We start from the raw sequence: 97,124 nt of genomic DNA, 5'->3' as shown, positions 1-97,124 counted from the left end.
TGGGGCGTCCGCCAAAGAGTACAGCTGAAAACAAAGATGAGATCAAACGCCTGAAAGCACAACGCCGGCAGGAATATCGCGAGCGCATTCCAATTGAAGGAAAGTTTGGCCAAGGAAAATATGGTTATCGGCTCAACAATATTCGAGCCAAGCGCGCTGATACGTCTGCCGCATGGATTAATAGTATCTTCCTGGTTATGAACCTGTTCATCTTGGCGCTGGTTTTTATTTGCCTGAGGAATCTTGCTGCCAAAATAGCATTTTGGGTGACAGAAGAGTGCATGCCCAGAAAAATTCCGTTTGCGCGTGACTGCCAATTCATCTCAAGCCGGAATTCTTACTTGGCAGCGCGTATCTGATCGCTGAATTTCTGAGTAAGCTCTATTTATAGGTCTTTACTGACAATGGGTTAAACATAATCCCGTGAAACTTTAGAGCCTTTTGTTTATTAGCACCCTATATGCGGGTGTTTACGCAGGATCCGCCATGACATGTTTTATCATGGCGTGACTGTAAATAGAATACCCTAGACTTTCGTACATTTCCCTAGCGGCAAAATTGAATACAAAAACCTGCAGTTTGATGCTACGTACGTTGATTGCCGTGAGGGTGCGTTCTAATGTTCTAATTGATTTAGACGCAAAGCCCCGACGACGATATTTTTCATTAATATAAATGTCAAAAAGAAAATAAACAGTTTCGTTACTCCCGGGTTCCGGGCCGGCCCACATTGTACCCACCTTGTTGCCCGTGCTCTGCTCAATAATGGATAAGAAAAGTTGTTTTGCAGTTAATTGTCCATCCGGTAATAGCTTATTTAAGTCGGCGTTAGATCGATATAATGCTTCTTCCGGCAACCAAATCCCAGCACGGACATTTGTTTCCGCATAACTTGATAGTACTCTTGTAGAAAAAGCTGTGAAATCTGTTTCTTGCATTGGAACGAGGTTAACTGCGTCACGGTAGTTCAAAACTTTCTCCTACGCTCAATTGTTTGTCAGGCTCAGATTCGTCTCGAGATGAATCTGAGTCATTAAACAGCGTTAGTGCTAGTACCCTATTTCCTTCTATTAATATTAATTGATTCTGGCCATATGCCATTCTAAGAATAGCTTGGTGAACAGATTCGCCATCATATGAGGTGAGCTGAGAAATTTTCTGCACTACCGACGAGATGGAACGAATATCATTTGTTTCTTTCAAAATAGCGCAATCAATATCACTGACTTTATGTAGCGTTGCTTGTCCCCATCGGTTGTCGAATACGTGCCCCTCCGAGCCAATTTCCAATAACCTCAACGATGCAGTTTTGTGTATTGCTTTCCATTTTGAGACTTCTTGTCGGAGTTTCTGCGTGTTGCGAGGGATAGAATCTTTCTCATTAAAATCGCCGACGTAGTAATAGGCGATTTTACCTAGCTCGTCCTGTGGTAGATGAGGATAGATAAGTGAATAACTGTGGTAGGGCCTTAGGTTGCTCAAACCGTGGGCAGTTGGATTGTAGGTATATGGGCTAAAACGATCAAAACGAACATCAGCAACTCCATTCGGGGGGGGTAAATGGGATAGGGCAGGAACAAGACTTGCCATTTCAGAATAAACACATTCGTTGGCACCCGGGAATCCCACCAAAATATTCCAAAGTGGTCTTATGTCATATTCGATACACCATTTTAGTAGCTGCACATTCTGAATCCCGCTAACTCCTTTCTTCATAATAGTAAGCAGAGAACTATGTAGGCTTTCGATCCCTGGCTGAATCGTGTCTACACCAGCAGCACTTAATACGGCAACATCGAGACGAGTAAGATTCGCCTTAATTTCGTAAAAAAAAGTAGCGCCTTTGTGCCTCCCTACCAGTTTAGGCAAGAAAGTTCTCAGGTAATTTATAGGGAGAATATTGTCGCTGGTTACAAACGCTTTTGTTATCCCTCCATACCGACTAATCAGAAAATCAACTTCTGCCAGCGCTCTTTCTGAAGTTTTTTGTCTGAACGTCATTGTAGTAGCATTGAGTCCGCAGAATGTACAGTGTGATTTTGCCCCCCACCAGCATCCTCGCGATCCCTCAAAAACCAAACTAGGAGATTCAATTATCTGTTCTCGGCCCAAACGTTGTTCAAAGAAGTCTTCAAAATCTGGATAAGGCAGATCGTTTAGGGTAATGAGCGGATTAACTTGCTCGTTACTTTTATGAAATTGGACTACGGATTGACTTGACTCGGCAGAGCTACTACGTCGGAGTAACTTGCCAAACGAATTCGAAACGACCATGCCATCAATCTGAGCGATTGGCCGGTCATCTAATAAAGCTTGAACAAACCGCGGAAAGGCGATGTCGGCCTCGCCACGAAAAACAACGTCCACAGGTCCGAAGTGATTGACAACTGTCTCAGCCGCCGGACCATCGACGTTGGCACCACCAAAGACAATAACTATGTTAGGCCATTTTTTCTTTATTAATTTAGCAAGTGCCACAGAAGCAAGTTGCTGTTGAAAGACTGAGCTAAACCCAACAATTCGAAATTGACCCCAGTCGCACGAATCCAAACAACGATGTATAAATTTGTCTGAATGCATTCTAAGGCTCACTAGTTTTTCGATAAAGCCCTCGGTAGGTCTTACTCCATTGGAAGTATGATCAAGATTGTGCCCGCGTAGAACTTCATTTAGATAACGTAAATCGAGATCAGAGTTCGCCCCCCAGGCTATTTCTCGAAATAGCCATTCACTCGCAAGATCTGTCGGCCTTGGCGCACCGTTAGATAACTCACGGTTTAATTCAAGATCGCAGAAATCTGCGTACATGAGATTAAAATAAAAAACTTTGGACGCTATCCCGCGGTCAGTAAGTTGGCTCTTAAGGAGGCTAAGTCCAAGATTAGGGTAGCCAGTCGACGACACCGGCATATTTACAAGGGCAACGGATAATTTGCTGTTCCGATCAGTTTTTCTCACAGCGTAAAGCTTTATCCGTTAACACTTTCCATCGCCTCATTAAATTCTGATAGCAATTTTTCTGAAAACTCCTTTTCGTAAATTTCACGAGCCATTTTCTTCGATTTAAGTGCGTAAATTGGATTCTTGAATATCTCGTAGCACAAATGGCATTGGTCTATGTAACCCCCATCACGATGCTTAAAACCCGCTTTCTCCGCAGCCGGTATAAAAGCTTGTGGTCCTTGCGTCACCATCACATAGGAAAGCGGACTTTCTACAAATTTTCGATGAATATCAGAAATGTCATCAGCTACAGTGCCGAGCTGCAAAGATGGGAGGTGGCCTGCAGCATTGCAGCACGGAATTATATTTCCTTCTGCAGAAGCAGATAGAATAAGGCTAGGACATTTTCCGGTGGGGATTTCATTGCTAGTAAAAAGATGTCCTGCGTCGATTTTCTCTGCAGCCCGCCCCACAGGATGACATGGAATTTCTCTGCATCTGATGTTTAATAAGTCATCGCCGTGCTTGGCTAAAAAATCGGCAAGTCGGGAAGTGGCTTTGGTGGCAACGAACTGCACCTCCACTTCCAAATGCTCACTTCTGCAGGCTCGAATGACGTTAAGCGGTCGTGCAACATCTATGTACTCCTGATGGAATTCGTCAATTGAAACGACGAGTCTACTAACACCAATACTTTTTATTATTTGTACTTTTTTCTTCGCCTCCTCAGCAGATGTCCCCCAAAAACCGTTGGTATTAACCGATACAATTGCTCCTTTATTGATTGCATACCTGCAAATTTTGCAGAGTCTATCGAAAAATGCGAATGCCTCGCCTCCCGACAACCCAATCTTTGGGCGGGAGCAATCGTAGAACGCCCCATCGATCAGTTCAAATATTTGATCGTCCGTCATAACAGATTTCTCGGAAGGGCCAGAATTTACAGCACAATGACTGCAGGCAGCATTACATGTATTCCAAAGAAGAATTCCAAGATTCATATTCCCTCCCGAGATTACTGTTTATTTAGTTAAAGGTAAAACCTTAGTTAGCTGTAAACATGAACCCAACTTGCCGCTGCCGCTCCTCCAATGTCTGTAAACAGCGGTTTTTTGAAGTTTACACTTTTGAGCGCATCCATTTCTGCCTTAGTAAGTTCGATATTATGAGCGTCCAGCGTCTTATTTAGATCCTTAGCAAGGGCAAGACGGAAGACATCATCAGTTGTTGCTTTCTTGAGAATAGCTGCAATATGTTCGGTTCCCATGATATATACCCTAAAGATACGGCGACATTACCGTATATCTTTATTAACACTTTACGTTTCTAACGTCAAGCATTATTTTGAGAGACCTTTGCAAAACAAACCCTCATCCGAAATGTTTTTTTGTAGTAAAATAGAGCTTTTAATCAGTCGGTTAAATGCAATCTATGCGTTTCTCAGTTTTTGATGTCATTCGCCGTACCCGCAAAGGCAACTTTCTGAATCAAATTGATCATTTGATCGATTGGAAGCCTATCGAAGCAGCCATTAACCCGCATCATTCTCCTAAATCTGATGCAACAGGCCGCCCGGCCTATCCTGGACTGCTATTATTCAAAATGTTGCCGGTTGGTGTCTGGCATGGTGGTCTCAGCGACGAAGCGGTTGAAGATAGGGCAAATGCCAATCTGTACGTCATGCGCTTCCTTAATTTATTTTTCGAAGATGAAGTGCCTGATCATTCGGTGCTATCTCTGATTTAGAACCCGCTTAACCGCCGATCAAGCCTGGGATGGCTTGCTGGAACAGATCAGTCAACAGATCAGCGCGCTCAATGTGAGCGTTACGACCGGCTGCCACATTGACGCGAGCATCACACATAGCCCGCGTAAACCAAAGACTAAGCCTTCCTGTGAAGGGGTTAGTGACCGCGAAGAACAAGATGATGAACCATTAGCCAAAGCGGCAATGCAGGTCGTTGAAGTGACTCAACCGGGAGTCGATACGGAAGCTCGTTGGGTAAAGAAGGGCGGCAAATCAGTGTTTGGCTATAAACAACATACCTTGGTTAGTGACAACGGTTTAGTGCTGGCGATACAAACCACAGCCGCCAATCAGCATGACAGTCAGCCGATGTTGGATTTGCTCGATAAAGCCGCAATCAAACCCGGAACACGGGTACACGCTGATAAAGCCTGTTGTAGCCAAAAACACCGAGCGGCTCTAAAGGCACGCGGCATCAAAAACGGCATTCAGGACAAAGCGGTAAAGAATAAACCACTCACTCAGCGGCAATTGCAACGCAATCGCCTGGTTACAAAATCCCGTTACGTTGCGCATTGACTCATTAAAAACCATACTACTTAGGAGCCGTTGCCTCATCTAAAATCAAACCAACTTGAAACGATAAGAAAGGAGATTTAGATGATGATGAAATCAATGAGTCTGGATGCTCGGAGGGAGTTGCAGTCAATTATCAAGCAGAAGTATCATAATGCGAATTGGGCGGACAGGAGTAAGTTATTGGATGGATTTGTTGCTGCCACAGGTTACGAGCGGAAATATGCCATTCAGCTGTTGAACAGTGCTGAGATGCCAATCCTACCAAAGAAGCGGCCAGCATCCCAGAAGTATGATGAACAAGTACGACAAGCTTTAATTTCAGTCTGGTTGACCGCTAACCAAATTTGCTCAAAGCGTCTCGTGCCGTTTCTACCGCAGCTGGTAACGACCATGGAGCATCATGGCCACTTACGGTTACCAGCAGATGTGCGAGCACACCTGCTCAGCATCAGTCCCGCAACTGTAGATCGCATGTTGAGGCCGGAGCGAGAGAACATCAAGAGAAGCATCAGCACCACGCGTCGTGGCAATCTCTTAAAGCATCAAATTCAGGTAAGGACATTTGCTGATTGGGACGATGTCACTCCAGGTTTCCTGGAGGCTGACTTGGTCGCGCATTGTGGTGGAAACACTAATGGCGCTTTTTTAAACACACTGGTTTTGGTTGACATATCCACGGGATGGTTAGAATGCATGCCATTGCTGCGAAAGTGCGCCAGTGATGTTATTGACGGTTTGCGAGTCGCTGACGAATTATTGCCATTTCCCTTGCAAGGGCTAGATACTGATTGCGGTAGTGAGTTTATCAACTATGACTTGCTAGACTACTGTGAAGATAGATTTATTACCTTTACTCGGGCGCGAACACACCGTAAGAACGACCAGGCTCATGTTGAGGAAAAGAACGGCTCGGTAGTGCGTAGACTGGTGGGTTATGACCGATTCGAAGGTCGAGAAGCCTGGGAAGCGCTGGCTAAATTGTATTGCGTACTGAGAAAGTATGTTAATTTCTTCCAACCATCACTGAAGCTGTTAGAGAAAGAACGGCAAGGGGCTAAAGTATCAAAGAAATACGATAAAGCAAAGACGCCATTTCAACGAATTCTTCTCTCTGAGCATATTAGTCAAGCAAAGAAAGATTCGTTAACTGCAGAGTATAAAACACTCGACCCTGTCAATATACTGACTCAGCTAGAAATGCTACAAGATAAGCTATGGGAATTTTCCTGGAACAAAAACGGCAGTGCAAAATCCAGTTTTGTCGTCAGCAAAGATGATATTGACGATCAAAATATGCAACCGAGGAAGTGCGGTAATTTACATCGTCATTATCACACAAGTGAAAAGGTAGACTTAAGAAAAGCTCCTCGCACCTGGCGAACGAGAAAAGATCCTTTTGAAAATGTTTGGGATGAGATTCGATTGCGGCTAGAGCTGATGCCAGAGACTACAGCCAGCGGAATTATACAGTGGGTCATGGGAAAATACCCAAACCAGTTTTCCACTGGTCAAACCCGGACTCTGCAAAGAAGAGTTGCACAGTGGCGCCAGGAACAAGAAGGTCATGAAAAAACATTGCGAGCACTCATGGTTAATCAAATGGCACCTCCACTGACTTTCTCCAGTATAGATGCAGACATTCAGACTAACTTGGATTGTGGGAAAAAGGATGTAGCAAAATCACTTAATTACTGACATGATCGTACTGTAGGTATACTGGGCAAGCACTACTCGCAGGCCTTGAAACTAAACTTTTTGTGATGAGGTGTGCCGCTAAAATAGTAGTATGATTTTTGATTGAGGCAATACGGACCGGACAGGTTAATTGTCGTCTAATATCATACAAAGTTTAGAAAAACAGGAAACGTGCGTCTTTTAAGCAGCAAATGGCAACAAAGGACGATATTTTCTCAATTTATTTGATTAAAATCGGCTGAAAATCCAGAGATTGCTGTAAAAACTGCAGTATCTTTGGCTTAAATTTTATATAGGTGTGTTTTGCAAAGGTCTCTTTAGGTATACCTGTTGCCGAACAGAATAATTCATCACTTAATCCAGTTATATCGGCAGTAGAACCGAGTTGCCCGCAATGTGGAAATGCGATGGTGAAACGCATAGCTAAGAAGGGCGTGAATTCTGGAAATATGTTTTGGGGATGCGCTGAGTTTCCCAAGTGTCGCGGCATTAGAGCCATCAGTTAAAGTAACAAGAAATTAAAATGCTGATTGTTTCCTTGCGGAAGCATTTAAAATGAAACCATAACTGATTGCTGGCTATAATATTTTTATGTGCGGTGGCATTCAATACCAAGATCACAAGATCTACTTCCCTCAACCTAATGCTAGGCTGCCCGTGTTGCTGCGGCAGGGTGATGTAACTTGGGTTACTTAGGGTAAGCGTAAAAACGAGGGTTCTGGAAGTTTTCCAAATGGTGGCTGGGCACGTCTGAATTCTATTAGGGCGGGCAAATGGAAACCTTGGCGTCCAAGACCAGTACTGATTCCAGCTGAAAGCTTTATGGAAAAAGATCACGATGGTCAATCGCACTGGATACCACTGGATGCCAGCATGGTGGTTCAGGCACTGTTGGCTGAAAGAAGCGACGAGCAACGAGTCTATGTGGTTACTGAAGCAACTCCACCTGAATTTGTCTGGATTCATGACCGTTGGCCGCGATTGATAAAGCGAAATCAATAATCGCGCAAGTTATGCTTGCTCTGGTCGAATCACAAGCGGTTGGGCTATTCAATATCCCGCTAATTTCTTTACTTAATGCTTTAATGTGGAGAATGCGGCTGATAACATCGACGAATTTATACTTTGGGAGTGTGATGATCGATAAAATCTTACTGCTGTATTAACGATGAATGTTAAGTCACGACGTATAGCCCATCTCGACATGGACGCTTTCTACGCTTCCGTCGAACTGCTTCGTTATCCGGAATTAATTGGGTTGCCTGTCGTGATCGGCGGACGAGCCAAACATGAACCCACTCAACAGGCTAACGGCAGTAAATATTTTCATCAACTACGTGAATATGCCGGACGCGGTGTGATAACGACAGCAACTTATGAAGCACGGGCAAAAGGTGTGCATTCAGGTATGGGTGTTATGAAAGCGGCACAACTTGCCCCTGATGCTATTCTTCTTCCCGCTGACTTTGACAGCTACCGTCATTATTCACGGCTGTTCAAGGCGGCTGTTGCCAGCCTTGTCCCCATGATTGAAAATACCGGTATTGATGAGATTTATATTGATCTCAGTGAGTCGACAGTTGATACCTTAGTGCTTGCAAAACGAATCAAACAAGCTGTTTATGATGCAACCAGCCTCACCTGCTCTATTGGCATTGCACCAAATAAGCTGCTGTCAAAGATTTGCTCTGACCTTAACAAACCTGACGGCATCTCCATCATTGGCATGGATGACATCGCTGATAAAATTTGGCCGTTGTCCGTGCGTAAAATCAATGGCATCGGCCCCAAAGTAAGCGACAAATTAGCTTCGCTTGGCATCACCACCATTAGCGAATTAGCACAAGCTGAACTGAGTTTTCTACAAACCCATTTTGGCCGCAGTTACTCTCATTGGTTACATGATGCATCACATGGTATTGATACGCGTCCCGTCATTATGCACGCTGAACCAAAATCAATCAGCCGGGAAACTACCTTTGAGCAAGACCTCCATCCCATTCATGACCGACCTGCCTTATCTGGGACATTTACTGCGCTGTGCACACGCGTAGCAGAAGATCTCCAACGTAAAGGTTACGCCGGGCGCACCATCGGCATCAAGCTAAGATTCGAGGATTTTCACACGGTCACACGAGACATTACATTGACTACGCACACTGCCGATCCAGCCGATATTCGTCGTGCAGCGGGAGAATGTTTACAACGTGTAGCGCTGAAGAAAAAACTGAGGCTACTTGGCGTGCGAGTCACCACTCTTTCTCTCAGCAAATCCTTACTGACGGCAGAAGCTTCGCCACAAAGAGAATTACCATTAATGCCTTAACTGGCTACAACTAAAGCAGGATATGTTATTGAGTCTAGATTCGTTAAAGAATGAAAATAAAATTATCCAGAATTTTTCATCTTTTTTTTGATGGTAGTATTGATGGTAATTAATACTCAATCTGTTTTAAATCCGCTTGGACACTAGGTCTTTGGCGGAGAGAGAGGGATTCGAACCCTCGATAAGCTTTTTGTGCCTATACTCCCTTAGCAGGGGAGCGCCTTCGACCACTCGGCCATCTCTCCGTTATTAGATTGAATGCAATCGTTTGATAGTTTATTGATCAGTTCTTGAGATTTAGTTCAGGGTGCTTGCTCAAGATCAAATGCTTTGTGCAGAACCCTGACTGCTAGTTCCATATATTTTTCATCAACCACAACTGAGATTTTTATTTCAGAAGTGGCGATCATTTGTATATTAATTCCTTCTTCTGCTAACACCCGGAACATCTTGCTGGCAATGCCAGCATGCGAGCGCATTCCAACGCCCACAACTGATACTTTCGCAATTCTATCACCTCCGAGTACGTCACGTGCACCAATATGAGGTTGAATTTTTTCTTTCAAAATATTCATCGTATTGTTAAATTCATTACGATGAACAGTGAAGGAGAAGTCTGTCAGGCCATCGTGACCTACGTTTTGTATGATCATATCCACATCGATATTCGCATCTGCGACGGGTCCAAGAATTTGATAAGCAATACCAGGATGATCTGGAACACCTAATACAGTAATTTTTGCCTCGTCGCGATTAAATGCGATCCCTGAAATGACTGCCTGCTCCATATTTTCATCTTCCTCAAAAGTAATCAAAGTGCCTTGACCTTCATCTTCAAAACTTGATAAAACTCTCAGTTTTACTTTATATTTTCCAGCAAACTCGACAGACCTTAACTGCAAGACCTTGGAGCCAAGGCTTGCCATTTCGAGCATTTCTTCAAAGGTTATGGTGTTTAACCTTCTTGCTTCCGCTACAACACGTGGATCTGTCGTGTAAATTCCATCCACATCAGTATAAATCTGACATTCGTCAGCCTTTAGAGCCGCGGCCAGTGCTACTCCAGTAGTGTCAGATCCACCTCGGCCAAGTGTTGTAATGCTGCCTTGCTCGTCTACACCTTGAAATCCCGCAACAACTACCACATAACCGGCAGCAAGATCATCCCGAATTCTGCCCTCGTCAATATTTAATATTCGCGCTTTCGTGTGTGTGCTGTCAGTTAAAATTTTAACTTGAGATCCTGTATAGCTTCTGGCTTTGATATCAAGTTCCATTAATGCCATTGCTAATAATGAAATGGATACTTGTTCGCCGGTGGAGACCATTACATCTAATTCGCGCGGATCAGGATTCTGTTGTACTTCGTGGGCTAATGCGATCAGGCGATTGGTTTCACCACTCATGGCTGAAACGACAACTACAATTTGGTGTCCTTGCGAGTGAAATTTTGCCACTCTACGGGCAACATTCTTGATCCGTTCGGTGCTTCCGACTGATGTGCCACCATATTTTTGTACGTAGAAGGCCACAGATTAATGACTCGCTTAATTTCTGAATTGGAAAACCGCAAGATTCTACACATTTCCCTTAAAGAAAACTAGATTTAGCTTTTCTGAATGTGATGAATTTTTTTTCATATCGTAAGCGTATCAAAACTTGAGGAAACAGAAATCCTGTGAGAAATCATTGTATATATAAGCACATACTGGAATAAGCGTGAGTATATTATTTGACGGTATAGCATTGATCACTAGATAATCATTTCTACTAAAATTTAAATAGAAATGTCTGTATTCACAATTTCATATGGTTTAGTTTTTCATATAAATCTCAGAAACTTAATGGTTTCGCGATGCTAGCTTTTATTGCTAAGTTTTTTTAGTAAATTCCCTTGTAATTCGCTATTAATCCATGCTCTCTTTGGCAAAGCCCAGAGCCTATCATTCGCAAATTTTTTGCACTGTAGCGCATTTTCTTCAGGCATGAGAATAGCATCAGCTTCCGTGAGATTAATCTCGTGTTGGCTGAATCGATGATTTTCTGTATAGGAGTGTAATTCTGCATTGAGTTCCATTTTTTGTATGAAATCAAAGCACCAACGAGAGTTATCGGCGTCGGTAACAACATGTAACCGCCTATTTTTAAAACTGGAAATAGATTGCTGAATTTCCGGATTAAGCACGTTATAGACCATTTCGTTTGTCAGCTGCATATTATAGGTTTTACCCAACCTGCTGATGTCTAGATGATGGTTTGGCACTCCATTTGTCACGATGATATCGGATTTTCTTAACTGGTTGAGATTGATACATAGCGGCCCTGCAGGCACCAAGAGTCCATTGCCAAAACTATGCTCACTAAAATCAACGACTATGATTTCTATATCGCGTTCAAGTCGATAATGTAGCATTCCATTACTACAGATAATGATATTACATCCAGGGTAGGTACTTAGTAGTGCCTGGGCGGTGGCTACTCTATTGTTGCCAATCCACACCGGACAGGATGCCTGGCAGTGATGGGCTAATAAGAATGTTTTTCCATCGATACTATGCGGATCACTATTCGGAGTTATTTCACGTGGTAAATCTGGATTGTCGGAGTTGTCGCGCATTATAATTCCTGGCCGATAACCTTGAGCTATCAAGCAATCCACTAGCCAAAGCAACAAGGGTGTTTTGCTGTCATCATCAACACTGATACTATCGAGCGTAATGACAGGGACAGGTAATTTGACCGAAGGAAAAATATCTAGCCAATAACACAGTCTTTTCAATGTCAGGAAATAACCATACAGGACACTGATTGGCCACAATAGAAAATGAAGAGGTGTGATGCGATGCCAATAGAGATCAGATAATTTCATAATTTACTTCTATCCAAGATTTAGTTGGGGCCGATTGGGAATTGAGAAAAAGATCAAACGCTGCGTGATAACTTTGGCACGGCCTATATTCAACAGGTAATAAAAATTGTGATGAAATCTAGCGAATCATGAATAATTTGCTGTAATAGCTTGTTAGATACTTATTTACATTGATGACTGAGACGGTTGTTTAAAATCTTCCTTGCTGTATCTTATAACAGATAATGTAATATTTTTGAAAATGGAAAGGTAACATAATAAGCTCATGAAGATACCTGTGAATCGATTACTTGTGCCAACCCTGTCAGCTGATGATAAGCCTAGAGAACCCCATCATATTGCATACACTGACTGGGGTGATCGTGACAATCCACATATTGTGATCTGTGTTCATGGATTGACGCGTAATTGTCGTGATTTCGATTATCTGGCGCGTGCACTTCAAGCGGATTGCCGGGTAGTTTGTGTTGATGTTGTGGGCCGTGGTCAGAGTGATTGGCTGCAGGAAGCGCAGGATTATGAATATTACCCGTTGTATCTTGCGGATGCGATTTCGCTACTGAATCATCTCAGATCTCAATACACTACTACACCGATAGTGCTGGATTGGGTGGGTATTTCTATGGGTGGGTTGATTGGTATGGTGATGGCGCTACAATCAAATTTACCAATTCCAATTAACAGGTTAGTGATAAGTGATCTGGGTCCTTTAATTTCAGCGGTAGCATTGAAAAGAATAGCTGATTATGTTGGTAAAGATCCTCGTTTTGCTAGTTTTGAGGAATTTAAAAACTACATGAAATTGATTTCGGTTTCTTTTGGCCCCTTAACTGACGAGCAATGGGAGCATATGGCGATTCATAGTGCTCGTGAATACCCCGATGGTTCTTACGGCTTTCGCTACGATCCAAGGATTGCAATAAGTTTTAAAACACACGAAATCACAGATATTGATTTGTGGGCGCAATGGGATCAACTCAATGTTCCTACTTTGGTATTGCGCGGAATGAATTCCGATATTTTGTCATCCGAGACGGCCGCGCAAATGCAAGTACGCGGAGCAAAGGCTAAAGTAGTTGAATTACCCGGTATCGGTCATGCTCCGATGCTGATGGATGATAACCAGATTAAAATTGTGCGGGATTTTATTTTGAATGAGTTTGCTTGTTGAGTTTAGCTAGGTGGTTTTTTGTACGTGGTAGCCTTTGCCAATAGTGATTTGCCCCGTTTTTACTTCTTGTTCGCAATCTGGATTATGGGCAGTGTCTTCTTCACTTGTACTCTATGACCTGGTATTGACTTATATAAAATGATCAACAGATTATAGCTCTGATCGCATCAAAGTGATAATTCAACATGACTAACGAAATAAACCACCGACAGATTATTTTCATTCCTGGGAAAAACCCAAAACCACCCGCTAATGAACATAAAAAGTTGTTATGGCGTATTTTACTTGAAGGTGTTCGTCGTGCTGAGCCGGAAATAGCCGCAGACCTGAGTTTGCACCCGGAAAATTTTAGATTGGTCGCTTGGAATTACCCTTATTATCATCTAAATAAAGATATTAGTAGTGAGCTTGAGTGGATTGATGCTTTAATCAACCAACATGGTCCTACAGAACAGGATATTCGAGAAGCGGATGCATGGCATCGCAAGCTGGACCGCGCTTTGTATAACATCGTAGATTATCTTCCTTGCTTTCTGCGCTTGATACACGAACCTTTGCGATCAGCTGCATTAGAAACTAATCGCTATTTTCAAAACAATAATAATATTGCTTCCGAGATTCGTGAATTATTGAAACAAGAACTGCGTCCGATGCTGGCAAACAATGACAAAGTGCTGTTGATCGGTCATAGTCTGGGTTCTGTAATTGCCTACGACACCTTATGGGAGCTGTCGCATTTAGAGTGTTTGCCCGGAAAAATTGATTTATTCCTGACGATGGGTAGTCCACTGGGTATGAATTATGTACAGCGCCGGTTAACAGGTAATAACCAAATCGGGGGGAAACGATATCCAAGCAACATCCGACATTGGGAAAATATATCTTCTGTCGGAGATATTACAGCGCTTGACCAGGCGCTTGCTGATGATTTTGCGCCGATGCGAGAAATGGGAATTATTGAATCCATCAAAGATCACTGCAATGGAATTTATAATTTTTACCGAAATAATGAGGGATTGAATTGCCACCGTTCGTACGGGTACCTAGTAAATCCCGCAGCAGGAAAAATTATTGCGGATTGGTGGCAGGCCAGCAGTACACATGAATTTTAAGTTGTTGGTCGCTTGCTATTACTCATTATCAAGTTGACCCCACCGGCATTATCCGGTGGTGTTTTGCAGATTTGAAAAAGCCTAGAAACGGATGTTATATTGAACATAGAAAAGATCAGGAGAGATTCCCGGTCTTTGCTTATCCAGGAATTCACCACGCCACATTTTTGAATAACCCACCATTACATCCTGGTGACGATTCACATGAAGATTTAAGCGGAAATCAAGTTCATCTCCGATATGACTGCCTGACTGACCTGTGACGTCCTGCAAGGTTGCTTGACCAGCAGCGTTATATAAAAAATCGCGATTATTAGCCAAATAGAAACGATGATATTGCGTTATGAATGTTATCCAGGGCATTGGTTGCATAGTAAACTGTGCGTTGATGTCATGCATATTTTGGCGCCCTATGCGATCCAAGAAGCCCAGGTAGTAGTAACCGAACGGAAACAATTGATTGAATGTATTGCTTCGGCCATCTTTGGAATTGCTATCACCGGATGCGAAATCATAACGTATCCAGCCTTGCGGATTCATCGGTAACGGTAAACGATAGCCAAGGCCCGTTGCAACAGCAAAAGCGGAAACGTCGAGGTTGGATCGCTGGCCGAACTGATACATGCCTTCCAGTTCATACAAGAAATTGTCATAATTTCCAGCCAAGCGACCACCTATCGTATGTGTATCAGCATTGCCTTGCAGAATATTTCCGGCGAGTACATTAGTGGCTGCAAGATTGCGATCATTGATTAAGCTCAGAAAATAAAGATCGATTAAGTGCCCAGGTCTTGTTTTATTTGTTGCCCACAAGCCAAAAAAGTTTTGTTGTGTATCCCAATTATCGACATTACCTTTCTCGATTACCATCGGGCGCATCCAGAAAGCATCGACATCCCATTCTGCAGTACGCCAAAAAGTTTTCACGCCTTGGAATGTTCGGCGCGTATTAACCCAATCCAGCGTGGAGATTAGTCTTTGTGAGCCGTACATGAGCTCTTGTCGACCAACGCGAATGTACGCCGGACCATTATTAATATTGGCTAGCTTGATGTCGGCAAACATATTTAAAATATCAGCATGATTCCGATCCGTTACCAGTGGAGGTAGCTCAGAACCAAAAGCACGGGCGTCAAGCAGTTCTGCAAATAAGCGTACTCGATCGCGATACCACAAATCAGCATGGAAGCGCGTGCGCAGCATATGAAAATCGTTATTGGTGCCTTCTGCATTCAAGCGGCTGTCTGTTTCATGAATGTAGCGATACCAGAAGTTACCGCCAAAGGATAACAGCCAATCACTGGCTAAATGGATTCTTTTGACTGGATCAAAAAGATCTTTTTCGTGATCTGGGTTATCCAGATACCGAAAGTCGATGTCATATGCCGGCGTAGTTAAAAGCGCAAACGGCGCGTAGGGCGCAACAGGTGGTTTCTCACGTTTATTACCCGTTATTAAATCCCAGAGTGAAAAATAACCAGGGCCCGTAGGAGGTAACATAAATAAGCCGGGGCGTGCCGCTGGGCTGATCGGGGGTACTTTCGACATATCGAATTGACTCGCTGCAGCTTGCGGTGCTGCGGCGGAAGCTGAACTTGTCGGCGCGCCGGTATTGGTGTTTGCTGGAGCTGGGCTTGTTGCGTAAGCCTGAGAAACCAGATACATAGCAGCAATACTAAAGCCTATATTGAATAATTTATGCTGTATCTTTTTTATCCAATGTATTCTTAACTCAGCGGAAGGTTTTGCTGAAAAAGAAAACACACGCGATGAATTCATTACGAAACTCCTGTTATTGGGATTAATACGGTATTTATTACAGAGGACAAACATTGTTGCTGGCAGGGTACTGTTTTTCTTGAATGATCCAGACTGCCATTATAAGCGATAAGCTTTTTTCTTAAAGTCTGGATATAACCTCTTTATAAATTTCAGCTTAGATAATTATTAATGTTTTATATTAATATCAATTACATAAAATGTAAGTATTGATTAATATCAAGAAAGATCATTCTGTTGTAAATCGGCTACACATAGCGATAAATTTGTGATGACAGTAGAAAATTCGAGTAGTTGATACTACGAATTAATTTTTACCGTTATGCCAAGTGCTTCAATTCTTTTGGCATAAGCTGCTAACCAGGATTCATCCACTGTTGATAGCTGTGCCGCTTCAGGTTGTAGCGACGGGCGTGCTATGCCATATAATAAAACGCCTTGGAGCGGAATTTCATTATTAATTAGTTGTTGCAGAAAATTTAAATAAGCGACTATTTCTTCTTCTGCAGGGGGCATGGCGTTGATTTGAAAAACGCAGGTTTGCAGCCAGGTGGGGCACAAAGCAGTGGCTATCCGTAAGTGATCATTAATTTTTCTTAGGCTGATTGATGTATTGTTGATATAGAGTCTCTCTTTTGCCAATGCGCGATCGAATTTGAACCAGACTTCGCCATTCAACTCAGCCATCTGTTTTAGCCCTGCTTGTACAGTAGGTCGATAAATTAAGCTGCCATTGGTGATTAATACGGTTTTTAAATCTCCCGGTAATGCGAAGTCTTTTTTGACACGGCCGATCAATTCAATAACTTGATCAAATTCTTTTGCACTGGTGGGTTCACCATTACCAGATAAGGCGATGTCGTGAATGTTTCTGACTTCCGGAGGTACTTGTTTGTGCATGAAATCACCATGGATCAAATCACGCAAGAATGATCGCAATTCAATTTCCAATTTATTCAGATCAATGCGCGGTGCAGAACCGCGTTTAAGTTCCGGCACCTGGCAATACACACAACGCCAGTTGCAGGCATTATTAGGATTCAGGTTAATTCCGATCGAGACACCGCCAGCACGCCGCGATATGACCGGATAAACATAAGTGAGCCCGGCACTGTCGCGGCTGTGGTTAGTCGTATTCAATAAGTTAGGCTCTAGTTGCAATGTTACAATCTCATTTATTTATTTAACGTAAGCAAAATTGTACGTATGTTAATCACACGCAGGCTGGAATTTGACGCGGGGCACCGCATTTCAACGCATAACAGCCAGTGTCGGCATTTGCACGGGCACCGCTATTGTATTGAAATTACCTTGTCGGGTAACATTATCGCTGACGAAGGCGTAACACAGCAAGGCATGGTCATGGATTTTTCCGAAGTGAAGCAAATTGCAAAGACCGTTTTAGTGGATCACTGGGATCATGCATTTCTGGTTTATTCCGGGGATAAGCAAGTTTTGCATTTTTTGCAATCAATTGAAGATCATAAAACGGTTGTGCTGGATGTTCAGCCTACTGCGGAGAATCTGGCTCTTATTGCGTTTAATATTTTGGATGGTGCTTATCAGGATAGCTATGGCAACCATCTGCAATTAGAGCAAGTGCGTTTGTTTGAAACACCCAATTGTTGGGCCGATGCAGTGCGCAGCATACGGTAACTTTTAAATTTTTTTATTATTATGTTTATAGATTCACATTGTCATCTGGACTTTCCCGATCTTGCTAAAGACCTTGATCAACTATTAGCTAATATGCAGAGGAATCAGGTCACGCATGCGTTATGTGTCAGCGTCAATTTGCCTGATTTTCCACGGGTACGCGCATTGGCAGAAACACATCACAATTTGTTTGCTTCAGTGGGCGTGCACCCTGATTATGAAGATCAGATTGAACCACAAGCGCATGAATTGGCAAGGTTGGCCAATCATCCCAAAGTCATTGCCATCGGTGAAACCGGTTTAGATTATTTTCGCTTGCAAGGAAATTTGGAGTGGCAGCGTGAGCGCTTTCGCCAACATATCCGTGCCGCATTGGAAGCAAATAAACCATTGATCATTCATACGCGTTCTGCGGCTGCAGATACTTTACGCATTATGCGGGAGGAAGGAGCTAGCCAAGTGGGTGGCGTGATGCACTGTTTTACCGAAAGCTGGGAAGTCGCCGAGCAAGCGATTGCGATGAATTTTTACATTTCATTTTCAGGTATCGTGACATTTAAAAACGCAGTTGCATTAAAAGAAGTTGCCAAGCGCATCCAGTTAGATAGAATGCTGATTGAAACCGATTCGCCTTATCTTGCTCCGGTGCCATTTCGTGGCAAACAAAATCAGCCTGCGTTTGTGCGGCATGTGGCGGAAGAAATCGCGCGTCTACGCACAGTGGAGTTAGGTGATATTGCTGTCGCAACAACCAATAATTTTTTTAACTTATTTAAAATTCCCCGAAATGACTTATCTACTTAGATCACATAGCCTGGTTTTAGTCGCAGTCGTATTTTTGAGTTGGTCGCTGACGGTTTCTGCCGGGGTTCAGAAAGATTTAATCTGGGCCATTGAAAAAGGCAATTTATTCGAAGTCTCGAGATTGCTTAACAAAGGCGCTAATCCCGATATCCCTGATATCGAAGGCTACACGCCATTGATGATTGCCGCAAAAAACAAAAATCTGAAGCTTGCGGAAATCTTAATTGAGGCAGGCGCTAAATTGGATATTCGAAATGGTCATGGCGAAACAGCGATCATGCTGGCTAGCTATCACGGTCAAACCGAAATGGTAAAACAGCTCTATATCAAGGGGGCAAAAATTAATCACAGCGGGTGGAATCCATTAATTTATGCCGCATCCGGCGGGCATCCAGAGATTATTCGTTTGTTACTGAGTGGCGGTGCTGATATTAATTCGACCACGGATAATGGAACAACTGCTTTGATGATGGCAGTGAGAGACGATCATTTGAATGCGGTTTCCTTGCTATTGGAAAATGGTGCAGATTTAACGATTAAAAATGAGCATGGCGACAATGCCATGTCTTGGGCTGAAAAACAAAATCATCAGAGTATCGTGAAATTCCTTAAAAACTATGGTGAATCCAAGTAAATCGGCTATGCAAATTGCATCCTGGTAAAAATTTACGATGCTATCCTTACAGGGAAAAGTTGCTATTGTCACGGGTTCTGCACGAGGGATAGGTGCACAAATTGCGCTTACACTAGCTCAGGCAGGCGCAAAAGTCGTCATCAATTATGTAGAAAACAAGATTGCTGCAGACAAAGTCTGTGCAGCCATTGTCAATGCAGGCGGCGAGTGCACGGTGGTGCAAGCCGATGTCAGTGATTCGATCGCGGTGCAAAAACTTTTCACTGTAACTGCCGAACAGTTTGGTCAAATCGATATTCTTATAAATAATGCCGGAATCCTGTTGTTTAAGGAAATTTCCGAAATCCGCGACGATGAATTTGAGCGCATCGTCGATATCAATTTTAAGAGTGTTTTTTATACTTTGCGTGAGGCGACTGCAAAGCTGGCGGATTATGGGCGCGTTGTGACTATATCCAGTACCGTGACGCGCATGATGCTGCCTAAATACGGCGCATACGCCGCGACCAAAGCCGCTGTGGAGCAGTTGACGCGTATTTTTGCACGCGAGGTGGGAAAGCGTGGTATCACCGCCAATATTGTTTCACCGGGTCCTGTCGATACGGAGTTATTTCGCACCGGGAAAACCGCAGCAGATATAGAACGCATGTCCGAAATGGCAGCATTAGGGCGAATCGGTGCAACGGATGATATTGCCCAAGTGGTATCGTTTCTAGTTAGCGATGAAGCACGCTGGGTTACTGGACAAAATATTGCTGTCAATGGCGGAATTATTTAACAGATAGGATCGGAGAATCAAATGCGTATCGGCGTGCCTAAGGAAATTAAAATTCATGAATCCCGTGTAGGGCTGACGCCGACAGCGGTACGCGAACTGGTTGCCCATGGCCATCAGGTTATGGTGCAAAAGAACGCCGGACTACAAATTGATTTGGACGATGACACGTATCAGAGTGCAGGTGCGGTGATTATGGAGACACCGCAGGAGATCTATGCCAAAGCTGACTTAATCGTCAAGGTCAAGGAGCCGCAACCTGCTGAGGTTTCGTTGCTGCGCCAAGGGCAGGTATTATTTACCTACCTGCATCTGGCGCCCGATCCAGTACAAACCCAAGGATTGATGAATTCTGGTTGTATCGCCATTGCTTACGAAACCGTCACCGATAGCTTCGGCGGCTTGCCGCTGTTGGCGCCCATGAGTGAAGTGGCTGGACGTATGGCGATCCAGGCGGGAGCCCATGCGCTGGAGCTGGATCAGGGGGGGCGAGGCATGCTGCTCGGAGGGGTGTCCGGCGTGCCTGCTGCGCGTGTCGTAGTCATAGGAGGTGGTGTGGTGGGTACCAATGCTGCACGTATTGCCATGGGTGTGGAGGCGCATGTTACGGTGCTGGATAAATCGATTCATCGTTTGCAGCAACTGGATTTTCAGTATGGTTCCAGAATCAATACTGTCTTTTCAACCGTGGATGCACTGGAAGAGCATGTTTCAAGTGCCGATCTGGTGATCGGTGCAGTGTTGCTCCCGGGAGGAGCGGCGCCCAAACTGGTGACGCGCGCAATGGTTAAGCGCATGAATCGTGGTGCTGTGTTGGTTGACGTCGCGATTGATCAAGGTGGTTGTTTTGAAACTTCCAAACCCACTACACTGGCCAATCCTATTTTTACAGTCGATGGTGTGGTGCATTACTGTGTTTCCAACATGCCGGGAGCGGTTGCAAGGACTTCCACTTTTGCATTGAATAATGCGACATTACCGTTTGTGCTGGCGCTTGCCAATAAAGGGTATCGCAAGGCACTGATGGATGATTCGCATTTGCGCAATGGTCTGAATGTTTGCCAGGGCCGATTGACGCATGAAGCAGTGGCGCGCGATCTAAGGTTGGATTACACGCCTGCAATGGATGTACTGAATTAAGACTCACCATTTATCCGGCTACTGAGCATCCAATTCATAGCTCAGTTTATATTTCACAGGTTGTTGGAAAAACTGTTTGTATTGCCGCTGCGGTGTTAAAAACAGGCTAAAAATGCTCATTTATTAGGCATAAACTGTACTTCTTCACTTGTTTTTTGCCTTGCATCTGCTGCTTCAAAAACATTTTTCAACGGTTTGTTAAGACCGTCACGTAACCGGGATTCCCAGCATGTGAGGATATTATAGGTATTGTAAACAAGCAATAAATTAGGATTTCTTCGATCAATTCAAGATATGAGGTTTTTGATGTGGATGTTTCGTCCATGGATGTATTTCGTAAGTTTGTTTTTTTTACTGTCTGCTTGTCAAAATAACGACATTACACTGCTCAACAACACGCCTGCGCCGGTTAAAGTTGCTTTGCCTGCGCCTGCCGAAAATCCAGTCTCTTATACTAAAGAAATCCGACCGATACTTGAGACCAAGTGCTTGACATGCCACAGTTGTTACGATGCGCCGTGCCAACTTAATTTAGAAGGATCGAAGGGATTGTTGCGGGGCGCTTTTCGCGAATCAATCTATGGCGGGGCACGCACTGAAGCAATGCAACCCACTCGGCTGGGTATCGATGAACAGACAATTTCCGGTTGGCGAGAACGCGGCTTTTATTCGGTTCTGCAAGCCGAGAATAAACAGTCGGATGCGTTGATAGCAGGCATGATTTCGTTAGCAAAGCAGTATCCATTTCCACCCAACAGCAAATTGCCGGATTCTCTTGAGCTGGGCATTGGTCGCAAGAGCCAGTGTGTCTCGAGTGAGCAATTTGCAGATTATGCGCACGATTACCCGTTGAGTGGCATGCCATTTGCGGTAACCGGTCTTAGCGACCAAGAATATTCTCTTTTGGCCGGATGGGTCAAGCAAGGCGCGGTGATTCCAGATGAGTTTATTACACTTACTAATGGCGAGATTCAGGCAATTGAGGAATGGGAATTGTTTTTTAATCAGCATGGTAAACGCAACAAACTTGTGGCGCGCTGGTTGTTTGAACATCTATTTGTGGCATCCCTGTATTTTTCCGAGCTGGACGGAGAGCCGCGTTTCTTTGAGTTATTGCGCTCATCGACTCCATCCGGTGAGGACATCGAACCCATAGCCACAGTCAATCCGAATGACGATCCCATGGGGCCTTTTTTTTACCGTCTGCGTCCGATTGCGGGTAGCATCGTGCACAAACGGCGTATTCCTTATTCACTTGATCAGGCGAAACGGCAGCGCATTGATGCGCTTTTTTTTAGTAAACCCTGGTCAATGGGTGATTTGCCAGGCTACAGCTATACAGAACGCGCCAATCCGTTTGTGACTTTCGCTGATATTCCGGCTTATGCTCGTTATCAGTTCATGCTGGATAATGCGGAATATTTCGTGCGTACTTTCATCCATGGTCCGGTTTGCCGTGGCCAGATTGCTACCGATGTGATACGCGATCATTTCTGGACATTGTTTCAGGACCCGGAATCCGATCTTTTTGTAACCGATGCTTCCTATCAGCGTAAAGTCATTCCTTTATTGGGAATGCCCGGACAAAACGATGATCTCCTCGCAATGGGGGAAAACTGGCTGCATTATCTTAAGCGACATAACGATTATCTGGCATTGCGGCAGGATCAGTATGTGTCACAGCAACGGCAAGGTGCTTCGCTCGCGCATATCTGGGATGGCGATGGTAAAAATCAGAATGCGCTATTGACCATTTTCCGCCACCATAATAGCGCCTCGGTAGTCGAAGGACTTGTCGGTGATATTCCGCAGACGCTTTGGTTAATTGATTATCCATTGCTTGAGCGAACTTACTATGAACTTGTGGTTAATTTCGATGTATTCGGTAATGTTGCACATCAGCTATTGACTCGGCTTTATTTCGATCTGATACGCAATGGTTCGGAACATAACTTCATGCGCTTGATGCCTGCCGGTCAACGTGAAACCATTTTGCATGATTGGTATCAGGATTTGGGCAGGTTGAAATTCGGAATTGTTTACGAAAAAATAGACGATGAGTCGCCGTCAGCAGAAATTTTTACCACAGGAAATCCAAAGCAAGAGTTGGCTACTAGAATTCTAAGGCGTTTTCAATCGGTTAATGCCATGTCATTCGATCCGCTGAATCGTTGTCAAAGCACAAAGTGCAGTCGACCGAATGAGCCGCAGTGGGTACAAAATGCGGATGCCGCTTTATCCACTATTGCAGCACGGCCTGCAGCTGACTTGAGTGGTATCAAGCAGTTGCCGGATGTGACATTTATACGTGTCAAAAATGAGAAAAATGAGCGCACTGTATATACGTTGCTGCGAGACCGTGCACATAGCAATGTTGCATTCATGCTGGGTGAGAAGTTCAGATATCAGCCTGAGAAAGACCAACTGACAATATATCCGGGTATTATTGGCAGCTATCCTAATTTCATTTTTGATGTGCCTGCGGCTAAAATCGAGGAATTTGCGTCATTGCTGGGTAATGCTGAGAAGATGGAACATTTTGAGCATATCGTAGAAACGTGGGGTGTGCGGCGAACACATCCGCAATTCTGGGAAATTCTGCATGACTTTACTGCCTGGCAGAGCGAGAGGCAACCTCTGATAGCGGGTATATTTGACATTAACCGCTATGAAAATTTCTGACATGGCGATGATTGGATTCGATCAATCGCTATGTGCGGTAGCCCGTATTTTATGAAGCCTTCAGTGTGAGGCGAGCAAAGTTAGAAATAGCGGATGAAGTAATTTGTTGCTGCATATTTTGGTTTGGTATTAATCACTCATCACTCTGAGGTTTTTCATTGCTATGCAACCCACTGTTATTATCAATCAACATCGAAATACGGCATTAATCGTTGCTACAAGCGGGAAGAAATTGCTTGTGATTAAGTTAGGTAAGGGCAAATTGGCGGTGACTTCACTTACTTCAACAGATATTAAAGATCAAGGTTATGTGGTGAGTAATTATTCACCCAAGTTAGCAGCGCAATCCTATTTGCAACATGGTGCGGGCGTGGGTGAAAGGGCCAGAAAATATCTGGAAAGCATTGCTCACAGGGAATTCTCAGATAAGTTGATTTTTACCTAGTTCTAGATTCTGGCTTGAAAGTGTCCGGATCTGAACGATTTCCGGAAAAATTTATAGCAGGCTGATCAACACTTCGAAATACAAGAAGTCGGTATTGCCCGAGCGATGGTCAACGCAAGGGTGTATGTTGCCACTTGTGCAGGATGGACTGGCTGCGATACGGTTTTTCACATAATTTTCTGCGGTGAAATGCGTGTAACCGAGAACAGCGGTGATTTTGGGTGTCACTTGGTAACGTACGCGTCCTTCCAGTGAATGGCCGGCAAAATCTCCGCTTTGCCCAGTTCGGTCACGATTGAACCCAGGGTCTTGGACGGTATTGCTGATGTTGCCATCCAGAATGTCGAACATGCGATCGCGCTTGCTGGCTAAAAAATACCATCCATATGTGAGTTCAAATCCTATTTTTTGCATCGGTTGAAGATCAAATCGAATTTTGGGAGCCTTAAGGTTTTCATAAACAACATAGTGATCGGCTGACCAAGGTCGCGCAAATCCAAAGAAACGGTCGAAACGATTGTCCACTCCGTCATTAGGGTCACGATCGCCGCTGGCGTAGCCGTAGAAGCCCGTCAGACGAGGTTTCCATGGATGTTCATAAGTCCGTCCTACTTCGACAGTATACCCTTGTGCATCTTGTCGCAGTGGGCCGCTATATCCGAACTGGTGGTTATAGCTCACATCAAAATCGAATAGATTGCCCACCTTGCCGTATGCACGAAACCCTGGCATATGGATTTCCCGATCTAACCGGTTGGTGGCGGTAAAGCCATTTGGGTTAGCCGTTTGTTTCTGGCCCATATAATACGGTTGTATGGTGATGATGTCAGACCATTTGCGCCAGTGACCGATAGCGCCAAAAAACCATAAGTGATCATTGGCTACATCAAATTTTGTTTGCAGGCGCCTAACGGGTTGCAGGCCAAATAAATCAAGCTCCCAGTCATTGACATCGCGTCCCAGATTTAAGCGAAAGCCTTCAAATGTATTGGTGGTATTGCGCCATTCATTGCGCGCAATAAAACGCCGATCGGTTGTTTCATAGGCCATCCGGCCCACGCGAAAACGAATCGGTCGGTCCTGATTCCGATCATCGACCCCAAGCCCCTTTTTGAAATACAACTCGCCATAGGCGTTGAGCAGATCATACTCATTTCTTTCCTGATCCGTGATGGCATGTTTATTGTTAACGACCCGAGAATCCTGAAACTCTACCGCAAATCGAAACGGATCTAAGATATCTCGAATGCCTATCCATGCCCGATGACGCAGAAATATCGGATTGTCTTCTCCTCCTTCGATACGCCGAAGGTCATTATTGCGCCATTCATAACGTGTGCGGTGCTCTAAGCCGACATCGAGCCAGGTTAAATCATTAAAAGCCGGGATGCCGATATCGCTTAAGCGGCGTACATAGCGTGGTGGGTCCGATTCCGGATTGGTCGCATAACTATCGGATCGTCGATGATAACTGGTGAGTTGCTTACCGACATCCAGCTTTGTTTCTGGCACGATAGCTGGCAATGACTTTGAGTGATCGATCAATTCACCAGCAACCGTCTTTAAATCCACAGCACTTGCCTGAACAATTCGCACAACACTTGATTTGTTTGCAGTCGATGATGGATTGTTTGAAGCCGCCTGAATGGGTTCGATAAATGTACTCAATGCCACAATGTGTAAGAAAAACCAAATAAACTTCACTTTATTCTCCTGCATGAATTGCTCTGTAATACGGTACGATCATTAAAGTTTCTATTTCTTAAGGTAAATGATGCTCAGTTGACCATCTGAACTGCATAATTTGAGCTACATTGGACAGCTTTAAAATTGATAGAGGCGAAAGATAGCAATTTTTTGATATAAAGAGAAATAGTATTTTCTAATTTTTTTATAATAAAAATATATATGTAAAGTTTATATTATGTTAGTTATTTTTCCGATTTGGATAGCGGCATTTTATAGTGATAATTAACCAGCGAGACAATATAAAAATCATGATTCTATTAGTAATAAATGAGTTGGTACTAAAGAGAAGATTGTTGCTGGCCATGCAATGGCTTATTTGGATAGTGACGATTTCTGGGTGCTCTGTTTTTATGGCGGCTAAACAACCGGAAAAAAAAGACATTGATCTATTAAAGGAAGGCGTGACAAGAACCCAATTGATCTCGGAGTTTGGTGCGCCGGTGATCAGTGAATATAAAGACGGCAAACGGATTGAGATTTTTAAGTTTGTACAGGGGTATAGTACCGGCACTAAAGCGGGTAGAGCGTTTCTGCATGGCGCTGCCAATGTTGCAACGCTGGGCCTTTGGGAGCTTGTTGGTACGCCAACCGAAATCACCTTTAGTGGTGACGATATGGCATTTCATGTTCAGTACGACGAAAATGACGTTGTGGATGAAGTGCTCATTATCAAAAAATAAAAAACAATGACTGCAAAGCGTGTATTTTGGAAATTACAAAATAACCTCCGGCATTAGCCGGAGGTGAAGGGAGGGAACTACGAGATAAATCAAGCAAGACGCTTATAGCAGCATACTGAGCAATTCAGTAATCAAACTCAATCTACATATCCATATTAGTTTCCTCTGTCTGCAAAATCAATGTGACAAATTGTCGCATCCCTCTAAAATTCAAGAAAAAGCATGATTTAGGCTGATCTTTCGAGAACGGTAATTGCCAGGTGCGACAATTTGTCGCATTGAAATTCATCGCCAAGGATTAGATAATCAATTAAGCGTTTAGAAAATGCGAATGCATTTAGCTGGCAGTAAGCACGGTGTTGAAACTGCGATTTCAAGATTCTAGAGGCTTAGGATGAGAATTGCACTCAGTTGCAAAAATAGAATATCAGAGGTATTTGAATTAACTAAAAAGGAAGTGAAATGGCAAGTCATAACAAAATTAAATTTATATCAGGTTCAGTAATTGCTGCCGCAATTTCAGTCATCGGTCACAATGTAGTCGCTCACACTGTGCTTGAAGTTCCATCCATCGTTGAAGGTGTCAGAGTTTCGAATAACGTTGTTGTCGGTCATGGCTGTGGGGAAATTAATGTCATAGGCACCAGCGTGGTTTTTCCTGATGGCGTTGATTCAACCATCACGGTTGATGGCCAGCCGCACACCGGTGATCTGACTGAGTTCATACAGAACTGGGGAAATCTGAATACGAAAATATATAGTAAGGCAGTTTTTACCTTTCAAGGTGAGAAGCAGGATGCCAATGGAAATGTTTCGGGTTTCTGGGCCGGCGGTGGTGATTCTTTGCCGCATGAAATGGCTGGTTTTATTCCATTTAGAACCAGTGCAGCAATTATCGAGCCAGCCTCTTGCGCAGCCAGTGTGAAATTTCATATCAATATCGTCGATATTTGTCAAATTACACCAGTTTCCGGATTTAGCGCTGAAACGGTTAATTTGTGGACAGTCGCCGGATTGGGTACGCCTTATGATCGCCCAGAAGATGGCGCAGCATCATTGACCATTACGCGTAGCGAAGCCAATCCTTTGCCGGAATCTTGTGGAGGAACAGGTCAGGTTGTTGAAGTAAAGCCTTCAGCAGCGCAAGTTAGCCGCGATATGCCGATTATTTTTAATGGCGCTCAGGTCTGGCCGCAATAATTCAAGCTTTATTTACGCTTGAAAAGAAAATGATCGCAGGCGTATAAAGAACGCCTGTGATCGGCTCATCAAATGTGCTAGAAGATATGATGTATTGGGTAGTATAAGTTATTAATGAGGTGCGATCATGCTGCAACTATTTTCACAAAAAACAGCAACAACTATTTTTACTTTGGCTGTACTTTGCTTTGCTTCTGTGAGTCATGCGCATGATGCCGGGGCTACTATGGATCCTGAAGGCAATATCGCAAGTTTTACCGGGTATGCGCAAGTTACCTGCTTTAATGATGGAAATGGACCTGTGAACCGTTTGGTTGCCAGTGTTCAAGATACTTCGCAGCCACAAGCAAACTTATTAGTGAATTTGCAAATTATCAAGGGAGCCAGTGCAATCAGTACGACTGATCCCATTTCTGGCGATGGCGCCTTTAGTCCCGAAGTCAGTGTAGCTGGTGGAGAGGGTGTATATCTCTTGCTGGTGAACAAAACGGGTCCGGGCCCACGTTCGTTTATTGTGTCATATCATTGTATGACAGCCGATAATGCTCATACGGGTACGGATATTAGGGTGAATCAATTTCAGTAATGCCCCTTATTTTTTGCGTCATAGCGTTATTGGATCATCAAGGTGTTTGCTATGAAAAAAATTAAATTCTTTTATTTTGCTATTGCGTTGTTAATCATGTTTGCAAATCCGTCTTTTGCGGAGCATCTGGATCAAGCATCAGCTTCGTGTCGTTTGACCACGTTGGAAGGAGATCCGACTTATGATTTGCAAGAATTAAAAGGTAAAGTGGTCTACATGGATTTCTGGGCCTCATGGTGTCCGCCGTGTATAAAGTCTTTCCCTTTTTTGAATCAGTTGGATCAGGACTTGAAGGATAAAGGTTTGCATGTGGTTGGTATCAACCTGGATGAGAAAGTGGCCGATGCACAAGAATTTCTTGCGAAAAATCCAGTGGATTTTTCGATTGTGGCCGACCCCAGCAAACAATGCGCCAAAGTATTTGAGTTAATGGCGATGCCAACATCCTATTTGATTGATCGCAGTGGTAATGTTCGCCACATTCATCAGGGATTTCGCTCGGGTGAATCAGAAGAATTGCGTGCTTTGATTACGCAACTGTTGCAGGAGTAAAACTAAGTGTCGAGATTTGCAGTATCTACGACTCCGATGATTAATCGAAATAATCACGTTATAATTGTGAACTATTTTATACTGGCAGTGTTATGTATTGTTTTGACGGGTTGCGTGAGCGTGGCGCCCTGGGAACGCGGTAATCTGGCAAAAACACAAATGGAAGTCGATCCTTATCCTCTGCAAAGCGAGATACAGTCCCACAACTATAGTAGTCGGGAGGCAGCGCCCAGTCATAAATCTTCTTCTGGTGGTGGGGGGTGTGGCTGTTATTAAAGCCAGATCCTTCCCGGAATGGCTATTGAGGTAAACACAATTTGCACCGAAACAGTAAGCCTCAACGTCAACGTGGGAGTCGGCCATGCTCCAACACGAAATTAGCGCCCTCAGAAAAATCAAGGAATGCACTCCAAGCATTGACTTCCGCAGCCTTGGTTTTACCCGGTTTATTAATGACGCCGGGGTCTGCCGCAGGACAAGATCGCGTCAATTTCCAGTATAGCCGCTACCAGGAAGGCGAGCGCAATCTATTTGGTGCTCCCAACAATTTAAAACCCATTTCAGCAGATGTTTTGCATGGCAGCGGGGTCTTCTCGCTCAACGATCGTACCAAATTCACGTTTGGATATACCCAGGATACCTGGTCCGGTGCAACACCGGTCACTATTACGCCGTTGGCTACCACTGGCGGTAATCGCGTGCGAACTGCGTTTGGAGAAGTGGTCGGCGCTTCTCCAATTCTCAACAGCAAAGTACTTTTAGACCAGGATTTAAATCCAATCGGACGCGATCCCATTACAAAACAATTAAATGGCGATGTTGATACCCGATCGGTATTAGTCATGTCATCTGCTTCTCCGGAAACACGCCGCCAGGCGAATTTTGGTTTGAGTCATGAATGGAATGAAGCAGCGATCAATGTCGGGGGAGGATTTTCCCGGGAAAGGGATTATCAATCGAGCTTTGGCTCTATAGGCGGCCGGCTGGATTTCAATCAGAAACTGACCAGCGTTAAATGGGGTGGGGGTTATACATCCAGTAAAATCGGCGCGATTCTCGATCATGATTCATCGCCCTATATCACCAAAACGGCATATGAACCCCAGATTGTAAGACGGGGTGGTTCGGAGATTTTGCGAGGGGAGCGGCAGGATTGGGTCTCGAATATTGGATTAACGCAAGTTCTGAACAAAAATGCATTGATCGACGCCAATATTGGTTATACGCATAGCTCTGGTTTCCTGGAAAATCCTTATAAGGCAACCTCGGTCATTTTCATTGATCCGGGTCAATTAAATAATAGCTTAATTGAGGGTGATGTACGCGCATTGCTCGAACAGCGCCCGAATATTCGCAATCAAGTCGCTTTAAATGCCAAATACATTCACTATATCAGTCCGTTCAATGCGGCGATGCATTTGGGCTACCGGTTATCGGTCGACGATTGGGGCGTGAATACGCATACGTTCGATGCGAGCTGGGTACAACCGATTGGCAGTGGGTGGACCTTAACACCTCGAATTCGCTATTACTCGCAGGATTCTGCCAGCTTCTATCGACCCTATTTGTTTTCTCAACAGGCGTTCAGCAAGCAGGAAATCGATAGTTTGGGACGGAAGGTCTGGATTGATACTAATAATCCAACGAAACAGTATTTCGGCGACTCATTATTTGATCTGGTGGATCAGAATGGCAATTCAGTGGATGGGTTTGCAGTAGGCGCTCGGGAGAAAACAATATCTTATGATGCTGGAAAACTGCCTGATAATTTCTCCAGTGATCATCGCCTGGCGGGGTTTGGCGCACTCAGCGGTGGTGTGGTATTGAGTAAAATACTCGGCAAAGGCGTCGCGCTGGAAGCCGGTTTTGAATACTATACCCGCGCCAGCTCGATGCAGATCGGCAGTGGCGGGAATAACAGTTTTTCCGATTTTGATTACTATGTGGCGAATGCGGCGATAAAGTTTGATATTGATTCGACGACTTCCCTGCCGATGGGGGGGGCTGGCGGTTCTTCCACATCGCACGCGCATGCTTCGCAGCATCATCATGCCTTGCCTCCCGCAGGGGTCATGTTTGGCCACATGCTCGACAAACCTGGGGATTTCATGGCCGGATATCGATTTATGTATCAGTGGACCGGTGGTTCTATGATGCATGGTACGCATAAGGTGAGTGATCAAATGATAGTTGATCAGGGTTGCAGCAGCGAACCTTGCCGGTTTACGCCGACATTCATGGATATGCGCATGCACATGGTTGATCTCATGTATGCTCCGACTCGTTGGCTCAATGTCATGTTGATGCCGACATTCATGGATATGGATATGGATTTGCGCAGATTGAGCGGAGCTCCACCCCCTACACCAGGCGTGCATGAACATACGGGTGTGTCCGGACATGAAACCGGTGCCGTTGGCGATACTTATTTTTCTTCGCTAATCAAATTGCTGGATATTCCAGGCCACCGTGTGCACGCGAATCTTGGTTTCAGTGCGCCGACTGGAAAGGTGGATATCAAACTGCGCCGCATTGCTCAGATTGACGGCGGATTGATCCACTTTGGCATGCAGTTGGGTAGTGGCACCTGGGATTTTACCCCGAGCCTGACTTATGCGGGTGAACATAGTCGTTGGTCGTGGGGTACGCAATTGAGCGGTATCAAGCGTTTAGAAGCACAAAATAAATCTGGCTACCGCCTGGGCGACCAGTTTCAGGCGACAACCTGGGGCGGCTACGATTTGACGCAATGGCTGACTGCCACAGTGCGTGGTGCGTACACATGGCAAGATGCGATACATCGGGATTTTAATCAATTTAACGCGCGCATCGGCCCGATGGATTTTCCATCCAATTATGGCGGGCAATTTTTTGATATGGGGTTTGGTGTCAATGCGCAGATTCCTCGCGGGCGTTTTGCCGGAAACCGATTCGGAGTCGAATGGTTGCAACCGGTCAGGAACGATTTCAACGGATACCAGCTTAATCGGCAGGGTATGCTGTCGGCGACCTGGAGTTATCAGTTTTAAACGAGTTGAGTCATTCAAATAATAATTCATTGGGCGTGTGATTTGTGATGACGCAATTGAAGTACTATCACTATGATTTTAGCGCAATGGGATCGCCTTGCTCGATTCAGCTTTATGCCAGTTATGAAAAAAAGAGTAAGCGCGTTGCCAAATTGATCATGGACGATGTACATCGTCTGGAAGCAAAATATTCCCGTTATCGAACAGACAGTTTTTTATCCGATATAAACCGCGTCGCGGCGCAAGGCGGTCACATTCGTGTGGATGATGAAACTGCCGGATTGCTCGATTATGCTGACACGTGTTATCAGCAAAGCGATGGCTTGTTTGATATCACTTCCGGAATTCTGCGTCGCGCCTGGAATTTCAAATCTGAAAATATACCTGATGCAAAAATTATTCAAATCCTTCTGAATAAAATAGGTTGGCATAGAATTAGCTGGCAGCGCCCAGTTCTGCGATTCACTGCTGCGGACATGGAAATTGATTTTGGCGGTGTAGTCAAGGAATACGCTGTCGATCGCGCTGCTGCGCTATGCTGGGATGCCGATATTCATCATGGACTGATCAATCTGGGGGGCGATATCAGAGTCATCGGCCCGCACCAAGATGGCAGCCCTTGGCGTGTAGCTATCCGCCATCCACGTAATCCGGAAGGTGTATTGCAAACACTGTTATTGCATTCCGGAGCATTGGCCAGTAGCGGGGATTATGAGCGGTGCATCACACTGAACGGTACCCGGTATGGCCACGTGCTTAACCCCAAAACTGGTTGGCCGGTACATTTTATGGCGGCGGTCAGTGTGCTGGGTGAATTCTGTGTGGTTGCCGGCAGTGCTTCGACAATTGGCATGCTGAAAGGAGAAGACGGAGCTGAGTGGCTAAATACGCTGGGCTTGCCGCACTTGTGGGTTAATGTGCATGGGGAATCCGGCGGATCATTGATGGAGTGAACCGAGCTATATTATTTAGGCCTGTTTATTTTCTGAAAAATGATTAAACTGCTAGGAGTCTGTCGGACTTAAGCAATCGTAGCGAGCCGAGTGGGGAAAGCAAGTGCAGATTTTTTTAATTTTGAAGCGCATAGCGAGACTATGCAATGAAAAATTGAGGAAATATGAACCGCTGTCCCATTGGCGCAGTAGATTGACCTTAAATCCGACAGATTCCTAGGGTTTGATTAAAGTCATCAATGAGTCATTTTATGAAAATAAGGCATTCTAATTTAGTCAGACTGATCAGCGTTGTTACGCTGGTTTTTTCTGTATCTACAGTCACAGCGCAACCGGAAGAATGCGCTAATTTGACAGCACCCGTTACGGTTATTGAATCTAATGGTTTGGTATGTTTGCAGAAAATCATCGTGACCGATTCATTGGGAGATCAGTTATATAAAGCGTCGTTACAGTGGTTGGGGGCAGATAATCCGAACCGATTTTCATTGTTGGGCGCAGAGTTGGATGATGCTTTCGATGTGCATAGCCCAAAGTTTTCTTTTCTCAATGGCGTGCTGACCTTGCCTAAAGTTGATGTTCCGATGCTTTATGGAACCGAGCGCTATACGGTTAGTTTAACCTGGGTGACAGATGGCGATGATGCGACCGTCGATGCGGTCTCAGTATTTGAACTGAATACGGTCGCGCTTTATAACAATCCCGATTATGTGCCCAATGTCACTTGGAAACCTTACGGCATGTTGTTTCCTGAAGAGCGGCGCGCGGTTGACTTGCTGGTGAGGTCTATTCCCTATGCGCAACTCGCGAATGCAATCTATGATTTTGATAACGTTGAGGTAGGTTCCTGGGAACTGATTAGATCCACTGGAACAAACTCAGGAATGGATGCAGGCGTTTATAGAAACCGTGAAACCGAAGAATTAGCCCTGGTATTCCGCGGTACTGAAACTTGCGATTTCCCTTGTTCATTTAAGGAACTGGAAGATACTGCACGGGATGCCATAGCGGATGCGGCCATCGGCACGGGTACGGTCAGCGACCAATTTAAAGATGCCTTTAGATTTGCTCAGGATGTACTCATCCAACATCCCGATGAAAAAATTACAGTGGCAGGGCATTCTTTAGGGGGTGGATTAGCACAAGCGATTGGCGCTGTTCTGGGATTGGAAACATTTGCATTTAATTCTTCGCCCGTTCCGGATCATTTTTTTGATACTTATACTGTTTCACTTACCAACGAGCAGCTGCGAGAATTAATTTATGTGATTTCCGATGTTCATGACCCGGTTTCTAATACCGATAAAACTGGAAAAATATATTTAGATTCTCATCATGTAACCCCACTGATTCAATTTAATTTTGATTCGCTGGAAATTTTACCTGGTCGTAATGTCGATTTGGAAGATTTGAGATTTGGCCGACATAGTATTGCCAGACTTACTGATAATGCAACTAATCTTATGACTATATATCAAGGCGGGTGGTAATCGGGTATTACGTTCACGCGTTGAAATTACATCGCTCAGTAACGGGTTGTTTTCTGTGGATATGATAACAACCTAATGATCTTACTAAAATTTCAATAGAAAAATTAATTATGAATTAGTTGTATAGTTGCAATTTATTTCTTGATTTCGTGTCTGATAGGGATATCGTGAATCAACATGAGAATGCAACATGACTACTATTCGCTCTCCCGCAGTCGCCAGTTTGTTTTACCCTGCAGATGCACAGCAGTTAAGGTTGGATGTGCAATCTTTGCTTGCGAAAGCGAACGGGCATGATTTCAAGCCAAAAGCGTTAATCGTTCCGCACGCCGGATATCAGTATTCAGGTGCTATCGCGGCAACGGCTTATGCTACTTTACGTGCGGTTGCCGCAAATATTCAGCGTGTTGTATTGTTAGGGCCTGCGCATCGGGTTGCTATACATGGCCTGGCTTTGCCAGGCGTGGATGTTTTTACTACACCGCTGGGCAGCGTAGAAGTGGATACGCATTGGGTCAATTTAATCGCTCATTTGCCGCAAGTGAGCGTCAGCAAAGCTGCGCATGCACTGGAACATTCCCTTGAAGTACAACTCCCGTTCTTACAAAGTATACTCGATGGGTTTACCTTACTGCCATTGGCGGTGGGTATGGCTTCAGCCGTAGAAGTTGCCGAAGTATTAGATTATCTGTGGGGTGGTGAAGAAACGTTGATCGTGATCAGCTCTGACTTGTCACATTACTTACCTTACGCAACTGCACAGCATATCGACTATCAAACGGTGCAATCAATATTGCAATTGCAGCAACCGATTGCACCAGATCATGCCTGTGGAAGCGTAGCTATCAATGGTTTTATTATTTCTGCACAGAAACACCAATTGATGCCGCATTTGTTGGATTTGAGGAATTCCGGAGACACTGCGGGAGCGCGTGATCAGGTCGTCGGTTACGCAGCTATTGCATTTGACCAAGCGAGGTATGCTCATGTCGCTTGATAACAATCAACAAGGGAAGATTTTGCTGCAAATTGCACGTGCAGCTATTGCTCGCGCTTTGCATGTTCCCTGCACAGCGGTAGCAGTGGAGGAAAATATGTCTTGGCTTTGCAAGCCGGGAGCAACATTTGTCACTTTAACCCAATGTAGTGAATTACGAGGTTGTATCGGTTCTCTGCAAGCGTGTGATCCATTGCTTGAAGATGTCAGCAATAATGCCGTTCTGGCTGCGTTGCACGATCCTCGTTTTTTGCCACTGGTGGAGGATGAGCTTGATACGGTAGCAGTCGAAGTTTCGTTGCTATCGCAATTGCAACCGCTGGGTTTTACCAGTGAAGCCGATGTACTGGCACAATTGCGTCCGAATATTGACGGCATTGTGTTCGATTGCGGATCTCATCGTAGTACGTTTCTGCCCCAGGTATGGGAGAGCTTGCCTCAACCCCAACAATTTCTCGCCAAGTTAAAATTGAAAGCTCGTTTATCTGAAGATTTTTGGTCTGAAGAGATCCAGTTATCTCGATATACCGTCAGCAAATGGCGGGAAATAGAGGGTTCCAAGGAGTGCGCTCATGGATGAACCAATTAGCGCCACGCAACAACATTCAGCCAAATATTGGCATTTGCTTGACGATGGCCGGATCCAGTGTGATTTATGTCCGCGTGATTGCAAGCTGCATGATGGGCAACGTGGCGCATGCTTTGTTCGTGGGCGCGCTGGTACTGCCATGGTGTTGACGACGTATGGGCGTTCATCCGGTTTTTGCGTTGATCCCATTGAGAAAAAACCGTTAAATCAATTTTATCCGGGCAGCAGCATTTTATCTTTTGGTACGGCAGGTTGTAATCTCGCTTGCAAGTTTTGCCAGAACTGGGATATTTCCAAATCACGCAGCTTTGATAAATTGCTCGACCAGGCCAGTCCGGAAGCTATTGCACGCTGTGCGCAGCAATATGGTTGCAAGAGTGTTGCATTTACATACAACGATCCGGTGATTTTTGCCGAATATGCGATGGATGTGGCAGATGCTTGCCACGCTATGGACCTCAAAACAGTTGCAGTGACTGCAGGGTATATTCATGCGCAACCGCGCCGGGATTTCTTTGCCAAAATGGATGCTGCCAATGTTGATCTTAAGGCATTTACCGAAGAATTCTATGTCAAGCAAACCGGATCACATCTGCAACCGGTGTTAGACACACTAAAATACCTGCGGCATGAAACCGATGTATGGCTTGAGTTGACGACCTTACTGATTCCTGGTTTAAATGATTCAAATCAGGAAATCAACGCGATGAGTGAGTGGATCTTTAAAGAACTGGGGGCCGATGTGCCGCTGCATTTTAGTGCGTTTCATCCGGATTACAAATTGAACGACATACCGCAAACACCGACTGAAACCGTAATCAGAGCACGCAATATTGCGCTGAATACCGGTTTAAATCATGTGTATACCGGCAATGTGCATTATACCGAGGGCGATACCACTTTTTGCCCATCCTGTGATAGTGAATTAATCATGCGTGATTGGTATGAAATTAAGAAATATCATTTAACCCCGGAAGGGCGTTGCACAAGTTGCAGTGCTAAAATTGCAGGTCATTATGGCCAATCTGTCGGTCAATTCGGTAGGCAGCGTATTCCGGTCAGAATTGGGGCAACAGTATGACTACGTTAATTGCCAGTCGCTCCGAACGATTTTCAGGCAAACAAGAACAACCGTTGCACCACATTATTTGATGCATCACACGCTGGCAGTTCACTGCGACTAGCGTTAAGGTAACTATCGCTAATCGCCTGAGATTCTTTGTTTGACTTATTTAGGCAGATTCCTTAATCATCGATGCAGGTCGTTTTTGGAGATCTTTTGGGAGCCCCTCGTATATTCCTAACGTAGCACATATCTTCTGGAATTCGCTACGGATACTAGCTGGCGATCTTTTTAAGTAAGCCGCAAGAATCCGGGTATCGGTTGTTTCGAGAATGAGACTTGCTTCCAGTAATTGATGCAGAGAAGGCGTCAACAGTTTATTGCTATCCAATGCCTCAATGAGACGCGCCGCATGCATTTTTGCACGCCTTAGCTGGGCTGCTTCATAAAATGGATAGTTATTTTTGCGTAGATTAACCTGATGATTAATATCAAGTTCAATTGCAGTTGGGAGTTGTTTCATCTGGGTTACTCCTTGTATAAGGTGATAATATCCAGGATAGCAAAGATATATGACAGGAATATAACAGGACATAATCTTGCTTTATGCAATTACAATATATCTTAGGTGCAATGAAACTACAATGTGGCAAATTGTCGCTCCTCATCTCGGTACGTTTGGCTGGGAATTTGAGGAGGTTTGTTGGAATCATGCCAGACAGCCCGGTTGATTGAGATCCCTAATTCACTAGGGACGATGCCGAACTTCTTTTTTCTGCTCGTATTTGACTAGCTTGGCAAGATCAAGCATTGATTCGGACAACCATTGTAGGGCGTCATCCAGCGTTAGAATGCCAATCAATTCGCCGGCATCATCGACTACTGGCAGACGCCGGATGGTTTTGCGGCGCATTAATTCGATCGCTTCATGTGCTTCGGTGTTTTCTTTTACGGTAAATATATCCGGCGCCATAATATCGCCCACTGTGATTACTGTTTCGTCCAATTCTGTTGCCATAACTTCGACAATCAAATCACGATCCGTGACTATTCCTATTGGTACTGCGCGGCCATTGGGTTTGTCGATGACGATGACGGCACCCACATGAAACTGACGCATCAGTTTGGCAGCTTCTTGAACGGTTTCATCCTGTTGAATTACAATTACTTCGCGATTACAAATTTCGCCGATAGTCATTTGATGCTCCTTTCTAGTTATCTGAATAAGACAGCTGTATGAATCAATTAATGCGACTCATTAACGTGTATAAAATTCTCTACTTGGTTAAATGGATACTTGAATTTTTCATTTTCCTCAAAATGATGAATCACATTTATAATTTCATTATGGTGTGTGTTTTGTGTATTCATGATCAATTTCCTTAGAGACAACGGATTTAATTTGGGCCTAACGCTGTCAATTCACTCTATTAGGAATAAGAGTTTTTAATAATGGACCACTACTTAGTATATCTTGATCGCTTTGATGATTTTGTCAAGCGCTTCAGTAGTGCTTGTTATCAATCCTAAGTTATTGCCATATTCGGATTTTGTAGCTTTCTATTTTTACAGAATAAGTTTCTTATCCAGCTTATTAATTAAATTTTTAACTGCTCTGAATTGTTGGAAGAATCGAGAACGGTCATTGAGACAGGTAAGCTATAGTAATTTTGTCGATTGGCTGATATTAATTCATGTTTTTTTAAGCTAGGGAGCAATTCATGATTTTCTCTGATCGCATTGCTGCGGCCAATAAAATGGCTGAGGCGCTTTCTGATTACCGTGGTCAACATCCGCTGGTGATGGCTATTCCTAGAGGCGCGGTGCCGATGGCTAGGGTAATTTCGCAACAATTGGGTGGTGAGTTGGATGTGGTGCTGGCACGGAAATTGCGCGCCCGAGGTAACCCTGAGTATGCAATTGGTTCTATCGATGAAAACGGCTGGGTGTACTTGACAGAGTTTGTCGAACGAATGGGTGTAGATGAAAGTTATATCAAACAGGAAATTGCGGATCAATTGAAAATTATTCGGCAACGGCGTGCGCAATATACTCCAAACCGAGCGCCGATTGATGTTGCAGAACGCATCGTGATTGTTATCGATGATGGATTAGCCACAGGATCAACGATGATTGCTGCACTGCATGCGTTGCGTCAGAAGAAGCCGGCAGAATTGATTTGTGCAGTGCCTGTGGCACCACAAGGGGTTGTGGAAAGTTTATATGGAAAAGCGGATCGTATTGTATGTTTGTCATCTCCATCGGATTTCTATGCGGTTGGTCAGTATTATTTGATTTTCCCGCAAGTGAGCGATGAAGAAGTGATCGCTTGTCTTGCCAACTCAACTAAGTCAGAAATTAATTAACTGTAATCCGCCAAGATTACATTTGCGTGAATTCGCCGAAGTGAACCATAATCGCGAATATTAATCGAATCGTTCATTCACTTTGGTTTTACTTACTCATGACGATTGACCTATGTATTTCGACAAAATCTATAGACTACAAACAGGCGTAAGTTTTAAAATTTCAACGCTTGCTTTACAAGAATTGATTGCCAGCGCCATCAATGGACAAAAATTTTCTGAGCTGGAAAGCATACGCAGCACGACAGATCTGCATGATTACTTGTCGGTCATTGTTTGCGATGGAGCTGAAGGTTTAATTATTAGACGACAGCGTTGGTTAGATCAGAAAATTAAATCTGCCTTAACTGAGGGGTATCCAGTCTCATTTCATAGTTTCTGCGATCTTTTCTGGCGTAATCTTGATGAAGATGATCCGGATGGAGATGAATGGCACCAGTTAATGGCGAGCGATCAATTCTATTTGCAATTAACTATTCTGCTCAATAAGTTGCGCATAGTGGAACGGAGTCTGCTGCAGCGCAAGGAAATGATTCCAGATTTGTTTCTGGGGTCAACCTGAGAACTGATGGAGGTATTAATGATTAGAGAATTCAAGATCACAGTGCAAAATGTATTAATTTCTTACGAAGATTATTAGTTTAAAGTATTTTTCCATCGATATTCTCAAGATGGATGTTCTTTGTGTCCATGATATGATGAATTCCATTGATCGTTCGGTATTCAGAAATCCGAAGCAAAAAATACGGTGACTCGATGACCCGGGTATTTCGGAAGAATTGGGGCTGAAGGCTTACTTGGTTCTATCATGGTTGTATACAGTATTGTGCTCGAGTTTTTCTTCTGTTATCAGGCCACAAATAACTGACAAATTGCTCAGTTAACTAGTGCAGTAAAAAACACCATATTTTTAACTCATTATCATTTTTATCGTGTAGTCAAAATTCCTACATTGCGATAAGAAGATTACCTAGCTTCGTTTAAGCCTAACTTCCATTTACTTCCATTGCGTCATAATTGAAAATGTCACCTCACGAATGCGTGTTTTCGATTAAATATTATTTATTTAAGGGGTGATTAAATGCAAACAGATCAAATGTTGGATGAGATCCGGGATATCAACTTAAGTTATCTATTGCTTGCAAAGCAAATGCTGCATGATGATAGGGTATCTGCCATGTATCGGTTGGGCATTAATCAGGATTTGGCGGATATTCTGGATAAGTTAACTTCTGCACAATTAATTAAAATGGCCGCGTCAAATATGCTGCTTTGTCGTTTCCGTTTTGACGATCGTTTGATTGCCGAAATGTTATCCAACGATAATCGTGAGCAATCTGTTGCTAAGTCACATGCAGCTATTTTGATGGCTGGAAAACCTGCTGAAGTTGTAGCGTAGAAGTAAATATATAAAGAGGGCAACATCATGCGCAATCGAAGCATTATCACCGAGGCTAAGCAAATTCAACTGGCGACTGAATTGATTCAATTAGGGGCTCGATTACAAGTGTTGGAAATGAACACTGACCTGAGTCGTGAAAGATTAGTGAAGTTATATAAAGAAATTAGAGGGGTATCGCCTCCCAAAGGCATGCTGCCTTATTCGGAAGATTGGTTTATAAGCTGGCAGCCAAATATGCACTCTTCACTGTTTATAAACATATACCATTATGTGACAGAAAATACAGGCGTTAAAGGTATTAATGCATTAATTAAAAGTTATAGGCTTTATGATGAGCATGTTAAAGTCAATCAGTTAGAAAAAGTATTAAGCTTAACGCGTGCGTGGACTTTAGCGCGTTTTGTCGAAAGTGGCGTGTTGTGCATAGCGCCTTGTGTGAAATGCCACGGTAAGTATGTAGTGCACACACTGGAAATTCACTCCAATCACGTCTGTGGATTGTGCAATGTACCCTCACGAGCTGGAAAAACTAAAAAAGCAGCAATGATGGCCGCGCTTCATTAATAAAAAAATATAAATCTGCTGGATCTGATGGTCTTATTTCAGCAGACTTCTCATCCGACTTAATGCCTGCCTTAGATTTTCCATTGAGGTGGCAAATGATAGTCGCATATAACCTTCACATCCAAATGCGGAGCCTGGAACTACAGCGACTCCGGCTTTTTCCAGAAGATATTCGCTGAATACGATATCATTGGGTGCGCTTATAAGATTTTTTTTATATAACGTATCGATTGACTGGTTAGCATCTGCGAATGCATAGAATGCGCCTTGCGAAAGTAAACACCGTACTCCATTGATTTGATTCAATTGTTCAGTCATAAAGACGTTGCGTTCTTTGAACGCTGCTACCATTGGATTGATACACGATTGGTCGCCATTGAGTGCTGCTTCTGCAGCTGCCTGTGAAATAGAGCTTGGATTCGATGTGCTTTGTGACTGAATATTTTCCATGGCTGAAATGATGTGTGCAGGTCCACCGCAATAACCGATTCGCCACCCTGTCATTGAGTAAGCCTTGGAAACGCCATTGAGAACCATGGTTTGGGGCAATAAATCAGGACAGGCATTGGCGATATTGCCAAATCGTTCTCCAGTAAGCAGGATGTGTTCGTACATGTCATCGGTGGCAATGAGAATCTTGGGATGTTTGCGTAAAACTTCACTCAGTGCTTTGAGTTCATCAAAAGTATAGACAGCTCCAGTCGGATTGCTGGGGCTGTTGACGACAAACATTTTAGTTTTGGGTGTAATGACCGCCTCTAGTTGCTGTGGGGATATCTTGAAATTCTGTTCAATGCCGGTATCGATAAACACAGGCTTACCTTCAGCAATAAGCACAATGTCAGGATAAGAAACCCAGTAGGGTGCCGGGATAATCACTTCATCCCCCGGATTGATTACAGATAATGCCAAGTTAAAGAAACTCTGCTTACCTCCACAGGAAACTAAAATTTGTTTGGGGTCAAAATCAAAATTATTCTCACGTTTAAACTTTGCCACAATAGCGTTTTTTAAACTTGGTGTTCCGCCGACGGGGGTATATTTTGTTTGGCCTTTGTTGATCGCAGCTATCGCAGCATCCTTGATATGTTGAGGAGTATCAAAGTCAGGTTCGCCTGCACCCAATCCTATAATATCTTTACCTTCAGATTTGAGTTTGGCGGCACGTGCAGTAACAGCAAGGGTGGGAGATGGTTTGATAGCTTGAACGCGACTAGAGAGTTCCACAAAAAATCCTCGCACTAAAATAAATAGAACGGCATGTTAGAATGGTATAAAAGCATAATTGTTAAGTCGGAATTATACCTGTGATCGTAACCTTCCCCAATAGTCCGTTCAAATTACATCAGACATTTGCACCCGCAGGAGATCAACCTGCAGCTATTACGCAACTCATTGAAGGGATGAATGATGGTCTTGCGTTTCAAACATTGCTGGGAGTTACCGGATCGGGGAAAACCTATACGATAGCTAACATGATTGCCCATTCGGGGCGTCCGGCAATTTTAATCGCGCCAAACAAAACGCTGGCAGCGCAACTGTATGCAGAGATGCGCGAATTTTTCCCAGAGAACGCCATCGAGTACTTTGTTTCTTATTACGATTACTATCAACCCGAAGCGTATGTTCCTGCGCGTGATTTGTTTATTGAGAAAGATTCCAGCATCAATGAGCATATCGAACAGATGCGCCTATCTGCAACAAAATCCTTGCTGGAGCGCGATGACGTCATTATTGTGGCCACCGTGTCATGTATATACGGTATCGGCGATCCGGTGGATTATCATGGCATGATTCTACATTTGCGCAACGGTGAGAAAATTTCTCAGCGTGATGTCATAAAGCGTTTGACCGAAATGCAATACGATCGTAATGAGTTGGAATTCAAACGCGGGGTATTTCGCGTCCGAGGGGATGTGGTGGATGTTTTTCCGGCGGAAAGTTCGGAAGCTGCAATAAGGGTGTCATTATTCGATGATGAGGTGGATAGCCTGTCATTATTTGACCCGCTGACCGGCCGTATACTGCAAAAATTATCGCGATTCACCGTCTACCCATCCAGTCACTATGTTACACCGCGAGGTACCACTTTGCGTGCAATGGAAACCATCAAAAATGAACTGCGTGAGAGACTGGAATATTATTATCAGGAGCATCGCCTAGTTGAAGCCCAGCGTCTCGAGCAGCGAACCCGATTTGATCTGGAGATGCTCAATGAACTAGGATTCTGTAAAGGTATTGAAAATTACTCGCGCCATCTTTCCGGCAAGAAGCCCGGAGAACCGCCGCCGACCTTGCTCGATTACTTGCCATCCAATGCATTGATGATTATTGACGAGAGCCATGTCACGGTGCCGCAGATCGGAGGCATGTATAAAGGTGATCGATCGCGCAAGGAAAATCTGGTGAATTATGGTTTTCGCCTGCCATCCGCGTTGGATAATCGTCCGTTGCGTTTTGAAGAATTTGAAAAAAGGATGCCGCAGACTGTTTTTGTGTCGGCAACGCCTGCGAATTATGAACATCAACATAGTGGGCAGATAGTGGAACAGGTGGTACGGCCTACCGGGTTGGTCGATCCGATGATAGAGGTACGTCCAGTAACGACCCAAGTCGATGATTTAATGTCCGAGGTCAGTTTGCGTACAGCCAAGAATGAACGTGTACTGGTTACCACGCTGACTAAACGCATGGCAGAAGATTTAACCGACTATTTTTCCGAACATCAAATCAAGGTGCGGTATCTGCATTCGGATATTGATACGGTGGAGCGGGTTGAAATTATCCGTGATTTACGACTGGGACAATTTGATGTGCTGATCGGAATTAATTTGTTGCGCGAAGGATTGGATATCCCGGAAGTTTCCTTGGTTGCGATACTGGATGCCGATAAGGAGGGTTTTCTGCGTTCGGAGAGGTCATTGATTCAAACCATCGGCCGCGCTGCCCGTCATATCAACGGCACCGCTATTCTTTACGCTGATACCATCACCAAATCCATGCGCGCTGCGATTGATGAGACTGATCGCCGGCGCCAGAAGCAAATAGACCATAATTTGCAGCATCAAATTACTCCTCGATCGGTACACAAGAGGATTAAAGATCTCATTGATGGTGTTTATAACTATGAGTCATCGCAGCAAAACCTCAAAGCTGCACAAGCACAGGCGCGTTATGATGTCATGAGTGAAGCGCAATTAGCCAAAGAGATGCAGCGTGTTGAAAAGAAAATGCTCAGTGCTGCAAAGAATTTGGAATTCGAACAAGCAGCACTCTATCGAGATGAGCTGAAAAGCCTCAAGAATAAGCTATTAATCGGCTTTTCAGATGTGACTTAGCCAGGCTATTTTTTAATTTCTGTAGAAGTAACAAAAACAATGGTGCTGAATGTGCGATTCAAAGTCTTGCTGGTAAAGTTGCTCATGGTCATACTTCCAGAGTAGCGAATATGATCGCCTTTGTTAACCTTGGTTGTGGGTGCAGCAATCCAGAATTTATGACCGCTATTTTCCAGTTCCATATAAGTGTAACCGGCCGCGTCCATTGTGTTGACAACAATTCCTTCATTATCAGGCATTCTTTCTTTGGATTCTTGTGCATTTTGCGGTTCATGGTGCAAAGCCATGACATTGACAGGATTGAATAACGCGCATCCGAGCAGGATGATGAGGGATAAAAATGAAATTTTCATGAGGCTCCATAGTGATTATTGTTAGCTGCAGTATGATACACCCCTGCATTATTTAGTTCCAACATCGGAAGTTAGAGTTGAGAATCTATCCTGGCGCACTTTTTCAAAAAAACAAATAGCCGCCGCCGCCGCAACGTTCAGAGATTCAGTTTTGCCAGGCATTGTAATAGAGATATTCGTCTGTGCTGCTTGTATCATTTCTGCAGATAATCCTGCGCCTTCATTCCCAAATATGAAAGCTGTGGGTCCAGCCAATGAAACATCAAAAAGACTCTGCGTGGCTTGTATGGATGTGGCAACCACAGTCCCCGTGAATTCTTGCGCAATTTGCTTCAAATCACTATTTTCATGAATATGCAAAAAAAAATGCGCACCCATCGCAGCCCGCAATGTTTTGGGAGACCAGGCGTCAGCACAGTGTTTTGAAAGATAAATATTACTGGCGCTGGCGGCGGCGGCCGAACGTAATATTGAACCCATATTTCCAGGATCTTGAATGGCTTCTAACAGAACACTCAGAACTGCTTTTTTGCGATGATTTGCTTCCTGCAATATGGGTTTTGAAATAAGTGCGAGAATCCCTGTGGGTGTTTTGACTGGAGATAGTACACGAAATAATGAATCACTAACGATGTTTATTTTAGGAGGCTTATGGCCAAAAAGCATATCTATGAAATGTTTGTTATCGGCAAAATAAAATTCGCTGACGATCAGATTTTTGGGTTTGCCCAGTATCGAACTATAAATTTGAATGAGATGGATGCCATCAAGAAGCGTCAGGCCAGTTTTTTTACGATATTGCGATGATCCTTCCAACTGGATCAGTTGTTTGATGAGCGGGTGGTCGCGTGAAGTAATAACTGGCATAAGTGAATCCCGCAGGTATCGGAACTATTGCGGTAAAATCCTATCATTATTAATTCTTATAACGGTATTCTGCCGATAATGCATGTGCTTGTAATCCCTCCCCGGTTGCAAGTATCGATGCAATTTCTCCCAACTTCGCTGCACCTTGTTGCGACACTTGGATCAAGCTGCTGCGTTTCTGAAAATCATACACACCCAATGGAGAGGAGAAGCGCGCGGTTCTTGATGTCGGCAATACATGATTAGGTCCGGCGCAATAATCTCCTAGCGCCTCACAAGCATTGCGGCCCATAAAAATAGCGCCGGCGTGGCGGATTTTATCAATCCATTTTTCCGGTTGCTCGAGGGATAATTCCAGATGTTCAGGTGCGATTCGGTTGGCGATAACACAGGCTTCATCCAAATCTTGCACCTGAATCAAAGCGCCGCGATTTTCCAGTGAAGCACGAATGACCTCTTTACGAGTCATTGCTGCCAACAGGCGGTTCAGGCTGTGCAACACCTGGTCGAGAAATTCAGCATTGGGTGATAATAATATCGACTGGGCTAACTCATCATGTTCGGCTTGAGAAAACAAATCCATCGCAATCCAATCCGGATTGGTTTGGCCATCGCAAATGACTAAAATTTCAGATGGACCGGCGACCATGTCGATGCCAACGATGCCAAATACCCGCCGTTTGGCAGCGGCGACATAGGCATTGCCGGGACCGACAATTTTATCCACCGGCGGTATGGTTTCGGTACCATAGGCTAACGCAGCGACAGCTTGAGCGCCGCCGATGGTGAATACGCGATCCACTTGGCTAATAGCCGCTGCTGCCAGAACCATGTCATTTCTTTCGCCATCCGGTGTTGGAACCACCATGATTAATTCTTCTACACCGGCGACTTTGGCTGGAATAGCATTCATCAGAACCGAAGAAGGGTAAGAAGCTTTCCCGCCAGGAACATAGAGCCCAACGCGATCCAGCGGCGTTATTTTTTGGCCAAGTAACGTACCTTCCGAATCGGTATATTGCCATGAGCTCATTAACTGCTTTTCATGGTAGCTGCGAACCCGCTCGGCCGCTTTTTCCAAGGCAGTTCGTTGATTCGACGGCAAAGCGCTCAGCGCTTGCTGCAGCTGGTTCTGCGTGAGCTCAAAGTCCTTGCCGGAAGTTGCCGACAGTCTGTCAAACCGGTTGGTATATTCGATCAGAGCGGCATCTTTGCGCTGTTTAATATCGGCAAGAATCTTCGCTACGGTCAATTCGACGGCATCGTCCTGTGCATTCTCGAATGCCAGAAGTTTCTCTAATTTGGAATCAAAGTCAGCGTCTTTTGAATTAAATCGTTTTATTTCTATCATGGTTATGATGAGTGAGTGCTGGCGGATTTATGGTTTGACGGCTGCAGAAAATGCATCCAATATTGGTTGAATGGCATCTCTCTTCAGTTTTAAGGCTGCCTGATTAATAATTAATCGTGATGAAATGGCCATGATTTCTTCCACCGCCTTAAGATGGTTAGCTTTTAATGTGTTACCGCTCGAAACGAGATCAACAATGGCGTCTGCCAGGCCTACTAAAGGCGCTAATTCCATCGAGCCATACAGTTTGATCAGGTCGACATGCACGCCTTTGGCAGCGAAGTGTTCGCGCGCAGTTTGCACGTATTTTGTGGCAACGCGTAGCCGCGCGCCTTGTTGCACCGCAGAATCGTAATCAAAATCTTCCGCTACCGCCACCATCATGCGGCAGCGTGCAATATTCAGATCCAGCGGCTGATAAAGTCCTGCGCCGCCATGTTCGAGCAGTACATCCTTGCCGGCGATGCCGAGATCTGCAGCGCCATACTGCACATAAGTCGGTACATCTGATGCACGTACTATGATCAAGCGTACATTCGCCCGGTTGGTGGAGAGAATTAATTTGCGTGATGTTTCCGGATTGTCGAGCGCCTCAATTCCCGCAGCGTTGAGTATGGGCGCGGTGTCATCAAAAATTCGCCCTTTTGACAGGGCGATGGTGATATCAGTCATAAAAGTGGGATTATTTAAGGTTAGCTGCAGCAAAATCCCAATTAATTAATTTATCCAGAATTGCGTTTGCATAATCAGCACGGCGATTCTGGTAATCCAAATAGTAAGCATGTTCCCAAACATCGATGGTCAATAGCGGGCGGACATCCTTTGTCAGCGGCGTTTCGGCGTTACCGGTTTTGACTAAGGCAATTTTGTCGCCATCTTGCACCAACCATGCCCAACCACTTCCAAACTGAGTGAGCGCGGCTTGAGCAAATTCCTTTTTGCAGTTTTCCAGGCTACCGAATGAAGCTTCAATTTTTTGTTTTAGTGTTGCGGATGGTTCGCCGCCACCACTTGATTTCAGGCTATGCCAATAAAACATATGGTTCCAGACTTGCGCAGCATTATTGAAAATCGCGGCCTTATCCGCTTGTCCGGCGGTTGCTTTGATGATTTGTTCCAAAGATTGTCCTGCCAGATCGCTATTTGCTAGCAGATTATTCAAGTTGTCGACATAGGTTTTGTGGTGCTTACCATAATGAAAACTGAGTGTATTTGAAGATATCACAGGCTGCAGCGCAGTATCGGAATAAGGTAATGGGGCTAAGACATACTGCGACCCGGATTGCGCCGCTTGGGAAAAATTATCGAGGTTGACATTGGTCATAGTGCTCTCCTTATGAAATGGAACGTTAGAGTTTATTGTAATAATTTTTGCTGAATTCAATCACCATCCGAACTAATCATCAGTTGGCATTATTCGTTTCCGTGGTGAAAGTGATTTTATTGTAACCCGCCAAGCGAGCAGCTTCCATCACTGTAATGACTGATTGATGCGTAGCCTTGGCATCTGCGCTGATGATGATAAAGGGATCAGGCTGATCTTTGGCTGCGAACAGCAACGCGTCACGCAGGCTTTCAATGCTGGAAAACTTGATGGGTATCCGATTGATGGTGTAATCTCCCAGTGCATTGACGGTGATGTCTATATTGTTTGGCTTGTCGATATTTTTGTCGACTTCTTCATCACTAGCTTGCGGGAGAGTGATTTCAAGTTCGGCAAATTTCGAATACGTTGTAGTCACCACCAGAAAGATCAGTATCACCAGCAGTACGTCGATCATGGGCACCAGATTGATTTCTGGTTCGTCACTTTGTTTTCCACGTTGAAAATTCATTCAGAATCAAGCCGTCGTTAATAGATAAGTCAATGTTTCAAGTTTAATGCATTGAATAGTCATATCAATGTAAAAGTGCAACTGTGAATATGCTTAGTATAATACCAGTTGTCATTTTTATTGAAGCTATCGAAATAGATCAGACAATTATTGCACAGACTTATAAAATAGCCAGCCGTGTTTCAAGGCATAATCGTGCAATGTGCTATTAAGTAATTTATTTTCAAATTTAAAGTTGACTGAAGTTATATGATTAAACCATTAATTAGCGTTGTGATGGGCAGTAAAAGTGATTGGAATGTAATGCAGCATGCGGTAGCCATCCTGGATGAATTCAAGATTGCGCATGAAGCCCAAGTTGTTTCAGCGCACCGCACGCCGGACTTGATGTTTCAATTCGCCGCAGAAGCCAAAGCACGCGGCATCCGCTGCATCATCGCAGGGGCAGGGGGTGCGGCGCATCTGCCTGGCATGATCGCGGCAAAGACCACTTTGCCGGTTCTGGGTGTTCCAGTGAATTCCAAGCATTTGCAGGGCCTGGATTCATTGCTGTCGATTGTGCAGATGCCTAAAGGGGTTCCTGTCGCTACCTTTGCCATCGGTGAAGCGGGGGCGGCCAATGCCGGACTATTTGCGCTTGAATTACTGGCGGTGCATGATAGTGAATTGAGTGAGCAATTAGATCGATACCGGCAGAAACAGGCTGAATCTGTCCTGGCTTCCGAGTTGCCGAAATAATGCGCATCATGCCTGGTGCTATGCTCGGTGTCCTAGGTGGCGGGCAGCTCGGACGCATGTTCGTGCAAGCGGCGCAACAGATGGGGTATCGGGTAACCGTTCTGGATCCGGCAATTGACAGCCCGGCGGGACAAATCGCGGATGACTTTGTCTGTGCCGATTATTCGGATTCCGCGGCACTACAAAAACTCGGTAATCAATGTGCTGCTGTTACCACTGAATTCGAGAACATTCCTGCCGAATCGCTGCATAAGCTGGTGCAATCCTGCATCGTCAAGCCGGATGCGCACTGTGTCGCGATTGCGCAAAATCGCGTGCTGGAAAAACAATTTCTGGTGGCTAATGGCTTTTCCGTCGCGCCGTTTGCCATCGTCGCGCAACCACAAGATCTGACTGCTCAGGATGTGGCGCAATTACTTCCGGGTATCCTGAAAGTCAGTCAATTTGGTTACGATGGCAAAGGACAGATGCCGGTTGTTAATTCTGACGAATTGACGGCTGCTCATGAGCAACTTAATCACGCTGTGTGCGTGCTGGAGAAATTTCTGCCGCTCAAAAGAGAATTATCGGTTGTAGTGGCGCGTGGCAACGACGGGCTATTGCAGACCTTTCCGGTCGCCGAGAATCAGCATATCAATGGCATTCTCGATATCAGCATTGTGCCGGCCAGAGTAACATCAAAACTCGCGCAGCAAGCGCAAGACATGGCTTGCCAGGTGGCGGTGAAGCTGAATTATCAGGGCGTGCTGTGTGTCGAGTTTTTTGTGCTGCAGGACGATACATTATTGATCAATGAAATTGCGCCGCGCCCGCATAACAGCGGGCATTATTCCATCAACGCCTGCATTACGTCACAATTTGAGCAACAAGTTAGAACATTGTGCGGGCTTCCGTTAGGAGCCACCACGCAACATAGCGCTGCGGTAATGGTTAATCTGCTGGGGGATTTATGGCGCAATGGAAAACCCGATTGGCATCGGGTGTTGCAACATCCATCGGCTAAATTGCATTTATACGGCAAAAATGCGGCGCACCCAGGGCGTAAAATGGGGCATTACACCGTGCTAAGCACGGAACTTGACAGCGCATTGCGAGAAGCCATTCATATCAAAAAACAACTTGAACATCATCGAATCCAGAACCTATGACGCAATCATCCGCAGTATTTGAAACCAACCTCAAAAGTTTGCCATTTTTACATCGCGGCAAAGTTAGGGATATTTACGCCGTTGGTGACGATCAACTGCTGATCGTGCAAACTGACCGCTTATCGGCGTTTGACGTGATTCTGCCCACGGCGGTGCCCGGCAAAGGCAAAATTCTCACTGCATTGTCCCATTTCTGGTTTCAGAAGCTCGCGCATATCCTGCCCAATCACCTGACGGGTATCGCACCGGAATCGGTCGTTGCTGAAAGTGAGCATGAACAAGTGCGCGACCGCGCATTTGTCATCCGGCGCTTAAAGCCTTTGCCGGTCGAAGCGATTGTGCGCGGCTATGTGGTCGGTTCCGGTTGGAAGGATTATCAACAAACCGGCGCAATTTGCGGCATTCAATTGCCTGCCGGATTGAAACTGGCTGAGAAGCTGCCCTGTGGCGCGATTTTTACCCCCTCCACCAAAGCACCAGCCGGTGCGCATGACGAGAATATTGCTTTAATACAAGTGGAACAGCAGTTAGGCAAACCACTCACTGAAAAAGTCAGTGAAAAAGCTATCCAGCTCTACACCGAAGCCGCTGATTACGCGCTGCAACGCGGCATCATCATCGCCGACACCAAGTTTGAATTTGGCCTGGATGACGCCGGTGAACTGTATCTGATCGACGAAGTATTGACACCCGACTCCTCGCGCTTTTGGCCTGCCGATCAGTATCGGGCAGGGCAGAATCCCCCCAGTTTCGATAAGCAATTCGTGCGTGACTGGCTGGAAACGCAGGATTGGAACAAAAAAGCGCCCGCGCCGGAATTGCCGGAAGATATTTTACGGCAGACGATGGAGAAGTATCGGGAAGCTTTGAGGTTGTTGACGGGATAGCTGGAATCGATCATGGTTGCTTCAAAAATGGATACTTACAGCAAACGATGATTGATGCGATTCTTGGCAAGACCAAAGTTTCTTGATTATGGACCTGATGCCTGTTTTGGACACCTGTTTTTACATAAAATGTTATTGAGCAAAATGTCTTATATATTACGTTATATTTGCTAGGACGAAGCATTATGGGTATTAAACAAGAACGTTATACAGAAGCATATACTCGTATCGATTCTTCTATAAAGTCAAAGCATTTCTTCGAGGCTATTACAATCGAAGAAAGCATTATTAGTGATCGTCTTGCAAGTTTCCTAGAGGCAACTGACACACTGAAATCAGATCAAATCCATAGTCAATCCTTTGCAAACCTCATCATGTTGTGGAAAATTTCCACAACCAACCCAGGTGCAATTTGGGAAGTATGTAATGAATTGATATCAAAGATTGATTCCTGGCGAAAGCAGAGAAATAAGTATGTTCACGGTTTGGTAAAATTTCCACATCGACAAGCCAATATTCCAAATACAGAAGATTTTTTGAAAGGCGCGGAAAAAACGGCTAATGATGGTAAAGCATTGGCAAACCTAGTGAGTGATTGGCGGAGTAGGCAAGTTCAAATCAAAAGAAAATATAACAAGGCACTCAAGCAGGACGCGCAAAAAGCGCACATCTCTTAGCTTGGCGTTAGATGCACGCATGGCATTCACATTGGCCGACTCGTCGAGGCTCAACTTAAAACCAAGGATGTCTCAATGATTTACAAGCACATTGACAAGGTGAGAGCTCTGGCCACATTTTCCGACTGCACAAAATATCGCTATCGGCTAGATATTTCGCTCAATGAGGCAACCGACAGAGATACTAAAATCGTATGCGCGGTAATGCAAAATCCCAGCGTCGCCAACTCAGAGATTGCTGACAAATCAGTTCAATTTCTAGAGAAACTAATTTTCACGAAGGGTATTCCTCAGTTTTCTGGGGTGAAAAAGCTGATTGTTGTAAACCAGTTTGCTTTCGTGCAAACAAAAGACTTCTCCGGCCAAGACGAACACATCGGTTCAGAAAATAATTCGCATATCCAGCAGGCCATTTCTGAATCCGATATCATTCTTGTCGCATGGGGAAGCGGCAACGCCTACGAAACAAGAAGAGTAGCGATTAATCAGATGCTCAAAGCGCAAAGCGGAAAATCCTTGTTGTATGGAAAATGTCACCCCTCAAGAGCTAGTTATGTTGAATATGTGTCAGAGTACAGCATCTAACATGGCGGTCGACTCCGCCCTCTTCGGTCGCTGGATGCTACACTATAAAGCCGAGTAGCGCCGGTCACCTCTACTTTAAGTACGGAAAACTAAATGTCACAGGAACTCATCATCGGGGCGGTAGTTGTAGGGGTTGTAGTCTTGTTCTTTTTTGGCAAGATCTTACTTAAACGTCGGCCCAAAGAAACATATTTCATGTGTGCTCGTTGCAGTGCGGTTTCACGGCACACCGAGCGGACCATCGAGGCATGGCGCAACAACAAAACTAAATTTTTCTGCCAGTCCTGTCATGCCAAGTGGCTTCAGTCTAGACCACCCCAGGAACGTGAGCGTTTTACTTCTTCCGACGGTTCTAGGTCTGGGTGTCTTGGCGTTGTTGTGCTGTTTGCTTTAGCGCCGCTCGCTGGTTTTCTGCTGGTGCAGGCATATGTCTAACCCGAGCTTCGAAAGGAACACTTTGCCAGCAAGCTGAGCTTGCTGGCAAAGTACCTCTCAATTTGAATGTTAGTGGTATCGCACCATGCCAATGATTATTTATCAGCCGTTACAGGCGAACTAACAGCAATTCGTAGAATTTTGGAATCTCCGGTACGAAGACCGCAGAAGTAAACCTGTACCTCAATAATGTCGCACATAGAAACGGGGTCAGGTCGCGATACAAGATGGTATGGACGCCTCCCTCCCCACCGGGGAGCCGGGGTAAACAATAGGAATTGAGTTAGAGCCCCTCGCGGACCTGACGGCATCTACGTGCCAAAGTGGAGATAATAGAATCTTTCCACAAACGGACGGAGGGGCTGAAATGAATTTTACGACCTATGGGTTGGATATTGCAAAGCGAGTTTTTCAACTGTACTGGGTGACGCACGAGAGCGGGGAGATTCATAACCGCAAGTTTGGCAAGCAAGAACTGCTGGAGTTTTTGGCGCAACGTGAAGCTGGACTGATTGCAATTGAAGCGTGCGGTAGCGCGCACTGGTGGCGACGCAAACTGATGGCGCAGGGACATGAGGTCAAACTGATTCATGCCAAGTTTGTTCGACCCTTCGTGCAAGGCAACAAGACCGATGTGGCGGATGCCAAGGCAATCTGGACGGCGGTACGGCAACCGGGGATGCGTACAGTGGCTGGCAAAACAGAAGATCAACAAGCAATGCTGGCGTCGCACCGAATAAGATTGTCGCTGATCAAGTTCCGTACCATGCAGGTGAACCAATTGCGCGGCTTGCTCTACGAATTTGGCATTACGTTGAAAGGTGGACGGCAAGCAGGTCTAGCGGAAATACAGCAGCGCATGGTTGAACTGGAAGAAATCGTACCTGGCATGCTGTTTGAGGCAGTCAAGGAACAATTAAATCGACTCAATGAAATCGAAGCAGATGTGAAGAACATCGAGCGTATGGAAATGGGGTCAGGTCGCGATACAAGAAAAATGAGCATAATTATTGGAATTCGCCAATTTATCTTGGTCGACCGCTCTCAATAATATGTTGATGCCAGGTAAAAAGTGATCATCTGTGCTAGTGGAATCGGCCAGGAGAAATGTTCTGACCGATGTGACCAAGACAATCCGAATACGCCTAATTTCCCTGCAAATCGGTGATATTAACGAATCTTCACGAAAATTTAGTCTTGGTTATGTTATAAAGGATAATCTAATAAATAACGAGAGCTGAGAATTAGCAAAGAGAAAAGTCAGTTTTCTGTTTTTTAATAGAGGGTTATTTCCAATTAACGTACATTCAAATATAGGAAATCATATTATGAAATATTCTTTTTTTGTTGTAGCGGTTTTAGCATCGTTATTCTTGGTTGCATGCGGCGAGCCAAAGCCAGGCCAGTATCCTCCAAGTCAAGATATTCTGAAAGATCGTGATAGTGCGAATAAAGAATAATAATCAGTGAAACTTTAGCAGGCCGTTGAAAAATGTTTTTGAAGCAGTTGATGCAAGGCAAAAAATAGGTGAAAAAGCGCAGTTTATAAATAATAAATGAATATTTTTAACCTGTTTTAATACCGTATACCGTAGCGGCAATGCAGATAGTTTTTCAACGGCCTCTAGTAGTTTTGCAGGTTGAGTAAGACCCGGTTTCTTTAGGGCGAGCAAGTGGACATCAATTTGCGAGGAGTTTTTATGAAACTTATCCCTCGTATCTTTATAGCAGAATTTAAGGAGAAAGCCGCTTACTCCTGGCCCCGTCAGAAGGATCGGCGGTAGTCGATATCATGGAATTTGAAGGTTGCACTTAAATTCTTAGCATGAGACCTTTGCCAAAGTCTCAACATCTGAGTCTCCCCATATCAACAAAGCATACTCACAGGTAGTCTTGGAGTCACAAAGCCAAATGTTGAGCAATTGCGTACTTCTTGAGTTAGAACGCGTAAATTAACCATCGTCAGTGAAGAGCGAGACGACCCATTTAACAATGAGGAAACAAAATGAGTCAGGTTGCGATAAAAAAACTGGTGTATACCAGCATCAGGAATCCAGCACGGTAGATTGAGAGGATAAGAATTCCAACTTTACACGTTCACATTAATTGTTAGGTTCGCCAACTCACTCCAGCCTATCACACACTATCATTTGTATTTATTCCACTAGGAGTCTGTCGGACTTAAGCAATCGTGGCGAGCCGAGTGGGAAAGCGAGTGCAGATTTTTTTAATGACCTTAAGTCCGACAGACTCCTAGGGCTGATTGTCAGAAGATTGATTATGCCATTTGGAGAATGTCGCAGAGCAGCATAATGCCGTTAATCATTTGACATATATATTATTTTAAAGAAATGAGATATGCTGCTTGGTAAAATATTTGTTCTATTCGCAGTCTGACAAGATTTCATATTTAAGTGGTTTTAAAAATGTTGGGTGCCATTTCGTTAAGATGAATATTCTGACTTACGATATTGAAGATTGGTTTCACATGCTGGACATTGAATGTACCGCTACTGAAGCTCACTGGCTCAATTTCAAGCCACGCATTCATGCCAATGTCGATCGCCTGCTGGAATTAACCTTGCTGCACGGGCACAGCGCAAGTTTCTTTTGTTTGGGTTGGGTGGGTAAACATTATCCGGAAATTATTCGCCGAATCGATGAACTTGGTTTTGAAGTTGCATCCCACTCGCATATGCACCAATTAGCCTATCAGCAAACCCGAGATCAATTCCGAGAAGATTTGCGGCGTTCAATTTATACTCTGGAAGATATTACGGGTAAAAAAGTCAAAACCTATCGAGCGCCAGGATTTTCCTTTGTTAGAGGAAACGACTGGATGGTCGAAACTCTCCTTGAACATGGAATAGAACGAGATAGTTCCATTTTTCCCGTTGAGCGAGGACATGGCGGTTATAAAAATTTTGGACGGGCACAACCTTCCCTATTAGGTTGTGCAAGTGGACAAATAAAAGAATTTCCTATCAGTTTTGGGAAGATTTTAGGCAAGAAATTAATTTTTTCCGGAGGAGGGTATTTCAGGTTGATGCCGTTCTGTGTGATTCAGAAATTGACCAACCAAGCTGATTACGTGATGACATACTTTCATCCACGTGATTTTGATGTGGATCAGCCGGTTTTAAATATTCCGCTCTATCGAAGATTTAAATCTTATGTGGGCTTGAAAGGCGCCTATAAAAAGCTGGATCAATGGTTGGCCTGTAACAACTTCATTGACATTGAAACGGCTGACAAGTTAGTGAATTGGGCCAGAGCACCTGTTGTTGAGATGCAATCCTGTAGTGAGCGTTTCGGATAATCAGCGCTACATATGGCTCAAATATCGATTGAGTTCATCGGGTTAATTTTATCTCTGGCAATTTTTCTGTCCATGCTGCTTATGCCCATGACTTCCAGCCTAGCTCAGAAGGTTGGGGCAATGGATATTCCAAAGCTCCGGAGTGCACATACAACACCTAAGCCGCGAATGGGTGGCTTAGCGATTTCAATTAGCTTCGTAATAATTTGCTTGATTTTCCTTCCGCTGGATACCTTCTTTGTTGCTTTTTTGACAGGATTGGTCGCAATTGTCATCACCGGTGCTGTTGACGACATAATGGAAATTTCACCAGCCTGGAAGTTCCTTGGCCAATTTATATCCGCAACGCTGTTTGTTTATCTGAGCGATATGAAAGTCGAATATATCGGAAATATTCTAAATATTGGCGACTTAGCGTTGGGTAAAGCATCGTTGGTCTTCACGGTAATTTTCTTGGTGGGGATCATAAACGCACTCAACTTTGCAGATGGCCTGGATAGTTTAGCGGGTGGAATTTCGGTGATTGCATTGGCATTCTTGGGTTATTTTGCATGGAGTGTTAATCATGGCTGGTTAATGATAATTGCAATTTCTCTAATTGGTGCAGTTATTGGTTTCTTGCGTTACAACAGCTATCCGACCAGGGTTTTTATGGGTGATAGCGGAAGCATGATGCTGGGTTATGTGTTAGGGGTGATACTTGTCAACTTGAATCATACTGCTCCGCAATTGTCGCTATCCGCGCTTGCTATGGTGATAGCGCTGCCGTTGTTTGATACTTTGTCAGTAATGGCGTGGCGGATTTTTTCTAAGAATAATCCATTTTTGTCTGATCGGACACATTTGCACCATCGTTTGATTGATATTGGTTTGTCACATCCGACAGCAGTAGCCGTGATCTATATTGGAATGTTTGCTTTCGGTTTATTGGCAATCACGCTGCGAGATAAACCAGATTGGGTGATTTTTTTGAGTTTGGTAAGCGCAGGGCTGTTGGTGTCTGCATGTTTTTTGTTACTACGAAGCACCTATATTGATAAAAAAAAATGGGCGATACATCGCTTGGATAAATTCAGACAATCTGATGTTTTCAAGCGGATGGCTCACTGGCTTGATGGGCGGCATTCGATTGGTATTGTAATACTTGTAGCGCTGCTATTTCCTGCGCTGTTGGCGCCATTACTTGGTTTAAGTGGTAGTAAGGTTCTGATGTTATATGGTCTTGCGGCGTTGTTGGTGTTTTTTTCCTTCCGCACCCGGCGCGCAGCAGATCTAAGTATTTTGCATGGCACTTTATATTTGAATATTTTTGCGCTGATGCTGGTTTACAACCTCTCAGTGTTGTTTCATTTCTCCTGGCTCTATGAATATCTAAGCGTATTGTCAGCAATGGCATTGTTGTGGGTGGCGTTGAAGTTATTGTTCACCCAATGTAACGAGATTATTTTTGCGTCAGATTTTGAACTGCTAATCTTTCTCATTCTCTGGTTTGTGGTTTTTATAGTTATGGCAGATTTGCAAATTTCTCCTATGATTTTGCAAGCTGTGCAGCATGCTTTTTTGTTGTCTATCCCATTCATGTTGGTTATGAAAATCAATATCCGCACTCATGGTCAACATCCTTTGCATACCTTTTTGTCTATTATTGCACTTGTAATCATGGCAACCAGAACCTTATTGGTATAGCGCAACTACATTTAATATAAAATTTATAACTGGGTGGGTATTCATACCCATCCTTCCTGCAACATTACGCTGCCAATCAAGTTGATAGTTGCTTCATTACTCTGTGCAATTTCAACCGCCAACCATTTCCGTTCAACTTCGTTGTTCGCCAAGCGCGATATTTGCAGGCTGAGTTCATCGTCTGTCGCGGAGCGTTCCAATGTCCGAGAGTAGATTGTTTGCACATATTCCGTGTCGGATAAGGCATCCAGACCGGCACGTTGCTGGAACCAATCCAGAATCGTGTGAGGACTGATCTGCGCCTGCAGTGCTTCTCGCCCCAGTTGCCATTCAGCAATAGTGGCATCCCGGTCAAAGAAGCTCTGGAACAGGCGGCCTAAGATTCCTTCGGTTGCATCATGCGCGATTACAACGGTTTCTCCATTGTCAAAGGCAATCATTTCAGCATTTCTGAGGCTGAACATGGCGCCATCGCTCAGTTGTGTCAATTCCAGCCGATCCTCGGCAAATTCCAGATGCACACCCTCACGCGTGCCGGGTAGCTGCAACACATCATGGCCTGCGCCGCCATCCGCATTCACGGCCAGACCCAACGGTAAATAGCCCTGATTATTTTCATCCCCGCCAGTAAAATTTCGGCTCACGTCTAGCTGGATAATATCCGGATGGGTCTCCAGACCATTGAGCAATTCAGTATCAGTTTTATCCTGAAAATCAACTGCCTCAGGCAGGTTATGAAAGGCTGTCAAGATATCATCGGTAGTGGCGTTCTGCCAGTTTTGCACAGCGTTGCTTTCAGCCACGGTTAAATCACGGCCCAGCCAGGTTTTTGCCAGATGGTGCGCAACCGCCTCAAATTCAGAGTGAGCAATCGCCACGGTGTTGCCTGCAGCAAATTGAATCAATTCGATATCAATCAGGATGTCCGTTTCACCGTTACTAGTGTGTATCAGCTTGACTTGGTCATTGTCTATTTCAATCCGGTAATCTGATAATTGTCCTTCCTGGTTTGCGATATCGAAACCCAATCCGCCGTTGAGTTGGTCATTGCCACTTCCGCCGCTTAAACGATCATTGCCGGTTCCGCCAAAAACGATATCATTGTCGGCATCGCCTGAAGTTTGATCGTCGCCACCAAGACTGCCGATGGTATCATCGCCGCCACCGCCAAAAAGAATGTCGTTATCCGCGCCCAACACGATATATTGATCGTGATCGTCACCTACGACGTAGTTTTCACCCGCCCCCCCTGTAACGCTGACCGCTCCGACAATAAATGCAAATACGACATTGGCTAATTGAATAATGCTGCCAGGCGGTAGATTACTGGCATCGATTATCAGCGCTTGGCGGGAACCATCGGTATTTTCCGAGGCGGTAATGATAATGGGTAGCTCGGGAACTTGATTGTTATTAACCGTGGGAGTTACGGTACGAATACCGAGGGTTGTATCGGAACTCAGGGTAGACAAGAAATTTTCAACTTGGTTAATGATTCCTTCATCCGTACTGTCGGTTCCGGTTCCTTGCGCAATGCGCTGAATCAGATCATCTCTGGCAACGGTCAGATTCATTTCCCGAGGCAAGCCTTGGACATTCACGCCAACGCCGACGGGTAAGCTGATCGTCAGCAGGGTATTGCCTGATGTCCCAGTAACCAGCGGAATATCTGCGTAGTTTCTAAGTAATGAAGATGGATCATCTTCTCGTGTAGGTGCGATGGGCAAGAGAGTGGTTATTACGGTGCCATTCGGTTGCGTTGTAATGGTCGTTTCAGCGCCATCGACCGTTGTGGTCGTAGTTGAGTTGCCATTACTGCCACCGCCACCGCCACCGCCGCCGGAAGCAGGAGCCGGGACAGTTACAGTAATGCCATTGCCTGTCAGATCTGCGACATTGACGGCTGCATCGGCTCCTGTTGCCCAGTCTTCCGCAGCGGCCAGATTGTAGGTCGTGGCGTCAGTGGATGCCGTGCCTGTCTTGTTCAAAAGAAGATTAACTGCGGTTTTGTCTGTGGCGCTTAAAGTAAGGGTAAATGCCGTGCCGGAAGTGATCTCGGCATCGGCGGAATCAGTCAGTGTATAGGTGGCGCCACCGTCACCGGTGAAGATGAATTTTGAAACATCGATATCATTCGCTGCGCCACTTGCTTTGAGGAAGCCGGTTCCGGTCACAACCAATGCACCGGTGCTGGTGTCAAAAGTGGCCGATGTGATCGTGGGTGCGGCGACGTTACTGGCGGTAATACCGTTACCGGTGGCATCAACCACATTAACGGCTGCATCGGCGCCTGCTGCCCAATCTTCCGCAGCGGCTAAATTGTATGTAGTGCCACCGGTGGAAGCCGTGCCATCTTTATTAATAATTTGATTGACGGAAGCTTTGTCGGCGCTGCTCAAGGTGACGGTGAATGCAGTGCCGGATGTGATTTCAACGTCAGCGGAATCGGTTAATGCATGAGTAGCGCCTCCTTCACCCGTAAAAGTCAGCTTGGAGGCATCAATGTCGTTGGTTGCGCCGCTTAACTTGAGGAAACCAGCGCCGGTTACCACCAATGCGCCGGTGCTGGCATTGTAGGTGGCCGATGTAATCGTGGGCGTGGCTACATTGCTGACGGTCATGCCATTGCCACTGGTGTCCGATGTGTCGCCCGCTGTGGCATTGGTATTCCAGTCATCAGCAGCAGCCAGATTGTAAGTGGTTCCACCGGTCGAAGCGGTGCCGTTCTTATTGACGATCTGGTTAATGGCGGCTTTGTCGGTAGCGCTGAGCGTAACCGTGAAAGCTGTGCTGGAAGCGATTTCAACATCGGCGGAATCGGTCAGGGTGTAGGTGGCTCCGCTTTCGCCGGTAAACGTAAACAAGGAAGCATCGATATCGGCACCACCGCCATTAGCTTGCAGGTTTGTGCCGGTGACGACTAAAGCACCGGATGATGCATTATAGGTCGCTGAGGTGATTCTTGGATTGGTTGAAACGGTTACTGCATTGGTTGTATCGCTAATATTGGCGGCAGAGTCTGCGCCAGTTAGCCAATTATCCGCGGCTGCCAGATTGTAAGTGGAGCCGCCGGATGATGTGGTGCCGGTTTGATCCAGCAACGCATCAACGTTAGTTTTATCCACGCCGGACAGCGTTACGCTGAAAGAAGTCGCCGAAGTGATTTCAACATCCGATGCGCTGGTGATCGTATAAGTAGCATTGGCAACGCCGCCGGTCAAGGTTAGCGTGGAAATGTCAATATCGTTACTGGTGCCGATCTTGTTGAACAGATGGGTGCCGGTAACGATCAGGATACCGGTGTCGGAATCGTAAGTTGCAGAGGTGATCGTGGGTGTTGGGACATTGCTCACGGTAATGCCATTGCCGGTGAGATCGGCAATATTGACGCTGGTGGCAGTTCCGGCCATCCAGTCTTCGGCCGCAGCGATATTGTAGGTGGTTGCGCCGGAGGAAGCGGTGCCATTTTTGTTTAGCAATCCATGCGCGACGAGCTGGTCGGATGCGTTCAGTGTAACGCTGAACGATGTTGCCGAAGTGATTTCAACATCTGAAGACGTCAATGTGTAGCTTCCACCTTCACCGGTTATCGTCAGCAAAGAAACGTCAACATCGTTGACTGCACCACTGTTGGAAACCAGGTTGGCTCCGGTTACGGTCAGCACGTTGGTGCTACCGTCAAAAGTAGCGGAAGTGATCGCAGGTGCAGCATAGTTGTTGACGGTAATCGCATTCCCGGTCAGATCGGCTACTGTTAACGCAGCATCGGATCCGGCCGCCCAGTCTTCAGCGCCAGCAAGGTTGTAAGTAGTGCTGCTGACCGCTGAGGTGCCGTTTTTGTTCAGCAATGCCTCAACATTGATCAGGTCTGTGCCAGCCAATGTGACTGAGAATGCAGTGCCTGATGTGATTTCCACATCGGTGGCGGTGGTCAGTGTATAAGTCGCGCCACCTTCTCCGGTAATTGTCAGCTTGGAAATATCGATGTCGTTGCTGGCGCCGCTTTTAGAGAGGAAGCCGGTTCCGGTAACGGTTAATACGTTGCTGCTGTAATCGTAAGCTGCCGACGTCATGGTTGGTACGGCAATATTCGAAATCGTAATGCCATTGCCGGTGAGATCAGCAATAACTACAGCCGAATCGGCTCCTGTCAACCAGTCTTCAGCAGCGGCCAGATTATAGGTCGTGCCGCCAGTCGATGCAGTACCGTTTTTGTTGACTATCTGATTGACGGTTGCTTTGTCGGTGCTGCTTAAGGTGATGGTGAATGTGGTGCCGGAGGTAATCTCGACATCGGCGGAATCAGTTAACGTGTAGGTCGAGCCGCCTTCTCCCGTGAAGGTGAATTTGGAGACATCAATGTCGTTAGTTGCGCCGCTTGCTTTGAGGAAGCCGGTTCCGGTTACCACCAATGCGCCGGTGTTGGCGTCAAAAGTGGCCGATGTGATCGTCGGTGTGGCCACGTTGCTGACGGTAATGCCGTTGCCGGTTGCATCAACAACATTGACGGCGGCATCGGCGCCTGCTGCCCAATCTTCCGCAGCGGCTAAATTGTAAGTCGTGCCGCCGGTCGAAGCGGTGCCGTTTTTGTTGACCATCTGATTGACGGCAGCCTTATCGGTACTGCTCAACGTGATGGTGAATGCTGTGCCGGAGGTAATCTCGACATTGGTGGAATCAGTCAGCGTGTAGGTCGCGCCGCCTTCTCCCGTGAAGGTGAATTTGGAAGCGTCGATATCGTTAGTTGCGCCGTTTGCTTTGAGGAAGCTGGTTCCGGTTACCACCAATGCGCCGGTGCTGGCATCAAAAGTAGCCGATGTGATGGTCGGTGCAGCCACGTTGCTGACGGTAATGCCGTTGCCGGTTGCATCCGCGATATCAGTATTGCCGATTACCGTGTTCCAGTCATCGGCAGCAGCTAAGTTATACGTTGTGGCACCAGTGGAACTGGTGCCATTTTTGTTGAAAATCTGATTGATGGCGGCTTTGTCGGTGGCGCTGAGTGTCACCGTGAAAGCTGTGACGGAAGTGATCTCGACATTGCTGCTATCCGTCAAAGTATAAGTTGTGCCGCCTTCGCCGGTGAAAGTGAGCTTATTGGCGGTAATGTCGTTCGTGGCACCGCTGGCTTTAACGAAATTTGCTCCGGTGACGGTCAGCGTTCCCGTGCTGGCATCGTAAGTGGCGGATGTGATGGTTGGCGTCTGTACATTGCTGACCGTGACCGCGTTACCCGTGGTATCCGCGTTGCCGGTTTGCGCAGGATTCCAGTCAGCAGCGGCGGCGAGGTTAAACGTTGTGGCATCGACGGCGGAGGTGCCGTTCTTGTTCAGCAATCCTTCTACATTGATCTGATCGGCGGCATTCAGCGCAACGGTAAATTGAGTGGCCGAATCGATTTCAACGTTCGATGAAGTTAGTGTATAAGTCGATCCTCCTTGTCCGGTCAGCGTCAGTTTTGAAACATTGATATCGTTGAGTGCGCCGCCTGTAGCAGCCAGGTTGGTGGCGGTCACAACCAATGAGTTGGTGCTGGCGTTGTAAGTGGCCGAGGTGATCGTGGGGCCTGGGATCGGTTGAAAAATAAAATTTTCAAATAATACGCCATCTTGTCCTGGGGTTCCTGAATCAAAGAATCCTGGGGTTGTTTGGCGGATGCGGATTTCATCGACATTGTCAAAAGCAGAGGACATGGCAATAGTCTGGTTGATTGTGCCACCTGTGATCGTCAGCGATTGAGTCGCTACTTGTGTGCCGTCTCGAAAGCCGATTGCTTCCATGGAAGTGAAAACAGCAAATCCTTCCGTCATTTTTAACGAAACCAGATCAAATTCGCCACCACCGGCTGTGGCAAAAGTAAACCAGGTTCCTGTTGTGCCACCACTGCTTCCATCGTTCAATCCGATGCCTACCGAAACACCTGATCCAAATTGCGTAAGCGCATCATATAAACCGGCAGGTGCGGCTAAGTTTGCCAATGAGCCAAAGGCTGTTGCGAGCCCGGAATTGGTGCCTTTGATGGTCAAGTTGCCATAATCGGTGGTTGCCTTGGTGTAGCTGGTCAGCGGCTCACCGTTCAGTTCATTCTCAACAAATGAAATGGTTTCTGTCGCTAAAACACCGTCATAGGCTTCCAATGCGTTGTGTGTGAAAATCTGCGGCTGGTGAATTTCTCCGCAATGGAAGGCCAGATCCCAATTCCCTCCCAATCTTTTAGCGCCCGTAAGATCAATCGAAGCGGCGATGTTGACCTGAATCGCTGTATTTAATTGCTGGATAAATTGTTGACCCGTAAAACCTTTGGCGACCTGGCACCCGTATAGAAAAATTTCTGCTGTTTGCGTCAGAGCATTGCGCCAGGATTGTAAGGTCGATTGATAGGTAATCAGTGATTCCGGGCAAAGCACGGTGTTGCCAAGAAAAACCTTAGCTTGCTCACCATGCGAAAGAATATGAACGTTGTCCACATCGGAATATTGACTCAGTGTTTCGGTTATCTGCAGAATACCGTCCTGATTGGCATTCAGCAGTACAACTTCAGTTCCGGATTTAACGCCATCGACCAGCAGTTGATAATCAGCCACGCCACTATCTACAAATAAAATAGATTTTGCCATTTGCTTAGTCTGTGTAGTCATGTTCTATTTCCTCTGTAGTCTGGTGTTATCAAGAAATTTCCGCTTAATCTTCCTGTAGATGCTGTGCAACTTTCTGGTCGAGTTCGGCTAGCCATGTTTGCGGCATTACGGCCAGTATTTGTTCCAAGATCACTTTTGCTGCTGTGATCTCTTCACTATTCTCGGAGCGTTGTATCGTTGCTGACAACCACAAATAGGCCTTTGCCAGATGTTCTGCGGACAGTTGATTTGTTTTTGGATCGGGTTCGGCATGATAAAAATGTTTCCCTGCCTGAAAATAAGCCGGAACATATTTGAGCGCGGCGGCTTGTTCAAACATTTGCCTGATTTCTTTGGGCGTATGCTTGGCCGATAAATCGGTCTGTAGGATGAGACCCAAATAATAGAAAGCTTCGGGCGCTTGTTTTTGCGCTGCGGTTGCAAACCAGTGTTGAGCTTTTTGTATATCCTGAATTGCTAAGTCGCCTTGCAGATAAAACTTTCCCATCCATATCTGCGCGGGGATGGAATTTTGCTGTGCAGCCGGGCGGCAAAGTTCCAGCGCTTTAACAGGATCTTTGGGAAAACCTCTGCCGGTCATCAACAGATTGGCGAGATGGCAGTAAGAATGAATGTGTCCTGCCTGGGCTGCTTTTTGGAACCAGTTGGCTGCTGCTACGGGGTCTTCCGTATGATGCGTGCCTTGCTCAAAACACACGCCGGTTAAATGCTGGGCTGTCGGGATGCCGTTCTGCCCCGCTTTTTCGAACCACTGGCAAGCAACGACTGGGTCGGTTTCGCGTCCCCAGCCATTGTGATAGAAAAGACCCAGCGAAAATTGTGCCAGGCCATTGTTGTCATGCACGGCGGCATCAGAATACCCGCTAAAAGCTTTTTCATAATTGCCGGATGCTAGTGCATCTTGGGCATTCTTCATGGCCAGGCTGTTGCTTGTTTGTTCTTTTGCGCCGCTCACTTTATCCGCCAGAACGTCAGACAGAAAAGTAGCGGCGCACAGAAACATCCATAAAGCTATTTTCATTTTTTGCTGGTGGGCTTGCGATCCAGTATCAAAGCGCCAAACTAAACCAAGTTATGGCCGCGAAGGATAAACGCCATTCCAGGCAATAATGCAATTCACAACAGTATATGGTTGCATGATCGAGAATGGTTGAGAACCCCCGGTCATGCCAATATCGACGTTGGTGCTGGTCGTGGTGACGATATTAAGTCCATTCAGCGTGGTCTCGATCGAAGCGGAGCTCATACTCACATTCGGTGCAGCAGCAGAATAAGCAGCGCCCAATCCTTTGGCATTGGCCAGGGAATTTCCAGCTGCGGTTTTTATGTCAGCGTCACTATTCACGGCTTTCAATGTCGATGTTGCAGTACTGCCAGGTGCCACGGCTGATGTGGAAGTCGAGGTGGCTGTGGCGAGATGACTATGGGTGGGCATATTATTTACAGTCAGTGCCATGCTTTCCGCGCCGCTGACCTGTCCCATATCGAACATCGAACCGCCAGGGTGCTGTCCTTTATGGACAGGAACTCTTCCCCGCATGTCAGGCAGGGCAAAAGTCGTCGTTCCATTACCGCCATAAGTTGCACCAAGCAGCGAGAAAAGCGCTTGATACTGACTGATAGGGAGCGTTTGCCCATCACATTGATACCATCCTTGCGGCGCAAAATTAAATGCTACATAACTTATCTCTCCGATAAATGGCTCCATTCCGGCGTTGGCGGTGTTAGGTGCTGTGCTCATGAGCATCATGGCTGCGATCAAAGAAAAAAGACATGGTGTTTTCTTGCTCGGTTTCATCAATTTTCCCCTTTATTAAGATTTAACTTTTGACTTCGTCTGTAACAATCTGATATTAACGATGAATTACTCTTTGTACAATAGCATAACAGCACGATAGCCTTTTCATAACGTTGTAATAGGCGGCTTTATGCCCTTTGCTTTGCGGTAAATATCTAGCTTATATCTGCTGTGCCTAATGATAAGATGACAATGTGATGAAATTAAGTGATCTGAAAAACTGGACGAACTACTGGGAGCAGCTCCGCACAGCTTTGCTGGAGCCCAGAGTCGACGAAAATTTGCTGGAAGCATCTTTGCGCGAAGCGCGCGCCAAGATGCCGGTGCCAGTGCTATGGCTATTGGGTAAAACACAGGCAGGAAAAACCTCGATTATTCGCGCGTTGACCGGTAGCGCAGCGGCCGAGATCGGCAATGGTTTTCAGCCGTGCACCCGCAATTCCCGTTTTTATGATTTTCCGGCCGATATACCGATCGTCAGGTTTCTGGATACGCGTGGCTTGGGCGAAGTTTCCTATGATCCGGCTGACGATATTCAATACTGCGAATCTCAGGCGCATTTGCTGGTGGCTGTGATGAAAGTGGCTGACATCAATCAGACCGCTGTGCTTGACGTGTTGCATTCCATCCGCCAGCGTCACCCCGAATGGCCCGTGCTGATCGTGCAAACGGGTTTGCATGAACTGTATCCGAGCGAATACGACCATCTGCACCCCTGGCCTTATGATGAGGATCCCTTGCCGGAAACGGTTCCGGTTGATTTGCGCCGTGCTTTACAGGCACAACGCAGTGCTTTGAAGCTATTGCCGGGTTTTGCTGCCATGCGCTGGGTCGCGGTGGATTTAACCTTGCCGGAAGATGGGTTTGAGCCGCCTGATTATGGGCTGCAGGCATTGTGGCAGGCGATTGAATCGCTAACCTCATTGGGTCTGCAACATCAATTAAGTGGCGATAAGCAAGTGCACGATTTGTATGCGCGTGCCGCGCATCAGCATATCGTCGGTTACTCACTAACCGCAGCAGGATTAGGCGCTTTGCCGGTGGTTGACCTGGTTGCCGTATCAGCGGTGCAGGCTAAATTGTTGCATAGTCTTGCAGTGTTATATGGGCAGTACTGGGATAAGAGCACCATCACAGAATTTCTGGGGCTGGTAGGTGCGGGTATCGCGTCCAGTTTTCTGACGCGCCTGCTGAGCCGTGCTGTGGTCAAGGTAATTCCCTTCTGGGGGCAGACTGTGGGTGCGGTATGGGGTGCCAGTTCCAGCGGGGCGACTACTTACGCATTAGGAAAAGCGGCTATCTATTTTTTTGCCAGGCGCAAAGATGGCTTGAATGTTGATCCTAAAACCTTACGCCGGATCTATGCGGAGGAACTGGAGCAGGGCGCTTCAATACTGAAAGATCGGTTGCGGAGTCAGTCGAAATGAAGAAACCGCTTCCAGCTGTTGATCCGCTACGATTATTGGTAGCCATTCTGCTGCTATTGCCGGTGCTGGCATTGATGGGTTTTGGCATTTTTTGGCTATGGCAAAGCGGGAACTTGCTGTATTGGCTGATTGCGATGGTGGTGTGCGGTATTTTAGGCTATGGCTTGCAACAATTGCTGGTGCGGCAGGAACGTCAATTATTAATGAATACGACTACTGACCCTAATCCGGATTGGCCACCCAGCGCAGATGCGGTATGGCAGCAGGTTGAAGCGTTGGCCGCTAGCTGCAATCCGGAGGACTGGCCGCTGGAAGATGGCCGCTGGATATCGGAGCTGGGACAGAAATCGATGGAAGCAGTGGCGCATTGTTACCATCCAGAGGTTGAGAAGCCACTGTATGAACTGACCGTGCCGCATACTTTACTGATTATCGAACGGGCAAGTCGTGAGCTGCGCAGAGATATCGCAGAAAAAATACCCTTTAGCAATCGTCTGACGGTAGGTGATTTATTCCGGATTCAACGTTGGAAGACGAAGGCAGAGAAAGCATTCAACGTTTACCGCGCGGGCAGCATCCTCATTAATCCGGTGAATGCCTTATTGAGCGAAGCCTGGCGGCATTTGCGCGAGCGCAGTTTTGATCAGGCCAGAAATGAATTGCATCGCTGGTTTTTGCGGGCTTATGTGTGCAAAGTGGGTTATTACGCCATTGACCTATACAGTGGCCGCTTGCCGCTTGGCGATGACGATCACACCGAATCAGCAACACCGGAATCCAGGGCAGATCTGGAGCAGACGGGTCAAGCTACAGCATCCGCGGTCGAGCCATTGCGGATTCTTGTTCTTGGCCGATCCAATTCGGGTAAATCCAGTTTGATCAACGCCTTGTTCGGGGAGCTCAAAACTGCTACAGATATTCTGACGGGCACCACCCAGGCGCTTGAACCATTCGTATTATCACGCGAGGGATTCACCCAGGCACTGGTTTTCGATAGCCCAGGTTGCGACAGTCCGTTTTTTGATAGCAAGCAAATGCTGATAGCCGCTGGCAGCGCAGATTTGATCTTATGGGTCAGCCCGGCCAATCGTCCGGATCGGCAGGTTGAACGGCAATTTTTGGATGCCTTGCGCAGCTATCAAGCTGCACGAATGGATCGGCGCTCTGCGCCGTTGCTGGTTGCTGTTAGTTTTGTGGATCGGTTACGTCCGGCGAACGAATGGCAGCCGCCCTATGATTTGACCCATACAACGAATATCAAGTCAGCTAATATAACCGCCGCAGTGCGGGCCGTTGCTGCCGATCTGGCGGTGCCGGCCGAGCAGGTTATTCCTGTCTGCTTGCTGGAGAATAAAATTTATAATGTAGATGATACGTTGTGGGCAGCTATTCTGAATCATCAGGATGAGGCGCTGAGAATCCGGTTGATGCGTTGCTTGGATGCCAAGAAAAGAGCGGAGGACTGGGTCATGCTACGGCGTCAGATGGCCGGAGCAGGGCGTTTTTTGCGCGATTTGCCGGAGATGCTGGGCAAACGTGGGGATAAGTAGCCGGTTTTATAAGAAACTAGGTATATTAGCTAGGCGCCAGGGATAATTCGGTGCAGTTGCTTAGTGTTGCTTGAATGAGAGTAAAATCAATATCTGGATTAGATATTTTTTCTTGTAAAGTTACTTAAAAATAGTTAATCGAGTTATATGATATTTCGTTCCAGATTATGAGACATTTCTTGTCGTACATATTACTTTAGATTTCAATCCATTGATATTGCAGACCATGAACGAAAATCAATACAAAGAGAAATTTTCTGAGCAAGATCGCAAAGAGAAAATAACGGAAGAAGCCGACACGCGTGCTGGCCGAGCACTCGAGTACGCGCTTGATATTCGAAAATTTGAAATCGAAATGTATTGGAAACGAGCAACCTACTTCTGGGCACTTATTGCAGCCGCGTTTGCTGCCTACGCGTTGACCTACAAGACCGTTTCCGATCACGAGCCGTGGCTATCGCTTGTATTTTCGGCGCTTGGTCTTGTCCTCTCATTCGCCTGGTATCTTGTCAATCGTGGCAGTAAGTTCTGGCAGAACAATTGGGAGCGACACGTCGACATGCTTGAGAACATGACGCTTGGGCCTCTATACAAAGTTGTGGCCATCAACCCTGGAAACAATCCGTTGACTGATGCAGCCCAATTTTCGGTTACCAAAATTAACCAGATGCTTAGCCTATTTGTTACGCTATTTTGGATAGTGTTATTGTTCAAGTCTGTTGGCCCTGTAGAGTGGGATCGGGAGGTGGATTGGTACAAGCTAGCAACGATTGTTCTTACTCTTCTTGCTCTCCGCGCACTCTGGAAGAAAGGCCGTTCAAATATCGAGCACACAACAGCAAAGCTGCATGAACGCACGTTTAAAATCGAAACCTAATATGGCAGTCGACCTCGTTCCATTCGATCGTTGGACGCTGCGCGGCTTTATCGCGCAGCGCGCCCCTGGTCTTGAACGTTAGGGGTTCATCTTGGCTGTTCTTGAGACACTCATAACGACCTATGGATTGGTAATTGTTGTTGGAATATCAGCAGTAGTTGTCGGAATAGTCTGGCTTATCAGCCACTTTGCTACTAAGCCTGGGGGAAAGGTTTCAGTTTTATGGGGCTTGACAACGTACGACAGACGAGAATCCAACGATACAAAGCCAACCTCGAAGTCGGAAGTTTCAGAGCCAAAAATGATAAGCATTGTGAGATCTGTTTTTTCGGAGGGGGTCGTCGACTCATCGAAACATGTATTGATTGCACGGATTGACGATTCATTATTGATAGATACAGAAACCCAACGAGCCTGCAACGATATAGCCGTTTATCGAAAGGGCAATCCGCTAAACCAATTGGCGATTGTTTCCCTAACAATTGATTTGCAAGGAGTCACCGTCATGCCTATGGTCAGCTTGCACCTGAAGAGAAAGCGTCCAGGAGAAATACTCAGCGCACTTCCTCAGATTTTAGGCGAGGTTGAATTTCATAACACCGGTACAGTTACGCCACTTGGAATTCAAATCATGCTTCGAAACATGCGCCCTGGGGAACGTTTTCGACTACAGATGCTTACTGATGGTCTTCGCGCTACCGACTTTCATTTGGTACAAGAACCACGTTTATCTGCCGTCGAATTAAGGGTTGAGAAAAGTGAAGACTGGCAACCCTAATTTAGCCGTATAAGAACAAATCTAACGTTTTATGACACGTTGATTAATCACGATCTGATTGCTTTATTCAAAAAATTATTAACTTAACCGGATTTTCTCAAGATGTTAGTATCTGTTACGCAGGGCGCGAGTCGCTCTGTTTTGTTGGGTTGTTGGGTGATGATTTCGCTTGCCGGGTTGTTTTTCCCGCAACATGCGGAGGCACAGTACTGGTGGAATGCGAGCCGCGAACCGGTTGGCATAGCGCCGGATCCCGCCACGAATCCTGAGGCGATTATTCAGGTTTATGGCGCGCGCGCATTTGGCTGGCGCGGCTATTTTGGGATTCATACCTGGATTGCGGTGAAGCCTACGGGGGCTCAGTCGTACACGATTTATGAAGTGATCGGGTGGTTGCGGCGTAGCCAGAGGTCGGTAGTGGCGGTTTATGAAAATGCGCCTGACCGGCGCTGGTACGGAAATGTACCCGAGATCCTGGCTGAAAAAAGAGGCGATGGCGTGGATGCGTTGATCGAGAAAATTGATCTGGCGGCTAACCGTTACCCCTACACGAAAGATTACACTATGTGGCCGGGGCCGAATTCCAATACCTTTACCGCTTGGGTTTCGCGCGCGGTGCCAGAGTTGCAACTGGATTTGCCGCCCACGGCGATTGGCAAGGATTATCTGGGTTACCGATTTATATCGCATGCTCCGAGTGGCAGTGGTTTGCAGATTTCATTTTTTGGCTTGTTGGGCGTGTTGATTAGCGCGGTGGAAGGGATTGAATTCAATTTTCTGGGTTTGTCTTTTGGTGTTAACTGGAATCCGCTCGCCATTAAATTGCCACTGCTAGGACGCATGGAATTGAATCCATGGTCACGGCCGGCAACCGAGAATTGATCGGAGTCTTGCCGTTTTTTGCTAGAGATATTTAATTGATAATTATTCTTATTCATACTATAGTATTCGCCATTAATTAATTCGATTGCCGAAACTTTTTCCCCGGAATTTCTCTCATGGTCAGCCCAAATCTAAGCCGTTTTCTTATTTTTATTCCTTTGCTTTTTTCGTTATTTATTATTCATCCAGCGCATGCTAATGAAGTGGTTGTTTATTCTGCGCGAATTGAGCAACTCATTAAGCCGATGTTTGATGCTTTTACCCAGGAAACAGGGATTAAAGTTAAATACACTACCGACAACGAAGGCGCGCTGCTTGCCCGGCTGGAGGCGGAGGGAAAAAATACACCGGCAGATGTGTTGATAACTGCGGACGTCGGTAATCTCTGGGCAGCTGCACAGAAAGGATTGTTAAAACCGGTTAAGTCCGAGGTGCTTGAGGGTAATATCCCGGCGCATTTGCGCGATCCGGATAATGCGTGGTTTGGGCTGTCGATACGCGCCAGGACTTTGGTTTATAACACCAAAAAAGTAAAGCCCGAGGAACTTTCAACCTATGAAAATCTGGCCGATCCCAAGTGGAAAAAACGGCTCTGTTTACGCACTTCGAAGAAAGTGTATAACCAGTCGCTTGTGGCAATGATGATTGCTGAACATGGCGCAGCTGAGACGGAAAAGATTGTTAAGGGTTGGGTGGCTAATCTGGCAACCGATCCGCTATCCGATGATACCCGGGCTTTAGAGTTCGTGGCTGCCGGCAGATGCGATGTGACTTTAGTCAATACCTATTATTTTGGCCGTTTAATGAAACAGGATCCCAATTTACCGCTGGCGATTTTCTGGCCCAATCAGGATAGCAGCGGTGTGCATGTCAATATTTCAGGTGCGGGAATTACGCGCTATGCCCGCAACGAACAGGCTGCCATTAAATTATTGGAATTCTTGTCGTCCGCTAAAGCACAAAACCTTTTCGCTGATGTGAATATGGAATATCCGGTTAATCCTAAAATTGCGGCTGATCCATTTGTCGCAGCGTGGGGTGATTTTAAGCAAAATCCAATGAATCTGGTTAAAGCCGGAGAATTGCAGACGACTGCCGTAAAGCTGATGGATCGCGCAGGGTACCGGTAAAGCAGTGTGAGTAAGGCGGCACATGCGGTGGTAGAAAATCAGTTTCCTAAAAGCGCAAGATTGTTTCTGTTCTGTCTTCTTTCAAACGTTTGATGATCAGTTGGCGCTGGGTACCTTTTGTCGCCGCTGCATTGGTACTGGCGCCCGTTGGTGTGATTTTTTCCTCCGTGTTGGCACCGGCAGGTGAGATTTGGCAGCATCTGGTTGAAACCACACTGATTTCCTTGCTGCTCAATACGTTCTGGTTAGTATTGGGGGTAATCGTTGGAACGGCACTATTGGGCATCAGCCTGGCCTGGTTTACCGCTGTTTATGAATTTCCCGGACGGCGATTTTTTTCCTGGGCGTTGTTATTGCCGATGGCGATCCCTGCCTATGTAACAGCCTTTGTTGCATTGGGTTTGTTTGATTTTACCGGCCCGATACAAACTACATTGCGTGCTTGGTTGGATTCTGATCTGTCCTGGTTTCCGGATATACGTGGCAGGTTGGGCGTTATTATCGTCATGACCCTGGCTTTCTATCCTTATGTCTATTTGCTGGCGCGGAATGCTTTCTTGAGCCAAGGCAAGCGTTCGTTGGAGGTTGCGCAATCACTTGGCTTCAGCCGCAAGCAGGGTTTCTTCAAAGTGGTGTTGCCGATGGCGCGTCCCTGGATAGCTGGAGGTATCATGCTGGTGTCAATGGAAACATTGGCGGATTTTGGAACGGTCGCGGTGTTTAATTACAATACATTTACCACAGCTATCTACAAAGCGTGGTTTAGCATGTTTTCATTGCATGCCGCTTCTCAGCTTGCTTCTTTATTGATTATTATAGTCTTTATTGTGATTGTGCTGGAACAACAGTTCAGATCGCGTATGCGTTATGCGGAAGCGAAAAGAAGTGCGAGAGTGCAACGTATTCAGTTGGCAGGTTGGCATAATTGGGTGGTTACCGGTTTTGTGGTCAGTGTATTATTTTTTGCATTTTTTCTGCCTGTTGCACAACTGTGTTATTGGGCCATGCAATCGTTTGCACAGGATTACGATGTGGGTCGTTACCTGGAATTTCTCTGGCATTCCCTGACCTTATCCGGTCTGGCGGCTTTATTGATCTGTCTGGTTGTAATTGCTATGGTTTATGCGCTGCGGCGTTATCCTGATTCTGCTACGCGTTATGCAGTGCGCACCGCAACCATTGGGTATGCATTACCTGGCACAGTGTTGGCAATTGGCGTGTACGTGCCGTTGGTCTGGCTGGATGGGCAGCTCAGTGAATTGGCTTTACGCTGGTTTCAAATAGAAACAGGTCAGTTGATTCAGGGTACATTAGCCATTATGCTGATTGCTTATTTGATACGATTTATGGCCGTGAGTCATTATCCCATTGACAGCGCAATGCAACGGGTTACGCACAGCGTTGATGAGGCGGCGATGAGTTTGGGCGTACACGGCTGGGCAATGATCAGAACAGTACATATTCCAATATTGAAACCGGGTATTTTTACCGCTGCCACCCTGGTGTTTGTCGACGTGATGAAGGAGATGCCGATTACGCTGATGACCCGCCCATTTGGCTGGGATACGCTGGCGGTCCGAATCTATGAGATGACTTCAGAAGGTCAGTGGGAGCAGGCGGCTCTGCCGGCGGTTACGTTGATACTGGCTGGATTAATACCGATATATTTATTTATGCGTCAAACTGAAATCTAAGTAATGAGCGCTATATTGTTGCAATTGAACAATATCCGGCAGGCTTATGGTGAGCAGGCCGTGATTCATGATTTAACCTTGTCCTTGCAGAAAGGGCAAATCGGTTGTTTGCTCGGCCCGAGTGGTTGCGGTAAAACTACGGCGTTACGCTGTATTGCAGGATTTGAGTCAGTGTTGGCCGGGGAAATTATCCTCAACGGTATTTGTGTTAGTAGTGCGGATGTTTTTGTGCCACCGGAACAAAGGCGCATTGGCATGGTTTTTCAAGATTACGCGTTATTTCCACATCTGGATGTAACTGCCAACATCGGTTTTGGCTTGCATCGCTTAACCAAGGTGGAGCGTGCGCGGCGTGTCGATGAGTTGCTGCATGTGGTGCATTTGACCGAAGCCTCTAAAAAGTATCCGCATGAATTATCAGGTGGACAGCAGCAGCGCGTGGCGCTGGCGCGCGCATTGGCACCGAAGCCAGAGTTGTTGTTGTTGGACGAGCCTTTCTCCAATCTGGATATCAGCTTGCGTGAACGCTTAAGCATCGAAGTGCGCGAGATTATTAAGAGCCAGGGGATTACCGCTATACTGGTTACCCATGATCAAGCTGAAGCATTTGCGATAGCTGACGAAATTGGCGTCATGCATCGCGGTGAGATGCAGCAGTTAGATACTGCCTTCAATTTGTATCATCAACCGGCGAATCGGTTTGTTGCCAACTTCATCGGGCAAGGCGTATTTCTTCCAGGGAAGGTGATTAATGTGCAACAGATTGAAATCGAATTGGGGATTTTAGAGAGTGAGATTCCTCATCAACATGAGAATGGTTGTATCGTAGATGTATTGTTACGGCCGGATGATATCGTTCACGATGACCACAGTTCACTGCAGGCAACAATAGTGTGCAAGGCATTTCGTGGTGCAGAGATTTTATACACGCTGCGACTTGCTGGCGGAGCGCGAGTATTAGCATTAGTACCCAGTCATCATAATCACGCTATTGGCGAGAAAATAGGTATCAAGCCTGAAGTTGATCATATTGTGGCATTTCAACAATTGGAATCATGAGACTTGATTTTTGAGTCAATTTTGTATGAAAATTTGACCGGATTGTTTTTTTAACCACTTTTTAGGGCATTGCTACTTCCCTTTTAATAGTTTTTTCTATAGCATAATCAGATTGGTATTTTATACTTCTCTTTTGCGGCTTTATTCCAAACAATCACGTACCCAGTCTCAGAGATAATATTTGGGACTACTATTCCAGAACTAGCATAATTTTAATGAGGGATTTTATGAGTCAGCATATCCATTACGTTACCGACGATAATTTTGAAACAGAAGTCTTGCAGTCGACTGCTCCCGTGCTGGTTGACTATTGGGCAGAGTGGTGTGGTCCTTGCAAAATGATAGCACCCATACTCGACGAAATTGCGAAGGAGTATGGAGATCGACTTAAAGTGGCGAAACTGAACATTGATGAGAATCAATTAACACCGCCTAAATATGGCATTCGTGGTATCCCGACATTAATGCTTTTTAAAAATGGCAATATAGAAGCAACAAAAGTGGGTGCGCTATCAAAATCGCAGTTAACAGCGTTTATTGACAGTCACATTTAATCTCGCTAGGCTAGTCTAAGTAGATAGATTTGAGGATTATGCATTGATAAAAACCACATCACGACTATTTTTATTACCCCATCTGTAATATTTTCCTTTCCAGTATCCTATTTTTTTCCTAAGTATTCTTTTTCAAGAGCTTTCTCATGCGCTTATCTGATCTAAAAAATTTACATGTCACTGAATTAGTGAAAATGGCCGTCGAAAACGAAATTGACGGCGCCAACCGAATGCGAAAGCAAGACGTAATTTTTGCGTTGCTTAAAAATCAGGCACGTAAGGGTGAGAATATTTATGGTCATGGGACACTGGAAGTGCTGCAGGATGGATTTGGCTTTTTACGCTCCCCAGATACTTCATATTTAGCCGGCCCGGATGATATTTATATTTCACCAAGCCAAATCCGGCGTTTTAATTTGCATACCGGTGATTCAATCGATGGAGAGATTCGTCCGCCCAAGGATGGAGAGCGTTATTTTGCGCTGGTGAAAGTTGATAAAGTTAATAACGAGCCACCAGAAAACTCTAAACAGAAAATTCTGTTTGAAAATTTGACGCCGCTGTTTCCTGATGAACGATTGATACTTGAACGAGATATTAAAGCTGAAGAAAACATTACCAGCCGTATTATCGATTTGATTGCTCCGATCGGTAAGGGGCAGCGTGGGTTGCTGGTGGCTAGCCCTAAATCAGGCAAAACCGTCATGTTGCAACATATTGCGCACGCCATCGCAGCTAATCATCCGGATGTGATTCTGATGGTGCTATTGATTGATGAACGTCCGGAAGAAGTCACGGAAATGATCCGATCTGTCAGAGGAGAAGTGATTTCTTCTACCTTCGATGAATCCGCCTCACGGCATGTGCAAGTAGCCGAAATGGTCATTGAAAAAGCCAAGCGTTTGGTCGAGCACAAGAAAGATGTGGTGATACTGCTGGATTCGATTACGCGGCTGGCTCGTGCTTATAACGCTATAGTGCCTGCATCCGGGAAGGTGCTGACGGGTGGTGTGGATGCAAGCGCATTGCAGCGTCCTAAGCGTTTCTTCGGTGCCGCGCGAAATATAGAAGAAGGCGGATCGTTGACTATTATTGCAACCGCCTTGATTGATACCGGGTCACGGATGGATGACGTGATTTATGAGGAATTCAAAGGTACCGGTAATATGGAAATTCATCTGGATCGCCGCATGGCTGAGAAACGGATTTATCCTTCAATTAACGTGAACCGATCAAGCACACGTCGTGAAGAACTATTGATCGCCCCCGAGGTTTTGCAGAAAATCTGGGTGTTGCGTAAGTTGCTGCATCCAATGGATGATATGGATGCAATGGGGTTTCTATTGGATAAAATCAAAGGTACCAAAAACAACTCTGATTTTTTTGATTCAATGAGAAGGGTGTAGAATTAAGTCTATTTAATGCAGAGATAATAATGGAATTAATAGCTGCTATCCTAAAAGCGGTATAGGAATTTCAATTATTTGTTTCATCGATACCGCCTGATTTTCTTAGAAAAATATGCAGTGTCAGTAAACCAGAATCAGAGCTTCTATCCAACAGAGCGTTGAAAAACTATCTGCATTGCCGCTGCGGTGTTAAAAACAGGTTAAAAATGCTTATTTATTAGGCATAAACTGCGCTTTTTCACCTGTTTCTGCCTTGCATCAACTGCTTCGAAAACGTTTTTCAGCGGCCTGCTAATTGCTATTAATCATGAGTTCTGAAATCCACTAAGTTAATTTTGTATTTTTTTAGCTTAGCGTAAACAGCGCGCGATGTGATTCCCATGTTTTCGGAGACACTTTTTATATTTCCGTGATGTTGTTTTAGAGCTGCTTCAAGAAACGATTTCTCTATCTTGGCAAGCGTATTTTCTTTTAAGTCTTTCCATTCCACAGCACTTCCGCTCTCAAGTGGATGCTCTAAATCCAGTTCGGTCATTTCTTTGCCACAGGCAAACAGCATGCTGCGCTCAAGAATATTTTCCAACTCGCGAACATTGCCTGGCCAATGATAGGCGCGTATTTTTTGCATGACTTCACGGCTTACTGATTCAATTTCTTTGTTATACCGATTGTTCAACCGCTGGATAATCAATTGCACAAGGTAAGGTAAATCTTCCGGTCGTTCGGTCAACGAAGGGATGTTTAAGCGGACTACGTTGACACGGTAATACAGATCATTGCGAAATAAATCCTGCTTGATCAGATCCTCCAGATTCTGGTTTGTGGCTGAAATGATCCTGACATCAACCGCTAATGTTTGTTTTCCTCCGACTCTTTCCAGCTCTGCTTCCTGGATTACACGAAGCAACCGAGTTTGTGCCGCGGGCGACAAGGAGTCAATTTCGTCCAGAAACAAGGTGCCACCTTCGGCTCTTTCGAAATAGCCATGGTGTACTTCTATGGCGCCAGTAAAAGCGCCTTTCTCGTGCCCAAACAAGGCGGTTTCAATCAGACTTTCCGGGATTGCGCCACAGTTAATGGTGATAAAAGGCTTGTGGTGGCGATCGCTCATCGCGTGTATGGCGCGCGCTATTAATTCTTTACCTACACCTGTTTGGCCCTGAATTAACACCGTCGCTGGAGTAGGTGCAATAACCTCGATTGATTGCAGTATTTTTTGCATCATCGGTGATTTTGCTATGATCGCAGGAGGTTGATATTTTTTTGATATTTGCTTGCTTTGCTTGTGCCAAAGCCTTTGCAGTTTTGTCTCAATCCGACACTGCAATTCATTTATATCATTAATTTCCTTGACGGGTGTTGTATCGGTATATTCCATTCCAGTATGTCCTTTTGCCGCTTGTGGATTGGTGTAAATACAAACATCGCATTTGCCATCTTGGCGGGCTATGCTTTTCTTGATTTCAACCTTGGCATAACCAAAATTTCTGGCTGCGATGCCTCCAAATACACTGGAGGTCATTCTGCATAACTCAGGAAAATTGGTCACTTGTTCGCCGAAAGGACAGCAGGAATTTGTAACAGTAATACAGTCTTGATTGCTGGAAACAAGTGAAAATTTACCGCCGATATTATTCTTGATATCGAGTATGAGTTCGGTGTAGCTTTCAACATCAAGCTGCTCATTTTTATGTGTATTATCTCGATAAGTTTCTTCAAAAAAGCATCCAGCAGTTTTAGCGATATGCTCAATCAATTGTTCGCAATGCTTCTGACCTTGTTGTTCGCTGGCATGCATCAGTTCAAGAATAAAGGTTTGCAAAAAAAAGACTGGTGTTAATTCGGAGAGAGGGCTATTTTTCATAGATTATGACTTGGATGTGAAGTTGAGCTTCACTAATTGAACCATGGCTGCACAAACGTGGCAACGTCTTAAAGTTAACTTGTTGTAATTAATGATTAATATATTTATTTCTAAATGGCATGGTATTTGCGTGTAACTTTAGTACATCTGAAAATAATCAGATGCGCGGGCTAAGTACCCGTTATACAACCGTCATAATTCTAACGAAATAGTAGATCAGTAAGGATTTTAAAATTCTACGGATTAATAAGGAGATTCAAAATTGAAAACACTCAAAGAGGAATTGAGCACACGCGTCGCCGCATATGATCACTGGGCAGAACGTCGTCGTCATGGACCGGACGGACATAATAACCGAAAGTTGTGGGTGCTGGCTTGTATGGACGAACGTCTGCCGATCGATGAAGCGCTTGGTATTCAAGTAGATACCCCAGCAGGTGGCGGGGATGCGCACTGCTTTCGCAATGCAGGGGGTATCGTCACTGACGATGCAATTCGCTCGGCGATGCTGACTTGCAATTTTTTTGGTACCAAGGAAATCGTCATAGTGCAGCATACGCAATGTGGCATGCTGTCTGCAAATGCGACCGATCTGGAGAAAATGCTGCGCGACAAGGGAGTCGACACCGATAATATTGCGCTGGACCCGACATTGCCCGAATTGAAACTGGAGCAAGGGGCTTTTGCCAAATGGATTGGGATGATGGATGATGTAGATGAAACTTGTATGAAAACGATAGAAGCATTTAAGAATCATCCGCTTATTCCAAAAGATGTAGTCATCAGCGGCTGGGTTTGGGAAGTTGAAACGCGTCGGCTGAGAGCGCCCACACGAGACGCTGAAAAAAGAGCGAGAACCGATGTCACTTCAGATCAATTTGGTGTCAAAGGGAAGCAGCCGCCTCGTTGGAGCTAAATTTAAACAATAAAACTTAGAAGCGTGATCATTTGTGATATCAAGTGGTCACGTCTTAACAGGCCGATGAAAAACGTTTTCGAAGTAGCTGATGCAAGGCGAAAACAGGTAAAATGGCGCATTATGCCTAATAAATGAGTATTTTGAACCTGTTTTTAACACCGCAGCGGCAATGCATATAGTTTTTCAACGGCTTTTTTGAGAAACGTCTTGTTAATGGATAGCAATTCTAAAATGCCAACTTATGATTATTTGTGCACACAGTGCAAGTTACAATTCGAAATACGCCACTCAATCAATGCGTCCAACCCAAATTGCTTAGCCTGCGGAAGTGCAACAGAAAAAATTATTCTTTCTGCTCCTGCAATGCGCGGCAACATGGCACATGGCCGTGATCTGGCAATGCACTCGCTGCAGCCGAAAATCGATCAGGCAAATCATGTGCATGGACCTGGATGCGGATGCAGGAATCATTAGTATTCTTAAGCGCATGAATAAAGCTCTATTCATGTTGTAGGGCGGAGTGTTATGTCACTTCTGGTAATGGCTACTGTTCAATGCAGTGAAGGCAATCCTGCAAGTGTTCCAATTGAATGTTTGTCTGTCGAGAACATCTTGAGGTTATGTCGTAGAATCTTCTGCTATTTTTTGTCCGACCGCGATAAATTGTTGAATATAAGGAATAGCCTTGTCAGATTCTCGCATTGCTAGTAATAATTTCTGATAGAGTCCTTTTTTGCCAATGCGAATTTTTCTGAGTTTGAGATCTTTACTTTTAATATCTGTCAGCCATTCAGGCAAGACACAAACTCCGCGTTTGAGCACTGTCATTTGTAACATGATTTCTAAGGACTCTATTTGTTTTAGCTTGGCTGGTTCAAGGTGTGCGAGTGTCATGAAATGCGTCAGAATATCCAATCTTTCCAGTGATACTGGAAAAGTTAGCAAGGTTTCCTTACTCAAAAGCTCGGGTGTTAGATATTTTGTGTTTGCCAATGGGTGATTGGCAGACACTAGCAATACCAATTGATATTCAGCCAAAACTTCATAAAAGATATTTTCTTTTTTGACCATATCGGGTGTGATCAAAACATCAATATGATGATTGAGCAAACCTTCCAATCCGGTAAATTGGAATTTTTGCACGATATCGATATCCATCTCAGGCATTTTCCGCATGAACTGCCCAATCATCCCAGTGAGCCATTCAAAGCAAGGGTAACATTCCACGCCGATGCGTAAAATTCCTTGCCGGCCTTCGCTATAGGCTCCAAGTGTTTTTTCCGCTTGGGACAAAACCGGCAACACTTGATTAGCTACTTCAAGTAGGAGTTTTCCCGCTTGAGTCAAGCGCAAGTTGCGACCTTCACGCTCCCACAATGTAACGCTTAGTTTTTTTTCCAGGTAGCTAATCTGATGTGATAAGGCGGGTTGGCTTAAACATAGCGCATTGGCGGCTTCGGTAAGCGTGCCATTGATATGAAGCGCTTGGATAATCTTAAGGTGGCTGTGTTCGATCATTTATGAGAAAACCTAATTGATAGATTAAAATTTATCATTATTATTTATTAATCCTTATTCGTACAATAACTCAATCAATATTTATGAGTGGTGATGAAATTATGGTAACAACACACAATCTGGGGTTCCCGCGCATTGGTAGAAACCGGGAATTAAAATTTGCTTTGGAAAAATACTGGAAAGGTGATATTTCTGAACAAGCTTTATCAGATACTGCAGCAGACCTTCGCATCCAACATTGGCAGGATCAGTCCATGCTCGATTGGATTCCGGTGGGTGATTTTTCATTATACGATCATGTGCTGGATATGAGTTTTATGCTGGGCAATATTCCGCAGCGGGTCAGTTCATTTTCTGCCAGTAGTCCGATAGACAATTATTTTCGTGTGGCGAGAGGCCGTTCAGCACACGATATCGCTGCTCATTCATGTGTTAATGCAGGTGAAATGACAAAATGGTTTGATACCAATTATCACTATATCGTACCCGAGTTTAACCGAAATACACGGTTTGCGTTGAATGCCGACCACTTACTCGAACAAATTCAACAAGCTCAGAAAATCCATCGTCACATTAAACCCGTCATTCTCGGGCCGGTCACTTATTTATGGCTGGGAAAATCCAAGGATGGCAGCGATAAGCTTGATCGATTGGACGATTTACTCGGCGTCTATGCGCAATTGCTCGATCAACTCAAGCATGCGGGTATTCACTGGGTGCAAATCGACGAGCCGATTTTGGTCATGGAATTGACGCAGGAGTGGAAACATGCGGTGCGAAATTCTTATTATCAATTACAAGCTACGCCTGTCAATCTGATGTTGACGACGTATTTTGGGCAATTGCAAGACAATCTGCAGCTTGCTTGCGAACTGCCGGTTCAGGGATTGCATCTGGATGCTGTCACGGCTTATGACGAAATTGACAAGGTCATTGACTGGTTGCCCAGGCATAAAGTACTTTCGCTAGGTGTTGTTAACGGGCGTAATATCTGGAAAACCGATTTAACTGAGACACTCAATTGGCTGGAGCCGGTGCATGCGCGCCTGCAAGAGCGGCTTTGGCTAACGCCTTCTTGTTCTTTACTACATGTACCGGTTGATCTGGATAGTGAACAGAAACTCGATGCGGATATTCGGTCGTGGTTGGCATTTGCTACACAGAAATTAAATGAAATCGGAGTGCTGGCAAATGCTTTGAATCATGGTAGAGAAAGCGTTGCTGAGATTCTGCTGGAAAATAGCGCGTCAGTTTCTAGCCGCAAGCAATCCAAACGCGTACATCATGAGAAAACGAAAGCGCGTGTACGTGAGATCAATGAGGCGATGGGTATCCGTCAATCGTCTTATGATCAGCGATCAATCGTGCAACGCAAGCAGTTCCAATTGCCACTGTTTCCAACCACAACGATTGGTTCTTTCCCGCAGACGTTGGAAATCAGGCAGAAACGCCGTGATTTTCGTGCAGGTAAACTGCTGGAAACGGATTATCGGAAAGCGATGCGTAAAGAAATTGAATTTTGTGTGCGCGAACAGGAGGCATTGGGGCTGGATGTTTTTGTTCATGGTGAGCCGGAGCGTAACGATATGGTGGAGTATTTCGGCGAGCAACTTGCCGGATTTGCTTTTACTCAATTTGGCTGGGTGCAGTCTTATGGATCACGTTGTGTCAAGCCGCCGATTATTTATGGCGATGTTTCACATTCGCATGCAATGACTACAGAATGGATTCAATATGCTCAATCGCTTACCCGTAAGCCGATGAAAGGAATGCTTACGGGCCCGGTGACGATGCTGAATTGGTCATTTGTGCGTGACGATCAAACCCGTGAGCAAACATGTATGCAGTTGGCGCTTGCGATACGCGATGAGGTTCTGGCTTTGGAGCAAGCGGGCATTAAAATTATTCAGATTGATGAAGCTGCAATGAGAGAAGGTCTACCGCTCAGAAGATCGCAATGGAATGGTTATCTGGATTGGGCTATTCGTGCATTCCGTATCACCGCAAACGGTGTAAAAGATGAAACACAAATTCATACGCATATGTGTTATTCGGAATTCAATGACATTATGGCGGCGATAGCACGCATGGATGCTGATGTAATCACGATCGAGACGTCGCGCTCGGATATGGAACTGCTGGATGCCTTTGATCAGTTTCGATATCCGAATGAAATCGGCCCAGGGGTGTATGATATCCACTCACCCAATATACCTTCTGTTGATTCTATTATTGAATTAATGGAGAAAGCTGCGCAACGAATACCAGTTGAGCGCTTGTGGGTGAATCCGGATTGCGGGCTAAAAACGCGCACTTGGGAAGAAGTAAAACCGGCATTGCACAATATGATTGCTGCTAGTCGGCATTTAGCCCGCAATTTAAGCACAGAGCAGATCAGCTAAATTTGACTTGCCGGTGTTATTTAGCGATGATATGCAACACTTTATCCATCACGGTTTAAAAGGAGTAATCATGACGACCAATACCATACTCAAGCAAAAAATTACTGCCATTATCGGCGAAAAACATCTGCTCAAACATCCGTTCTATATTGCCTGGACCGAAGGAAAATTGACGAAGGAGCAATTACGCCATTACGCCGAGCAATATTTCTATAATGTACTGGCTGAACCTACTTACTTAAGCGCAGTACATTTTAATACGCCACATATGCATTCGGAGTCAAATAGCGGTGATATCAGCGTGCGCCAGGAAGTATTGAAAAATCTGATTGATGAAGAACATGGCGAAAAAAATCATCCAGCTTTATGGAAAAATTTTGCTTTTGCATTGGGTGCAAATGACAAGAGTTTAGCTAATGCATCCGCATTGCCGACTACCGAAAAGCTTGTTTCCACATTCCGGGATATTTGCTTAAATCGGCCTTTCTATGCAGGGCTTGCAGCGTTACACGCGTTTGAATCACAAGTGCCCGACATTGCTGCGGTAAAAATTGATGGATTGGCTAAGTTTTATGGTATGAAGAATCCTGAGGATTATGAATTCTTCTCAGTCCATCAAAAGGCCGATGTTTATCATTCTCAAGCTGAATGGGCAATCATCGAGCGATTTGCCGATAACCCAGAAAAACAAGCAGAAGTGTTAGCTGCAACCCAAGAAGCTTGCGATGCACTATGGGGTTTCCTGGATGGAATCCATGAGACCTATTGCGCTAACCTGATGTGCGAGCAAAAAGAAGCAGCAGCTTTACATTAAGCATACGAAAGTTTGCTTCAATCTCTTGTGACAAGCTCAGTGTGAACGCTAATTCCGTGATTATGCTTCTACTGGGCTTGTCATATGTTGCGTATTACCATACTTACTGTCGATATTCATCGGCTTCCATGTCATAGATTAAGGCTGCACAATCAAAGCGGTTGCCAGAGTCCCGAAATGGGACCAATATCTTTCCTATGAGAATTATTGCTTTGTCTACCTTGAAGGCATTCTGGGACAATGAGCCTGCTTATGCAGATGCAATTCAACCCACACTTGCTTGGTATAGACACGCACTAAAGGCTAACTGGGCAACACCTGCTGAAGTGAAAGCGAATTTTAAAAATGCCAGCATCCTGAAAGACGGGAGAGTCATATTTAATCTCTTCCGGGTTTAATTCCTCGCCCCTTGGGGCGAAGGCTGGTTGAAAACCAGCAGTCTGAAGAGTGCTTTTAATACCTCGCTACTTGCGGCGGGGTGCTTTATTGCTGGAAACAAATACCGCTTGGTAATATGGATTAACTATGTATACAGCGTTGTATATATTCGTTTCATAGGTACTCATGCTTAATACGATCAAATCAATGCGCAAACTATTTAACGTTGGAGGCAGCTCGAAATATGGACATCAAGCCAATCAAAACTAATGCCGACTACCGCGGGATATTAAAGGAAGCAGAAATACTCATGACAGCAGAGTCTAACACGCCAGAAGGTGAAAAACTGGATGTTTTGGTAACGCTTGTTGAGGCTTACGAGCGGAAGCATTTTCCACTTGACTTGCCTGATCCTGTTGAGGCCATCAAATTTGAAATGGAGCAGAAAGATCTAACAGTCAAAGATCTGGAACCGATGATTGGAAAGAGTAATCGCGTGTATGAGATATTAAACCGCAAACGTTTTCTGACACTCAAAATGATCTGGAAGCTGCATCAAGAGCTGGGTATTCCAGCTGAATCTCTGATAAAACAACCTTCCCAGACACGCGCTACATAAAACATTTTTTTTATTTTTAGCATCATGAGATTGCGAGAGGTAATTTCTTTTATTGGTGCTCTTGTAGCAGTTGTTAATTCCAATCATCACATAAATATTCGATTTTCTATTCTAATTTTCTTCTACAAGTTTGCCGGATAGCGGCGTGTTTAACGTATATAATACAAGGTTTGACTCATTTGAATAATTTTTGCATGTCTAAACGGGGGTTGTCATTTGATCTTCGCAAAACATCTTCATTACCATGCGCCCAATTCTAAAATCCAGAAAATTGATGAATGTTTGTTATGACATTCGTGGCCCGGTGCTTGAACGCGCTCGTCAAATGGAGGAAGAAGGACATCACATTATCAAACTGAATATTGGTAACCCAGCGACATTTGGTTTTGATGTGCCGGAGGAAATTCTGCAGGATGTGATTCGTAATTTGTCGGAGGCTTCCGGTTATTGCGACTCTAAAGGATTGTTTGCTGCGCGTAAGGCGATTATGCATTATACGCAAGAAAAGCAGATTAAAAATGTGCAGTTGGATGATATTTTTATTGGCAATGGCGTATCTGAACTGGTTGTTTTGACGATGCAGGCATTACTGGATAATGGTGATGAAGTGTTGATTCCAATGCCGGATTATCCATTGTGGACTGCTGCAGTTGTGCTTTCAGGTGGAATGGCCAAACATTATTTGTGCGATGAAGAGTCGGGCTGGTTGCCAAATCTGGATGATATTCGCGCCAAAATTACACCCAAGACACGCGCGATTGTTATTATCAACCCCAATAATCCCACCGGCGCACTCTATCCGAATGAATTACTGCTCGAGATCATCGAAATTGCCCGGCAGCATCAGTTGATCATTTATGCGGATGAGATCTACGACAAGATATTGTACGAACAAGCAACGCATACCTCGATTGCGTCACTGGCGGAGGATGTTTTGTTTGTGACGTTCAACGGATTATCCAAAAATTACCGTGCGGCTGGCTTCCGTTCCGGTTGGGCGGTGGTATCGGGCGAAAAAGGTCATGCTCGAGATTACATTGCGGGATTGAATATGCTGGCATCTATGCGATTGTGTGCGAATGTGCCGTCGCAATTTGGGATTCAAACCGCATTGGGGGGTTATCAAAGTATTTATGATCTAACTTTGCCCGCAGGTCGATTGATGCGCCAACGCGACGTGGCGTGGAAATTGTTGACTGACATTCCTGGTGTAACTTGTTTTAAGCCACAATCGGCGTTGTATTTGTTTCCGCGCCTTGATCCCGAGATTTATCCGATTGAAGATGATCAAAAATTTGCATTGGAACTTTTGCTTGAAGAGAAGGTTTTAATAGTGCAGGGCACTGGTTTTAATTGGATGAAGCCGGATCATTTTCGCGTGGTATTTTTGCCCAATGCGGATGATTTGACTGAGGCTTGCGGTCGCATTGCGCATTTTTTACAGCATTACCGCAAGCGTCATGGTACTTAATCATCAAGTGCTTTGACTTTGTTTCTCGTCAGCTGGCCCTTATAATTACGCATCAATTTAATTGTTTATTTTTAATTTGAATTTATGAAACCCATTCACATTGGTTTATTAGGCATTGGCACCGTTGGTGGTGGCACATACACTGTTCTCAAACGTAACCAGGAAGAGATCGCGCGCCGTGCGGGCCGGGAAATTGTCGTCAAGATGATAGCCGACAAAGATCTGGATAAAGCCCGGAATTTGGCAGATTCTGGAGTCATCGTAACTGCCGATGCGCATGAAATTACTAAAAATCCTGATATTGATATCGTGGTAGAACTGATCGGTGGCCAGACTATTGCCAAGGATCTGATTCTGGAAGCAATCGCCAATGGCAAGCATGTGGTAACGGCCAATAAGGCTTTGCTGGCGAATCACGGCACCGAAATTTTTGCTGCGGCGCGAGCCAAAGGCGTAATTGTCGCTTTTGAGGCTGCGGTGGCGGGTGGTATCCCGATCATTAAAGCGCTGCGCGAAGGATTGACGGCCAATCGCATTACCTGGATAGCCGGGATCATCAATGGCACAGCAAATTTTATTTTGTCAGAAATGCGCGAAAAGGGATTGTCGTTCGAGCAAGTTCTGGCACAGGCGCAAAAGCTTGGGTATGCCGAAGCTGACCCTACCTATGATATTGAAGGCATTGATGCTGCGCACAAAATCACTTTGATGTCGGCGATTGCATTTGGTATACCGGTACAATTTAGTAAAGTATATACTGAAGGAATTACTAAGCTGACCGGCGAGGATATCCGCTATGCCGAAGAGCTCGGTTACCGGATCAAACTGCTGGGGATTACCAAACGTGTGGCAAAAGGGATTGAATTGCGGGTGCATCCCACATTAATTCCAATGCGGCGATTAATCGCTAACGTCGAAGGCGTGATGAATGCAGTTGTCGTTAACGGTGATGCGGTTGGTGCGACGCTATACTATGGTGCTGGAGCGGGTGCTGAACCAACCGCCAGTTCGGTAATTGCGGATTTGGTCGATGTGACGCGGATGCAAACCGCTGATCCGATGCATCGCGTTCCAACCTTATCATTCCAGCCGGATTCATTATCCGATACGCCGATTATTCCGATGGAAGAAGTCGAAACTTCGTATTATCTGCGCTTGCAAGTGATCGATAAACCAGGCGTAATGGCTGAAATTACTCGCATTGTGGCAGAGAATAATATTTCTATCAGCGCCATGATCCAGAAGGAAGCCAGCAGCGATTCCGATAAAGTCGGCATTATCATGTTGACGCATTTGACGGCTGAAAAAAATATCAATGCGGCAATCGCGCACATTGAATCATTACCCGTGGTAACGAGCAAGGTGATCCGTGTTCGCATCGAAGAATTAAACAATTAAAGCTGTGGATACCGATTATCGTTGCGTTTTGTAAGTAGGACACAACACGGTTACTTAAAACTAACTAAAATCAAGCATGCAATATATTTCTACCCGCGGTGGAATGCCACCCAAATCTTTTTCTGAAATTCTTTTGAGCGGTTTGTCTCCGGATGGTGGATTGGCGATGCCGGCAGCCTATCCCAAAATCACAGCGGCGCAATTGGAAGTCTGGAGAAGTTTGAGTTATCCGGCGCTTGCATTCGAAATTCTGTCACGCTTTATTGACGATATTCCGGCTGACGATCTGCGCAACTTGATCAATCAAACCTATACTGCCGAGACTTTTGGCAGTGCCGATATCACGTCGCTAAAAACCTTGGAGCCCGGCTTGCATATATTGGGGTTATCCAATGGCCCGACTCTGGCATTCAAGGACATCGCAATGCAGTTGCTCGGTAATTTGTTTCAATATCAATTGGACAAAACCGGCAACGAATTAAATATTCTTGGTGCGACTTCAGGTGATACCGGCTCCAGCGCCGAATACGCCATGCGTGGTAAGCACGGAATTCGAGTTTTTATGTTGTCCCCGCAGGGAAAAATGAGCCGTTTCCAAACCGCGCAAATGTTTTCACTGCAAGATAAGAATATTTTCAATATCGCCATTCGTGGTGTGTTCGATGATTGTCAGGATATCGTCAAGGCTGTCAGCAATGATCATGCCTTTAAACAAGCGCACCGTATTGGTACAGTCAATTCGATCAACTGGGCGCGCATTGTGGCGCAAGTCGTTTATTACTTCAAAGGCTATTTTGCCGCGACTAAAAATAATGACGAACAGGTTTCGTTTGCTGTGCCATCCGGCAATTTTGGCAATATCTGCGCCGGGCATGTTGCGCGTATGATGGGCCTTCCCATTAAGCATCTGATTCTGGCAACTAATGAAAACGATGTGCTTGACGAATTTTTCCGAACCGGCGTGTACCGTCCGCGTACCACCACGGAAACCCAGCATACCAGTAGCCCTTCGATGGATATATCCAAAGCCTCCAACTTCGAGCGTTTCATTTTCGATTTGACTGGCAGAAATGCAGAGCAGGTGGCTGAATTATGGTCAGCCGTTGACAAAGGTAATACCTTTGATCTATCAATCACACCATTATTTGCAGCAATCAAGGATTACGGTTTTGTATCCGGCAGCAGCAACCATGCCGCGCGGATCGCAACCATTCGAGATATCTATCAGCGTTATCATGTATTGGTCGATACGCACACTGCGGATGGCCTGAAAGTAGGGCAAGCACATCAAGAATCGGGCGTGCCACTCATTTGTCTGGAAACCGCATTGCCAGCCAAATTTTCTGAGAGCATCGCAGAAGCCGTTGGCCGTGAACCGGAACGCCCGGCCGGTTTCGAGAATTTAGAGAATCTTCCGCAGCGGTATGTGGTTAAAGATGTCGATGCACAAGCGATTAAGGATTATATTGACGAGCAATGTAAGCTATCTGCGTAGACGTTCTTACTCTGGAAAGGAATAATGTAAAGAGTTATTCACAATCTATGCTCGCTTTGGAATTTGCCTTATACGGAATTGGCGAAGCTACAACCATTGTAGCTTTTGATGATATAGACCATACCGTAAACCCAATGTTTTTTACTATCATTGGTGACTTGACTGGTTACTTCGTTGCGCCAAGTTCACTCCACGATTAGTTCTATAAAACTGTTAAACTACATGGCGCTATCAATAATATGGCGCTGTATGAAAAATTAACAACTTTTTTCTTTTACTTGTACACAACAAGAATAGTTCTCACGTTTTAAGTTATCAAAGTTAACCTCTATTTCTGAGAGACTATTACTTCATCGACCAAAGTGATATTACGAATTTCATATACCTTAAAGATTTTTATCGCTGTGACCCAGCTTGGTTGGCTCAGTGCTTGCGCCAATCTTTCTTATTATGCGCAAGCTGTCGATGGGCATTTTAATGTGATACACCGTGCGCAGCCGATCAGCACAGTGATTACAAATCCGTACATCGATCCAAAATTAAAAGATTCATTGACTCTGGTTATGCAGTTGCGTGAATTTGCAAGTCAGGAGCTGAAATTGCCGGATAATTTGAGCTATACTCGTTATGCAGATTTAGAGCGTCCTTTTGTGGTGTGGAATGTGTTTGCTTCTCCTGAACTTTCGCTTAAACTCAAGGAATGGTGCTTTGTACAGGTTGGTTGCGTCAATTATCGTGGTTTTTTCTCGCAGGCAAAAGCTGAGCGCTATGCAGAAGAACTCCGGCAGGAAGGTTACGATGTTCATGTCGGTGGAATACGTGCCTATTCCACGCTGGGCTGGTTTAGTGACCCGGTGCTGAATACTTTTATTGGTTATTCCGAAGCGAATCTTGCCCGGCTGATTTTTCATGAATTGGCGCATCAAATTGTTTATGTGTCAGGTGACACTGCGTTTAATGAGTCTTTTGCCACCGCAGTCGAGCATGAAGGTGTTAGGCGATGGTTTGAAAGCAACGGCACAGCATTCGAACAAGCGGCATTAAGCGCTCGACAAGAAAGGGAAACGATTTTTACCAGTTTGATATTCAAGTACCGAAAAAGACTGCAAGAACTTTTTCATTCGAATATCAGCGACTCCGAGAAACGCGCCAGTAAAGTGCGTATTTTTGATGAACTCCGCGATGAATTCTTGCACTTGAAAGCCGAGAAGAGCGAGTTTGGCAGTTATGATCGTTGGTTTGGACAAACTTTGAATAATGCATTATTGGCTACTGTTTCTATTTATACCCAGTTGTTGCCGGCATTTCAGGGAATACTCAAACAACATGACCAAGATATGCAGCGGTTCTTCGATGCAGTGATAAAAATCAGCAAGTTGCCGAAGCATGAACGGAATTCAGCCCTGCAACAAGCGGCCGAAGATAATCAGCAATGGAATGTCGTCGAAAGATAACTTTCAACTCGCCACTAAAAAATCCATAGAGTGCAAATACATGTCAGAGACAACGCATCGAGATAAAGACCGACCTAATCCGGTATCTTTCATGGAAGCTTTTATTTACTGGCTGAAACTTGGTTTCGTCAGTTTTGGCGGGCCAGCGGGGCAGATTAGCATGATGCATCAGGAATTAGTCGAAAGACGACGCTGGATTTCCGAGCAGCGTTTTCTTCATGCACTCAATTATACGATGGTGCTGCCGGGCCCGGAAGCTCAGCAACTGGCGACGTATATTGGCTGGTTGATGCATGGTACCTGGGGAGGCATAGTGGCGGGTATGCTTTTTGTGCTGCCTTCTTTTTTTATTCTGGTGGCTTTAACTTGGATTTATCAGATTTATAGTGAGGTGCCTGCGATTGCAGGTATTTTATACGGTATAAAACCCGCGGTAACAGCTATTGTGCTCTTTGCAGCTTATCGTATTGGTTCTCGAGCTCTGCAGAACAACCTATTGCGCGCTATTTCGGTTGCAGCATTCATTGCTATCTTTGTATTCAATTTACCCTTTCCGTACATTGTGTTGATGGCGGGTTTGATGGGCTATATCGGTTCTCATTATGCACCGGATAAATTTCGTACCGGTAGTCATCATGTAAAAGCAACGGATACTTATGGCTCTGCTTTAATTGATGATAATACGCCGATTCCAGATCATGCCCGCTTTCAGTGGAGTCGGTTTACTACATTTGCCATCATCGGGCTGTTAATTTGGGGTGGTGTAATGATTATGCTTGCCATGCAGTATGGCTGGGCTGGCACGCTGACGCAAATGGGCTGGTTTTTTACCAAAGCGGCGTTAATGACATTTGGCGGGGCCTATGCCGTTCTACCGTATGTGTATCAAGGTGGGGTAGAGCAGTACATGTGGTTAAATGCAGTGCAAATGATCGATGGCTTGGCGTTGGGTGAAACTACGCCGGGTCCGCTGATTATGATTGTCGCTTTTGTCGGTTTTGTGGGTGGTTGGAGCAAGGCGATTTTTGGTCCGGACATGCTTTTTCTAGCTGGTTTTGCCGGGGCCAGTATTGCTACCTTATTTACATTCTTGCCATCTTTTCTTTTTATTTTGTTGGGAGGGCCCGCTGTTGAAGCTACCCGGCATGACATTAAATTTACTGCGCCATTAACTGGAATTACCGCTGCTGTAGTTGGAGTCATTGTTAATTTGGCAGTTTTCTTTGCCTACCACGTGTTGTGGCCAGATGGCTTTGATGCTGCATTTGAATGGTTTTCCGCTTTGATTGGAATTGCTGCCTATATCGCTTTGTTCAAATATAAAGCAGGGATTGTAACGGTCATCAGTTTTTGTGCTGCTGCTGGATTAAGTTATACCTTACTGCTCGGTTATTTCTAGTCAGTGAGTTGAGTCGTTATTTAATCAAATTCAACAATCGCCGAGATTCTTTCTCATCTAACTCCAACCATTGTCCGCGCTTGATCCTGGGCGGCAGATTGATTGGACCGAAACGCACACGCATTAGGCGGCTTACCGTCAATCCTATGGCTTCAAACATGCGCCGCACTTCGCGATTCTTACCTTCTTTCAGGATCACGCGGTACCAGTGATTAGCCCCTTCTCCACCTTGATCAGCCAGATAGGTGAACGCCGCCTCACCGTCTTCTAGCGTTACGCCAGTGGTCAGTTGTTTCATTTGCTCCTCGGTGAGTTCGCCCAGTATTCGCACTGCATATTCTCGCTCCATTTCAAAGCGCGGATGCATCATGCGATTGGCTAATGCGCCATCGTTGGTGAAAATGAGCAGACCACTGGTATTGAAATCCAGACGACCAATAGCGATCCATTTGGAAGATCGTAAATACGGCAGTTTGTCGAAAACGGAAGGGCGGTCTTGCGGATCATTACGGCTGACAATTTCACCTTCCGGTTTGTGATAGAGCAGCACTTTAGGTAGTTCTTCTTCCACATGAACGCGGATTGTGCGCCTACCGATACGAATCACGTCGCCCGGGCCGGCACGATCTCCAATCACAGCTGTTTGACTGTTTAGTTTGACTTGTCCGGAAGCAATTAGTGTTTCCATTTCTCGCCGGGAACCTAGTCCCTTCTGTGCCAGTAGTTTTTGCAGCTTGAAAGTGGTTGCCGGTGTTTTGGAATCGGGTGCTGCCGGTATACTGGAAGGAACGGGATATCGTTCTGCCGCTTCATTGTTTACGATAGATGCTTTTTTCTTGGCTGGTCTGATTGGCCTGTTTGCTTTCATGAGTGTCTAAATCCGGAAAATGTGCTGGCTAATAATCGATCATTTGAGGCAACGTACAATGATGGATTTTAAACTATCCAGAGCGCAAGCATGCACTATCCATCATTATTCATGCAATGTTACGATCGTTCAATACGTTGAGTAATAAGTACTTGCTTGTCAAACGAGAACCACCGAGCTTATCAAAGCTTGGGTCGAGTTCTATTTCCTAGAATGTTAGGTCGTTTGCTACCAGTCCTGAGCCATCATTATGCGTCACGATACCCAGAATCTGGATATCCGTTGCTACAATTACGTCGTCTCCTCCAGATCCTGCGGTATAGTTCACCACGGCGGTTTGTGTGGGGGAGAAATTCATGATGAACAGGTGTTCTTCCCCAGTTGCTATCGCAGTAAAGTCGATTTCTTCACCCAGCTCAGCAATCAGGTTGGCCAGTCCAGATGTAGTGAAGTCGGCCAATACAACTTCTAACTCTGCATCGAGCAATACAGTAGCTTCCTGATTAGCGCCACCGATAATGGCTTGGTCTCCTAAATCGTTACCGTTGCTCACCGAATAATCCAGAATGCTATCGCTATCATCATCAAGTGATGTTTTAAAAGTGCCAGTGATTTTAATTAAATCATCCGTGGCAGTATTAGCATTGGCGTCAAACTGGGTGATAGTATCGGCTCCATTGTTCGCGCCTGCCGCAGCACCGTCCGAAACCGAAGTATAAATTGCCGTTTGTCGGGTATTGTCATTGCCGCTGCTACCCAGTGTAATCGTGTCAGCACCTGCGCCGCCAGTAATACTATCTGTGCCGGCACCAGTAGTAATGGTGTCATTGCCTCCCTCGCCGACTAACGTATCGTTGCCGGTTCCACCGGCGAGTGTGTCATTACCTGCACCACCCGTAATGCTGTCATTGCCCGTTCCACCTGTGATGGAAAAGACACTGTCGGTATCTGCGCTGCCATTAAATGTCAGTACACCCGAATTGGCGGCAGTCGTAAGTGTCAAGGTGGCTCCCGCTGCAACCAAGGCATCCTGCGTAGTAATCGTGACCACGGTATTGGTATTGCCTACTGTAATGGCTTCAATATTTTGAACATTATCAAAATAATTGGCTGCCGCGAAGGCTGTATTGCCGGTCAAGGCAATCGTGTCCGTTCCTGTTCCTCCATCCACGACATCTGCACTGGTTAACCCCGTGACCGCTGCAAACGTAAATGTTTCATTACCTGTGCCACCAACTAGTGTATCGCTGCCGGTTCCGCCGGCGAGGATGTCATTACCTGCTCCACCCGTAATGTTGTCATTACCCGAACCGCCGGTAATATTGAAGACGCCGTTTGTTTCTGCAGCACCAGTAAATGTCAGTACACCCGAATTGGCGGCATTTGTAAGCGTCAGGGTGGCCCCCGCTGCAACTAGGGTATCCTGCGTGGTAATTGTAACCGCAGTATTGGTATTGCCTAGTGTAATGGCTTCAATATTCTGAACATTATCAAAATCATTGGTTGCAGTGAAAGCTGTATTGCCCGTCAAGGCAACCGTGTCCGTTCCGGTGCTTCCATTCACGATATCCGCGCTGGTTAAACCCGTGACTGCCGCCAATGTGAAGGTGTCGCTGCCTGTGCCACCAGACAGCGTGTCATTGCCCAGCCCAGCGGTTATATTATTGGTGCCGTTTCCTCCAGACAGCGTGTCGTTTCCAGAGCCACCGGTAATAATGTCATTACTCGAACCACCGGTAATATTGAAGGTGCCATCGGTTTCTGCGGCGCCATTAAATGTCAGTACACCCGAATTGGCGGCAGTCGTAAGTGTCAAGGTGGCTCCCGCTGCAACCAAGGTATCCTGCGTGGTAATTGTGACCACGGTATTGGTATTGCCTACTGTAATGGCTTCAATATTTTGAACATTATCAAAATAATTGGCTGCCGCGAA

General features: G+C 45.4%; 85 protein-coding genes, 1 tRNA gene and 3 pseudogenes. 63 read left to right on the top strand and 26 right to left on the bottom strand.

The genetic code is table 11. The features are described 5' to 3' along the window. Window positions 1-359, top strand: a 359-nt coding sequence (locus tag K2Q13_RS02950) for a transposase (RefSeq protein ID WP_292919168.1), incomplete at its 5' end; no start/stop codon positions are given. A gap of 111 nt (window positions 360-470) precedes the next feature. On the opposite strand, the gene K2Q13_RS02945 is transcribed toward K2Q13_RS02950, so the two are convergent. Genes K2Q13_RS02945 through K2Q13_RS02930 form a run of 4 tightly spaced genes read right to left on the bottom strand, consistent with a single transcriptional unit; the run spans window position 471 to window position 4,210 of the window. Then, on the bottom strand, window positions 471-971 hold the full coding sequence (locus tag K2Q13_RS02945; RefSeq protein ID WP_292919167.1) for a GNAT family N-acetyltransferase: 501 nt from the start codon (window positions 969-971) through the stop codon (window positions 471-473). Beyond that, a complete protein-coding gene (locus K2Q13_RS02940) occupies window positions 958-2,958 on the bottom strand; it encodes a RiPP maturation radical SAM C-methyltransferase (protein ID WP_292919166.1) in 2,001 nt (666 codons plus the stop codon). Before K2Q13_RS02940 ends, K2Q13_RS02945 begins: the two co-directional genes overlap by 14 nt. An 11-nt stretch (window positions 2,959-2,969) precedes the next feature. Continuing rightward, window positions 2,970-3,944, bottom strand: coding sequence for a radical SAM protein (locus K2Q13_RS02935; protein WP_292919165.1), 975 nt, complete (start codon window positions 3,942-3,944; stop codon window positions 2,970-2,972). A gap of 47 nt (window positions 3,945-3,991) precedes the next feature. Next, window positions 3,992-4,210 carry a hypothetical protein gene (locus tag K2Q13_RS02930; RefSeq protein ID WP_292919164.1) on the bottom strand — a complete coding sequence of 73 codons (219 nt, stop codon included), beginning with the start codon at window positions 4,208-4,210 and terminating at the stop codon, window positions 3,992-3,994. A 155-nt stretch (window positions 4,211-4,365) separates the two neighbouring features. Here K2Q13_RS02930 and K2Q13_RS02925 point away from each other — a divergent pair, with 155 nt between their 5' ends. The 6 genes from K2Q13_RS02925 (at window position 4,366) to dinB (ending at window position 9,290) form a co-directional block, all read left to right on the top strand. Continuing rightward, complete coding sequence (locus K2Q13_RS02925; RefSeq protein WP_292919163.1) at window positions 4,366-4,689, top strand: transposase; 324 nt, start codon at window positions 4,366-4,368, stop codon at window positions 4,687-4,689. Between the two features lie 34 nt (window positions 4,690-4,723). Continuing rightward, window positions 4,724-5,269, top strand: coding sequence for a transposase (locus K2Q13_RS02920; protein WP_292919162.1), 546 nt, complete (start codon window positions 4,724-4,726; stop codon window positions 5,267-5,269). Window positions 5,270-5,350: 81 nt separating this feature from the next. Then, the gene (locus tag K2Q13_RS02915) at window positions 5,351-6,964 is read left to right on the top strand and encodes a transposase family protein (protein ID WP_292919161.1); all 1,614 of its coding nucleotides are present in this window, start codon (window positions 5,351-5,353) and stop codon (window positions 6,962-6,964) included. A gap of 407 nt (window positions 6,965-7,371) precedes the next feature. Next, the gene (locus K2Q13_RS02910; protein ID WP_292919160.1) at window positions 7,372-7,470 is read left to right on the top strand and encodes a hypothetical protein; all 99 of its coding nucleotides are present in this window, start codon (window positions 7,372-7,374) and stop codon (window positions 7,468-7,470) included. 316 nt (window positions 7,471-7,786) lie between these two features. After that, window positions 7,787-7,966 carry a hypothetical protein gene (locus tag K2Q13_RS02905; protein ID WP_292919159.1) on the top strand — a complete coding sequence of 60 codons (180 nt, stop codon included), beginning with the start codon at window positions 7,787-7,789 and terminating at the stop codon, window positions 7,964-7,966. Between the two features lie 166 nt (window positions 7,967-8,132). Next, window positions 8,133-9,290: a DNA polymerase IV gene (dinB, locus tag K2Q13_RS02900; protein ID WP_292919158.1), complete on the top strand. Its 1,158-nt coding sequence runs from the start codon at window positions 8,133-8,135 to the stop codon at window positions 9,288-9,290. A gap of 152 nt (window positions 9,291-9,442) precedes the next feature. Here the strand turns inward: dinB and K2Q13_RS02895 are convergent. From K2Q13_RS02895 to lpxK, 3 genes are all read right to left on the bottom strand, one after another. Then, window positions 9,443-9,535 (bottom strand) — tRNA-Ser (locus K2Q13_RS02895). Window positions 9,536-9,592: 57 nt separating this feature from the next. Next, complete coding sequence (locus tag K2Q13_RS02890; RefSeq protein WP_292919157.1) at window positions 9,593-10,822, bottom strand: aspartate kinase; 1,230 nt, start codon at window positions 10,820-10,822, stop codon at window positions 9,593-9,595. 326 nt (window positions 10,823-11,148) lie between these two features. Then, the gene (lpxK, locus tag K2Q13_RS02885) at window positions 11,149-12,159 is read right to left on the bottom strand and encodes a tetraacyldisaccharide 4'-kinase (RefSeq protein ID WP_292919156.1); all 1,011 of its coding nucleotides are present in this window, start codon (window positions 12,157-12,159) and stop codon (window positions 11,149-11,151) included. Window positions 12,160-12,436: 277 nt separating this feature from the next. On the opposite strand from lpxK, the gene K2Q13_RS02880 reads away from it, so the two are divergent. After that, complete coding sequence (locus K2Q13_RS02880; protein ID WP_292919155.1) at window positions 12,437-13,330, top strand: alpha/beta hydrolase; 894 nt, start codon at window positions 12,437-12,439, stop codon at window positions 13,328-13,330. 185 nt (window positions 13,331-13,515) lie between these two features. After that, window positions 13,516-14,442, top strand: a complete 927-nt coding sequence (locus K2Q13_RS02875) for a hypothetical protein (protein ID WP_292919154.1) — start codon at window positions 13,516-13,518, stop codon at window positions 14,440-14,442. 81 nt (window positions 14,443-14,523) lie between these two features. On the opposite strand, the gene K2Q13_RS02870 is transcribed toward K2Q13_RS02875, so the two are convergent. Continuing rightward, window positions 14,524-16,221: an alginate export family protein gene (locus K2Q13_RS02870; protein ID WP_292919153.1), complete on the bottom strand. Its 1,698-nt coding sequence runs from the start codon at window positions 16,219-16,221 to the stop codon at window positions 14,524-14,526. A 300-nt stretch (window positions 16,222-16,521) separates the two neighbouring features. Next, a complete protein-coding gene (locus K2Q13_RS02865) occupies window positions 16,522-17,361 on the bottom strand; it encodes a radical SAM protein (protein ID WP_292919152.1) in 840 nt (279 codons plus the stop codon). Between the two features lie 66 nt (window positions 17,362-17,427). Between K2Q13_RS02865 and queD the strand changes: the two genes are divergently transcribed. The 7 genes from queD (at window position 17,428) to K2Q13_RS02830 (ending at window position 24,357) form a co-directional block, all read left to right on the top strand. Next, window positions 17,428-17,877: a 6-carboxytetrahydropterin synthase QueD gene (queD, locus tag K2Q13_RS02860; RefSeq protein WP_292919151.1), complete on the top strand. Its 450-nt coding sequence runs from the start codon at window positions 17,428-17,430 to the stop codon at window positions 17,875-17,877. Between the two features lie 21 nt (window positions 17,878-17,898). Further along, window positions 17,899-18,681 carry a TatD family hydrolase gene (locus tag K2Q13_RS02855; protein ID WP_292919150.1) on the top strand — a complete coding sequence of 261 codons (783 nt, stop codon included), beginning with the start codon at window positions 17,899-17,901 and terminating at the stop codon, window positions 18,679-18,681. After that, window positions 18,665-19,315: an ankyrin repeat domain-containing protein gene (locus K2Q13_RS02850; protein WP_292919149.1), complete on the top strand. Its 651-nt coding sequence runs from the start codon at window positions 18,665-18,667 to the stop codon at window positions 19,313-19,315. The genes K2Q13_RS02855 and K2Q13_RS02850 overlap by 17 nt, the downstream gene beginning before the upstream one ends. A gap of 37 nt (window positions 19,316-19,352) precedes the next feature. Continuing rightward, window positions 19,353-20,093: an SDR family oxidoreductase gene (locus K2Q13_RS02845; protein WP_292919148.1), complete on the top strand. Its 741-nt coding sequence runs from the start codon at window positions 19,353-19,355 to the stop codon at window positions 20,091-20,093. 21 nt (window positions 20,094-20,114) lie between these two features. Next, window positions 20,115-21,230: an alanine dehydrogenase gene (ald, locus tag K2Q13_RS02840; protein ID WP_292919147.1), complete on the top strand. Its 1,116-nt coding sequence runs from the start codon at window positions 20,115-20,117 to the stop codon at window positions 21,228-21,230. A gap of 306 nt (window positions 21,231-21,536) precedes the next feature. Continuing rightward, entirely contained in the window at window positions 21,537-23,912 is a 2,376-nt protein-coding gene (locus K2Q13_RS02835; RefSeq protein WP_292919146.1) for a fatty acid cis/trans isomerase, read from the top strand. A gap of 163 nt (window positions 23,913-24,075) precedes the next feature. Continuing rightward, complete coding sequence (locus K2Q13_RS02830; RefSeq protein ID WP_292919145.1) at window positions 24,076-24,357, top strand: hypothetical protein; 282 nt, start codon at window positions 24,076-24,078, stop codon at window positions 24,355-24,357. A gap of 51 nt (window positions 24,358-24,408) precedes the next feature. Here the strand turns inward: K2Q13_RS02830 and K2Q13_RS02825 are convergent, their stop codons facing one another. Continuing rightward, on the bottom strand, window positions 24,409-26,061 hold the full coding sequence (locus tag K2Q13_RS02825) for an alginate export family protein (RefSeq protein WP_292919144.1): 1,653 nt from the start codon (window positions 26,059-26,061) through the stop codon (window positions 24,409-24,411). 293 nt (window positions 26,062-26,354) lie between these two features. On the opposite strand from K2Q13_RS02825, the gene K2Q13_RS02820 reads away from it, so the two are divergent. The 11 genes from K2Q13_RS02820 to amrS all read left to right on the top strand — a co-directional run bounded on the left by K2Q13_RS02820 (window position 26,355) and on the right by amrS (window position 37,263). Continuing rightward, the gene (locus tag K2Q13_RS02820) at window positions 26,355-26,786 is read left to right on the top strand and encodes a hypothetical protein (protein ID WP_292919143.1); all 432 of its coding nucleotides are present in this window, start codon (window positions 26,355-26,357) and stop codon (window positions 26,784-26,786) included. A gap of 462 nt (window positions 26,787-27,248) precedes the next feature. Further along, window positions 27,249-27,986: a hypothetical protein gene (locus K2Q13_RS02815; protein ID WP_292919142.1), complete on the top strand. Its 738-nt coding sequence runs from the start codon at window positions 27,249-27,251 to the stop codon at window positions 27,984-27,986. Between the two features lie 127 nt (window positions 27,987-28,113). Next, window positions 28,114-28,572, top strand: a complete 459-nt coding sequence (locus K2Q13_RS02810; RefSeq protein WP_292919141.1) for a hypothetical protein — start codon at window positions 28,114-28,116, stop codon at window positions 28,570-28,572. Between the two features lie 51 nt (window positions 28,573-28,623). Then, window positions 28,624-29,124, top strand: coding sequence for a TlpA disulfide reductase family protein (locus tag K2Q13_RS02805; RefSeq protein WP_292919140.1), 501 nt, complete (start codon window positions 28,624-28,626; stop codon window positions 29,122-29,124). A 6-nt stretch (window positions 29,125-29,130) separates the two neighbouring features. Beyond that, on the top strand, window positions 29,131-29,400 hold the full coding sequence (locus tag K2Q13_RS02800) for a DUF4266 domain-containing protein (protein WP_292919139.1): 270 nt from the start codon (window positions 29,131-29,133) through the stop codon (window positions 29,398-29,400). A gap of 140 nt (window positions 29,401-29,540) precedes the next feature. Then, complete coding sequence (locus K2Q13_RS02795; RefSeq protein ID WP_292919138.1) at window positions 29,541-32,153, top strand: DUF3570 domain-containing protein; 2,613 nt, start codon at window positions 29,541-29,543, stop codon at window positions 32,151-32,153. Window positions 32,154-32,200: 47 nt separating this feature from the next. Continuing rightward, window positions 32,201-33,106 carry an FAD:protein FMN transferase gene (locus tag K2Q13_RS02790; RefSeq protein WP_292919137.1) on the top strand — a complete coding sequence of 302 codons (906 nt, stop codon included), beginning with the start codon at window positions 32,201-32,203 and terminating at the stop codon, window positions 33,104-33,106. A 251-nt stretch (window positions 33,107-33,357) separates the two neighbouring features. Further along, on the top strand, window positions 33,358-34,596 hold the full coding sequence (locus tag K2Q13_RS02785; RefSeq protein ID WP_292919136.1) for a lipase: 1,239 nt from the start codon (window positions 33,358-33,360) through the stop codon (window positions 34,594-34,596). A gap of 190 nt (window positions 34,597-34,786) precedes the next feature. Next, on the top strand, window positions 34,787-35,593 hold the full coding sequence (amrB, locus tag K2Q13_RS02780) for an AmmeMemoRadiSam system protein B (RefSeq protein ID WP_292919135.1): 807 nt from the start codon (window positions 34,787-34,789) through the stop codon (window positions 35,591-35,593). Continuing rightward, a complete protein-coding gene (gene amrA / locus K2Q13_RS02775; RefSeq protein WP_292919134.1) occupies window positions 35,583-36,173 on the top strand; it encodes an AmmeMemoRadiSam system protein A in 591 nt (196 codons plus the stop codon). Before amrB ends, amrA begins: the two co-directional genes overlap by 11 nt. Beyond that, window positions 36,166-37,263, top strand: a complete 1,098-nt coding sequence (amrS, locus tag K2Q13_RS02770) for an AmmeMemoRadiSam system radical SAM enzyme (RefSeq protein ID WP_292919133.1) — start codon at window positions 36,166-36,168, stop codon at window positions 37,261-37,263. Before amrA ends, amrS begins: the two co-directional genes overlap by 8 nt. A gap of 151 nt (window positions 37,264-37,414) precedes the next feature. On the opposite strand, the gene K2Q13_RS02765 is transcribed toward amrS, so the two are convergent. Next, window positions 37,415-37,768: a hypothetical protein gene (locus tag K2Q13_RS02765; RefSeq protein ID WP_292919132.1), complete on the bottom strand. Its 354-nt coding sequence runs from the start codon at window positions 37,766-37,768 to the stop codon at window positions 37,415-37,417. A 225-nt stretch (window positions 37,769-37,993) separates the two neighbouring features. Next, window positions 37,994-38,443: a CBS domain-containing protein gene (locus K2Q13_RS02760; protein WP_292919131.1), complete on the bottom strand. Its 450-nt coding sequence runs from the start codon at window positions 38,441-38,443 to the stop codon at window positions 37,994-37,996. A gap of 523 nt (window positions 38,444-38,966) precedes the next feature. Here K2Q13_RS02760 and K2Q13_RS02755 point away from each other — a divergent pair. From K2Q13_RS02755 to flhC, 4 genes are all read left to right on the top strand, one after another. Continuing rightward, window positions 38,967-39,611: a phosphoribosyltransferase family protein gene (locus tag K2Q13_RS02755; RefSeq protein ID WP_292919130.1), complete on the top strand. Its 645-nt coding sequence runs from the start codon at window positions 38,967-38,969 to the stop codon at window positions 39,609-39,611. Between the two features lie 112 nt (window positions 39,612-39,723). Continuing rightward, window positions 39,724-40,173 carry a hypothetical protein gene (locus tag K2Q13_RS02750; protein WP_292919129.1) on the top strand — a complete coding sequence of 150 codons (450 nt, stop codon included), beginning with the start codon at window positions 39,724-39,726 and terminating at the stop codon, window positions 40,171-40,173. Between the two features lie 519 nt (window positions 40,174-40,692). After that, window positions 40,693-41,010 carry a flagellar transcriptional regulator FlhD gene (gene flhD / locus K2Q13_RS02745; protein WP_292919128.1) on the top strand — a complete coding sequence of 106 codons (318 nt, stop codon included), beginning with the start codon at window positions 40,693-40,695 and terminating at the stop codon, window positions 41,008-41,010. A 27-nt stretch (window positions 41,011-41,037) separates the two neighbouring features. Next, entirely contained in the window at window positions 41,038-41,577 is a 540-nt protein-coding gene (gene flhC, locus K2Q13_RS02740; protein WP_292919127.1) for a flagellar transcriptional regulator FlhC, read from the top strand. Window positions 41,578-41,610: 33 nt separating this feature from the next. Here flhC and K2Q13_RS02735 read toward each other — a convergent pair whose 3' ends face one another. Next, window positions 41,611-42,804, bottom strand: a complete 1,194-nt coding sequence (locus K2Q13_RS02735) for a pyridoxal phosphate-dependent aminotransferase (RefSeq protein WP_292919126.1) — start codon at window positions 42,802-42,804, stop codon at window positions 41,611-41,613. 80 nt (window positions 42,805-42,884) lie between these two features. Here K2Q13_RS02735 and uvrB point away from each other — a divergent pair, with 80 nt between their 5' ends. Beyond that, window positions 42,885-44,915 (top strand): excinuclease ABC subunit UvrB, encoded by a 2,031-nt coding sequence (gene uvrB / locus K2Q13_RS02730; protein WP_292919125.1) that lies wholly within the window; start codon window positions 42,885-42,887, stop codon window positions 44,913-44,915. 5 nt (window positions 44,916-44,920) lie between these two features. Here the strand turns inward: uvrB and K2Q13_RS02725 are convergent, their stop codons facing one another. From K2Q13_RS02725 to K2Q13_RS02700, 6 genes are all read right to left on the bottom strand, one after another. After that, a complete protein-coding gene (locus tag K2Q13_RS02725; protein WP_292919124.1) occupies window positions 44,921-45,268 on the bottom strand; it encodes a hypothetical protein in 348 nt (115 codons plus the stop codon). Window positions 45,269-45,316: 48 nt separating this feature from the next. Further along, window positions 45,317-46,135, bottom strand: a complete 819-nt coding sequence (locus K2Q13_RS02720; RefSeq protein WP_292919123.1) for an RNA methyltransferase — start codon at window positions 46,133-46,135, stop codon at window positions 45,317-45,319. A 49-nt stretch (window positions 46,136-46,184) separates the two neighbouring features. After that, window positions 46,185-47,483: a histidinol dehydrogenase gene (gene hisD, locus K2Q13_RS02715; RefSeq protein ID WP_292919169.1), complete on the bottom strand. Its 1,299-nt coding sequence runs from the start codon at window positions 47,481-47,483 to the stop codon at window positions 46,185-46,187. 30 nt (window positions 47,484-47,513) lie between these two features. After that, the gene (hisG, locus tag K2Q13_RS02710) at window positions 47,514-48,158 is read right to left on the bottom strand and encodes an ATP phosphoribosyltransferase (RefSeq protein WP_292919122.1); all 645 of its coding nucleotides are present in this window, start codon (window positions 48,156-48,158) and stop codon (window positions 47,514-47,516) included. Between the two features lie 10 nt (window positions 48,159-48,168). Next, complete coding sequence (locus K2Q13_RS02705) at window positions 48,169-48,810, bottom strand: superoxide dismutase (protein WP_292919121.1); 642 nt, start codon at window positions 48,808-48,810, stop codon at window positions 48,169-48,171. A gap of 79 nt (window positions 48,811-48,889) precedes the next feature. Further along, window positions 48,890-49,321, bottom strand: coding sequence for a biopolymer transporter ExbD (locus K2Q13_RS02700; RefSeq protein ID WP_292919120.1), 432 nt, complete (start codon window positions 49,319-49,321; stop codon window positions 48,890-48,892). A 249-nt stretch (window positions 49,322-49,570) separates the two neighbouring features. On the opposite strand from K2Q13_RS02700, the gene purE reads away from it, so the two are divergent. The 9 genes and pseudogenes from purE to K2Q13_RS02655 all read left to right on the top strand — a co-directional run bounded on the left by purE (window position 49,571) and on the right by K2Q13_RS02655 (window position 58,796). Continuing rightward, window positions 49,571-50,059, top strand: coding sequence for a 5-(carboxyamino)imidazole ribonucleotide mutase (purE, locus tag K2Q13_RS02695; protein WP_292919119.1), 489 nt, complete (start codon window positions 49,571-49,573; stop codon window positions 50,057-50,059). Further along, window positions 50,059-51,207, top strand: coding sequence for a 5-(carboxyamino)imidazole ribonucleotide synthase (locus K2Q13_RS02690; RefSeq protein WP_292919118.1), 1,149 nt, complete (start codon window positions 50,059-50,061; stop codon window positions 51,205-51,207). The genes purE and K2Q13_RS02690 overlap by 1 nt, the downstream gene beginning before the upstream one ends. Further along, window positions 51,204-52,094, top strand: a complete 891-nt coding sequence (locus K2Q13_RS02685; RefSeq protein WP_292919117.1) for a phosphoribosylaminoimidazolesuccinocarboxamide synthase — start codon at window positions 51,204-51,206, stop codon at window positions 52,092-52,094. The genes K2Q13_RS02690 and K2Q13_RS02685 overlap by 4 nt, the downstream gene beginning before the upstream one ends. A gap of 185 nt (window positions 52,095-52,279) precedes the next feature. After that, window positions 52,280-52,771, top strand: a complete 492-nt coding sequence (locus tag K2Q13_RS02680) for a hypothetical protein (protein ID WP_292919116.1) — start codon at window positions 52,280-52,282, stop codon at window positions 52,769-52,771. A gap of 75 nt (window positions 52,772-52,846) precedes the next feature. Beyond that, window positions 52,847-53,356, top strand: a complete 510-nt coding sequence (locus K2Q13_RS02675; RefSeq protein ID WP_292919115.1) for a DUF1643 domain-containing protein — start codon at window positions 52,847-52,849, stop codon at window positions 53,354-53,356. Window positions 53,357-53,551: 195 nt separating this feature from the next. Then, the gene (locus K2Q13_RS02670; RefSeq protein ID WP_292919114.1) at window positions 53,552-53,791 is read left to right on the top strand and encodes a hypothetical protein; all 240 of its coding nucleotides are present in this window, start codon (window positions 53,552-53,554) and stop codon (window positions 53,789-53,791) included. 367 nt (window positions 53,792-54,158) lie between these two features. Then, window positions 54,159-54,752, top strand: a pseudogene (locus tag K2Q13_RS02665) (IS110 family transposase); the annotation flags it as partial. 1,488 nt (window positions 54,753-56,240) lie between these two features. Further along, window positions 56,241-57,110 carry a polysaccharide deacetylase family protein gene (locus K2Q13_RS02660; protein ID WP_292919113.1) on the top strand — a complete coding sequence of 290 codons (870 nt, stop codon included), beginning with the start codon at window positions 56,241-56,243 and terminating at the stop codon, window positions 57,108-57,110. 12 nt (window positions 57,111-57,122) lie between these two features. Next, window positions 57,123-58,796, top strand: coding sequence for an MraY family glycosyltransferase (locus tag K2Q13_RS02655; RefSeq protein WP_292919112.1), 1,674 nt, complete (start codon window positions 57,123-57,125; stop codon window positions 58,794-58,796). 41 nt (window positions 58,797-58,837) lie between these two features. Here K2Q13_RS02655 and K2Q13_RS02650 read toward each other — a convergent pair whose 3' ends face one another. From K2Q13_RS02650 to K2Q13_RS02640, 3 genes are read right to left on the bottom strand one after another with little or no spacing between them, the layout of a single operon-like run. Next, window positions 58,838-65,434: a DUF4347 domain-containing protein gene (locus K2Q13_RS02650; protein WP_292919111.1), complete on the bottom strand. Its 6,597-nt coding sequence runs from the start codon at window positions 65,432-65,434 to the stop codon at window positions 58,838-58,840. 43 nt (window positions 65,435-65,477) lie between these two features. Further along, entirely contained in the window at window positions 65,478-66,455 is a 978-nt protein-coding gene (locus tag K2Q13_RS02645) for a tetratricopeptide repeat protein (protein WP_292919110.1), read from the bottom strand. Window positions 66,456-66,506: 51 nt separating this feature from the next. Further along, the gene (locus K2Q13_RS02640; protein ID WP_292919109.1) at window positions 66,507-67,232 is read right to left on the bottom strand and encodes a tail fiber protein; all 726 of its coding nucleotides are present in this window, start codon (window positions 67,230-67,232) and stop codon (window positions 66,507-66,509) included. 197 nt (window positions 67,233-67,429) lie between these two features. On the opposite strand from K2Q13_RS02640, the gene K2Q13_RS02635 reads away from it, so the two are divergent. From K2Q13_RS02635 to rho, 10 genes are all read left to right on the top strand, one after another. Then, window positions 67,430-68,659, top strand: a complete 1,230-nt coding sequence (locus K2Q13_RS02635) for a DUF697 domain-containing protein (protein ID WP_292919108.1) — start codon at window positions 67,430-67,432, stop codon at window positions 68,657-68,659. Then, a complete protein-coding gene (locus K2Q13_RS02630) occupies window positions 68,656-70,209 on the top strand; it encodes a GTPase (protein WP_292919107.1) in 1,554 nt (517 codons plus the stop codon). The genes K2Q13_RS02635 and K2Q13_RS02630 overlap by 4 nt, the downstream gene beginning before the upstream one ends. A gap of 226 nt (window positions 70,210-70,435) precedes the next feature. Further along, complete coding sequence (locus K2Q13_RS02625) at window positions 70,436-71,086, top strand: hypothetical protein (protein WP_292919106.1); 651 nt, start codon at window positions 70,436-70,438, stop codon at window positions 71,084-71,086. Window positions 71,087-71,177: 91 nt separating this feature from the next. After that, a complete protein-coding gene (locus tag K2Q13_RS02620) occupies window positions 71,178-71,864 on the top strand; it encodes a hypothetical protein (protein WP_292919105.1) in 687 nt (228 codons plus the stop codon). A 102-nt stretch (window positions 71,865-71,966) separates the two neighbouring features. Further along, window positions 71,967-72,746: a DUF3750 domain-containing protein gene (locus tag K2Q13_RS02615; RefSeq protein ID WP_292919104.1), complete on the top strand. Its 780-nt coding sequence runs from the start codon at window positions 71,967-71,969 to the stop codon at window positions 72,744-72,746. Between the two features lie 116 nt (window positions 72,747-72,862). Beyond that, window positions 72,863-73,876: a Fe(3+) ABC transporter substrate-binding protein gene (locus tag K2Q13_RS02610; protein WP_292919103.1), complete on the top strand. Its 1,014-nt coding sequence runs from the start codon at window positions 72,863-72,865 to the stop codon at window positions 73,874-73,876. A gap of 92 nt (window positions 73,877-73,968) precedes the next feature. Next, window positions 73,969-75,570 carry an iron ABC transporter permease gene (locus K2Q13_RS02605; protein ID WP_292919102.1) on the top strand — a complete coding sequence of 534 codons (1,602 nt, stop codon included), beginning with the start codon at window positions 73,969-73,971 and terminating at the stop codon, window positions 75,568-75,570. Between the two features lie 3 nt (window positions 75,571-75,573). Continuing rightward, a complete protein-coding gene (locus tag K2Q13_RS02600) occupies window positions 75,574-76,629 on the top strand; it encodes an ABC transporter ATP-binding protein (protein ID WP_292919101.1) in 1,056 nt (351 codons plus the stop codon). Between the two features lie 227 nt (window positions 76,630-76,856). After that, window positions 76,857-77,183, top strand: a complete 327-nt coding sequence (trxA, locus tag K2Q13_RS02595; protein ID WP_292919100.1) for a thioredoxin TrxA — start codon at window positions 76,857-76,859, stop codon at window positions 77,181-77,183. Window positions 77,184-77,329: 146 nt separating this feature from the next. Next, entirely contained in the window at window positions 77,330-78,589 is a 1,260-nt protein-coding gene (gene rho, locus K2Q13_RS02590; RefSeq protein ID WP_292919099.1) for a transcription termination factor Rho, read from the top strand. Window positions 78,590-78,893: 304 nt separating this feature from the next. On the opposite strand, the gene K2Q13_RS02585 is transcribed toward rho, so the two are convergent. Continuing rightward, window positions 78,894-80,456 carry a sigma 54-interacting transcriptional regulator gene (locus tag K2Q13_RS02585; RefSeq protein WP_292919098.1) on the bottom strand — a complete coding sequence of 521 codons (1,563 nt, stop codon included), beginning with the start codon at window positions 80,454-80,456 and terminating at the stop codon, window positions 78,894-78,896. Window positions 80,457-80,718: 262 nt separating this feature from the next. On the opposite strand from K2Q13_RS02585, the gene K2Q13_RS02580 reads away from it, so the two are divergent. Together K2Q13_RS02580 and K2Q13_RS02575 are read left to right on the top strand one after the other, a co-directional pair. Beyond that, window positions 80,719-81,372, top strand: a complete 654-nt coding sequence (locus tag K2Q13_RS02580; RefSeq protein WP_292919097.1) for a carbonic anhydrase — start codon at window positions 80,719-80,721, stop codon at window positions 81,370-81,372. 234 nt (window positions 81,373-81,606) lie between these two features. Next, entirely contained in the window at window positions 81,607-81,849 is a 243-nt protein-coding gene (locus K2Q13_RS02575; protein ID WP_292919096.1) for an FmdB family zinc ribbon protein, read from the top strand. Window positions 81,850-81,993: 144 nt separating this feature from the next. On the opposite strand, the gene K2Q13_RS02570 is transcribed toward K2Q13_RS02575, so the two are convergent. Further along, complete coding sequence (locus K2Q13_RS02570; RefSeq protein WP_292919095.1) at window positions 81,994-82,893, bottom strand: LysR family transcriptional regulator; 900 nt, start codon at window positions 82,891-82,893, stop codon at window positions 81,994-81,996. Window positions 82,894-82,994: 101 nt separating this feature from the next. On the opposite strand from K2Q13_RS02570, the gene metE reads away from it, so the two are divergent. The 10 genes and pseudogenes from metE (at window position 82,995) to chrA (ending at window position 94,323) form a co-directional block, all read left to right on the top strand. After that, the gene (gene metE / locus K2Q13_RS02565) at window positions 82,995-85,295 is read left to right on the top strand and encodes a 5-methyltetrahydropteroyltriglutamate--homocysteine S-methyltransferase (protein ID WP_292919094.1); all 2,301 of its coding nucleotides are present in this window, start codon (window positions 82,995-82,997) and stop codon (window positions 85,293-85,295) included. 70 nt (window positions 85,296-85,365) lie between these two features. Further along, on the top strand, window positions 85,366-86,109 hold the full coding sequence (locus tag K2Q13_RS02560; protein WP_292919093.1) for a CADD family putative folate metabolism protein: 744 nt from the start codon (window positions 85,366-85,368) through the stop codon (window positions 86,107-86,109). A gap of 197 nt (window positions 86,110-86,306) precedes the next feature. Beyond that, a pseudogene (locus tag K2Q13_RS02555) lies at window positions 86,307-86,495 on the top strand (type II toxin-antitoxin system HigB family toxin); the annotation flags it as partial. 99 nt (window positions 86,496-86,594) lie between these two features. Next, window positions 86,595-86,681, top strand: a pseudogene (locus K2Q13_RS13290) (type II toxin-antitoxin system HigB family toxin); the annotation flags it as partial. Window positions 86,682-86,731: 50 nt separating this feature from the next. Next, the gene (locus tag K2Q13_RS02545; protein WP_292919090.1) at window positions 86,732-87,106 is read left to right on the top strand and encodes a transcriptional regulator; all 375 of its coding nucleotides are present in this window, start codon (window positions 86,732-86,734) and stop codon (window positions 87,104-87,106) included. Window positions 87,107-87,350: 244 nt separating this feature from the next. Beyond that, window positions 87,351-88,577 carry a pyridoxal phosphate-dependent aminotransferase gene (locus tag K2Q13_RS02540; RefSeq protein ID WP_292919089.1) on the top strand — a complete coding sequence of 409 codons (1,227 nt, stop codon included), beginning with the start codon at window positions 87,351-87,353 and terminating at the stop codon, window positions 88,575-88,577. 84 nt (window positions 88,578-88,661) lie between these two features. After that, window positions 88,662-89,975 (top strand): homoserine dehydrogenase, encoded by a 1,314-nt coding sequence (locus K2Q13_RS02535; RefSeq protein WP_292919088.1) that lies wholly within the window; start codon window positions 88,662-88,664, stop codon window positions 89,973-89,975. A gap of 76 nt (window positions 89,976-90,051) precedes the next feature. Further along, window positions 90,052-91,470, top strand: a complete 1,419-nt coding sequence (thrC, locus tag K2Q13_RS02530) for a threonine synthase (RefSeq protein ID WP_292919087.1) — start codon at window positions 90,052-90,054, stop codon at window positions 91,468-91,470. Window positions 91,471-91,832: 362 nt separating this feature from the next. Beyond that, entirely contained in the window at window positions 91,833-92,924 is a 1,092-nt protein-coding gene (locus K2Q13_RS02525) for an aminopeptidase (protein ID WP_292919086.1), read from the top strand. A 40-nt stretch (window positions 92,925-92,964) separates the two neighbouring features. Then, window positions 92,965-94,323: a chromate efflux transporter gene (gene chrA, locus K2Q13_RS02520; protein ID WP_292919085.1), complete on the top strand. Its 1,359-nt coding sequence runs from the start codon at window positions 92,965-92,967 to the stop codon at window positions 94,321-94,323. Window positions 94,324-94,339: 16 nt separating this feature from the next. Here the strand turns inward: chrA and rluB are convergent, their stop codons facing one another. After that, complete coding sequence (gene rluB / locus K2Q13_RS02515) at window positions 94,340-95,191, bottom strand: 23S rRNA pseudouridine(2605) synthase RluB (RefSeq protein ID WP_292919084.1); 852 nt, start codon at window positions 95,189-95,191, stop codon at window positions 94,340-94,342. A 208-nt stretch (window positions 95,192-95,399) separates the two neighbouring features. Next, window positions 95,400-97,124: calcium-binding protein (locus tag K2Q13_RS02510; RefSeq protein WP_292919083.1), on the bottom strand; the 1,725-nt coding region annotated here is incomplete at its 5' end.

Source organism: Nitrosomonas sp., from assembly GCF_019752095.1.
Classification (GTDB): domain Bacteria; phylum Pseudomonadota; class Gammaproteobacteria; order Burkholderiales; family Nitrosomonadaceae; genus Nitrosomonas.
Note: the sequence above shows the minus strand (reverse complement) of the source record. Positions and strands in the feature narration are given on the sequence as shown.

Bases quoted from the DNA above. Each gene is read 5' to 3' on its own strand.
- K2Q13_RS02935 (WP_292919165.1), bottom strand. From the start codon at position 3,944: ATGAATCTTGGAATTCTTCTTTGGAATACATGTAATGCTGCCTGCAGT.
- K2Q13_RS02930 (WP_292919164.1), bottom strand. From the start codon at position 4,210: ATGGGAACCGAACATATTGCAGCTATTCTCAAGAAAGCAACAACTGAT.
- K2Q13_RS02925 (WP_292919163.1), top strand. From the start codon at position 4,366: ATGCAATCTATGCGTTTCTCAGTTTTTGATGTCATTCGCCGTACCCGC.
- K2Q13_RS02915 (WP_292919161.1), top strand. From the start codon at position 5,351: ATGATGATGAAATCAATGAGTCTGGATGCTCGGAGGGAGTTGCAGTCA.
- K2Q13_RS02910 (WP_292919160.1), top strand. From the start codon at position 7,372: ATGGTGAAACGCATAGCTAAGAAGGGCGTGAATTCTGGAAATATGTTT.
- K2Q13_RS02905 (WP_292919159.1), top strand. From the start codon at position 7,787: ATGGAAAAAGATCACGATGGTCAATCGCACTGGATACCACTGGATGCC.
- dinB (WP_292919158.1), top strand. From the start codon at position 8,133: ATGAATGTTAAGTCACGACGTATAGCCCATCTCGACATGGACGCTTTC.
- lpxK (WP_292919156.1), bottom strand. From the start codon at position 12,159: ATGAAATTATCTGATCTCTATTGGCATCGCATCACACCTCTTCATTTT.
- K2Q13_RS02875 (WP_292919154.1), top strand. From the start codon at position 13,516: ATGACTAACGAAATAAACCACCGACAGATTATTTTCATTCCTGGGAAA.
- K2Q13_RS02870 (WP_292919153.1), bottom strand. From the start codon at position 16,221: ATGAATTCATCGCGTGTGTTTTCTTTTTCAGCAAAACCTTCCGCTGAG.
- queD (WP_292919151.1), top strand. From the start codon at position 17,428: ATGTTAATCACACGCAGGCTGGAATTTGACGCGGGGCACCGCATTTCA.
- K2Q13_RS02855 (WP_292919150.1), top strand. From the start codon at position 17,899: ATGTTTATAGATTCACATTGTCATCTGGACTTTCCCGATCTTGCTAAA.
- K2Q13_RS02850 (WP_292919149.1), top strand. From the start codon at position 18,665: ATGACTTATCTACTTAGATCACATAGCCTGGTTTTAGTCGCAGTCGTA.
- K2Q13_RS02845 (WP_292919148.1), top strand. From the start codon at position 19,353: ATGCTATCCTTACAGGGAAAAGTTGCTATTGTCACGGGTTCTGCACGA.
- ald (WP_292919147.1), top strand. From the start codon at position 20,115: ATGCGTATCGGCGTGCCTAAGGAAATTAAAATTCATGAATCCCGTGTA.
- K2Q13_RS02835 (WP_292919146.1), top strand. From the start codon at position 21,537: ATGTGGATGTTTCGTCCATGGATGTATTTCGTAAGTTTGTTTTTTTTA.
- K2Q13_RS02830 (WP_292919145.1), top strand. From the start codon at position 24,076: ATGCAACCCACTGTTATTATCAATCAACATCGAAATACGGCATTAATC.
- K2Q13_RS02820 (WP_292919143.1), top strand. From the start codon at position 26,355: ATGATTCTATTAGTAATAAATGAGTTGGTACTAAAGAGAAGATTGTTG.
- K2Q13_RS02815 (WP_292919142.1), top strand. From the start codon at position 27,249: ATGGCAAGTCATAACAAAATTAAATTTATATCAGGTTCAGTAATTGCT.
- K2Q13_RS02810 (WP_292919141.1), top strand. From the start codon at position 28,114: ATGCTGCAACTATTTTCACAAAAAACAGCAACAACTATTTTTACTTTG.
- K2Q13_RS02805 (WP_292919140.1), top strand. From the start codon at position 28,624: ATGAAAAAAATTAAATTCTTTTATTTTGCTATTGCGTTGTTAATCATG.
- K2Q13_RS02790 (WP_292919137.1), top strand. From the start codon at position 32,201: ATGACGCAATTGAAGTACTATCACTATGATTTTAGCGCAATGGGATCG.
- K2Q13_RS02785 (WP_292919136.1), top strand. From the start codon at position 33,358: ATGAAAATAAGGCATTCTAATTTAGTCAGACTGATCAGCGTTGTTACG.
- amrB (WP_292919135.1), top strand. From the start codon at position 34,787: ATGACTACTATTCGCTCTCCCGCAGTCGCCAGTTTGTTTTACCCTGCA.
- amrA (WP_292919134.1), top strand. From the start codon at position 35,583: ATGTCGCTTGATAACAATCAACAAGGGAAGATTTTGCTGCAAATTGCA.
- amrS (WP_292919133.1), top strand. From the start codon at position 36,166: ATGGATGAACCAATTAGCGCCACGCAACAACATTCAGCCAAATATTGG.
- K2Q13_RS02765 (WP_292919132.1), bottom strand. From the start codon at position 37,768: ATGAAACAACTCCCAACTGCAATTGAACTTGATATTAATCATCAGGTT.
- K2Q13_RS02760 (WP_292919131.1), bottom strand. From the start codon at position 38,443: ATGACTATCGGCGAAATTTGTAATCGCGAAGTAATTGTAATTCAACAG.
- K2Q13_RS02755 (WP_292919130.1), top strand. From the start codon at position 38,967: ATGATTTTCTCTGATCGCATTGCTGCGGCCAATAAAATGGCTGAGGCG.
- K2Q13_RS02750 (WP_292919129.1), top strand. From the start codon at position 39,724: ATGTATTTCGACAAAATCTATAGACTACAAACAGGCGTAAGTTTTAAA.
- flhD (WP_292919128.1), top strand. From the start codon at position 40,693: ATGCAAACAGATCAAATGTTGGATGAGATCCGGGATATCAACTTAAGT.
- flhC (WP_292919127.1), top strand. From the start codon at position 41,038: ATGCGCAATCGAAGCATTATCACCGAGGCTAAGCAAATTCAACTGGCG.
- K2Q13_RS02725 (WP_292919124.1), bottom strand. From the start codon at position 45,268: ATGAAAATTTCATTTTTATCCCTCATCATCCTGCTCGGATGCGCGTTA.
- K2Q13_RS02720 (WP_292919123.1), bottom strand. From the start codon at position 46,135: ATGCCAGTTATTACTTCACGCGACCACCCGCTCATCAAACAACTGATC.
- hisG (WP_292919122.1), bottom strand. From the start codon at position 48,158: ATGACTGATATCACCATCGCCCTGTCAAAAGGGCGAATTTTTGATGAC.
- K2Q13_RS02705 (WP_292919121.1), bottom strand. From the start codon at position 48,810: ATGACCAATGTCAACCTCGATAATTTTTCCCAAGCGGCGCAATCCGGG.
- K2Q13_RS02700 (WP_292919120.1), bottom strand. From the start codon at position 49,321: ATGAATTTTCAACGTGGAAAACAAAGTGACGAACCAGAAATCAATCTG.
- purE (WP_292919119.1), top strand. From the start codon at position 49,571: ATGATTAAACCATTAATTAGCGTTGTGATGGGCAGTAAAAGTGATTGG.
- K2Q13_RS02690 (WP_292919118.1), top strand. From the start codon at position 50,059: ATGCGCATCATGCCTGGTGCTATGCTCGGTGTCCTAGGTGGCGGGCAG.
- K2Q13_RS02685 (WP_292919117.1), top strand. From the start codon at position 51,204: ATGACGCAATCATCCGCAGTATTTGAAACCAACCTCAAAAGTTTGCCA.
- K2Q13_RS02680 (WP_292919116.1), top strand. From the start codon at position 52,280: ATGGGTATTAAACAAGAACGTTATACAGAAGCATATACTCGTATCGAT.
- K2Q13_RS02675 (WP_292919115.1), top strand. From the start codon at position 52,847: ATGATTTACAAGCACATTGACAAGGTGAGAGCTCTGGCCACATTTTCC.
- K2Q13_RS02670 (WP_292919114.1), top strand. From the start codon at position 53,552: ATGTGTGCTCGTTGCAGTGCGGTTTCACGGCACACCGAGCGGACCATC.
- K2Q13_RS02660 (WP_292919113.1), top strand. From the start codon at position 56,241: ATGAATATTCTGACTTACGATATTGAAGATTGGTTTCACATGCTGGAC.
- K2Q13_RS02655 (WP_292919112.1), top strand. From the start codon at position 57,123: ATGGCTCAAATATCGATTGAGTTCATCGGGTTAATTTTATCTCTGGCA.
- K2Q13_RS02650 (WP_292919111.1), bottom strand. From the start codon at position 65,434: ATGACTACACAGACTAAGCAAATGGCAAAATCTATTTTATTTGTAGAT.
- K2Q13_RS02645 (WP_292919110.1), bottom strand. From the start codon at position 66,455: ATGAAAATAGCTTTATGGATGTTTCTGTGCGCCGCTACTTTTCTGTCT.
- K2Q13_RS02640 (WP_292919109.1), bottom strand. From the start codon at position 67,232: ATGAAACCGAGCAAGAAAACACCATGTCTTTTTTCTTTGATCGCAGCC.
- K2Q13_RS02635 (WP_292919108.1), top strand. From the start codon at position 67,430: ATGAAATTAAGTGATCTGAAAAACTGGACGAACTACTGGGAGCAGCTC.
- K2Q13_RS02630 (WP_292919107.1), top strand. From the start codon at position 68,656: ATGAAGAAACCGCTTCCAGCTGTTGATCCGCTACGATTATTGGTAGCC.
- K2Q13_RS02625 (WP_292919106.1), top strand. From the start codon at position 70,436: ATGAACGAAAATCAATACAAAGAGAAATTTTCTGAGCAAGATCGCAAA.
- K2Q13_RS02615 (WP_292919104.1), top strand. From the start codon at position 71,967: ATGTTAGTATCTGTTACGCAGGGCGCGAGTCGCTCTGTTTTGTTGGGT.
- K2Q13_RS02610 (WP_292919103.1), top strand. From the start codon at position 72,863: ATGGTCAGCCCAAATCTAAGCCGTTTTCTTATTTTTATTCCTTTGCTT.
- K2Q13_RS02605 (WP_292919102.1), top strand. From the start codon at position 73,969: ATGATCAGTTGGCGCTGGGTACCTTTTGTCGCCGCTGCATTGGTACTG.
- K2Q13_RS02600 (WP_292919101.1), top strand. From the start codon at position 75,574: ATGAGCGCTATATTGTTGCAATTGAACAATATCCGGCAGGCTTATGGT.
- trxA (WP_292919100.1), top strand. From the start codon at position 76,857: ATGAGTCAGCATATCCATTACGTTACCGACGATAATTTTGAAACAGAA.
- rho (WP_292919099.1), top strand. From the start codon at position 77,330: ATGCGCTTATCTGATCTAAAAAATTTACATGTCACTGAATTAGTGAAA.
- K2Q13_RS02585 (WP_292919098.1), bottom strand. From the start codon at position 80,456: ATGAAAAATAGCCCTCTCTCCGAATTAACACCAGTCTTTTTTTTGCAA.
- K2Q13_RS02575 (WP_292919096.1), top strand. From the start codon at position 81,607: ATGCCAACTTATGATTATTTGTGCACACAGTGCAAGTTACAATTCGAA.
- K2Q13_RS02570 (WP_292919095.1), bottom strand. From the start codon at position 82,893: ATGATCGAACACAGCCACCTTAAGATTATCCAAGCGCTTCATATCAAT.
- metE (WP_292919094.1), top strand. From the start codon at position 82,995: ATGGTAACAACACACAATCTGGGGTTCCCGCGCATTGGTAGAAACCGG.
- K2Q13_RS02560 (WP_292919093.1), top strand. From the start codon at position 85,366: ATGACGACCAATACCATACTCAAGCAAAAAATTACTGCCATTATCGGC.
- K2Q13_RS02545 (WP_292919090.1), top strand. From the start codon at position 86,732: ATGGACATCAAGCCAATCAAAACTAATGCCGACTACCGCGGGATATTA.
- K2Q13_RS02540 (WP_292919089.1), top strand. From the start codon at position 87,351: ATGCGCCCAATTCTAAAATCCAGAAAATTGATGAATGTTTGTTATGAC.
- K2Q13_RS02535 (WP_292919088.1), top strand. From the start codon at position 88,662: ATGAAACCCATTCACATTGGTTTATTAGGCATTGGCACCGTTGGTGGT.
- thrC (WP_292919087.1), top strand. From the start codon at position 90,052: ATGCAATATATTTCTACCCGCGGTGGAATGCCACCCAAATCTTTTTCT.
- chrA (WP_292919085.1), top strand. From the start codon at position 92,965: ATGTCAGAGACAACGCATCGAGATAAAGACCGACCTAATCCGGTATCT.
- rluB (WP_292919084.1), bottom strand. From the start codon at position 95,191: ATGAAAGCAAACAGGCCAATCAGACCAGCCAAGAAAAAAGCATCTATC.